Origin of the sequence: Mariniflexile sp. HMF6888 (assembly GCF_044335535.1) — a bacterium.
Classification (GTDB): Bacteria; Bacteroidota; Bacteroidia; order Flavobacteriales; family Flavobacteriaceae; genus Mariniflexile.
In genome coordinates this window covers 460894-576236 of record NZ_JBIQVZ010000001.1, presented here as the reverse complement: position 1 = coordinate 576236, position 115343 = coordinate 460894, and the positions used below count along the sequence as shown (strand labels likewise).

The following is a 115343-nucleotide window of genomic DNA, read 5'->3' as shown; positions in this document are numbered from 1 at the left end:
TCCAAGGTGTTTTTTGTCAATTCATTGGTGGTTAAACGACCTTTTGCATTTGTTTTTGCGCCTTTGTAATTATATTCCAAAGCAATTTTATTGTTTTTAATAAACTTGTTGTAAGTAATGTTTTTGAAATGATAAGGTTCGTTATAGAATTTGTTTGCTATCAAGGTAATTAATGGCTTTGGAGCAAATTCCTTTATAAATACGACGCCTTTTGTGTTGTTAATTTTAGATTTTACATAACACCTAAAATTTATTTGTCCGAAATTTTGATGAAATGGTACTCTAAAACCAAAAAAACTAACCTTAGTAAACGTAAAAGCAACCATACTTAATAATGCTTTATTATTAAACAAATCTATTTCAGTATCCTTTGGTAAATAGGGTTCTAAAATTTCTTTATCAATTTCAAAGGTTGTTATGATTAAATCCTGCCAATGACCTTTCATAAATATATTAGTTGGTTTCATGATTACTTTGTTTAAATAATAAATAGGTAATGTTTAAATGAAGAAAAGCTAATAGTATTGAAATGACCAAAACCGCTAAGAATATGGTACCATCAAAATAGAATTTGTCATTAAAAGATATTAGTGTAAGAACTAAAGCAGCGGTAAAAGAATATATTGTAAATTGTGTTTTACCACTTTTATCTAAATTATTGTATTTAACCGCAATTATTATGTACATCAATAATTGTATGGTCCCTAATACAATTAAGAACATCAAACCAAGATAAGTTATGATGAAAAGAATAGTGTTTATTATTACTAGCCATTTGTTTGTTTGATATAAATATTTCATTTTGTAAATTTTAAACTTTCAGAAATTATTGAAAGTATAGTTTAAATTTTTTTAGGTGAATAATTTTAATAAAGATTTTGTTACCCAATTTTGTTGTTGGTTTACAAGTTTGTTAATTATAGCATCGGCGGTTTCTGTTAAATCGTGTAATGCTTTGGTTTGTTTAATTAATTCTTTAGTTTTTTCTGTGCCATCATCTTTAATAGAAGACACATCGTTTAATACTTTAATTACGGGTTTAATTTCTCTACGACTGCGTTCCTTTGCAACGATTCTCGCCAATTCTTGTACGTCTTTTTCCGTATAAAAATACTCTTTGCGTTCGCCAGGAATAAGTTCTTTGGTAACAATACCCCAATCCATTAACTGACGTAGATTCATACTGGTATTTCCACGGGAAATTTGAAGTTCTTCCATAATTTCTTCCATTGATAACGGTTTGGTTGAAATAAAAAGCAATGCTTGGATTTGTGCCATGGCTTTGTTAATGCCCCAAAGGGTACCTAAACTTCCCCAAGTGCTTATAAACTTTATTTTTGCTTCTTTGTAATCCATAGTACAAATATATAATAATTTTTAAACTTTCAATAATTATTGAAAGTTTATTTTGAAATAATGAAATGGTTTAAACTTTTCTAATTGGCTAAAAATGACTGATTTTCGCTTCAATCGTAAAAGTTTAAACCATTTCAAAAGGTTGAACTGCGAAATTCAACCTTAAATGGTATTATTTTGCTTCAATTAGCCCTGCCCGTCTCAGTAACGCTTCAGGTTGAGGTTCTTTTCCGCGAAAGCGTTTGTAAAGTATCATAGGGTCTTCTGTTCCTCCTTGAGATAGTACATTGCTTTTGAATTTATTGGCAATGTCCTTGTTGAAAACACCTACTTCTTTAAAGTATTCAAAAGCATCGGCATCTAAAACTTCTGCCCATTTGTAACTATAATAGCCTGATGAATACCCGCCTTGAAAAATATGGGAAAAAGCCGTACTCATACAGTTTTCAGCAACTTCTGGATATAATGTGGTGTTTTTAAACGCTTCAACTTCGTGTGCCTTTACATTTGTAATATTTGTTGGATTGTTACCATGCCAACTCATATCTAATAAACCAAAACTAATTTGACGTAAAGTTTGCATCCCTTGCTGAAAAGTAGCCGACTCTTTTATTTTTTCAACCAAATCCATTGGGATAACCTCACCGGTTTTATAATGTATAGCAAATAACGATAAGGCATCTTTTTCATAACACCAGTTTTCCAGAACCTGACTTGGCAGTTCTACAAAATCCCAAAACACACTGGTGCCAGATAAACTGGGGTAGGTGGTATTGGCAAGCATGCCATGTAAGGCGTGCCCAAACTCGTGAAATAAGGTGGTTACTTCGTTAAAAGTTAATAGCGATGGTTTGCTTTTCCCTGCCTTCGCAGGGATGGGTTTTGTGAAGTTGCAAACTATAGATATATGCGGTCTGTTATTTTTTCCGTTTTTAATAGATTGTGGTTTAAAGGAAGTCATCCACGCACCATTGCGTTTTCCTGATCTAGGGAAGAAATCGGCGTAAAAAATAGATACTAAGTCACCTTTATTGTCGGTTACTTTGTAAGTTAAAACATCTTCATGATATTTATCGATGTCTTTGATTTCTTCAAAATTTAAATCGAATAATTTATTTGCAATAGCAAAAGCACCATCAATAACATTCTCTAGCTTGAAATAGGGTTTCAATAGTTCATCATCTAAATTAAAAAGCTTTTGCTTTAATTTTTCTGAATAATAAGGACCGTCCCATTTTTCAAGTTGCTCGATGCCGTGTAACTCTTTGGCGAAATTTTGAAGGGTATTAAATTCTTTTTCTGCAGCAGGTTTGGCTTTTTCAAGCAATTCATTTAAAAAGCTCTCAACTTTTTCGGGTGTTTTTGCCATGCGTTCTTCCAAAACAAAATGCGCATGGGTTTTGTAGCCTAATAAATTGGCACGTTCAAACCTAAGTTTTGCAATTTTCAAAACAATATCTTGATTATCTAAAGCATCATTATTAAATCCTTTGCTTCCAGCAGCAAGTGTTATTTTTTTACGAAGTTCTCTATTATCTGCATAGGTGACAAAAGGAATATAACTTGGGTAATCTAAAGTAAACAGCCAACCTTCCTTTTTTTTGCTTTCTGCTAATTGTTTTGCTGCTTCAATGGTGCCTTCAGGTAATCCGGATAATTCAGATTCATCGGTAATTAGCATGTCGAACTTATTGGTTTCGGCTAATACGTTTTCTCCAAATTTCAACTTTAACTTGCTCAATTCTTTATCAATTTCGCGAAGTTTTTCTTTTTTATCTTCAGGTAAATTAGCACCATTTCTTGAAAAACTCTTGTATTTTTTGTCAAGTAATGTTTGTTGTTCTGTGGTTAAACTTAAACTGTCTTTAGAATCATAAACCGATTTTATACGTTTGAAAAGCGCCTCGTTTAATGTGATGTCATTACTGAATTCGGATAAAAGAGGTGATACGTCCTGTGCTATTTTTTGAATGGTATCGTTGGTTTCGGCAGAATTCAAATTAAAAAAGATGTTCGAAATTCTATCTAATTGTTCACCCGAAAACTCTAGAGCTTCAATAGTGTTTTTAAAGTTTGGAATTTCTATATTGTTGGCAATAGCATCAATTTCGATTTTGGCTTCTTCAATACATTGCTTAAATGCAGGAAGAAAATGGTCATTTTTAATTTTTGAAAATGGTGCTGAATTATAAGGGGTTTCAAATGGTTTTAGTAAGATATTCTTTATCATTTTAAATGTAATAAATTAAAAAATAAAACATTATTATGCATACATAATAATATTTTTATATTTTTGTGGCACAATTTGAAGAGTGACTAACTCATAAAATTATTCTTAATAGCTAGAAAACCTTGGGTTCCCCTCAAGGTTTTTTTTATTTTAAATCTTTAGCCGATTCGTAAACTTTTTGTTTTAAGGATTCTTTATAGTCTATTATTTTGTTTAAAACAGCAAGATCGTTTGAGCCGATAATTTGAGCGGCTAATATTCCAGCGTTTTTTGCACCGTTTAATGCCACCGTTGCAACGGGAACACCACCCGGCATCTGTAGAATGGATAATATGGAATCCCACCCATCAATAGAATTACTGCTTTTTACAGGTACTCCAATAACAGGTAGTGGTGATAAAGACGCAATCATGCCCGGTAAATGTGCTGCACCTCCAGCGCCGGCTATAATAACAGCAAAACCTTTGGTATGTGCATGTTTACCATAATCGAATAGTTTTTCAGGGGTGCGGTGTGCTGATACAATATCAACTTCAACCTCTATATTAAAATCTTTTAAAATATCAATAGCGTCTTGCATTACTGGCAAATCGCTTTTGCTTCCCATAATAACTCCTACTTTATTCATTTCCTGAATTAATTAAATTTATAATGATGTTTATTATCAACTCTTTTTCTTTAGGATTGCTTTCCGCAATCATTAAAGTGAGTGCTACCAGTGTTGTATTCGTTATCTTTTTTGAAGCATTAGTTTTATAAAGAAATTGATTTTTATCGAGATACCAAACAAATAACCACGCAGCAATTCGTTTATTTCCATCACTAAAAGAATGGTTTTTTACTACTAAATATAAGAGGTTTGCTGCTTTTTCTTCAATACTAGGATACAACTCATTCCCATCAAACGTTTGGTCTATAACCGCAATGGAACTTCTGAAAGAAGCATCTTTTTCATTACCAAATAGTGAAGATGCGCCAAATTTCAACCTCAACATCTCAATTGCAGAAATAGCTTCGTTATAATTTATTTTAAAGATAACCTCATTTGTTGAAACCTCTTTTTTTAAACGTTGGTGGTCGTAATCATCTAAAATATCTAAGGCTTTGGTATAATCGTCCAAAATGTTAATAAGGCTACTTGAATTATTTTCTAAAAGGGCATTGCTTTTTGATGTTCGGCTTATTAACTGAATAGTTTTTTTTAATTGTTCCAAACGCTTTTCATTCTGTGTGTAGCCATCTATTAAATGAGCTTTAAGGATTTTATTTGCCCAAATTCTAAATTGTGTGCCTTTAGATGAACTTACCCGATAGCCTATCGCCAATATAACATCTAAATTGTAAAACTCTATTTGTCTAATAACTTCTCTATTTCCTTCAATTTGAACTGTTGCATTTTTTGCAACTGTTGCATATTCAGGTAGCTCTTCTTCTTTATAAATATTTTTTATGTGTCTAGATATTACAGATTTATCTCTGTCAAAAAGTGATGAAATTTGGTTTAAATTTAGCCAAAGTGATTCACTTTCCAAGAGAACTTCAACTTGAATTTCATTCTCTTTTTTGTAAATAATAATTCGGCTAGAATCCATTTTATCTGTTTTTATTAATAAAATTTCAATTTATTTCATCTTGAGGGCAGTTGAAACCTAAATCAATTTAAAATAGTTAAAATTTTCCCTTGACTGCGCAGGGGAGATATGTATTATTTGCTAATCACTTTAATCGTATTTTTAACTTCTTCGGCAATACGTCGCGCTTCGTTTAAATCTTCATTCACAATGGTTACATGTCCCATTTTTCTAAAAGGTCTGGTTTGTTTTTTGCCGTAAATATGTGGTGTAACTCCCTCTAAATTCATAATAGCTTCCATGTTTTCATAAACAACATTGCCACTAAAACCTTCTGCGCCCACCAAATTTACCATGACACCGCCTACTTTGCTATCGGTTCTTCCTAAAGGCAAATTTAAAATAGCTCTTAAATGTTGTTCGAATTGAGACGTATAGCTCGCTTCAATCGTTTGATGACCAGAATTATGTGGTCTTGGTGCCACTTCGTTTATTAAAATATCGTCATTTTGCGTTTGAAACATTTCAACAGCCAATAACCCGACGTGATTGTAAGCTTTTGAAGTTTTTAAGGCGACTTCTACCGCTTTTTTTGCAACAGCGTCTGGAATTCTTGCAGGACAAATAACATATTCTACTTGGTTGGCTTCTGGGTGAAATTCCATTTCAACAACTGGAAATGTTTTGGTTTCCCCTGATGCGTTACGAGCTACAATAACAGCTAATTCGTTTTTAAAAGGCACTAAGTTTTCTGCAATACATTCTACATTAGGCAATCCTTCTAAATCTTGAATCGATTTTACGATTTTAACTCCTGTGCCATCATATCCAAATTGCGTACACTTCCAAACGAAAGGAAGCGATAAACCACCATGATTAATAGCTTCTTTAATTTCAGATGTATAAGCAAATCGTGAAAACGGTGCTGTTGGTAAATTATGATCGATGTAAAATAGTTTTTGAGTTGCTTTATTTTGAATGGTACGTAGCGTTTTTGAAGACGGATATACCTTTTTGCCTTCTTTTTCAAGCGCTTCCAACGCATCAATATTAACGTTTTCTATTTCAATTGTAAGCACATCAACCTGCTTTCCGAAATTATAAACTGCTTCAAAATCCATTAAATCGCCTAAATGAAATTCGTTGCTGGCAATTTTACAAGGTGCTTCATTACTCGCATCTAAAACACAGGTGTAAATATCAAATTTTCGAGTATCGTTAAGTAACATTTTGCCTAATTGGCCACCACCAAGAATACCAAGTTTAAAATTTGAAGAAAAATAATTCATGCGTTGTTTCTATTGTTTTTTACAGGCTACATGTATTTGCCATAAAATTATTTTAACAACTATTAAAATAGTTATTGTGGCTCGGTTCATGTGTTTTTAATACTAAAATCGTTTAATGCAATGCAAAAATACACTTAAATATCAATTTGTGCCTAAATCGTAATTCAAAAAATCGTTATTACTTAATCTATTGATTATCTTTGCAGCTTCCAAAAATGACTAACTGTGATAAAGCTACACGACAAATATTTTAAACCATTTATTTCAGCTAAGGAAATAGATGCGGCTATGGAGTGTATGGCAAACGAAATAGCTAACGATGTTGGAGACGAAATTCCTGTGTTTGTTGGTATCTTAAATGGCTCGTTTATGGTGGTGAGCGATTTTGTAAAAAAGTACCCGAAACCATGTGAGGTGACGTTTATTAAATTGGCTTCGTATGAAGGTGTTAAATCTACCGAAGATATTCAGCGTTTAATCGGGTTAACACAAGATTTAACAGGGCGCACGGTTGTTGTTTTAGAAGATATTATTGATACTGGAAATACGTTGGCAGAAGTGCACCGCATTTTTAAAGATGAACAGGTGAAATCGTTAAAAATAGCCACCTTGTTTTACAAGCCCGAAGCTTATAAAAAAGATTATAAACTACATTATATAGGTATAGAAATTCCAAACAAATTCATAGTAGGTTATGGCTTGGACTATGACGGGTTAGGAAGAAATATACCAGAAGTCTATCAAATAAAAGAAACACAATTCATGACAAATTTAGTACTATTCGGACCTCCAGGCGCTGGAAAAGGCACGCAAGCAGAATTTTTAAAAACAAAATATAATTTAGTACACATCTCTACAGGCGATGTTTTTAGATTTAATATTAAAAACGAAACTGCTTTAGGCATGTTGGCTAAATCGTATATGGATAAAGGCGAGTTGGTTCCAGACCAGGTAACAATTGATATGTTAAATGCCGAAGTTGAAAAAAATGCTTCAGCTAATGGTTTTATATTTGATGGATTTCCACGTACCAATGCACAAGCTGAAGCTTTAGATAAATTATTGGAGAGCAAAGATTCTTCAATCAATGCGATGGTCGCTTTAGAAGTTGATGATGAAATTTTAGTAAAACGCCTAATTGGTAGAGGAAAAACTAGCGGGCGTGCTGATGATGCAGACGAATCTATTATAAGGAATCGCATTAAAGAGTATTACGATAAAACGGCCATTTTAAAAGATTACTATTCAGCACAAAATAAATATTTTGGTGTTGATGGTGTAGGTAGTATTGAAGATATTACAGTGCGTTTAAGTGATGTTATTGATAACTTGTAGTTTGGTTGATTTGTTTAAAAGTTTAATCGTGTAATTGTGTATTTGCATTCATTTGAAAAACTGAACGTTTGGCAAGAATCTATTAATTTGGTTGAATTAATTTATGAAGCCACAAATGAGTTTCCAAATGAAGAAAAATTCGGAATGATTAGTCAAATGAGAAGGTCATCTGTCTCAATTTCTTCGAATATAGCTGAAGGCACATCAAGAATTACCAATAAAGATAAAGCTCATTTTTCAACCATTGCACTTAGTTCAACTATGGAATTATTATGTTAAGTAATTATTTCAAATCGATTAAATTATATCAGTGAAGCAGAGTATTTGCTCTTAAGGGAGCGGATATTGAAAGTTTCTAATATGATTAATGCGCTCAAAAAATCGCAAATAAACAATTAACAGTTAAACAGTTAAACGATTAAACAATTAAACAGTTAAACTCATTTCATGACTGAAGGAAATTTTGTTGATTACGTAAAAATGTTTGTTAGCTCTGGTAATGGAGGTAAAGGATCATCGCATTTGCATCGTGAAAAATTTATCGAAAAAGGAGGTCCCGATGGGGGCGATGGTGGTCGTGGAGGTCATGTTATCCTACGAGGCAATTCAAATCTTTGGACGCTTCTTCATTTAAAATTCAAAAAGCATATTCGTGCAGGTCATGGCGAACACGGTGGGAGCAGCCGTAGTTTTGGTGCCGATGGCGTAGACGAGTACGTTGATGTGCCTTTAGGAACTGTGGTTCGCGATACCGAAACCAACGATATTATTTTTGAAATCACCGAGCATGGTGAAGAAAAAATTATAGCCGAAGGTGGTAAAGGAGGTTTAGGTAACTGGCATTTTAGAACAGCTACTAACCAAACACCTCGTTATGCACAACCAGGCATTCCGCACGAAGAAAAGCATATTACTTTAGAGCTGAAAGTACTTGCAGATGTCGGACTTGTAGGTTTCCCGAATGCGGGGAAATCAACTTTATTGTCTGTGGTGACATCTGCAAAACCAAAAATAGCCGATTACGAGTTTACAACGCTAAAGCCCAACTTAGGAATTGTGAAATATCGTGATTTTCAGACTTTCGTGATGGCAGATATTCCTGGAATTATTGAAGGCGCTGCCGAAGGACGCGGACTTGGGCACTACTTTTTGCGTCATATTGAGCGTAATTCTATTCTGTTGTTTTTAATTCCTGCCGATGCGCCAGATATTAAGAAGCAATATGATATTTTGTTAGACGAACTGCGTCGCTACAACCCAGAAATGCTTGATAAAGATCGTCTCATTGCCATTTCAAAATGTGATATGTTGGATGATGAGCTAAAAGCAGAATTGAAAGAACTATTGGATAACGAGTTGCCAATTCCATATCTGTTTATTTCATCGGTGGCTCAACAAGGCATCACAGAGTTAAAAGATAAGCTCTGGAAAATGTTAAATGATTAATTTGTTGTTTAATTAGTTGACTCTAATAGTAGTTACAGACTAATTGATAGCAAATGGAGCACTTAACTTAAAGGTAGGTATGGTAACTTTAAAGTTTTTGGTTGTGGTAAAGTTTACCATGCTATAGTACCCTTGCATAGCGCCAAATGGAGAGGTTAGTAAACAACCCGAGGTGTAGGTGTGCGAATCGCCTGGTTTTAAAACAGGTTTTTTGCCAATAACGCCTTCGCCAGAAACAATTTCAACGTTATTTAATGCGTCTAGAATTTCCCAATGGCGTGCATTAAGTTGAACAGAGTCTTTACTTTGATTTTCAATAGTTACGATATAGCCAAAGGCATATTGTATTTTATAATTTTTATAAAATGAGCCTTCATAGGTGGTTTCCACCGAAATTTTTATCCCTCTTGTAACTTGTTGAACCATGTTAACTATTGGTTTTCAATGTGCTTATGACGCTAAAATACTAAATTTTAAGTGGTAATTGTTGATTTTTACCGTGTTTGATTGAAATATTAGTTAAACGGTATGTTTAATTCGAGATATTAACCGAACTGCCTTCGCCTATACCTATTATTTTGTCGTAACGCGCTCCTAAATCTCTATAATATACAATCACTTTATAGTTGTTTTCGGTTTGATAAAAATTGCCACTTATCGCACCTTCATTTAAACTGCCATTGCTGTCTACTGTTACAAATTTATAATTGTAAAACCCTTGTTTTAAAAGTATGGCATTTCTTAAAACATTATGGCGTTCATCATATATTAATTTGGTGCTTTCGTCAATGGCATAATTGTTAAAGTTTCCGTACACATGCACGTTTTTGTTTTTAAGTGCTTCGGTTGGTACTAGCGAAAAATGCATCCAGACATAATCGGCTTCAATACTAGGGTTTTCAGCATCTAAAACGGTTATTACATAATTACCGTTAATATCGGGGTTGTACGTGTAAGGCTTGCTGGCACGTTCAACATTTGTAAATAAATAGTTGTGATACAGTTCTTGTAAATCGATGGCTCTAATGCCCGTGTTGGCTGCCCTAACATCTTTGTTTTCAAAGAACAAATATTCGTTGCCGCCCCAAAAACTGGTTTCGGTATCGTATTTATATATAAGTTGATTTCCAAGGGTGTATTGTGGTTTTAAGTTGCTTATGGCAGTGTTTAAATTGTTGTTTTGAACAATAACCGTTTTTACCGTTTGTGAAGGGTTGTTTAACTGCATATTATTTGAAGTAATAATAATTTCGACACGTTGCTTTTCTTCTATAAATTGAACATCGCGCGCTCGTTTTATATTTACACCAATAGTTGTTTGGTCTTCGTAAATCATGAATTTTCTTGAAAACACAATCTCATCATTACTGTTAAAAATACTTAACAAATAATTCCCCGATACTTTTAAACGTCTAGTTTGCTCGTTAGGGATGGTTAATTGGTAATGTGAATAAATTTGATAGGTATTGAGTGAGTTTTCGTAATTTCTAATACGTTGATTGTCGAAGCCATCCATGAATTCCGATTTTATTAAAACCGAAGGGGTCCAATCATAGTTGTAGTGTTCAATTTTATAGTAATAATCATCTTCATTTCCGTTAAGCGCATCAAATTCTAAGACAACATATTCGCCAAGTTTTAAAATAGGTAATTGTGTTTCGGGTGTATTCCCTTTAAAATTGATGGTTTTAATATAATTTGGTGGATTAATTTCCTTAACTTGACAAAAGGAAGCTATGGGAATAAGCAATAAAAGAAGGACATATTTATACGTTAATAAAGACATTTTAGCAGTAGTTTTTTGTAAATATAAACAAATTTTATGCCTAACAAATATATTCTATTTGCATCAAAAAAAATCTAAGTATTTATTATGTAAACTGTATTTTTAATTTGTATTTTTGCACCGATTTTTAGACAAATAATTTCAATATAAATAATATGTCAAACGACATTCGCATTAAAAAAGGTCTAGACATTAAACTTAAAGGTGAAGCTGAAAAAACCTTGGAAAAGGCTATTTTAAGCAACTTTTATACTTTAAGGCCTGAAGATTTCCATGGCGTTACCCCTAAGTTAATTTCTAAAGTTGGAACTAAAGTGAAAGCAGGTGAACCTGTATTTTACGATAAATCCAACGAAAACGTTAAGTTTGTTTCTCCAGTTGCTGGCGAAGTTATTGAAATTGCCCGTGGTGAAAAACGCAGAATATTATCAATTAAATTACAAGCAGACAAAGAGCAGACCTACCAAGATTATGGGGTGTTTAATGTAGATGCCGCTAAGCCAGATGAGGTGAAAGCACATTTATTAGCTTCTGGTTGTTGGCCTTTTGTAAAACAACGACCGTATGATGTGATTGCAAATCCGGATAAATCGCCTAAGGCTATTTTTATTTCGGGTTATGCTAGTGCGCCCTTAGCTGCCGATTTAGATTTTACACTTAAAGGAAAAGAAGCAGCATTACAAGCAGCTGTAACGGCATTGGGTAAACTTACCGAGGGGAAAGTACATGTGTCGGTTGGTGCTAAATCTACTTCACCATTAGCAGGTTTGTCTGGTATTACATTACATAAAGTATCGGGGCCACATCCTTCTGGGAATGTTGGTACGTTGATTAATAGAGTGGATCCTGTAAATAAAGGCGAAGTTGTTTGGACAGTTGCTGCGCAAGATTTAGTTATTATAGGCGAATTGCTTTTAACAGGTAAATTCAATGCAGAACGTATAGTGGCATTGGCGGGTTCTTCTATAGAAAAGCCAAGATATTTTACGACCAAAATAGGTAGTGAAGTTGCAACAATGATTTATGATAAAGGGATTCCACAAAAAGCACGTGTACGGGTTATTTCCGGTAATGTATTAAGTGGAAAACATATTAAGCCAGATGGCTATTTAGATTATTACAGTAACGTTATTACGGTAATACCTGAAGGTGATGATTATGAGCTTTTTGGATGGAACAAACCTGTGTTTAATAAAGTGTCTACAACAAGAGCTTTTACTTTTTCTTGGTTGAGCCCAAATAAAGAGTACGATTTAAATACCAATACCAATGGTGAACACCGTGCGTTTGTAGTAACTGGTGGTTATGAAGAAGTGTTTCCTTTAGATATTTATCCTATGCAAATTTTAAAAGCTTGTATGTATAATGATTTAGATGAAATGGAAGCTTTGGGTATGTACGAAGTGGCACCTGAAGATTTTGCGTTAACCGAATTTGTATGTGTTTCTAAACAACCACATCAAGAGATTATTAGAAAAGGATTAGATGTAATGCTTAAAGAAATTGGGTAATTATTCATTGAATGCAATGAAAAATGTATAAAATTATTCATTGAATGCAATGAAATGAAAAATATATAAGATGAATTTAAAGACACGATTACATATTTTAAAAAGAAAGTTTAGAGGGTCAAAAATGGCACCAGCGTTTAATGCGCTTCATACTTTTTTATACTTACCAAATGAGACCACACATAACGGAACTCATATAAAAGCAGCCGATGATTTAAAACGTACCATGAATACCGTTATTATGGCGATGGTACCATGTTTGATTTTCGGGATGTTTAATGCAGGATATCAACATAATTTAGCGGTCGGCGATATTCAAGCGGTAGCTGGAAGTTTCTTTAGTACGGAATTCTGGACTTTGGATAATTTCTTAATAGGTTTTTGGAAAATAATTCCATTAGTTATAGTATCTTATGGTGTAGGTTTAGGAATAGAATTCTTATTCGCCATCATTAAAAAACACGAAGTTGAAGAAGGGTACCTTGTAACAGGTATGTTAGTGCCACTTATTGTGCCTATCGACATTCCACTTTGGATGTTAGCTGTTGCCGTAGCATTTGGTGTGGTTATAGGAAAAGAGGTTTTTGGTGGAACGGGAATGAATATTTTAAATCCCGCGCTTACTATTAGAGCTTTTTTATTCTTCGCATATCCAACTTGGATGTCTGGAGATAAAGTTTGGGTTGAAGGTGCTGTAGAAAGAACAAATGAAATTGCTGCAGGTGCGAACCTAGATGCTATTTCTGGTGAAACTATTTTAGGTAGTTTGGCTCAAGGAAAAGAGGTTGTTTTTTCTACTTGGGATATGTTCTTAGGCTTTATTCCTGGCTCAGTAGGAGAAACATCAACATTACTAATATTATTAGGTGGACTATTCTTAATATTCACTAAAATAGGAAGTTGGAGAATTATGTTGTCATCGGCTCTTGGCGCTATAGTAATGGGGCTTATCTTCAATCAAATTGTTGATGCGGGAATTATTGCAGAAGGAAGCAAGTTTTACAGTTTAATGAGTACGCCTTTTTGGGAGCATTTAATTATTGGTGGCTTTGCTTTTGGTACTGTGTTTATGGCTACCGACCCTGTAACAGCGTCGCAAACAAATAAAGGAAAATGGATTTATGGGTTTTTAATAGGATTTATATCTATCCTAATTCGTGTATTTAATCCAGCCTACCCAGAAGGAGTGATGTTAGCGATCTTATTAATGAATGTATTTGCGCCGACAATCGATCATTATGTGGTTCAAGGCAATGTGAAGAAAAGAATGAAACGCTTAAAAATAAAAACGGCTTAACGATGGAAAATAGAACAGATAAAAATTCATATACCATTATATTTGCTATAGGCATGGTGCTTATTGTTGGTGCTTTGTTAGCATTTACGGCAGCGTCACTAAAACCAAAAATCACAGAAAACCAACGTATAGAAAAGCAACAAAATATTCTATATGCTATGGGAGTGAATGATAATACAGATGGAAGCGCTGTTTTTGTATCAACAAATGATGCCGCTGAACTATTTGAAAAATATATCAAAAAGCAACTGGTTATTGAAGGGGCTAATGTTTCTGAAGATAAGGAAGCTTATTTAATAGATGTTAAAAAAGAACAAGCTAAAGCCAAATCGGGAGGCGTTAGAAGGCTGCCTTTATTTGTTGGTGAAAAAGACGGAAAAACCTTTTATGTTACCCCAATTTACGGAAAAGGACTTTGGGATGCTATTTGGGGGTATGTGTCCTTAGATGAAAATATGGTTATTCAAGGGGCTTATTTTGATCATAAAGGTGAAACACCGGGTTTAGGAGCCAACATTAAAGAACGTTTTTTTATGGACGACTTTATAGGAGAACATTTGCTAACTGATGCGGGCGATTTTGCTGGAGTTACCGTAGCAAAAGGTAATGCCGATCCAAAGAATGAAAATAAAACAGATAATGAGGTAGATGCTATTGCAGGAGCAACCATTACAGGTAATGGTGTTACAGCAATGATAAAAAGCGATTTAAAGCTTTACAAACCTTATTTTGATAATTTAAAAAACAATTAAGTTATGGCACTTTTATCAAAAAAAGACTCAAAGTTAATCACCGATCCATTAGCCGATAACAATCCAATCACCATTCAAGTATTAGGTATTTGTTCGGCATTGGCTATTACGGCGCAATTAAAAGCGTCTATAGTAATGGCAATTTCGGTAATGGCTGTATTAGCTATAGGTAATGTGGTTATCTCGTTAATGCGAAACATTATTCCCTCAAAAATTAGAATTATAGTACAACTTGTTGTTGTAGCTGCTTTAGTAATTATAGTGGACCAAGTTTTAAAAGCATATTCTTATGAGCTAAGCAAAACATTATCTGTGTTCGTAGGATTAATTATTACAAACTGTATCATTATGGGACGTTTTGAAGCTTTTGCATTAGCAAATGGTCCTTGGCGTTCGTTTTTAGACGGTATAGGCAATGCTGCTGGATATGGTTTAATACTTGTAGTAGTTGGCTTTTTTAGAGAGTTATTAGGATCTGGAACTTTATTAGGCTTTAAAGTTTTAGGTGATCCTATCGAGAAAACAGGCTTATATGCTATTGGATATGAAAACAATGGTTTTATGCTATTGTCGCCAATGGCCTTAATAGTTGTTGGAATTATTATCTGGGTACAACGTAGTAGAAATAAAGCATTAATAGAAGACTAAAAAATTAGTTAGCAGTCGACAGTATCCAGTTACAAAAACTGAATACTTAAAACTGCGACTGAAAACTAAAAATATGGAACATTTAGAATTATTTTTAAAATCAATATTTATAGATAACATGGTGTTTGCAACATTCTTAGGGATGTGTTCTTACCTTGCGGTATCTAAAAAAGTGAATACCGCAGTTGGTCTGGGTGCTGCAGTGGTGTTTGTAATGCTTATAACCGTACCATTAAACTGGTTATTAGACCATTATTTATTACAGCCTGGCGCTTTAAAATGGTTAGGAGCAGAATATGCAGATTATGATTTAAGTTTCCTTTCATTCATTATGTTTATTGCTACCATTGCAACTATGGTACAATTGGTAGAAATAGTGGTAGAGAAATTTTCACCATCATTATATAACTCTCTTGGTATCTTTTTACCGCTTATTGCTGTAAACTGTGCTATTTTAGGAGGGTCTTTATTTATGCAATCACGTGAAATTCCAACTTTAGGATTGGCTACTGTGTATGGTGTTGGTTCTGGTATTGGATGGTTTTTAGCAATTCTTACTATTGCAGCTATTCGTGAAAAAATTAGATATTCTAACGTACCACCAGCCTTAAGAGGCTTGGGTATTACATTCATCACTACAGGCTTAATGGCTATTGGATTTATGAGTTTTGGTGGTATGTTAACAGGTGGTGATGACGCTGCTAAACAAGAAGAAAAAACTGTGAAAGTTGATTCTAAAGTAGAAAAAGAAGATAAAGTGTTAGCTAACAATATAAAAGACAATGAGTAATATAATTTTAGCCGCAGGTACATTAGGAACAGTAATAGCAACAGTAACAGCTTTTTTAATTATTACGCTGTTATTGGTAGCATTATTATTAGTAGTAAAGCAAAAATTATCACCTTCAGGACCCGTAAAGATTACCATTAATGGTGAAAAGGAAATAGAAGTAGCTTCTGGAGGCAGTCTATTATCAACTTTAGGCAATCAAAAAATATTTTTACCATCCGCTTGTGGTGGTGGTGGAACTTGTATACAGTGTGAGTGTCATGTGTTATCTGGTGGTGGTGAAGCATTGCCAACCGAAACACCACATTTTACTCGTAAAGAGTTGGAGCATGGTGCACGTTTAGCTTGTCAAGTTAAAGTAAAACAAGACATGAACATTACTATTCCTGAAGAGGTTTTTGGAATTAAAAAATGGGAAGCAACCGTTGTCCGTAATTATAACGTAGCATCATTTATAAAGGAATTTGTTGTAGAGATTCCTGAAGATATGGGTTACAAAGCCGGTGGATATATTCAAATTGAAATTCCACCATGTGAAGTAAAGTATTCAGATATGGATATTACAGCACATCCAGAGGAACACGAAACCCCCGATAAATTCCAGGCAGAATGGGATAAATTCGGTTTGTGGAGTTTAGTAATGAAAAATGCTGAAACGGTAGAACGTGCTTATTCTATGGCTTCTTACCCAGCCGAAGGACGTGAAATTATGTTGAACGTTCGTATTGCAACGCCACCGTGGGATAGAAATAAAAATGGATGGATGGATGTTAACCCAGGGGTTGCATCGTCATATATATTTAATCAGAAAAAAGGTGATAAAGTAACGATTTCAGGACCTTACGGCGAATTCTTTATCAACGAATCAGATTCTGAAATGCTTTATGTTGGTGGTGGAGCTGGTATGGCGCCCATGCGTTCACACTTGTACCACTTATTCAAAACATTAAAGACAGGTAGAAAAGTAACTTATTGGTACGGAGGTCGTTCTAAGCGTGAGTTATTCTATTTAGATCACTTCAAGCAATTAGAGAACAGTTTCCCTAACTTTAAATTCTATTTAGCATTGTCTGAGCCTTTACCAGAAGATAACTGGAAAGTGAAAGCAGATATTGATTCTCCAGGTGATGGTTTTGTTGGATTTATACACAACTGTGTTATTGATAATTATTTAAGTAAACACGAATCACCAGAAGATATAGAATTGTATTTCTGTGGACCACCATTAATGAACAAAGCGGTTCAAAAAATGGGTGAAGATTTTGGTATTCCAGATGAACACATCCGATTTGATGATTTTGGTGGGTAATCTTCCAGAATTTTATAAAACTAAAAACCCAACTGAAGAAGTTGGGTTTTTTTATTCAATAAAAAATAATTAATTCATTTTTGAAGCTATTGGAGCAGGTACAATGTTTTCGATTGGTTTCATGGTTTTAAGATAGGCAAAAATAGCCTTTAAATCATTATCGGTAAAATTTGCATAATGCTTCCATGGCATTGGAGGCAGCAAAGGTCTACTTCCATCTAAGCCTTTGTACAAGCCTTTTCTTATACAGTTTATGAACTGATCTTCTGTCCATGTACCTAAGCCAGTAGCATGTGGTGTTAAGTTAGCAGCAAATGATGTACCCCAAGGTCCTGTGGTAGAAGTAAGCCCCATTGAAAAAAGAACATACGATTTAGCTGTTTTTTCATCATAGGGTGGTAATTCTTCATTGGCAGGATGACCAGATAGCAAACGGTCTGGATCCAGTTCCATACCTTTTTCTGTAAACTTTTTAGGTGAATGGCAGTCATGACAGCCGTTGGAGTTAAGAAGGTACCCGCCTCGTTCTACAGGGTCTTCAACAATAGCTGTTGTTGGTTCGTACAATTCTTCAGTTTTTTTTTCTTTTGAATTGCAAGCGATTAAAAGTGCACAAGATAAGGTGCCCAAAATTAAAATGTTTGTTTTCATATGTTTGGTTGGTTAGAAGTGACAAAAGCATTAGAATGGGACTATGTAAATTTAATTATTTTTTAATTGAAAAGATGAAATTGCATAAAAATCAGAAAATTAAATCAATACATGTTTTGGTTGTGTTTTTAACAACGCAGTATAATCCATAATGTTTGGAATGTTGTCCAATTTACACAGTAAGGTAATTACTTCGGTTAATCCGTTAAATAATGTGTCTTTATCAGTCGGGCTCTTTGGTTTTTTATTTTTATGGTGAAGAGGCAGTTGGTAGCCACAAGCTTTTAAAAAAGCAGCTTCAATTTGTAGTAATTCCAAAGGTGTATAACCATTAAATTTTCTGCCTAACGTTTGATGCACGTTTCCAATATAATTTAATTCGATAGCACCATGATGGTCTGATAGGTGTTTCCAACTGTCTTTATTGTCCAAAATATTCCCAACAGCACATTGCCTGCAGCATTCAGGGTGTAATTCGTTATTGTGAAATGCGTTATAAAGTTTTTTTATAGCCAAATCTAATCTTGTGGAAGTTTTCATTTGTTTATTTTTCTTTATTGGTCAGATGGTGCATCCATAATCATGCTCCTGTGTGTTAAAAGCGTTTTTAGCATGGATGTTTCATCGTTTAAAAACTTAAACAGTTTCTAAGTTATTGAAAAATCAGCATTTTTCCTAAAAAAGTTAAAACACCAAACCTATAACAAATTGAAACATAAGGATTAACAAAGCAGCTGAAATTAAATTGATAAAAATACCAACCCTTGCCATTTGGCTTACTTTAATATAGCCACTGGCAAATACTATGGCATTTGGTGGTGTAGCCATTGGTAACATAAAAGCGCAACTGCTGGCTATTGTAACGGGTATTAAAAGGTAAAGAATAGGAATATTCAAACCCAGAGCAATTCCTGCGACAACAGGTGCCAACACCGCTGTTAAAGCGACATTGCTCATTAACTCGGTCATGAATAGCATTAAGGTTATTAAAAGTGATGCCATTAGTAAAATACTTATGTTACTGCTGGAAATTTTTGCTGCAATAATATCTACAATGCCGCTTGTAGACATACCGTTTGCCAATGCTAAACCACCACCAAATAAAATTAAAATACCCCAAGCCAATTTTTGGGTGTCATTCCATTGTAAGATAAAATCGCCTTTTCTTAAGTTAAATGGAATTGCAAATAGCGCCAATGCACCAAAAATACTAATCATCGTGTCCGATAAAGCGAGATTGGGAATTATTGAGTTTATCAGGCTTCTAAAAATCCAAAGAAATACAACCACACTAAATATGATGAGAACTTGCTTTTCTTTCGGAGAAACTTTCCCTAGTTTTTTTAGTTCCAAATCAATCACTTCTTTTGAAGCGTTAAACTTTAAACCCTTGTTTGGGAAAAATACTTTAACCAGAATAAAGTAAATAATGGTAATTAAAAGTGCCGAAAACGGTAAGCCTATAAGCATCCACTTAAAAAATGAAATTTCAATATGATACTCGTTTTCCAATAGGCCAATTAAAATAGAATTTGGTGGTGTGCCGATAACGGTTGCAATACCGCCAGCATTGGCAGCAAAAGCAATGCCTAACATGACACTTATTGCAAAATTCTGGTCGTTTTTTGTAAAACCATCAGCATCATCAATAAGCAATTGTATAACCGACATAGCAATTGGTAACATAAAAACCGTACATGCTGTGTTGCTTATCCACATGCTCATAAACCCCGTTGCAATCATAAAACCAAGGACTACTTTATTGGGTGTGGTACCTGTTTTTTTAATAATGCTTAAAGCAATTCGTTTATGAAGATTCACTTTTTCGAGTGCCAATGCTAAAACAAAGCCCCCAAAAAACAAAAATACAATGGGGCTGCCATAGTTAGCCCCAACAGCTTCAATGGGCATGACTTTAAAAAGTGGAAATAATAATAAGGGTAATAATGCAGTTACCGAAATAGAAACCGTTTCGGTAATCCACCAACAAACCATCCACAAGGCCGTTGCTATAACGGTATCTGCATGGTTGGAAATAATATCGAAAGGTAAAAATTGTACAATAGAGAATAAAATAGGGCCTAGAAAAAGACCTATTTTTTTTGAATAGGGATGATTTGTCATGAATGTGTTCGATTAATCACAATTTAGTTGGATATGGTTAGTAAGTTATTTTAAAGTTAAACATTTTTAATTTTGGCATGAGTGAAATTTTAATATATTTTTGTAGTATGAGTAAAGCACTTACAGAACAAGAGTTACACAACTTAGCTATGAATCATGTTGGTAAAGATTTGGAACAACGCGGTTTCGAGTTTATAGCTATAAACAGTAAACTAAAAAAACACCCGCAATTTGTTTGTATAGATAAAAATAAACAATATTATTTTGTCATTGTTAGAGCTGTAATTTTACCAGACAATCCTAATAATTATGATGTTGTTTGGATGGAAGCCTTTAAAAAACATGCCAGAGAAAAAGACGCCAAAGTGCTTTATGCCGGTGTTGGTATCGGTAATGTAGCTGGCGAAAAGCATCCTATTTATCTAAATGAGGAGTATTTGCTTGAATATAATGGCATACAAGTTTTAGAAACTAATTTGAACTAGTGATTAAGAATATGAAATCGCATTCAAAGGCTTATTTGTTGTAAACACCAATGAATAAAAGTGATACCATATATGACCGCTAAGAAATTTATGTTAGATATATGAAATACCCAAAATGGTACACACACACACGAAGATGACTATTCAGGGTGTCCCATCTGACAAAATTAAAGCAATGAATATAAACAGATGAAAATAATATACAGCTTACTCTTATTTGTTTTTGTGTTTTCTTGTAAACAAGAGGCTGTAAATACAAAACTTTCAGGCCCCGTTTTTGGCACTAGTTATTCTATAATTTATGATTCTGAAATTAATTACCAATCGCAGATAGATAGTTTGTTCTATGTGATAAATAAATCGATGTCTACTTATCAAACAAATTCTGATATTTCTAAACTAAACAGAAACGAAGATAGTCTTGTAGACATCCATTTCATTAAGGTTTTTGAAACTTCAAAAGTAATCTATAAGCAAACAAATGGTGTTTTTGACCCTACTATTGGTGCGGTTGTAAACGCATGGGATTTTGGTCCAGAAGGCAAAATTATCAATTTGGATAGTTTAAAAATTGATAGCTTAATGATGTCGGTTGGTTTGGGTAAAGTAAAACGATATGGTAATAAAATTATAAAACCAGCAGGAACTTTTATTGATTTTAATGCCATTGCAAAAGGCTATGGGGTAGATGTTATTGGCGAATTTTTAGAAAGCAAGAACATAAAAAACTATTTGGTTGAGATAGGTGGTGAAATACGAGCCAAAGGAGAAAATACAGAAAAACAAGCACCTTGGAAAATTGGAATTGAAATGCCTCACTTTGATGGTGAGCAATCCATTCTAAAAGCTATTGAGGTGAATAATGAAGCTATGGCAACTTCGGGAACGTACAGGAAGTTTAAAGTAGACGCAGAAGGTAACCGTTACGCACATATTATAGATGCCAAAACAGGTTACCCAAGTAAAACCAACTTGTTAAGTATTTCTGTTATTGCTAGCGATTGTATGACTGCCGATGCCTATGCGACAGCATTTAAAGCCATGGGCATTGAAAAAGTAAAGGCTTTTTTAAAATCGCATCCCGAGCTGAAAGTGTTTTTTATTTTTGAAAATGATGAAAAGGTGTTGGAAACTATGGCTTTAAATGGGTTTCCAGAAATGTAAACTATTTATAGACAATAGGAATTATTTCCCCTTTTGCTAAACAGTAGGTTTCTATCGCTTCCGCAGAAAGTGTTGCTGTATAGTCAACCGCTTCAACCTTAAAGCCGATATCTCTTAACTTGTCAAAATAATCACGCCCATAAACCCGTACATGGTCGTATTGTCCAAATATTTTAGCACGTTCTTTCTTATCGGTTATCGAGTTGTCTTCAAAAGTTGTTTCTCTATTTAAATCTTGAGGAATTTGAAAAATCCCCATACCACCAACTTTCATTACTCTATACAATTCTTGCATCGCCTTTGTGTCATCTGGAATGTGTTCTAAAACATGATTGCAAAGAATCACATCATAGGTATTGTCTTGAAAAGGTAGATTGCAAATATCGGCTTTAACGTCAGCAATTGGAGATAGTAAGTCTGTTGTAGTATAGTCTAAATTTTTCAGCTTTCTAAAGCGTTTTAAAAAGCATTGTTCTGGAGCAAAATGAAGCACTTTTTTTCTCTGTGCTGAACTTGTTTCAGTATCTGCTGAAAAAAAATCGGTTTCGTTTTTTAAATATAGCCATAATAACCTGTGACGTTCTAAACTTAAAGTTGAAGGTGATAAGACATTATTGCGTTGTTTACCGTAACCGTAAGGTAAAAAGCTTCTAAAGGATTTCCCGTCAATAGGATCTGTAAAAGTATTGCCTTTTAAGAAGAAAGCTAAAACAGGACGTGCTATGTAGCTTAACCTAATTAGTATAGGTCTTGGAACTAAATTTAAAATGAACTTGAAGAGTTTTTTCATGAGTTGTTACACAAAGATTCACAAGGAAAAAGAGTTTCACAGAGAGTTAATCGGTATCGTTTATGAATCTTTTTATCCCGTTTTTTAACAGTCTTTGATTCAATAACAATTAAGTTTTCTACAAGCAAATCAATCCTATAACCATGGTCTAACTTAATGTCTTTATAAATGATAGGTTGTGTTACTTCTTTTTTAACGGAATAACCCATTTCAGTCAATTCATAATGCAAACAATTTCGATAAGCGGATTCTAACAAGCCAGGACCTAAATTTTTGTGAACTTCAATTGCTGCACCTATGATTTCCCCAGTTAATTTATCTTCCATATTTCTCTGCGAAACTCCGTGAATTCTCTGTGTGCTAGCTAAAGTACTAATGCCTTCTGTCTAAACTCATTTTCTTCATCGCTTTCAATACCTAAAGCTTCATAAATATAAGAAAAGGTTGAAAGTAGTTCTGGTTTTCCATCCACTATGGCAACATCATGTTCAAAATGTGCACTTGGTTTATTGTCTAAAGTAGTAATGGTCCAACCGTCGTTATGCTGTTTAATACGGTGCGTTCCCATATTAATCATGGGTTCAATGGCAACTACCATGCCTTCCACAAACTTTTTACCACGACCGCGTTTGCCGTAATTTGGCATTTCGGGGTCTTCATGCATTTTTCGACCCAAACCATGACCAACTAATTCCCTAACAACACCATAACCGTGGTCTTCACAATATTTTTGTATGGCATAGCCAACATCGCCTACACGATTGTTTACTTTAAATTCGCGAATACCAACATACAAGGATTCTTTAGTAACTTGAAGTAGTTTTTCGGTTTCGGGGTCTATGGCTCCAACAGCAAATGTATAAGCATGATCACCATAAAAACCATTTTTTAAAGCACCACAATCTATAGAAATAATATCGCCTTCTACCAAAGGTATGTTATTCGGAATACCGTGTACCACTTGGGTGTTCGGACTCATGCAAAGGGTGTTTGGAAAATCATACAATCCTAAAAAACCGGGGATTGCCCCGTGATCTCTAATACAGGTTTCTGCAATTTTATCAAGTTGTAAAGTGGTAACACCTGGTTTGATGGATTTTGCAACTTCACCTAATGTTTTCGATACGATTAAAGCACTTTCGCGCATTAATTCTATTTCTTCTTTTGTTTTTACTATAATCATACTTAAAAAATAATGGCAAAGATACTTAAAATACTGGTATTGGCTTTTTATTGATGGTAGCGGTTTTTTTGATGTGTTTATTTGAAAAAACTAAAAAGACTTTTCTTCTTTTCAGGGAGTGGTGGATTGGTATTGGTTAGCATTTGATAAATTTCTCCCCAGCCTAAAAAACCACCAATATTTCTATCATCTATAAATAAGTCGGCATGAATTTTTCTACTTACGTTATCATTGAATGTTTCTTCAGGGAAACTTTTATTTACTGCATAAAAATGCACGCCGTTTTCTTCGCAAAAACGTACGGCTTCGTCTAATCTTGAACCATTTCTGTAAGTCCATAAAATTAGACGATGCCCTTGTTCTTGAAGTTTTTTCAGCGTTTCAAAAGCAAACATCATTGGTTTTCCTATTTTAGGATAGACGTCTTCAACTATGGTGCCATCAAAATCAACGGCAATAATTAAGTGTTCGGTAAATTTCATTTAAATCATAATACATTTGGGTTTAATGCAAAAGTACAATAATTTATTTTCTAAATACCCCTATACTAAAGCGTGTTGCGTCATAGCCTCAGGTTGTTCTACACCAATTAGCTTTAAAATAGTTGGAGCTACATCTCCCAAAACACCATCTTCAATAGATTTTAAATCCTTATCAATTAAAATGATGGGAACAGGGTTTGTTGTGTGTGCTGTATTTGGCGTGCCATCTGGGTTTATCATGGTTTCACAGTTTCCGTGGTCGGCAATAAGTAGGGTAGTATAGCCATTTTCAAGAGCTGTGGTCACTACGTCTTTTACGCATACATCTACGGCTTCACAAGCTTTAATAGCAGCTTCCATAACACCTGTATGCCCGACCATATCTCCATTAGCAAAATTTAAACACACAAAATCTACTTCACCTTTTTGAAGTTCGGGGATTAAGGCATCTCGTAGTTCGTAAGCACTCATTTCAGGTTTTAAATCGTAGGTGGCCACTTTTGGAGAGTTTCGTAAAATGCGGGTTTCGCCTTTAAAAGGTTCTTCGCGTCCACCAGAGAAAAAGAAAGTAACATGTGGGTATTTTTCGGTTTCTGCTATACGGATTTGTTTTTTGTTGTATTTTTCTAAAACCTCACCTAAGGTTTCAGTTAAATTATCTTTATTGAAAATGACGTTTACATTTTTATAGGTATCGTCGTAATTTGTAAGCGTTACATAATGCAAGTTTAATTTATGCATGTTTTGTTCATGAAAATCTTGTTGTGATAAGGCTTCGGTTAGTTCTCTACCACGGTCTGTTCTAAAATTAAAAAAGATAACAACATCACCATCTTTAATTTTTGCAACAGGTTCACCTGCTTTATCGACCATAATGATTGGTTTGATAAACTCATCGGTAACATCATTTTCGTAATTATTTTGAACTGTTTTTGTAACGTTAGTCGATTTTTCTCCAATACTATTCACTAAAGCATCATAGGCAAGTTTTACACGTTCCCAACGTTTATCTCTATCCATCGCATAATAACGTCCTGTTACGGTTGCCAATTTGGTATTGGTGTTTTCTAAATGATTTTCTAATGCCGTTAAAAAACCAAATCCAGATTTTGGATCCACATCACGACCATCTGTAAAGGCATGAATGTATGTGTTCTTAAGACCAAAATCGTTGGCAGCATCAATCAATCCAAATAAATGCTTTATGTGCGAGTGTACACCGCCATCACTTAATAAGCCTAAAAAATGAACATCTTTATTATTGGTTTTAGCATAGTTAAAGGCATCCACCAATACTTTTTCGTTATTTAAAGTTTTGTTTTTAACAGCTAAATTAACTTTAACCAAATCTTGATACACAATTCTGCCAGCACCTAAATTCATGTGGCCGACTTCGCTATTTCCCATTTGTCCTTCTGGTAAACCAACATGTAAACCATCGGTTCTTAAAGTAGCGAAAGGGTATTTTTTATATAAAGAATCTATGAAAGGTGTATTTGCATGATCGATAGCTGAAACTTTAGGATCTGGAGAGTTTCCCCAACCGTCAAGTATCATTAAGATGACTTTTTTATTCATTGTTTTTAACATTTTTAACTGAACCCAAAGATACTGAAGTTTGGTAGAATACGATTGAAAAACTAATTGAAAAACACTGGAAAACTTCATTTTTAAAAGAAACTTAAAAAATATGAAATCCGTTAAAAATATGTGAATTAAACGTTAAAAATCTGTTATAAACTATTTTTTGTGTAACGGATAGCAGTTTCCGTCGTCTCTTTAATATATCAAAAAACGAATCATTAATCAAATTAAAAATCTTTCATCATGAAAAAAACAATCATTTTTTCTGCAATCGCATTATGTTTCTCTATGGGAACTGTTCATGCAAAAACAGCCAATTTAAACGTTGAAAATTACAGCGTAGTACCCGTTTTCAAAGTAAATTCATTTTGTGTTTCTATTGCTAAAGGCGATATAGAAACTGTTAAAAAATTATTGTCGTTAGGCGAAGATGTAAATCAGAAATCTAACGGTATGACTCCAGTTATGTATGCTGCTAAATACAACAGAACTGAAATTTTAGAACTTTTAATTGCTAAAGGAGCCAATTTGAAAGCAAAATCTGATAAAAAAATGACGGCAGCTGACTATGCAGAATTACATGGTGCTACCGATGCTTATGCTATTATTGAGCAAGCATTATCAAAAAAATAATTAGATCTTTTTGTGAACTCATTTTGACTTTTTGTTTTTAACCGAAAATGAGATAAAATTCGTACAAATGAGACGCTTTTTTTGTAAGACATAGTATCGTTACACATAAAAAAGTAACGAAATATGGATAAATTTTAGTCATTCCTGCCTGCCGGCCGGCAGGTTTTAGGAAATAGAAAAAGCAAGATGAGTTCTAGATAATTATTTTGAGTTAGTCACTCTTAAAAACCCTGTATTTCAGGGTTTTTTTTGTATTTGGAAATAGCCTCTTTAATTTTTTCTATTCTATTGTCTGGATCTGGGTGGGTGCTTTGAAATTCAGGAATTCTATTGGGCCCTGCGGCAGCTTTTAAAATTTCCATAACACCGATCATTTCTTCTGGGTTATAGCCAGCTTTAATCATAAAAAGCACACCTAAATCATCACTTTCCAATTCGTCATCCCTACCGTTTGTAAGTAGGGTGTTTTGTCCAATACCTGCTACCATTTCGCCCATATCGGCACCAACAGAGCCTGCGGTTGCTAAGCCTTGCCAATAGTCGCTTTCTGCGATGCGTTCGGCACTATGCCTGCCTAAAACATGCCCAATTTCATGCCCTAAAACGCCTGCGAGCTGGTCTTCGTTTTCCAATTTCGAAAATAAAGCATACGTAATAAAAACTTGTCCTCCAGGAAGCGCAAAAGCATTTATGGTATTAGGGTCAGCCAATAAATGAAATTCATATTTGTAAGGTGTTTGTTTCGCAATGCTATTATTAATTAATTTGTTGCCAACATTATCGACAAAAGCCTGATATTCGTTATTAGGGTATAAACCACCGTGTTGTTGTGCCATTTGTGGAGCACTTTGTAACCCAATAGCAATTTCTTCATCCGAACTCATTGAAATGGTTTGGGTTCTTCCGGTATAGGGATTTACTTCTTGTTGGCTACATCTTTTAAATACGAAAAAGAGCGCAATGGCAGCACCAATTAATAGTCTAATCTTCAGGTTTTTGCTTCTCATTTTTTTTTGCTTCTTAAAAAAAATAAAATTACTAAGAAACTGTTTAAATTTTATCTAAAAGCCATTTTTTGTTTCTTTTTGACCCATATTTCGTTGAATTTTTTTTCTAATAGCTCTGCTATTAAAAAAAATCCGCCTCATCTGATCCAAAAATAATTCAAAAAAGCATCAATAAACAAAACTTAAACAGTTTCTAAAATAGTTTGTGGTTTTATCTATAATTTTTTCCACATCACGTAATGCAAACCAATATCTTTAATGTTAAAAGGTTCCCCAATGATTTCATATCCCATTTTTTTGTAGAAGTTCAGGGCTTTTTCTCTGGCATTGCACCAAATAACGTTTGTGTTTTTTTCCTTTAATAAGGTTTCTCCATAATTTAAAATCTTGTTGCCTAATCCTTTATTTTGATAGGTGTTTAAAACAGCCATTCCTCTAAGTTGGTATTGAAATTCTTCGGTAAGTAATTGGTGATTACATTTAAAAAAAGAACAAACACCTATTAATTTTTTGTCTATAAAAACACCCAAATGAAAAGTCGAGCTTAAATTATCACCATCAAAAATGCAAGATTCAATAGGTTTGTCATTTCGTAAAACAGGATGTCTAATGGTGTAAGCTTCTGTTGCAGATATGTGTTTTATTATGTAATTCAAGTTTTGATACAAATAGGTTATGTCAAACATAAACAAAATTATGTTTTTGATGTATTGAACAGTCTAAAATATTTATATTCACATAAAAAATTGCGATGTCTTTTGTGTTTAAAATTATTGAAAAAGATGAGATTTACACTATAGTTCCTTTGGTTGAAAAACTGAACGATTATAAAGTGCCTTCAAGTGTTTTAATAGAGCGGTTTTCTGAAATGGTAAATCAAAATTATGAATGTGCAGGTATTTATGATGAAAGCAAAATAATTGGCATTTGTGGGTTATGGTTTTGTACAAGGCATTATTCAGGTAAAAGCGTAGAAATAGATCATGTGTATATAGAAGATGCTTATAGAGGAAAAGGTTTAGGTAAAGCATTTTTTAAATGGATTTATAATTATGCTAAATTAAATGGCTGTGAATCAATCGAATTGAATACTTATGTAAGTAACCATGCTTCACATAAATTTTATTACAATGAAGGCTTTAAGATTTTAGGCTATCATTTTTTAAAAAAGCTATAACTTTTTCTTGCTACTTAAGAAACTGTTTTTATATATTTGCGTCAGAATTGCGGGAGTAGCTCAGTTGGTAGAGCGTCAGCCTTCCAAGCTGAATGTCGCCGGTTCGAACCCGGTCTCCCGCTCTAAAAGCTTCACTTAAACGGTGAGGCTTTTTTTTTGCTGAGTTTGTGGTCATTAAAAGAGTAGGGTGAGAAGTTTATCCTGAGCGCAGACGAAGGGAACCCGGTCTCCCGCTCTAAAAGTTTCACTTAAACGGTGAGGCTTTTTTTTTGCTGAGTTTGTGGTTATTAAAAGGGCTCAAGATAAAAAGTTGTGGGATTTAGACTTTAAGCAAAAATATTAGAGAGTCTAAAAAGGAAGAAGAAGTTTACCCTGAACGCAGATTTGGGAATATTTAGTTCCCGGCATGCTACCTCTAGCATAACTTAACTCTACAGCTTTTCTTTTAAATTCTGAACTGTAATCTCTCTTTTTTTCTCATAGATCTTAAATTTTAAAATCCACTAAGATAGTTCCGCTTCTTTATATCCACGCTAATATAGTAAGTTCACCCTAATGATACTATTTTAAATGATTCAATTGGGTTTCTGATTCAACTTCGTAAGGTGTTTTGTTGTATTCAAAAATACGGGCGGTTAGCGTTCCTTTTAGAATTATGGAATGATCTTTTACCAGCAACCAACTACCTTCGCGCAGACCAACTACCGGTGGGGTATTGTAGTGGTGAAACTCTTTTATTCTGGTTTCTCTGGTTTCACCCATGTGGGTACTGTTGGTATCGGGATCTAAATAATGTGGGTTGATATTGAAAGGTACAAACGCCAAGGCATTGAAACTTGGTGGGTATATAATGGGCATATCGTTAGTGGTTTTTATGGTGAGACCACAAATATTGCTTCCAGCGCTGGTTCCTAAATAGGGCGTACCATTTTTTATAGCGGTTTGAAGTGCTTCAATTAAATTGTTTTTATATAGTTGACTGGTCAAAACAAAGGTATTGCCACCTCCAACAAATATGGCTTCGGCAGTTTTTATGGCTTCCATAGGGTTTTCAAATTTATGGATGCCTTTTACGGTTTTATTAATTTTCACGAAGGCTTCCTCTGCTTTTTTTGTATAGTCATCGTGTGAAATACCACTTGGTCTTGCATAGGGAATAAACAAAATAGTCTTGGCGTTTTTAAAAAACAGGGTTAATTCGGGCAAAATATATTCTAAATAACCACTTCCATGAACGGTTGACGTACTAGCTATAATTATGTTTTTCATTAAGTTGTTAAATTTGTTTTGTAAAGTTAGACCTTTGAAGGTTTTTACAAAATATTATTAGGATCTAGTTCCAGAATTAGTTATTAAGAACTATTTTTAAAGAAAAAACATGAAAAAAATTATATTTTTATTTACGTTGTTGGTTGGTTTTCAGGTAATATCGCAGGATATAAAGCGGATTAAGGTTAATGGAAAACTAATTGTCGAAAGTAGCGATATTTCTGGAATAACTATTTTTAACAAATCGTCAAATACTGCCGCTATAACAGATGAAAATGGCGAGTTTGTTATAACGGTTGGTTTAAATGATTTTATAGAGGTTAGCGCATTGCAATTCCAAAATATCAATTTTTATGTTAGCGAGGCTATTCTCAAGTCAAAATCCATGAAAATTTTTTTAATTGAAGAAATTAATAGGCTAGATGAAGTTATTGTAAAGACAAAGGGTTTGTCGGGAGATTTAGTAACAGATATAAAATCAACTAAAACATTTAGTCCAAAATTGGATGCCTTGTATTTTGGTATTAAGCATAGTGACGCATATGATTTCAAAACCGATTATAAATCGACAGTAAGTAATACAGCCATGAACTCTCAGAGGCAAACAATGATTAATGGGCTTAATATCGTTAATGTTGTCGATCAATTGTTGATTCCCTTATTTAGATCGGGAGTTAAAAATAAAAAGGATTTAGGAGTTCCAGAAGTTCCTGTGGAAGCAATAAAATATTATTTTGCTTCAGAGTTCTTGGTTGATAATTTTGATATTCCTAAGCATAGGGTTGAAGAGTTTATTAGGTATGTTGAAAACGAAAATTTCGATTTTTCATTACTTAATTATGGAAAGGAAATGGAGTTTTTACAATTGCTTTATGATAAAAGTTTAAAGTTTTTGGATATTATAGAAAACAAATAGTTGTTTTTTTTAGATTAAATATTAACACTTTAACAAAAGTTTAAAATGGTTTTTCATTTTATTTAAGAGTTTGTGTACGTTATTTATCGGCCAAACCATAAATATGCCAACTATCAGATTTAGTATTTTTGCTTTTCTTTTTTTGTGCCAAGCTGCTTTTTCGCAATCCGTAGAAATTTCGGGGAAAGTAGATAGTAAAATTGATGTAGAAAATATTCACGTTATAAATAAAACTGCGCAAGTTTTTACCATAACAAATAGCAAAGGGGAATTTAAAATTTCAGCCAGTTTGAATGACACCATAATGTTTTCATCTATACAGCACCAACCAAAAATGGTGGTTGTAGATAAAAACATGGTGTTGTTTAAAGCCATTAAGATTACTTTAGATGAGCAAGTTAACGAGTTGGACGAGGTAATTGTTGGTAGAGTACTTACTGGAAATTTACTTTCTGACATTAAAAATGTAAAAGGCGATGCACCTATTAACTTTTACGATGTTGGCATTCCGGGATATACAGGGAAACCAGCAACACAAAGTGAACGACGGCTGAATGAAGCAACCACGGGAGCAGGTTTTATACCTTTAAACCCCATTTTAAATGCCATTTCAGGAAGAACAAAAATGTTAAAAAACAGAGTTAAACTTGAAGAGAGAGAGGTATTGATGCAAAATATAAAAGGAAGATTGTCAAAAGATTTTTTTATATCAAACCCTTTAGATGAAGCATTAAAAATGGATTTCTTCTATTTCTGTGCTGATGATGAAAACTTTATTAAATACTGCAAAAACGAAACCGATTTTAAGATATTAATATTCTTAAGGCATAAGTATAAGCAGTACATGGAGAATTTGAAACTAAATGGACAATGATTTTTTGGAATACTTTTTGAAACAACCATTGTAAAATAATTACTTTAGCAAAAAAAACAAATACGTAAAAAGACTTATATGAAACGCCTGTTAATACTATTAATAGTTCCCTTTTTTGCATTTGTTGCCATTCATAAGTATTATATAAGCGTTACTCAAATAGACTATATACAAAACAAGCAATCGGTACAAATCACAACAAGGATATTTATTGACGATTTAGAAAAGCTATTGCGGGAGCGTTACGATGAAACCATAACTTTAGCAAGTGTAAACGAGCCTAGTACTACAGATTTATATATTGAACGCTACTTAAATGAAAAAATAAAAATAAAAATTAATAATAAAGAAGCAAGTCTGTCTTTTATAGGAAAAGAATATGATGTAGATCTTGTTAAATGTTATTTGGAAATTGAGGGCGTTAAAGAAATCGAATCTTTCGAAATTAGTAACGAGGTGCTATTCGATTTGTATAGCGACCAGCAAAACATCATTAAAACAAAAATTAATTCACAGCAAAAAAGCGTTATTCTTATTCCTCAAAACCGTAGTGCCTTGTTAAAATTCAACTAAAAAAAAGTTAATTATTTAAAAATCCTCAGCATTTCGGCTTTTTTTATGCAAATTAGCGCGCTAATATTGTATATAACTAAAATTTATCTATTTATACATAAAATTAAATCATGCTAAAACGTAATTATTATTTTATTTCTGTTTTTTTTATTTCTATAGCTGTATTTGCTCAAGATAATGGAAGTACAGAACGCAAACCAGGGCATACCAATACCAATAAATTTAGGCAATTGTATGATGAGTTTTCAACACCAAACATGTATCGATCGGCCTCAGGTGCACCAGGTGCAGCATACTACCAACAACAAGCCGATTACAAAATGAATGTCGTTTTAGATGATAAAAACATGAAACTTTCTGGTTTTGAAACTATTACTTATTCTAATAATTCACCAGACGATTTAAAGTATTTGTGGGTTCAGTTAGATCAAAATAAGCGTGCTAAAGATTCTAAAAGCCCTTTAATAGAAGAGAGTAGTGTGACCCAAGTTAAAAAACCGGAAGATTTTGTTAAAGATTACTTGACAGATCCGTTTGATGGCGGTTTTAATATTGAAGAAGTAAAAGATGCTAGTGGTAATGCGCTTCAATATACTATTAATAGTACCATGATGCGTGTTGAATTGCCTAAAGTATTAAAGGCTGGGGAAAAAATATCATTCTCTATAAAATGGTGGTATAATGTAAATAACCATGTAACCAACAGAGCGCGTTCTGGTTATGAATATTTTGAAAAAGATGGCAATAGAGCGTATATTATTGCACAATTTTTCCCAAGAATGGCAGTGTATAATGATGTAGAGGGGTGGCAAAATTCGCAATTCTGGGGACGCGACGAATTTGCGCTTCCTTTTGGTAATTACGAAGTAAACATTACTGTGCCTGCAGATCATATTTTAGATGGAACAGGGGAGTTGATAAACAGAAAAGAGGTGTTTACCAAAACCATGATGGATCGTTACGAGCTGGCAAAAAAGACATACGATAAACCTGTTTTAATTGTAACACAAGCTGAAGCTGAAGCTGCTGAAAAAAGCTTTTCAGAGAAAACAAAAACGTGGAAATTAAAAGCAGAAAACGTACGCGATTTTGCTTTTGCAACATCAAGAAAGTTTATTTGGGATATGATGGCTGTTAAAATTGGCAATAAAGATGTTATGGCCGTGTCCATGTATCCTAAAGAAGGAAATCCACTTTGGGAAGACTGGTCAACTAGAGTTGTGGCAAGTACTTTAGGATCATATTCTAAGATGACATTCGATTACCCATACCATAAAGCCATTTCCGTGCATGCAAAAAACCAAGGGATGGAATATCCTATGATTTGCTGGAATTATGGTCGTCCAGACGAAGATGGCAAATACAGTGACCGTGTTAAGTATGGTATGATGGGTGTGATAGTCCATGAAGTAGGGCATAACTTTTTTCCAATGATAGTAAATAGCGACGAACGTCAATGGACTTGGATGGACGAAGGTTTAAACACTTTTGTTCAATATGTTGCAGAACAAGAATTTGGAGAAAAATATCCTTCAGCATTATCGTCAGAAGACAGAACATTCCCTTCGGATCGCGGCCCTGCTCGTATGATAGTACCTTATATGGGAGGTGACCAAGATTTTATTGCCCCTATTATGAGCAAAGGTCTTAATGTATATCAATTTGGAAATAATGCTTATGGTAAACCAGCTACCGCATTAAATATTCTTAGAGAAACCATAATGGGGCACGAGTTGTTCGATTATGCATTTAAAGAATATTCGCATCGTTGGATGTTTAAGCACCCAACACCAGAAGATTTTTTTAGAACCATGGAAGATGCCTCTGCAATGGATTTAGATTGGTTTTGGAGAGGTTGGTTTTACACCACCGATTGGGTAGATATAGGTGTTAAAGAAGTGAAAAAATACTATGTATCATCAGAACCTAACCAATATATTAAGGAGTATTTAGAAAAAAATGGTCGGACAGTAAAAGACCTTATTCCTTTGGTTTATATGGTTGAAGATGGAAGTGATGATTATAAAGAAGAACTAAAAAATGGCACACTGTTAGATAATTCTAAACCACTTAAGGAATATTTAATGGATAATTTTACAGAAGCTGAACGTAAAAATATCAAAACACCAAAATATTTTTACAACATCACATTTAATAAACCAGGAGGTCTTGTCATGCCAATCATTGTTAAGTATACCTATGCAGACGGTACTTCGAAAAAGGAAACATATCCTGCTGAAGTATGGCGCTTAAACGATAATGAAGTAAGTAAAGCGATTGCTTCAGAAAAAGAAATTACGGCCATTGAAATTGATCCTGATTTAGAAACTGCCGATATAGATGTTTCCAATAATTCTTGGCCAAAAACAGATGTTTTAACTGAGTTTGATACCTTTAAAGAGAAAATTAAAGGATAATAATTAATAAAAAAGCCAACTAAAAGTTGGCTTTTTTTATTTTATTTAACGTCGTAATTTTTAAAAGTATTCAAACAACTTCCTATATTTGTATCGTGATACTACAAGCTACATTTTTATTTATCAGTGGTGCAGAAATAGCCTTTATACTATTTATTGTCATCATGGTTTTTGGTGCCGATAAGTTGCCTGAAATAGCTCGTAATTTGGGTAAAGGCATGCGTACACTTAAAGATGCCACTAACGATATTAAGCACGAGATAACCAAAAGTGCTGAAAAAAATGGCATTGACACCAGTATTGTTTCCGATGTTAAAAAGGAATTGGATAGTGTCAAAGACGATTTAGGAGATTTTACAGGTTCTGTAAAAAGAAAATTATAAATTTCATTCTAATTTATTTGTGCGTTACCATAGCTTTCAATCCCTAACGTATTTAAAGCTATTAAAGTTTCCTGCTAATTGTCAATCCATCTCTAATAGGCAATAAAACCGTTTCAATTCTTGGGTCTTCTTTTAAAAGTTTATTATACTCTAAAACAGCTTTTGTTGAAGCATCTTTAGGATCTAGAGGTTCTACTACTTTTCCGTGCCACAATACATTATCCGATAAAATAATACCATTAGGGTTTAGTTTATCAATAATTAAATGAAAGTAATTAACGTAGTTAGGCTTATCGGCATCAATAAAAATCAAATCAAACGTTTTTTTAAGTTTCGGAATAATATCCAAGGCATTACCCAAATGCTGGAATATTTGGTGTCCATATTCAGACTTGTCAAAGTATTTCCTTTGAAAATCTACCAATTCCTCATTAATATCAATGGTATGGATTTCGCCATCTTTTTGCAAACCTTCAGCTAAACACAAGGTTGCATAACCCGTAAACGTGCCTAATTCTAATATAGCGTTTGGATTAGTTAATTTTGAAATCATACTCAATATACGTCCTTGGTACGGACCGCTAAGCATGATGGGTTGTAATATTTTTTGATAGGTTTCGCGCGTTAATTGTTGTAATAATTCTGGCTCAGCTTCAGAATGTGCTACTATATAATTGTCTAGTTCTTCAGGTAAAAAGTGCATAAAAAGTTGTAAAAATAGTTTGATGGTTTGTCAGGTCGAGCGCAGTCGATATCTATTCGGTATTTGGATTATATTTTGAATGAGTTACATTTCTACACTCAGTAGAATTTGTAACATATTATATTCTTCATTAGTTAATGCATTTTCTTTTTTGAGCTCCAAATTTTTTATCTTCTTTTCAAAATATATAGCTTGATTTGCATCATTGAATTTTTGATAAAAAATTAACTCTAAAGGTTTTCGTTTATAAGTAAAACAAGTTTTATTCCATCCTTTTTGGTGTTTTTCAATTCGTCTTGAAATATTATTGGTCATCCCAGTATAAGTTAGACCATTTTAATATTTAATATATAAACAAAATATGATTTCATAATAAACCTCTCGACTGCGCTCGGGGGGGGACATTTAACTAATGATTCTATTTATTAATTTTTGTTTCGCTGTTTCATCATCGCCACACAGCCATTGTATAACATTATCTTGCCAAATAGCATCGCGTTCAGCTTCAGTTAAAATGTTTTGTTCTATGGCCAAATCTAATATTTTTCCGGGATATGACGATTGTTTGGCACTTTCCATTTCTCCTAAAGGATACGGGTCGTCTAAACCCATTAAAACTTGTTTAGAGCCTTGGTTTTTAATTAGTAATTGTAAGCCACCAGTATCGTGTACCAAGGTATCGAAAAAAATGTTTTTATGCCCAACGGCTTTTCTTGGGTGGTGTTTGCCTTCAAATAAATCGGGTCTACCATCAAACCCTTGAATGCGTCTTCCTAAATTAATTTGGGCCAATTGACCACCATGTGCAAAACAAGTTCGCATGTTGGGGTATTTTTCTTGATAACCATTCAAGGTTAAAAAATGGTACGCATCAGCACATTGTGCCAACATCCAAATAAGATGAAAACGCCACGACGTATTTTCCAGCTTAATGAATTTTTCACCATCATACGGATGAATTTCAACTGCTAAATTGTATTTATTGGCCAATTCAAAAATAGGCTCGTTTTCTTCGTCAAAAATACAACGCCAGGTTCCAATGGTATCCATAAAATGCGTTGGTAGGCAAAGTAGTTGCATGCCATGGGTTTCAACACAGCGTTCAATTTCCCAACAAGCACTGCGTACAAAACCAGGATGTACAACAAATCCGCAAGTAAATTTACTTGGATTTTCGTGTTGGATACGTGCATTAAAATCGTTTTGAAAACGTAATGCTTGTTTCATTTCCTCAACACGCAATCCATTCCCATAAAGCTGAGATAGGTTTAAAACCACGGCATGGTCTATATTGTAGCGCGTCATCCATTCTAATTTTTCATTTAAAAAAAAACTAGAATCCGTTACAGGTCGGCTCCAATCTTTTTGAAGCATAAACTTTCTGTCTTTGTCAACCCAAAAAATGCCTTTTTCACGCATGAAATCTGGAATTTCTTCTGGATATGGCAGTAGATGAGAATGACCGTTAATTCTTAATTTGCGTTTTTCCATTTTACTGTCATTGAGCGACTTTTACGTTGTAGCAATCTTTTACTGTTCTTTTAAGATTGTTTCGCCATACTTCCTTGTAACGACGAATATATTTAATATTTTCACTAATCACTAATCACTAATCACTAATCACTAATCACTAATCACTAATCACTAATCACTAATCACTAATCACTAATTTTTAGGCGGTTCCATAACGTAAGTACATTTGGTACAGGTACGTTTTTCCACATCGCTATAAAACTTATCAAAAATTTTAGGCATATCGGTTTCAATATTATCCAATTTAAATTTCTTTCTATATAGTAAATTGTTGCACTTTTCGCAGTACCACTCTAAGGCGTCTTTCATTTTTTTAGAACGCGGATACTCAATTACCAAACCAACCGTATTGGCAGCACGTTGTGGTGAATGTGGCACTTTTGCAGGTAACAAGTAAATGTCGCCTTCGTTTATATGGATGTCTTTTGGTGTATTTCCATCCATAATTTTTAATACCATATTACCTTCAACTTGATAGAAAAATTCAGGGGTTTTGTTGTAATGGTAATCCTTTCGGTTATTGGGGCCACCAACTACCATGACAATAAATTCACCATTTTTCCAAACTACTTTATTTCCAACGGGTGGTTTTAATAAATGGCGGTTTTCTTCAATCCAAGCTTTAAAATTTAAAGGAGAAACTAGTTTATTCATGTTTATATATTTTGGGCGTGTCTTTCCTGATAACAATCGGGAGGGTCGGATTTTATGTGCTATACGATAGCTTGCTTCAAACGAAAAGCATTCATGATTTCATTAATTTAGAAATAATAAACCAATAAGTCATCCTTCCACGCAGAATTATTAGTTATAAAGTTACAAACTTTTTGTTCTTCCACCATCAACAGGAATGTTAATTCCGTTAACATAACTAGCTGCTTCACTTGCTAAAAATGTAATAACGTTGGCGGTTTCTTCGGGTTGGGCAAACCGTTTTGCAGGACTGTAGCTTTTCATTATTTCGGTCATGTCTTCAACCGTAGCGCCTTCATGATTTGCTTTGATTTTAATGATTTCGGCTAAGCGTTCTGTATCGGTAAAACCAGGCAGTACATTATTTACGGTAATGCCAAAAGCACCTACTTCTATCGATAAGGTTTTGCTCCAATTTCCAACAGCACCTCTAATGGTATTGCTTACTCCAAGTCCTGGAATTGGCTCTTTAACAGATGTGGAAATAACGTTAATAATTCTTCCAAAGCCTTCCTCTTTCATAAACGGAATGGTGGCCTGCGCCAAAACGTGGTTACATTTTAAATGCATAATAAATGCATTGTCAAATTCATCTAAACTAGCGTTTAAAATATCGCCACTTCTTGGACCACCAGTGTTGTTTATAAGAATATGGAACCCGTGGTTTTCATCGATAAACTTTATTGTTTTCTCTTGAACATCTCGTGGGTTGGTAAAATCGGCTACAATAAAACTGTGGTTTTCGCTATTTGGTAATTCGGCTAAAGTTTGTTTTAGTTTATCTCTATTTCTAGCAACTAAAGTAACGTTTACACCTTCGTTTGCCAATGCTACGGCGGTTGCTTTTCCAATGCCTTGTGTGCTTCCACAAACTAAGGCGTTTTTGTTTTTTAGGTTTAGGTTCATAGTTTTATATTTTATTCCTTTTGAAGTGGGAATTTCATATTTAAATTTTGATTGTCAATATTTTATGCAAATGTTCTTAGCTTCAGTAAAAAAGCGTAATGCTTCAAAACCGCCTTCGCGACCCACTCCAGATGCTTTCATACCGCCAAAAGGCGTGCGTAAATCGCGAAGCATCCAAGTATTTACCCAAATAATACCAGCTTGCAGTTGGTTCGTTAATCTCATGGTGCGTTTTAAATTAGTGGTCCAAATGGTTGCCGAGAGGCCATATTTTACCGCATTTGCCATTTGTAAAACTTCGGTTTCTGTATTGAATGGCATCATGGTTACTACGGGTCCAAAAACTTCTTCTTGGTTTATTTTGCAATCGTTAGTATTTATTTCTATAACGGTTGGCGCTAAATAATAACCATTTTCATAATCTTTAATGACTATTTTGTTGCCGCCACATAAAACAATGCCGTTTTCTTTTTTAGCTATTTCAATATAGCTTAAAACTTTTTCTAAATGTTGTTTTGAAACCAAAGCGCCAACATCAGTAGTTTCGTTTGATGGATGCCCAACTTTAAGTTGTTTTACTTTTTCTATAAAATCTATTTTAAATTTTTTATAAATGGAAGCTTCTACAAAAATGCGGCTTCCGCACAAACAAATTTGTCCTTGATTTGAAAACGATGCGAGTACCGTTGTTTTTAGCATCTCATCATAATCACAATCTGAAAAAATAATGTTTGGGTTTTTTCCACCGAGTTCCAATGATAATTTTTTAAACAAGGGTGCCGCTATTTTGGCAATATGAATACCCGTTTTTGTGCCACCGGTAAAAGAAATGGCTTTAATATTAGGGTGCTCCACAATAGCTTGCCCAGTAGTAGAACCTAAACCGTGTACAATGTTCAAAACACCTTTGGGTAAGCCAGCTTCATTGCAAATATTTCCTAAAAGAAAGGCTGTCATAGGAGTGATTTCACTGGGTTTGGCAACGACACAATTTCCAGCAGCAATAGCTGGGGCAATTTTCCAGGTAAATAAGTAGAGGGGAAGGTTCCAAGGTGAAATACAACCTACAACCCCCATAGGTTGACGTAAGGTATAATTAATGGCATCATGTCCAATACTTTCGTGGCTTTCACTTGCAAATTGCGTAATGGCATTTCCGAAAAAGCGAAAATTATTAGCGGCTCTCGGTATGTCAACTGATTTTGCTAAACTAATGGGTTTGCCATTGTCCTTACTTTCAGTTTCTGCAAAGTGTTGTAAATTGGATTCTAGTAATTCTGAAATTTTAATTAAGATTCTGCTACGTTCATCTAAAGTGGTTTGTGACCAACTTGGAAAAGCGGATTTTGCTGCGATATAAGCATTTTCTACATCAACACTTGATGAATTAGGTATGTGTCCATAGACTTGTCCATTAGAAGGATTGTAATTGTCTAGCCAATTATTGTCAATTGGATCGTGGAATTTGCCGTTTATGTAGTTTTGGATTTTCATTTTCCTTTTTGTGAGTATCTTTTCTTGTGATTATTTTTCTAGGTATCAAAAGGATAATCATCAAGTTTATGAAGCTTTTTCATTCATTACAATTTTTTATAAGCCGTTACCTTAATCTCAACAACCAAATCGGGATGTGGTAATTGGTGTACTGCTACTGTTGTCCTAGTTGGTCCTGTTTCTTTGTTAAAAAAATCGGCATATACTTTATTATACCCAACAAAATCATTCATGTTTACTAAAAAAGTGGTCACGTCTACCACATCGTTTAAAGTTGCACCTTCGTTAGCTAGAATTTTTTGGATATTTAGCAACACTTCGCGGGTTTGGGTTTCTATATTTAGGTATTTTGTTCCCATATTGTCTATAATATCAACACCTGCAATAGAATTATCTGGTTGGCGAGAACTGGTACCAGATACAAAAATAAAATCTCCTGCTCGTTTTGTATGTGGGTACGCTCCCCGTGGTGTTACATTTTTACTCATGGTTTTCTTTTTTATACATTAAGGATTGCTCCTTGTTTAATAATTTTAAATTAATGAAATCGTGAATGCTTTACATTTACAGCGATATCCTTTTGCTTTTTCGTAAAAGATAAAGCGGAAAGCCTGATCCCGTTTTTCGGGGTAACGTCCAAATTATATTATGTCAATTCCGCAATTCTATCATCTTCAAGAATGGCTTCGGTTGCTTTTTTTATTTTTTCCAAAATAATTTTTAAGTCGCCATTTACATCTAATTCATTATCGGTTAGCATATTTAAAATGGCTTTGTCCTGTGCCCGACCACGCAACATGGCTTCTTTGTAACCTATGTGTTCATTAAAAGTTACTAGAGAATATTTTGAAGCGTATTCATTTGGGAAATGCTTCTCCAAAGCCATTTCCAAGTTACGTTTTTTTCTAAAAATAGCATGGTTTACATGTGTTTTCATTTCGTGAAAATTATCGATGGCTAAATCGGCAATGGCATCTGTATCTTTTTTTCGTGAGGCTTCGTAGGTTTTAAAAACGGTTTCCCAATCGCCTTTATGAGTGTCTAAAACTTTGTCGAATTCCACGACATCTTCAAAAGAAGCATTCATGCCTTGTCCATAAAACGGTACAATGGCATGGGCTGCATCTCCCATTAAAAGGGTGTTGCCTTTGTAATGCCAAGGGGAACATTTTACTGTGCCGAGGGGTGAAGTAGGGTTTTTTAAAAAATCTTCAACCAAGTTTGGCATCAATTCTAAAGCATCCTTAAAGTATTTACTAAAGAATTCTAAAATACGTTCTTTGGAGGTAAGATTGCTAAAGTTGTATGCACCTTCATCGTAGCTCAAAAAAAGTGTTACTGTAAAGCTGCCATCCAAATTAGGAAGTGCAATAAGCATAAAAGCGTCTCTTCCCCAAATGTGCAATGCGTTTTTGTGGGTTTTGTAACGGCCGTTTTCAGCAGGTAAAATGCTTAATTCTTTGTAGCCGTGAGACAAATAATCTTGCGAAAAGCTGAATAGGAATTTTTTTCCTAAATAGTAACTTTGTCGCATTATGGAACCAGCACCATCTGTGGCTATAATAATATCGGCATCTTCTATAAATTCATTTTTTGTTTCGTAGTCTTGAAATAATGCCGTGGTTTTTTCGAAGTCTACTGACTTGCATTTTTTGTTGAAGTAGATAGAAACATTTTTGTGCTTTTCGGCTTCGTCTAATAATAAGGCGTTAAGTTGGCCTCGTGAAATGGAGTTGATGTATTCGTGTTCGCGACCACTATAAGGTGCAAAAACGGTGTTGCCTTCTATGTCGTGAAGCATTCTTCCATTCATGGGAATGCAAAGAGCTTTTACCTTATCTTCTATACCAACCAATTTCATGGCTTTATTGCCTCTGTTTGAAAATGCCAGATTTATAGAACGCCCAGAATCCATATTTACTTTGCGTAAATCGGAACGTTTTTCGTAAACGGACACATTATAACCACGTTGCCCTAAGCGTAAGGCTAAGAGTGAGCCACAAAGTCCTGCGCCAATTATGAGTATGTTTTGTTGAGTCTCTCCTAAATCCTCTTTTTTGTTCTGTTTATTCATAGGGTTTTATTTGGTTGAGTGTAGTTGAGATTTTATTCATTATCCATTGGCTACACACAAGGTGACTTTTAGAGACTGTTTAAGTTTTATCCTTTGGCTCTTTTATGTGTCTTTTTCCGCCATGCTTCAGCTATTTTTCGGTCCATAGCTATGTATCTCTCCCTCGCGGCAGCTTGGCTCCTTCGCTAAAAAGGTCTCCCAGACCTTTTTTATACGCTCGGCCCTGTATGACAAAAAAATAGTCTATAAAATATTTCAAAAACAAAATTTAAACAGTCTCTTATTATTTGTTTAATATTTTCTTCAAACGTTCCATTAAATGATACACATCTTGAAACGAATTGTACAACGGAACAGGTGCACAGCGAATCACATTAGGTTCGCGCCAATCGGAAATGATGCCTGCTTCGGTTAATTTGTTATGCAATGATTTATTGGCGTTTTTTACGGCTATTGAAAGTTGGCAACCACGTTCTTGTGGGTTATTTGGTGTAATAATTCGAATGGTGTCGTCGTCCAATTGTTTTAATAAAAACTCAAAATAGCCTGTAAGTTTTTTAGATTTTTGAGTCAGTTTTTCAATGCCAACTTCATTGAAAAGTTCTAAAGACGCTTTTATAGCTGCCATCGATAAAATTGGAGGATTACTAAGTTGCCACCCTTCGGCACCAGATAATTGGCAGAACTCATCACGCATTTTAAAACGGGTTTCTTTATTGTGGCTCCACCAACCTGTAAACCGGTTGAGGTTTTTGTTATGTGCATGCCGTTCATGCACAAAACAACCGGCAATGCTTCCTGGGCCAGCGTTTAAATATTTATAGGTACACCAAGCTGCAAAATCGGCACCCGATTCGTGTAAATTGAGTGCTACATTGCCTGCGCCATGAGCACAGTCAAACCCCACCATGCATCCGTGTTTGTGACCAAGTTGTGTTATGCGTTTTAAATCAAAATACTGCCCTGTGTAATAGTTTACAGCGCCAATTAGAATAAGTGCAATCTCGTTGCCTTGTGTTTCTAATATAGCTTCTAAATCGTTGTAATCGGCTAATTCACCTCCTTGGTGCGCTTTCCAAAGAACCAATCCTTCTTTGTCATTAAACCCATGATGGCGTAATTGCGATTCTACCGCATATTTATCCGAAGGGAAAGCATCGGCTTCAATTAAAATTTTATAACGTGTTTTAGTGGGTTGGTAAAAAGACACCATCATAAAATGAAGATTTGCCGTTAAGGTATTCATAACTACCACTTCAATAGGTTTTGCGCCAACTATTTTTGCCATGTGTTCACCTAAAGATTCGTGGTAGTGCAACCATGGGTTTTTAGCTTTAAAATGGCCTTCCACACCCAAATTTGCCCAATCTTCAAGTTCTTGATTAACATAAGCTTTCGTTTGTTTGGGTTGTAGTCCGAGTGAATTACCTGTCATGTAAATACAATCATTTCCATCTTTGTCTTTTGGTATATGAAATTGATTTCTATATGACGATAATACATCTTTTTGATCTTGTTCTAAAGCAAAATCGAGTCCTAATTTATAGTTTGACAAGCTGGGTTTGTTTTTGGTTTCTAACAAAAATAAGAATTCTAAAGTTAGGAATGAAGTTAACAATATCACTTAATTTACCGCAGCATTTTTTGTATATTTAAGAAAAATGTTTTTAGTACATGACAAAAATCAAAATACATTGAGATGTCAGTCTGAGCCTTTCGACTGCGCTCAAGATAAACTAAAGTCGAAGACATTGGAAATATCGTTTTTAATAGCATTTCGACTGCGCTCAATGTGACACTTTTCAATTTTTGTCATGTACTAAAAAAAATATTTACAGATGAGCAAGATAAAAGAATATACAAACGGAGAAGTAACCATCGTTTGGGATGCTAGCAAATGCATCCATTCGGCTATTTGTGCCAAAGGATTGCCAGAGGTATTTCAGCCCAGAGAGCGTCCTTGGATAAAAATTGATGCTGCTAAAACGGAAGCTTTAATAAAGCAAGTAAAAGCTTGCCCTTCGGGAGCTTTGAGTTTTTATATGAAATCGCCGTGATTTGAAAACCCAATTGATAATCATCGAACACCAATGAAAATAAAGAGATAACATATGACCTATAAAAAACAATAAATATCTACCTATGAATAATAAAACGGATAAAAGTGCTGAGGTTTTGGAAACCAAGGTTGAAGTGTTGGAAAATGGGCCACTTTTGGTTTACGGAACACTTCATGTAACTCATAAAGATGGTCGTAAAGAAATTAAAAACAAAACAACGGCATTTTGCAGATGTGGTGCTTCAAATAATAAACCTTTTTGTGATGGCACACATACCAAAGAGAATTTTATTGGATAAAAAAAGAGCTTCAACTTTAATAGTGGAAGCTCTTTGGATATATATAGACGCATAACGCGGAATATTCTTTGATTGAAGTGGTTTAAACTTTTTCCAATTGAAGCGAAAAAGCTTAAACCACTTCTTATTATATATACGCCTCGAAAATTAATTTGGATTTTTTAAACAATAAAAATTAATTCATTTTAACTTTAACATCCGTAAAGTACAGTTTCCAGTTTTCTTCTGGTTTTTTATGTTCTAAAGCTATTTTTACACCATTAAAATCTTGATAATTTTCCCAAGAAGTCACCATGGTTGGTTCTTTAGCATTACCTCTTCTAAAAGTCCATTCTTTAACTATAAAATCATCACCAAAATAAAAATCGTAAGCATCCCCAGGGGTGTAGCCACCTTCGTTAGGATATGTTAATGTTATTTTGTTTAGTTGGGTTTTACTTATTGGAGCTTCTTCAGTAATCGGTTCGGAAATGCTAGTGCCAGAATCCCAAACTAATTGAAAAGGTGCTAATAACCAGAATTTATCATTAATAAAACCTTTATCTGCTTTTAAAGATATACTATCGACAGTTTTTCTGTTATAAGAAATAGTGTCTTTCCCGGAAATTAAGGTCACATCTCCAGTTTTGGGTGTCCAAGACCATGAACGTTCAAAATGGGTGGTGTCTTTATCAACATTAAATGTGAAATTTATTAGAGCTACGTTCTTCCAGTTTTTAAACCCATTGGCTTTAGCTATTTTTTCGGCTATTGAAACTTCTTTTTCAGTGACTTTAGTTTCCTGTTTATGTTTACAAGAAACACTTGCAATCAAAATAATAAGTAAGATTATTGATTTCTTCATGATTAAGATTTTTAGTAAAGATAAAAAACAAGTAAGTTAAACAGGAGTAACTTAATGTGTATCTTTTATTAATTGGGGAAATTTAGCTTTGAATCTGTTTAATCTTGGGATAGAAACATTTTGAATATAGCTATTGTTTGGGTGAAGACGTTCGTAGTTTTGATGATACGCTTCGGCTACCCAAAATTTTTGGAACGGATACACTTCGGCAGCAATGGTAGCATTTAATTTTTTAGCAAGTGCGTCTTTCTTTTTAAGAATGATTTGTTTTTGCTTCTCGTTTTGGTAAAAAATAATAGAACGGTATTGTGAGCCACGGTCGTTGCCTTGTCCGTTTACTTGTGTTGGGTCTTGTGAGCCAAAATAAACATCAACTAAGGTTTCAAAACTCACAATTTTTGGGTCATAGATAACTTCAACGGCTTCGGCATGTCCAGTTTTGCCGGTATTGTTAGTCTCGTAAGTGGGATTTTTAGTGTGACCACCGGAATAACCACTGATTACTTCATCTACACCTTTTACACTTTCATAAATAGCTTCAACACACCAAAAACAACCGCTAGCGAAATAAGCTTTGGCTTTTCCGTTCTTTAAAGGAACTTCTATTGGGGTTGCATTAATAATAGCTTCTTGGTTTTTGTTTGCTTGTGCGTTGTTTTGACAGCTAAACAATATTGCGGTGCATACCGTTAGAATTATATTTTTCATCTATTTATAATTTATTGTTTTAATTTGGTCAGATGGAACACCCTGAATAATCAACCTCGTGTGTGTGAATGCCATTTTTATGGGTGTTTCATATATATGGTATCGCCTTTATTTATTGGTGTTTGCAACAAACAGCTTGCTAATGGCGACTTCATGTTTTTTTGTTAGACGAATAAATTTCCAAGACCTTAAAAAAAAATCCAAAAACCATAAAATAAAAAAGCCTTCACATTTGTGAAGGCTTTAAACTATATTGTTGGTAATTACTTAGCTTAATTTAGCAAATAATTTTTCCATTTTTTCTTTTTGTTCTTCAGCTAATTGCGCATCGACTAAAATACGACCACTATGCTCATCGGTAATAACTTTTTTACGAGCTGCAATTTCAACTTGAATTTGTGGTGGAATAGTAAAGAAAGATCCTCCTGAAGCACCTCTTTCAATAGGTACAACTGCTAAACCATTTTTTACATTTTTACGAATTCTGTTGTAAGCAGCAACCAAACGCTCTTCAATTTGCTCTTGGTATTCTTTAGATTTTCCAATCAAAGCTTGTTCTTCTTTTTCAGTTTCTGCTAAAATAGCGTCTAATTCACCTTTTTTGTGCTTTAAGTGATTTTCACGCTCTTTTAAACGCTCTTTAGTTTCAGAAATAACAACTTTTTTCTGCTCTATTTGTGCTTTAAATTCTTTAATGTGTTTTTCAGCTAATTCAATTTCCAATTCTTGAAATTCAACTTCCTTTGTTAAAGAATTAAATTCTCTGTTATTTCTAACATTTTTTTGTTGCTCACTATATTTTTTAATCAAAGATTTAGACTCTTCAATTTGATTCTTTTTAGAAATGATATCATTATCTACTACTTCTAAACTTGAAACTAATTTTTCTAATCTAGTGGTTAGTCCAGCAACTTCATCTTCTAAATCGCGTACTTCTAATGGAAGTTCTCCGCGAACATTTCTTATTTCGTCTATACGAGAATCGATAAGTTGTAAATCGTATAACGCTCTTAAACGCTCTTCAACAGTTAATTCTTTAGTTTTGGCCATACTTTAAAAATACTTAACAGGATTTGTATTTGTCTTTGATAAAATGATTGCAAAATTAGTAATTTTTTTTGTAAGATATGCTACTAAAAGATTTTTTGTGAATTGCTCACTTTCATAATGTCCAACATCGGCTAAAAGAATGCTGTTTTCGGCAGTAAAAAAGTCGTGATATTTTAAATCGGCAGTTATAAAAGCATCAGCACCAGAGGCTTTAGCGGCTTCTATGGCAAAACTACCCGAGCCACCCAATACGGCAATTTTTTTTATTTTTTTATTTAAAAATGATGAATGCCTGATGCATTTGGTGTTCATTTTATTTTTTAAAAAGGCTAAAAACTCTAATTCGTTCATAGAATCTTCTAATTCACCAATCATTCCCATGCCAATTTGCTGATTTTTATTCTCTAAAGTGGTTACCTCGTAGGCTACTTCTTCGTATGAATGGGCTTTAAATAAAGTTTGAACCACTTGAGGTTCTAAATGCTTAGGAAATGTGATGGAAATTTTTGTTTCAGCTTCTGTATGTAAACTGCCTTTGTTGCCTTTTGTGGGGTTGGTGTTTTCATTACCTTTAAAAGTGCCGTAGCCTTCTACGTTAAAACTACAGTTAGAATAATTGCCAATTGCACCTGCGCCAGTACTAAATAAAGCCGTTCTAAGTTGTTCTGCTTCATCTTTTGGGACGTAAGTGATTAATTTTTTGATGGTTTCGTTTTGCGGAATAAGGATGCGTTTGTTTGTTAGTCCTAATGTGTTGCAAATCATATCGTTCACACCTTGTATGGTATTGTCTAAAGCGGTGTGTATGCTATAAATGGCAATGTCGTGCTTTATGGCTTTCATAACCACACGTTCTACATAACTTTTGCCCGTTAATTTTTTTAGTCCTTTAAAAATAATGGGGTGGAAGCTTACAATGAGGTTGCATTTTTCGTTGATGGCTTCATCTACAACAGCTTCAAGTGTATCTAAAGTAACCAAAATACCTGTTATTTTTGCGTTTTTGTTGCCAACTAAAAGCCCTACGTTATCAAAATCTTCGGCGTAAGCTAGAGGTGCTAATTCTTCTAAATGGTTAATGACGTCTTGAACTATCATGAATAAATTTGTTTGTATCAAAGATAAAATATTATTTTCGCTAAGATGAAACATCAATAACTATAAATTTACACCATTTAATATTTGCTATTTAGATGTTGTATCTGGCCTATGAAAAGCAATAACTATAAATATGTGAAACACCCATGAGAATTACATTCACACGTAAAGATAATTATTAAGGGCGTTCCATCTGACCAAATTAAAACAATGATATAAACAGATGAAATTAATTAGAAGCATATCGTTTCCTTTTGTACCAATATATTATGCGATAACCAGTGTAAGAAATAGGTTGTATGATTTGGGCATAAAAAAATCGACTTCATATAATTTTCCTGTGATATGCGTTGGAAATTTAAGCGTTGGCGGAACGGGAAAAACACCCATGATTGAATATTTAATTGATTTGTTGAAGGATGATTGTAAAGTTGCTACGTTAAGCAGGGGTTATAAACGAAGGACAAAAGGGTTTCAATTAGCAAATGAATTTTCTACTGCAGAATCTATTGGAGACGAGCCATTTCAATTTTACAATAAGTTTAAGAATGATATTCTTGTGGCTGTTGATGCCGATAGAGCTAATGGCATTAAGCAATTAAAACAACTTGATAATGTGCCAAAGGTTATTTTATTAGATGATGCCTTTCAACATAGAAAAGTAAAAGCGGGGTTGAATATTTTGCTTACTACTTATAGCAATCCGTATTTTTCTGATTATGTTTTGCCAACAGGTAATTTACGGGAGCCTCGAAGTGGTGCAAAACGAGCAAACATTATTGTGGTTAGCAAATGCCCTGATAATTTTAGCAGCGAAGCGCAAAGTGATTTTTTAAAGAAGATAGCTCCCGAAGCACATCAGCAAGTTTTTTTTAGTTCAATAAACTATTCAAATGATATTATTTCATTAGAAAGCAAAAAAAGTTTAGATACTGTAACTGATTTTACTTTGGTAACTGGTATAGCGAATGCAAATCCCCTGGTCGAATTTTTAAATAAAAAAGGTTTACAGTTCGATCATTTAAACTTTAAAGACCACTATGAGTTTACGCAACAGGATATTTTAGCTTTAGAGAAAAAAAAGCTTATTCTAACTACCGAAAAGGACTTTATGAGATTAAAGCAACATGAAATTTTAAAAGACAAATTGTTTTATTTGCCCATTACCGTTACAATAAGCAATGCGCCCATTTTAAATAAGCTTATAAAAGATTTTGCTGCTTGTTAAGTTGTTGTAGAGCTGTTGCTTTTTGAAGCCAATGCATTGTAAAGTTTTTTCTCAAACTCTTCTTGTTTAAATGGTTTTGGAATAATATCGGTAAAACCAGCTTCTTCAAATTCGTGCATTTTGTCTTCAATGGTAACAGCGGTTAAGGCAAAAATGATTTGTTCTTTGTCAAACGATCTCACAATTTTTGTAGCTTCAATACCGCTAATACCTGGCATGTGTATATCCATTAATACAATGTCGTATTTATTGGTTTTAATCATTTCTACGGCATCTTCACCATTATCCACAATATCGCATTTAAGAGACATCTTGGTTAAAATCTTTTTGGTAATCATTTGGTTGATTTTGTTGTCTTCAACCACCAGAATCTTAACATTTGTTAAATCCAAATCACTGGCATTACCACTAAAATATTTTGTTTTAGTTTCTTTAGCTTCTTCAATAGAGGTGTATTCTAAAGGAATTTCAAAATAGAATGTTGTGCCTTTTTCAAGCTCACTTTTCACATATATTTTTCCTTTCAAAATATCTATTAAGCCTTTTACTATGGAAAGTCCTAAACCTGTACCTCCATATTTTCTGTTGATTTGAATAGAACCTTGAGAAAAACTTTCAAACATATTGTCTTGTTTTTCTTGGCTTATACCAATACCATTGTCTTCAACTTCAAAACGTAAGGTGTAAATTTTGCCTTTTTCCTCAATTTTGTAAATTCTAATCCAGATATCACCGTCTTTGGTAAACTTGATGGAGTTTCCTATTAAATTAATAAGTATTTGAGATATTTTTAGTTGGTCGGCTATAAAGTTTTCAGGTAAATTTTTATCATATTCAAAATGAATTTTAACATTGTTATCCTGTGCCGAATTATTTAAGGCTAAAATGATATTGTTTATTTTCTTTTTTAAATTGAATGGTTCTGGCTCAATATCTACTTTATTGGCTTCAATTTTATTAATTTGAAGAATATCGTTAATAAAAGTCAGTAAGTAATCACCCGAAAATTTCAACGATTTTAAATGCTGAACTTGTTCTGGTTTGGGGTTTTCTTCCAGTAACATATTGCTTAAACCAGTTACGGCATATAGTGGTGTTCTTAACTCATGTGTTACAGTAGATAGAAAGTTTGCTTTGGTTTTTGACGCTAATTCTGCTTTTTCTTTGGCAATAATAAGTTCTCCATTTTTTTTATGAAGCATATTATTTGTTTTTAGCCTGATGTTGTTGTTTTTATAAAGCGACAGCGTTAATAAAGATAAGATGGTAATTAAGGCAACACTTAAAATTGAAATTAGGGTACTTAAACTATTATCATCTTCCGCTTTCTCTAATTTTTGAAACATTTCGTTGTTTTTCTCTAGAGCATCATTTAATAGATATTGTGTTTCTTGATCTTTTGAAGAATTTGCACGTTTTAAATTAGTTAGAGAATCTGAAAGTTTAACATATGCGTCTAAATAGTCTCTTGACGATTTATAGTCTTGTATGTTATTATAAATTTCACTTAAAGCCAAATACCCATTATTAAGAATGCTTGTGAAATTATTATTGGTTGCGAGCTTAACACCCTCAAGAGCATAGGTTAATGCTTTTTCGTTGTGGTTTAACCTGGTATGCACTAAACTATGGGAAATTAAAGCATCGCTTTGCGTTTTTAATAAATCGTCTTTTTTTGCTAATGCTAAAGATTGCTCTATAATATCTCTGGCTTTTTTATAGTTTTTTAGCTTAAAGTATGTTTTGCCTTCGCTTAAAAGTACATCTGCCAATTCTGCGTTTAAAGATTCTTCTTCAAACTTAGACTTTGCTGAACGGTAGTAATCTAAAGCTTGGCTGTAATCTTTTTTTGTAATATAAACATCACCAAATATTTTATACGAATTCCCTAGGTTGATGTTGTCGTTTATAAGACGTTGAACTTCGATGGCTTTTGTAAGCGATTTTATAGCCTTATCACTTTCATCTATGCTAAGTTGAAGCCTGCCTTTAATGGCGTAAATAATACCAATACTTTTTTTGTTGTCTGATTGTTCGGCTAAGCTTAAAGCTTCATCAAGATTTTTTTGCACTTTGAAGTAGTTGAAGTTTTCCAACTCGGTTTGTGCTTGCGAAATGTGATAGTCAATGCTGTTTTGAATCAATTCGGGATCATCACTTATGTTTTTTTGTGATGAAACCGTCATGCTTAAAAGCATTAATGCAATATATATATAGTTTTTAATATGGGACATTTAATTAAATATTACAGACAAATATAATTATTTTATCGACAAAACATACTTTTTCCTCGATAAATTACATATTAAGTCAATTATTCTTTTAGAATAGCCAGTTTCATTATCGTACCAACCTATTATTTTTACCATATTTCCTATAACCGATGTCATATCAGAATCGAAAATACAAGAATGTGTGTTACCAACAATGTCAATAGAAACGATAGGGTCTTCGGTGTATTCTATAATACCCTTATATTGATTTTCAGCTGCTTCTTTAAACGCATTATTAATGGTTTCTATTGATACGCTCTTTTTTACATTAAAAGTGATATCTGTTAAAGAACCATTTATTACAGGTACCCTAATACCACAACCTCCAATAACATCAGATAGTTGAGGAAATATTTTTGTTAAGGCTTTTGCTGCTCCAGTAGTAGTAGGTACAATGGATTGGCTTGCAGCACGAGACCTACGTAGATCTCTATGTGGCTGGTCGTGTAAACTTTGGTCTGTGGTATAGGAATGAACCGTAGTAATGTATGCTTGGTTGATGCCGCAAAGTTTATTTATAACGTCAATCATTGGCGCTGCATTGTTAGTGGTACACGAGGCGTTGGAAATAATGGTTTCTGTACCATCAATACTTTCATCGTTTACACCCATTACAATAGTTTTAATAGCGTCATCAATAGGTGGTACACTTAAAACAACACTTTTAGCACCGTTATTTATGTGGTTTTGTAAATCGGACTTAGTTTTAAATTTTCCAGTGGATTCAATAACAAAATCGACATCAAAAGGTTTCCAATTGATGTCTTTGGGATGTTTGTGATTTAACAGCGCCACTTTTTTATCATTAACAATAATATGAGTTTGGTCATGAGAAACAACACCGTTGAAACCTCCATGAACACTATCGTACTTAAGCAAATGGCTTAATGTTCTGGCATCGGCTAAATCATTTATGGCAACAACTTGAATGTCTTTATAATCTTGAAGTAGTCTAAAAACACGCCTGCCTATTCTACCAAACCCATTAATAGCTATATTGATCATAACTAATTGATGTGTTTTTGAGCTTTATATGAAGAACGCACTAGGGCACTACTTTCTACATGGCGAAAGCCTAATTCTAAACCAATTTCTTCGTATTCTTTAAATTGATCTGGATTTATAAATTGTTTTACAGGCAAATGTTTTTTACTTGGTTGCAGGTATTGTCCAATAGTAACCACATCGACATCATTTGCTTTTAAATCGTGAAGCGTTTGGATAACTTCTTCGCGGGTTTCTCCCAAACCAAGCATAATACCAGATTTTGTGCGTCGTTGTCCTTGTTGCTTTAGATATTTTAAAACCCCCATACTTCTATCGTATTGCGCTTGAATACGTACTTCACGGGTTAAACGTCTAACGGTTTCTATATTGTGGGATACCACTTCCGGAGCGACATCAATAATTCTATCAATATGTTGTTCAATGCCTTGAAAATCGGGGATAAGTGTTTCTAAAGTGGTTTCGGGGTTCATTCTTCTTACGGCTTTCACAGTTTCAGACCACATAATACTTCCCATGTCTTTTAAATCGTCTCTATCAACACTAGTTAAAACGGCGTGTTTGATATTCATGATTTTTATAGAACGTGCTACTTTTTCGGGTTCATCCCAATCTACAGTTTCTGGTCTGCCGGTTTTTACACCACAAAAGCCACAAGAACGGGTACAAATGTTTCCTAAAATCATAAAGGTAGCAGTACCTTCGCCCCAACATTCACCCATATTTGGGCAACTACCAGAGGTGCAAATGGTGTTTAGTTTGTATTTATCTACTAATCCTCTTAATTCGGTATATTTTTTTCCTGTTGGAAGTTTTACACGTAACCATTTGGGTTTAGCTTGACGTTCTTCCGGTAAAATATTTGAAACGGTTTCTGAATCCATGTCTTTAAAAATAAAGCACAAAGATACAAAGTATTCTTTTAAAAGTATCTTATAAAGACATGAGATACCATACGCTAAATCCTATCAAAAAAGCAATGCCTAATAAACTTAATAGGTGCAGTTTTTTTGATGGATGCCATTCTTTTGGTGTGTGCTTGCTAGAAATCAAGATGTAATTTATAATGGCATAAAAAGGTGCGGTAATGAACGATAAAATGGTTGCTATTTTAATTAATAAACCCATTTCGGAAGCGAAAAACAGAAAAATGAATACCGTTCCTATAGATAATAAAGCAATCCAAAACGTGTAATTGAATTTCGAGGATTTTTTAAATAACAAGGTGGTTGTTTTTGCCATGGCTCTTGGCGACGCATCCAAAGTTGTTAAAGTAGTACTAAACATGGTTGTAAAAGCAGCTACACCAATGATTACATAGGCCCAATTACCAAGACTTCGGGTGTACATGTTTATTAACTGACCAGAAAATACACTTGCTGAATTGCTAAAGGTTTCTCCGCTGTGGTACATAACTAAGGTTCCTAAAAGTAGAAATCCGATGCCTATAAGTATGGTGCCTAAATAACCAATATTAAAATCAAACAAAGCCGATTTAGGTGAATATTGTTTGGTTTCTTCATTTTTTTCAATAGCCCAAATTGATTGCCATACCGAAACATCTAATGGTGCGGGCATCCAACCCATAAAAGCTATGAGAAACCCTATTTCTATAGTGTTTGTGGGTAATATCTGTTGAAAAGAAAGAGGTTCGTTGTTATTTAATAATGCGATGCTTACTGCTAAAATAGTACTAATAGTTAAGGTAATGATGATGATTTTCATTAATCTATCTAAAAGTTTGTACTTGCCAAGAGTTAAAATAATTAAACAAATAAAAAGTATGATAACAGTCCATATTTCAATGCTGTTTATTGTTTTGTTTCCAATAGGAAAAGCTTCAAAACCACCAAAAAGACTAGAGGCTAAACCAGCTGTTACAATGGTTACTGCAGCTTGTATGGTAAACATAGTGGCTAAATTAAGAATGTAATAAACTGCCAAAACACTTTTTCCTAATTTATTATAACCATCTAATAAGCTTTCACCAGTTGCAGTGGCGTAACGCGGGCCAAATTGAAAAAACGGGTATTTGCATATGTTTACTAAAAGTAATGCCCATAATAAACCTAAGCCAAAATCGGCACCTGCACGTGTTGATTGTACTAAGTGCGAAACGCCAATGGCTGCACCAGCAAACAATAGACCGGGACCTAGATTTTTTAGTTTAGTAATCAAAAATAGAAGCTTTTTTAGTCCTAAATTTTCCTTTAATCTGACTTAGGTCACTATTATCTACATAGCAATACTCTAAAACTTTTGTATAATCTTTTTTTCCTTTTCCTCGCTGTGTTACAATAACATTATCAATTGTAATCAAATTTTTAGATTCGGTTTCCGATTTGAAAATGCTTATTTTAGAATGTCTTAATCCGTCGCCTCTTTTTAGTTGATTAACAGATTCAAAAGGATTCAAAAGAAACTCTTCAACAAATTTCTTTTTAAAAGCAATGTGCTCAAAATCGAAATCTATAATTTCTTTTTTAAACCATTTGTTATCTTTTTCAGAAAAAGGAATGTCATTGAAATTTTTAAAAATATTGTACGAAACAAAAATAATTATGCATGCTTCAACTAACCAAATTGCCCATAGCATAAAACCTCTAATGTACAGATTCGAAGAACCTATAGACCATAGTCCTACTTTGCTAATTTCAATTATATTTTCAATTACTATATCTGGTCTAAAAAGAATACTAAGAAAATATTCAAATTCTTTAAAGGTTTTAAAAAAATCATAATCATCAAATGATATAATAAATATATAACTAACCCACTGAAAATATATGGCAAATAAGGAAAGGATAATGGTTATAATTATTGACTTTCTTCTATTTCGAATTTTAAAAACGACATTAAATATTCTACTTAAAAATGCAATAGTAAAGCCAAAACCTATTACAATCAGAAAATTAAAATATATAATTGGTAGGTAAGTAATTATTAAACTATAGAAATAACTAAAGAAAAGGATAGAGATTAAACCACATAAAAAGACAAGTGTAATGTTTAATGGTTTGGCAATTCCAGATTCTGTGTAAAAATCAATTTTAGTTTGTTTCATAAAACTTATTTTTCCTGAATAATTTCAGATAATAATTTTTTAGCACGCAACAACTTTACTTTTACATTATTTATGGGTTCTTTAAGCTGAATTGAAATTTCTTTATAACTCAGCTCTTGAAAGTAGCGTAAATTTATAATTTCTTGATAATGTGGCTTTAATTTTTTTATGTCGCGTAGTAATTTTGCTAAATGCTGCTCGGTTATTAGTTCGTCTTCAGGTGAAGGGGATTCGTCTAAAATTTGATATACCGATTTGTCATCATTAGAAATAATTTGGGAAATAGAGTTTTTTTCCTTTCGCAATAAATCTATATGAATGTTTTTTGAAATGGTAATTAGCCAAGTTTTAAACTTAAAACTGCTGTTATAGGTTTCAATTCTATCAAAGGCTTTAGAAAATGTTTGAATGGTAATGTCTTCGGCATCATTTTCATTTTGAACACGCTTTAATTGAAAACCATATACATCATCCCAAAAGGTATCCAATAAAAAATTAAATGCTTTTTGGTCGTTTTCCTTGGCACGTTTAATGGCTTCATTTACTTCCAATGATTAGGTTTTGAGATAAGATTATTTATAAAGATAGTTAATTGCGTTATAATTAAAAAAACTTCTAAAAAAGGAAGCATAATTATTAGATCTTGCTCTCCCAGTTTTTTTGCCGACATGCCAAACATAGTGTATTGTAGAGTAAGTTTTATTAAAATAAGACCAATTACAATTTGCCACTTAAACAGAGCAATAAGAAGAATGGGGGCAAGAACCCAAAAAAGTAATTGTGAAATGTAAAGCAACGCCAATAAAATTTTATGACTTAATTTGTAAAATTTTGCAGTAGAAATATGTCTTCTTTTTTGTTTTGTCCAGTCGCTAAAGGTTGTTTTGGGTAACGATTGGGTAAAGCTATTTACAGAAAAACAGATGGCCGTATTGTTTTTGGTTGCGACTTGGTTTATAAATAAATCATCATCACCCGAACGCAGTTTTATGTGATTAATAAAACCATTCGCATTAAAAAACTCCTTTCTTGCATAGGCTAAATTGCGTCCAACGCCCATATACGGAATACCTGCTTTTGCAAACGAAAAATATTGAACTGCCGTAACTAAAGTCTCAAAACGAATAAGTTTGTTTAAAAATGATTTTCTAATTTTTGAATAAGCTCCGTAGCCTAAAACAATGGTTTGTTTGTCATTAAAATGTGTACACATGTCGTGTATCCAATATTTTGAAAGGGGTTTGCAATCGGCATCGGTAAACAGAAGATAATCGTTTTTTGATGCTTTAATACCAAGTGTTAATGCATATTTTTTATTTCCCCAGAAGGCTTCAATATTTTTGACATCTACAATTTTTATGTTATTATGGTTAGCAGCGAAAGCTTCCATAACTTCAAGAGTGTCATCTGTAGAAGCATCGTTAATTAAAACAATTTCAAAATCGGGATAACTTTGGGAAATAACGGAAGGCAAAAGGTTTTGAAGATTTTTAGCTTCGTTTTTAGCACAGATAATTACCGATACAGGGATTTTTTTTGTTGGCTCCTTTTTAGGTTTTATAAATGAAAACTTTGAGAAGAAAAAAATATAATAAACAACTTGAATAACAACTACAGCAATAAAACCATAGTAAACAAAATCAAGATAACCCATAAAGTATTATGAGTGTTGAGGTTTGTCGCAATCGCCAAATTGGTCTGGGGTTTTTCCACAAAAACCACAGCTTTCCCCATTTTTATTAAGCATAGGGTTTTGGCTTGCACATGTGCCAGCGAATTTGCCGTCTTTTTTAGCCCAAATTTTTATGGCAATTCCTGCAAATCCTAACCCTAATAAAGCGATTGTTATTAAAAGAAGTTTCATCTGATTATTTCTATTGTTTTTTAATTGTCAGATGGAATACCCTTAACAATCATCCTCGTGTGTGTGAATACTGTTTTCATGGGTGTTTCACCTGTTTATGTATTTTATTGCAAAGATAAAGTATTTAACTAATAATTTCTAAAAGTTTGTTGAATGAAAACCTGATTGTGACAATTTTGCTTTTAGGTATTTGGGTATTGAACTCGTTTAAGCTTTTCACAATTGGCTAAAAATCGTCCTTTTTTGTTCATACGCTCTCCCTGCTCATTCACTAAAACAGTCCAAGGAACTGTTTACTCACGATGCTTAATTATTTGAAAAATACGTGTTCGTGAACCTTACGGTTTCTTAACGTCTGTCCTGTTTTTTATTTCTTCTATAGTCTCTGGTATGTAACTCAAAAGAAAGCCTTCAATCGCGTACTAAACGACCGATTTTAGCTTCAATTAAAAAAATTTAAACAAATTTATTAAACAATTTACTACATTTAATCATTTAACCTTTAAATATTAATTTATGAAAAAATTATTTGCAGAATTTTTTGGAACCTTTTGGCTGGTTTTTGGTGGTTGCGGAAGTGCTATTTTTGCTTCTCAAATTGCACCATCCGATAGTGGACAAATTGGAATTTTATTAATAGGCGTTTCTTTGGCCTTTGGACTTACCGTTTTGACTATGGCCTATGCTGTGGGGCATATTTCTGGCGGACATTTTAATCCAGCAGTTACTTTAGGGCTGTTGGCAGGAGGCAAACATTCAGTAAAAGAAGTTATACCTTATATAGTTGCCCAATGTATTGGGGCTATTGGAGCGGCTGGTGCTTTGTACATAATAAATGGTGGTACAGGAGGTAACGATTATGGTGCTTTTGCAACTAATTTTTATGATCATGCCGTATATTTTGGTAAAAGCTATAGTATGAATGCTGCATTTTTAACCGAGTTTTTACTAACCATGTTTTTTCTTATAATTATTATGGGGGCAACAGATAAATTAGCCAACGGAAAATTTGCAGGAATTGCTATTGGCTTGGGGTTAACGCTTATACATTTAATATCTATTCCTATTACAAATACATCGGTAAATCCTGCGAGATCACTGTCACAAGCGATTTTTGTAGGCGGTCCAGCAATTTACCAATTATGGTTGTTTTGGGTGGCTCCTATTTCAGGAGCGGTAGTTGGAGGAATAATCTATAAATTTTTGCTTCAAACAAATTTAAAGGAAGCGTAGAATCACTATACTACTATCTGAAAGAAAGAAAAAAGCCTCATTTGGTATTTTCAAATGAGGCTTTTTTTCTTTGAGGGATTTTATGATATTAATTTACTTCTACTGTAAATCTATTTCGGCTACGGTGTTGTCTAATGATGCAACGGTATTACCACCTTTTGGTTCTATGGTAATATTTAAACCCAAAGCATTTTCGGTATATGGTATTTTTTTAAGTTGCCTGTCTGCATCAGTTAAAATACCTAAGCTTACCATTTTGCCTTGTAGTTCTGCCCAAATTTGGTAGCATTGCTCTTCTGGTAATTGAGGTAATGAAACCACATCTATCATCGATGTTTTGTCTTTAGGGTTTATATAGGCCACCGTTTTTAAGTTTTTCGCACGACCGTTACCTTGCATGATGTATTTATAGGTATCGGGGTCATTAAGCTCCATAAATTGTTGCATAATGTTGTCTAATTTTTTGTTGTTCGCATCAATATCGTTACGCAAGTCGAAAATTTCATCAACCACTATTTGGTTTTCTTCGGCTAACTTTTCGTTTTTTAAATGCAAGAAATAAGAGTTTCCTGCAAATATTAAAGCAGCGATACTGGCAGCAACACTAAATTTGTACCATAACTTTTGTCTAGTTGTAGCATTCATTTTTACAATCGGTGCTTCGTCAAGTTCATCTAAAATATTATTTAAGATGCTTTTAGGGGCTTCAATAGCATTACTTTTAGCAACTATTTCTAGATTGTGTTGTAATGTATTGTAGGCATTCTGTACTTCTGGATATTTTGAAATATAAGACTCAACCATTTCTGTTTCGGCAGAAGTAGTATTGCCTAATAGATATTTTTCCAATAGGCCAGAATTTAAAAAAGTAGTTATTTTCGCATTCATGACTGTTTTAATTAAGGATTATAGATTTTTTTCAATTCACGTAATCCAATTTTTAATCTCGATTTTATAGTACCCAGCGGAATGTCTAGCTCTTCGCTGGCTTCTTGTTGGGTCATGCCCTCAAAAAAGAGCGCATTTATTACTATTTGATATTTTTCGTCCAAACTGCTCAGGTGTTTTTGCATATCCATAACATCCTGATTTAATTCGCCTGCCGATATCTTATATACGTTAGAATTTTCTATTTGGACTTCTTTACTGTCTTTGTTTTTATGCGATCTAACTTTGTCTATAGCAGTATTATAGGCAATTCGGTAAAGCCAAGTAAATAGTTTAGCTTTACTGGAATCGTATTTTTTTGAGTACCGCCATATTTTTACGAAGCTTTCTTGAAGCACATCTTGTGCCGTATCATCGTCTGCTATAATTTTTTTTATAACACCATATAAGGCATCTGCATAGTTTTCATACAGTATGGTAATGGCTTTTTTGTCACCACGTTCCAACAGGCTAACTATTTCTTTTTCTATGGATGAAATCAAGGTAAATTCAATTTAAAATATTGTCAAAGTTAGAGATTTCTTTGGTATTATAAGATGTTTACTTCTGCTTCTATATAAATATCAAAAAGGCGCTTAATTGTTTCTTGTATTAAAATAGAAAGGTTTAAAATATCTAAACCTTTAGCATTTCCATAATTTACAAGTACTAAGGCTTGGTTTTTATGAACCCCATAATTGCCAAAACGTTTGCCTTTAAAACCTGCTTTTTCAATAAGCCAACCCGCAGGAATTTTTACTTCAGTGTTCGAAACTGGGTAACTAGGCATATCTTCAAAATTTTGAAGCAATTTGTTGTAATGCATTATTGGTACAACCGGGTTTTTAAAGAAACTGCCACTATTCCCAATGATTTTTGGGTTTGGTAATTTGCTTTCGCGAATGGAAATTACAGCTTTTGAAATATCTTGAATGGTTGGATTCTTAATATGCATAGCATCCAGTTCGGAGGCAATAGTACCATAATTTATATGAAGTTTGTGGTTTTGTTTGGTTAGTTTGAATGTAACGCTGGTAACTATGTATTTGCCTTTTGCTTCATTTTTGAAGATGGAGTTTCTATAATCGAAATGACAATCTTGTTTTTTAAAAGTTTTTATAGCATGTTTTTCTATGGAAATAGCATCGCAAGACTCGAACGTATCTTTAATTTCCACTCCATAGGCACCAATGTTTTGAATAGGTGTTGTGCCAACATTACCTGGAATTAATGATAGGTTTTCAACACCTCCAAAATCATTATTAATACACCAAAGTACAAACTCGTGCCAATTTTCACCCGCATTTGCTTTTACAAATACAAAATCGGAATCTTCGGAAACTATTTCAATTCCTTTAAGATTAATATGGATAACAAGTCCTTCAAAATTCTTGGTAAGGAGAATATTGCTGCCACCTCCTAAAATAAGTTTATTTGGATATGCTTTTAAGGATAGAATATATTTTAATTCTTCAATGGTAGAAACTGATACAAAATAGTTGGCAGAAACATCAATACCAAAGGTATTAAAAGGCTTTAGGGATATGTTCTGTTGAATTTGCACTAATCTTTATAAACTTTAAGAGCTTCTTTTAAAATATGTACAGCTTTTATTAAGCTTTCTTTTTTGAGTACGTATGCTATACGCACTTGGTTTAAACCCAAGCCAGGTGTGGAGTAAAATCCGCCTGCAGGAGCAATCATTACGGTTTCGCCATTAATGTCAAAATGTTCCAAAAGCCACTGTGCAAAATCATCCGAGTTTTTTATGGGCAATTCTACAATGCAATAAAAGGCACCTTTAGGTTTTGCTACTTTTACACCATCTATTTTTAGTAATTCTTTAATAAGGGTGTCGCGTCTATCAACATATTCAGCAATAACATCATCAAAATAACTTTGAGGCGTATCTAAAGCAGCTTCACTAGCAATTTGTGCGTAGGTTGGCGGACTTAAACGTGCCTGCGCAAATTTTAAAACGGTTTTTAAAACGGTTTTATTTTTAGAGACCAAACAGCCAACACGTGCACCACACATGCTATACCGTTTTGATACCGAGTCGATTACTACAGCATGTTCTTCCAGTCCATCTACTTGCATAATGGAGTAGTGGGTGTTGCCATCGTAAACAAACTCACGGTATACTTCATCAGCAACTAAAAACAAATCGTGCTTAATTGCTAAAGCAGCCAGTTTTTCTATTTCTTCTTTTGAATATAAATAACCCGTTGGGTTTCCTGGATTACAAATTAAAATAGCCTTCGTTTTTGGTGTAATTAGTTTTTCGAAAGTTTCGATGGAAGGCAATGCAAAATTATCTTCAATACTACAAACAGCAGGTACGACGTTAACGCCCGATGAGGTTGAAAACGCAATGTAATTAGCATAAAAAGGTTCAGAAATAATAACTTCATCTCCCGGATCCATGATACTGCTAAATAAAAATAATAAACCTTCACTAGCGCCAGTGGTTACTATAATATCTTCATGAGATACTTTAATATCGTATTTATTATAATAAGCAGCTAATTTTTTTCTGTAAGCATCAGAACCTTCAGATCTCGAGTATGAAAGTATCTCTACATCATTTTCCCTAACCGCTTTTAAGGCGACTTCGGGTGTTTTTATATCAGGTTGTCCTATGTTTAAATAGTAAATAGTCTTTCCATTCTTAGTGGCTTGTTCTGCATAAGGAACTAATTTACGTATAGGTGATTCGGGCATTAAAAGCCCTTTTCTAGATATAGTTGGCATTTTTATTAATTATAAGGCGCAAAGTTGAGAAAATTATCTTAAAGTTTTTTTAAAAAATGTGCTAAAATAAATTTGACGTCATAAAGATTTGTAAATTGAATGAATGTAACCTAACCTGTTGTTATTTACTATGAAATCGCCATGATTAGGAAACACACATACTAATGAAGATTAAAGCGATACCGTATGACCATTAAAAAACAATAAATATTTACATATGAAAAGGTCTGTGATTTTTATATTGGTTGTTTTTTTGTTGAATAACCTTGGTTTTTCACAAGGGAAATTCACCATTCAAAATAAACACAGATCCGATAAGGTGAAATTTAATCTTATAAATAATTTAATTATTATTCCTGTAGAAATTAATGGTGTTACACTTTCTTTTTTATTGGATACAGGTGTGAGTAAGCCTATCATATTTAATTTTTTAAATGTTTCCGATACTTTAAAAATTAAAAATACCGAAACTATTTTTTTAAGAGGCTTGGGTGAAGGGGAATTGGTTGAAGCACTGAAATCTGATGACAATGTTATTAAAATTGGTGATGCTATAAATCTGAAACAGGAGTTATATGCAATATTTGAGGCTAATTTAGATTTAGCGCCCAAACTAGGGTTTCCCGTTCATGGCATTATAGGTAATGATATTTTTAGAGATCTTATAGTTGAGGTAAACTATTCAAGGAAATATTTAAAGTTAACCGATCCTGAGGCCTATCGGTATAAAAAATGTAGAAAGTGCGAGACTTTTAATTTAGAATTCTACAACAGTAAACCATATATAAATGTAGAAGTTACCATTGACAATAAAAAAATACCAGTAAAGCTTTTAGTAGATTCAGGAGGAAGTGATGCGTTATGGTTGTTTGAAAACGATTCATTAGGTATTAAATCAAGCCATGCTTTTTTTAATGATTTCTTGGGACATGGGTTAAGCGGAAGTGTGTATGGAAAGCGTACTAAAATGGATGCGTTATCATTAAAGAGTTTTGTTTTGGAAAATACCAATGTTGCCTATCCAGATAGTGCATCAATTTCATTTGCAAGAAAATTTAAAAACCGAAATGGAAGTTTGGCAGGGAATATTTTGAAGCGATTTAATATTATTTTCGACTATCAAAAAGCTATCATCACGCTTAAAAAAAATGCTTTATTTAAAGAAAAATTCAGTTATAATAAGAGTGGTATTGAGCTAGCACACGATGGTGTTAGGCTGGTTAAAGAAGTAGACGATAGAATTTTAAAAGAAAAATCGGGAATAATCAGGAATGATGATGCCCTAAATAGCACGAAAATTGTTATTGATACCCAGTACAAAATATCATTAAAGCCAGCATATACTATTGTAGAATTGCGTGATGATTCTCCTGCTAAAAAAGCAGGTTTACTTATTGGAGATGTTGTTTTAAGAATAAATAATAAACCAACGCATCAATTTTCATTGCAGGATATTATGCATGAGTTTTACGATGATGTAGGGAAGCACATAAAGCTAAAAGTAGACAGAAAAGGAAAAACAATGAGTTTTAGCTTTAACTTAGAAAACCCATTTTAAAATAAAAAGTCCCTAAGTAAACACTTAGGGACTTTTTATAAATTGTATTTTATTTTTTATTGCTGTACAACACTTTTTTCTTTTTTCTCAAGTACACTGCCACTTTTAGTGTCTACAACTTCACCTTTAATTTTTAAGGCAACGGTTGGTGTGTCTGCATTAGAGATAACCGTAATTGTTTTTCTTATAGGATTAACTCTATTGGTATCATACTTTACCTCAATTTCCCCGGTTTTTCCAGGTAAAATTGGACCTTCTGGTTTTTTAGGAATAGTACAACCGCAGCTAGAAGTCACATTGGATATTATTAAAGGCGCATTACCTGTATTCGTAAATTCGAAAACACGCACCCCATTAGAACCTTTTTCAATAGTTCCATAATCCACTACGTCCGATTTAAACTCGATTTTAGCTACCTTTTCTTGTGCGTTAATAGCTAAACTTACTAATCCGATAAATAAAATTGTAAATAATTTTTTCATTGTTATTGTATTTGCTTTGTTGTTTTGCTTCTTTTAGATGTTAATGACTCAGTCATTTAAGTCATTATAACAGTCTTTTTTGCATTAAAATTCACTCCAAACATACTTATTTTTTCCATAAACAGCAAAAATAATAGGTTAAAGAACTTATTTTTATAAACTCATTGGTTAAAAGTACATATAACTTTTCTATTGTAATTATTAAAAATTGTTAAAATAATACAGGGTTGTTTTTATCAATCTGTATTTATCTTTTATACAAAAAGAAATATAAGTACTTTTGCGAATTATTATTCAAAAACTATTCCAAAGTATGCAAATGCCTTCAAAATATGATGCAAGTCAGGTAGAAACTAAATGGTATAACTACTGGATGAAACATAATTACTTTCATTCAGAGCCAGACGAAAGAGAGCCATATACCATTGTGATTCCGCCGCCAAATGTCACTGGTGTACTGCACATGGGGCATATGCTTAACAATACAATTCAAGATGTATTGATTCGTCGTGCCCGTTTGCAAGGTAAAAATGCCTGTTGGGTTCCTGGTACAGACCATGCATCTATTGCTACCGAAGCCAAAGTAGTAGCCAAACTAAAGGAACAAGGCATTGATAAAAACAATTTATCTCGTGAAGAATTTTTAAAACATGCATGGGATTGGACGCACGAATATGGTGGCGTCATTCTAGAGCAACTTAAAAAATTAGGATGTTCATGTGATTGGGATAGAACCAAATTCACTATGGATGATGATATGAGTGAAGCGGTCATCAAGGTGTTTGTTGATTTGTTTAACAAAGGACTAATTTATAGAGGGTACCGTATGGTCAATTGGGATCCTGAGGCAAAAACAACACTTTCTGATGAAGAAGTTATATATGAAGAACGTCAAGGCAATTTATATTATTTAAAATACAAAATCCTCACCCCAACCCTCTCCAAAGGAGAGGGAGCAACGAGTGAGAGTTCCCTTCCTTCGGAGGGGCTAGGGGAGGAATATTTAACCATCGCCACAACACGCCCAGAAACCATTTTTGGAGATACCGCTATTTGTATTAACCCGAACGATGCCCGTTTTAAACATTTAAAAGGTAAAAAGGCCATAGTGCCTATTTGCAATCGTGTCATTCCGATTATTGAAGATGACTATGTAGATATGGAATTTGGTACAGGTTGTTTAAAAGTAACACCGGCGCATGATGAAAATGATAAAAACTTAGGAGATAAACACAATCTTGAAGTTATTGATATTTTTAATGAAGATGCATCTCTTAACAGTTTTGGTTTGCATTATCAAGGAAAAGACCGTTTTGTCGTTAGAAAAGAGATTACCAAAGAATTGGAAGATAAAGGGTTTTTGGTTAAAACCGAAAGCCACCTTAATAAAGTAGGAACCTCCGAAAGAACCAAAGCCGTTATAGAGCCCCGATTATCAGATCAGTGGTTTTTGAAAATGGAAGATTTAGTAAAACCTGCCATTGAAGCTGTTTTAGGTGAAAACGCAGAAATCAAATTGTTTCCTAAGAAATTTGAAAACACCTACCGCCACTGGATGGAGAATATTCGCGATTGGAATATTTCCCGTCAGTTGCTTTGGGGACAACAGATTCCTGCCTACTATTATGGCGATGGCAAAGACCATTTTGTAGTTGCCGAAACTATAGAGGAAGCTTTAAAATTAGCAAAACAAAAAACCAACAACCAACAACTAACAACCAACAACCTAACTCAAGATACGGATGCTTTAGATACCTGGTTCTCGTCTTGGTTATGGCCCATGAGTGTGTTTGATGGCATTCGAAATCCAGAAAATAAGGACATAAAATATTACTATCCAACTAACGATTTAGTGACTGGTCCCGATATTTTATTCTTTTGGGTCGCCCGTATGATTATTGCAGGCTACGAATATAAAGGTGAAAAACCTTTTGAAAATGTGTATTTAACAGGGTTGGTGCGTGATAAACAACGCCGGAAAATGAGTAAGTCTTTAGGGAATTCGCCTGATGCCTTAAAACTCATTGAAGAGTACACAGCTGATGGTGTTCGTGTTGGATTGTTATTAAGTTCGGCAGCAGGCAACGATTTATTGTTTGATGAATCGCTTTGCCAACAAGGTAAAGGTTTTGGAAATAAAATATGGAATGCTTACCGCTTGGTTGATGGTTGGGAGATTGATGATACTATTCCGCAACCAAATTCTAGTAAGATAGCAATAGATTGGTACGAGTCTAAATTCCAAAAAGCTTTATTGGAAATAGAAGATCACTTTAGTAAATACCGATTAAGCGATGCGTTAATGACTATTTATAAATTGATTTTTGATGATTTTTGTGGTTGGTTTTTAGAAATGATAAAACCGGAATATCAAAAACCTATAGATACCAAAACATTTAAAAGTGCCATTGCTATTTTTGAAAATAACTTAAAAATAATGCATCCATTTATGCCCTTTTTAACCGAAGATATTTGGCATTATATTTCAGAAAGAACGCCTGAAGAAGCTTTGATTATTTCAAAATGGCCAGAATCAAAATCTATTAATGAAGTATTGATTACCGAATTTGAATTTGCTTCGGAAGTGATTTCAGGTATTAGAAATATAAGAGCCCAGAAAAATATAGCTTTTAAAGATGCCATTGCTTTTTCAGTTATTAATAATGAAAAAGTCCATACAACCTTTGATGAGGTGATTATTAAACTCGGAAATCTGGAAGGTATAAATTATGTTTCTGAAACTGTAGATGGTGCCTTAACATTCAGGGTGAAATCCAATGAGTATTTTGTGCCTATGGCAGGTTCTGTAAATGTGGAAGAGGAAATTAAAAAACTAACGGAAGAGTTAAATTATACGGAAGGTTTTTTAAAATCGGTACAAAAGAAACTGTCGAACGAACGTTTTGTAGCTGGTGCACCAGAACAGGTTATTGCCAATGAACGCAAAAAAGAAGCTGATGCCTTGGCTAAAATGGAGACTTTAAAAGCGAGTTTGGCTAATTTGAATTAGGAGTTTTTTGGAAGGCTCGTTTAACGTGTTTTCTTTAGTTTGCAATAAATATATTTATATCGAAAAAGAAGAGAACTATAACGTGTTTTTAGAATAGTGTTGCTATCGAGGGCAATAAATTATAACCGTTAGGGCCAATAACAGCATTTGCTACAATAAGTCCTAAGATATGTGGAATTTTTAATTTATTAAGAATAAATAATTGGGGCTAGTAAAATTATGATTAAAATGACAAGAAACTTCAATTGATAATCATCGAACACTAATGAAAATAAAATTTGTGAGATAAACATCAATGAAGATAAAGCGATTGCTTCCCAGTTCGCTATCACTCGTGTCCATATGACCTTTAAAAAACAACTGCGAAGCACATCGGTAAATATAGCTAACAAATACCAACTTAGTGAACTAAATATATATCTACATTTGAAATGGTTCGTTCCGTTTTTCAAAATAAAATAGCAATCAATTTTATTCTGAAAAGGTATTAAAAATGAACTCTGAAACTAACATTAGGTGTTATTCCTAAAGATTGATTTTCAACTTTAGTAACCAAATTTTCATCATCTAAAGTGTAGTAGCTGTTTATAATATTCTTTTCGTTTGAAATATTCCAAACGGAAACTCCCACCGTTGCTTTAGAAGTATTGGAAATATTGAATTGGTAAGTAGCAGAACAATCGGTGCGTAAGTAGTCTTTTAAATTGGAACTATTGGGGTTTTCATAGGTTATCACATCGTCGTTGGGGTCGTCGTTTTCACTCGGTGTTGTGGTTGGTTTTCCAGAATGCCAATTTAAGCCTAAAGCAAATTTGAAGCTGTTATAAGTGTAAGTGCCTCCTAATGTAACGGCATGTTTTATGTCGGCATTGTTAGGAAAGGCTTTGCCATTATTCAAAGTATCAAACGTATAATTATTTGTGTTGTACGAATAAGAAACCCAAGTACTAACCATATCACTAAATTGTTTATTCAATAAAAAGTCTATGCCTTTAATTTCGTAACTGCCAATACTGTTTACAAACTGATATTGGTTTTGAAATCCTTGACTCCGTGTGGTAATACCATCTACTTTTTTTATATAGGTTTCTGCACTTATAAGTAATTTGTTTTTGTTGAAATGAATGCCTGCCGATAGTTGCTTGCTTTTTAAAATGGGAACAGGGTAAATAGTTCTACCATCATCGTCAATTAAAATATCTTTATTGTTATTCGCCAAAACCCATCGGCGTTTTTCAATACCTAAAAAATCGTTTTGTAAATCGATGATTTGGGTTGTGGTTTGACTTTTGAATTCACCCAAAATTTCCAACTTAAAATTATTTAAAAATCGCTGACTGAAACTTAATCTTGGTTCGGCAAAAAACAGGCCGAATTTTTGGATATAATTTAATCGTGCACCCATTTTTAGGTTCGTTTTGGCATTGTTTGATAGTAGCCCTGTTTCTGCATAAACCGCATGGCTGCGAATAACTTCTTTTATATAGCTTCTAAAAACAGGATTGTTAACATCTTCTAAGTTGCTAATGCCAACTTCAGTAAATTGGTAACCACCGTTTATTTTTAGTTTAAGACTTGGTATATAATTAATATCTATTTTGGCAGTACCATCATATACTTCGTTTTCTTGAATTAATCGAAGGTTGTTGGTAATGTCATAGTTTGTGGCATCTAAATCGTAATTCGATATATAAAATTGCGAAGTTGAAGAAAGCGATTTATTCCAATTTCTGGTATAAGTAATTCCAGAGGCTATATTTTGTTGCGATAATTTACTATTAAACGCTTCATTTCTATCGTTTATAGAAGATTGTTCGTCGTAGTTTAAATAATTGTTTACGTTTAAAAAATGAATTCTAATTTGGTCTTTGTCAGTGATGTTGTATAAAAATTTCATGTTAACATCATAAAAATAGAATTGTTCGTTTTTTGAAATTGAATTTTTGTTGATTTTGGTTAAATCGGAATCTTGAAAAATACGTTTAAAATATTGGTCGTAAGTAGGGGTTAAAATTAAATCGGTCATCGAGCGACGCGAAGCTAGTTGTAATTCTGTCTTTTTTGAAAGCGGAATTTTAGCAAAACCATCGGCATTTATTAAATTAAAACCCAAACCAGCTTTAAATTGGTTGTCAATACTATTGGGTAATTCCATGTCTATAACACTCGAAATCCCATCACCATATTTAGCACTTGTACCATTTTTGAATATATTAATACGTTTTGTGGTGTAAGGGTTAAAGGCTGAAATCAGTCCAAAAAAATGCCCAGATTGGTACATTTTTATACCATCCCACAGCAGTAGATTTTGGTCATGGGTGCCTCCACGCACATTAATATTTGAAACGGTTTCGTCTGTGCTTAAAACGCCCGGTAAGGCTTGTATGGTTTGTAAAACGTCGGGTTCAATCAATCCCGGAAGAATGCCAAATGTTTCGGGTTTTATTACAATGGAACCATCGTTTAATTTTGTAATACCGGTGGTGAGATAATTGTTAATAGTAACTTCTTTTAAACGTTGCATTTCGAAACCTCTGGATTGGTTTTCGGTTTGGTTTTTAATAACAACAAATCGGTTGTCCAACAATTCAAAATCTAATAAAGTTTCGGCTTTAAGTAATTCTAAAACGTCTTCTAAGTTTAAATTGGAGTTTGGTAGTAGTGCTTTTTTTTGTTTAATGGTTTCATCTATATAAGAAAAACGAATGCTATATTTTTCTTCAAGAATTTTTAAAATGGTAATGAGCGGTTGCTTTTCTTTTTGAACGGTTTGCGCTTTTAGGGTGGCAACATTCAAAAAAAACAATGATAAAAAAATAGAAAGGAGTCCTTTGCTACTCACGTTTTAATGTTATGGTACGGTTTGTTTTACTATAGGTTACGTGTAAAGGTAATGTAATTGCCTTTAAAGCAACATCCAGATTGTTGTGCGCAAAACTACCTGTAAATAGCTGATTGGAATCGATGTTTAAAAGTGTAATATCTACATCGTACTGTCTTTCAAACTCGGCTATCACTTCTTTGTAAGGTAAGCTTTTAAAGGTACTTTCGTTATTTAACCACGAAGGTGTTGAGCGGTTTTCTTTTTCTTTAGCAATTTGTTTCCCATCGATAATTAAAAAACTGTCGCCAGGTTTTAATTTTGTTTCTTGAGAATTGTAAGTAACGCCCACTAAACCTTCGTAGCAAATAACCTCAAAATAATGCGTTCGTTGTTTCACATTAAATTGAGTACCATAAACCGTAACGGTTCCTGATTTTGTTATAACATGAAACGATGACCCTTTAGCAACTTTAAAAAAAGCTTCACCTTCAAGGGTTACTTCGCGTTCGTTTTTCCATGAATTTTTATTGAATGCTAAGAGGGATTTTGCATTTAAATTAACACTGGAGTTATCTGGCAGTTCTACCCATGTTTTTTGGGCAAATTGGGTAGTAACCGTAGTATCTATAGTTGTAGTGTAATAGTATATGCTAAAACAAATAGCAAGAACAGCGGCAACACGCATCAATGGTTTTACCCAATGTGTTGATGATTTTTTAGGGGTTTTAATGGCTTTTAACACGGTTTCTAATTCAGCAGACGTATTGTAGTCTTCAGCTTTAAAAGCCTGTACACCATGATGTAACTTAACTAAATCATCATAGTCTTCAAGCATTTTAAACGCTTCAAGTTCCTGATCGTTTAGATCATTATTTAACCATTTCGATATTAATTCTTCTCTGTTCATCATTTCGATATTCAATTATATAACAGTTAACTTTTATTTTTTCCTACCCTTTTTTTTTAAGTTTTAAAGCATTAGAGTTTCAAAGTTTCAAAGTTTCAGAGTTTCAAAGCTTCAAAGTTGCTAAGTTTAGTTTTTTTACCCAACACCTTGAACCCAAAACCTTGAACCCAGAACTAGCAGTTACAACTCCTTAATATCTTTTCTCAACTTCTCCAACGCTCCATAAATCCGTTTTTCAACTGCTTTGGTAGAAATTTCCAATAGTTCAGCAATTTCTTTAAAACGTTTGCCTTCAACCCGGTTCATCATAAAGGCTTCACGTTGGGCATCAGTTAAATTTGAAAGTGCTTTTTGAAGTTTGTCCATATACTCGGTTTCCTGCATTAAAAACTCAGGATTTTCGTTGGTATATGTTTTTGGTTTGTTTTGTTGGTGTCTTAATACCACCTTTTGGTGTGCTGTTTCGTTCAGCATTAAATTATTGGCAGTCGTAAACACAAAACTTTTTGCCTTGTCTGGACTTACCTTGGCGCAATTTTCCCAAAGTTTAATAAAAGCTTCCTGTACTTTATCTTTTGGGTTTAGCAAATCACCATACTTATAATATAAAAAGTTGTGTAAATCTTTAGCGTATTTATTAAATATAGAAGAAAATAAGCGCTCTTCGCAAATATTTTCATGTAGTTGTTTAGTCATTTTAGTTGTTGATTGTGCCACTAAAATAAGGTTTTTTGAAGTTTGGAATTTTTAAAGTTTGAAAAATTTTTGAAAAATAGGGTAGGAATTTTTAAAGTTATCCTGTTTTATAATCAAAAAGCTATGTTGAACCCAAAATCAAGAATCATGAAAACTAAATTAAGAACATTATTACTACTGCCTTTTTTTGCCCTTTTATTATTTACGTCTTGTCAAGATGAAGTCATTGAAATTACTGAACCTACCGAAGCCGAAGCACTTGTAGCAACATCTGAGTTAACAAGTATGATAAGTGCCACGTCTAAAATGGACGGATCTGCCGATAATATTATAGACAGGGCAAGTTGTTTGTCTGTTAAATTGCCTGTTACTGTTAAAGCGAATGGAATAGAAATAATTATAGATTCTAAAGAAGGCTATAAAACCATTGAGGCTATTTTCAATAAATTTGAGGATGACGATGACAAGTTAGAAATTATATTTCCCATCACCGTCACACTAGCAGATCATGACGAAGTTGTGATTGAAAACCATGATGCTTTAGAAAACTTAATTAAAACATGTCATGGTGAAAACGAAGAAGATGACGATATTGAATGTATCGATTTTCAATATCCTATATCGTTTTCAGTTTATAATGCAGACTTTCAGGTTATTAATGTGGTGACTGTTGAAAGCGATAGGCAATTATACCAATTTATAAGACGTGTCATGGATGCCGAAGTTTTTGCTAGTCTTAATTTTCCTGTAACTATGGAATATTCAGATGGCTCTACTATAACAGTAAATAACAACCTTGAGTTACACAACGTTATTAAAGAAGCAAAAAATGCTTGTAATGAAGACGATAACAACGATTATCATGACGATGATTTCACAAAAGAACGTTTAGATAATTTGTTAAAAATGTGCCCTTGGGTGGTTTATGAAGTAAATAGAGACCAAAATAGTTTAACCGATACCTATCTAGAATATGTTATGATATTTAAAGAAGATGGTGTGGTCAAAGTTCGTAAAAGAGGAGGCGATATATTAACGGGATCTTGGAGCACTCGTGTTACAGACCATGGTGTGGCTATTAAATTAGAATTCGATACCCTTGTAGATTTTTCTTTAGAATGGTTTGTGTATGAAATTGAATACGGAAGAATCAAATTATATACAGAAGGAGGTAATAAAATCATCTTAAAGAAAAATTGCGATGTTGTCGTAGATATTACTAAAGAGCGTATAGAGAGCTATTTACAGGAATGTTTATGGAGAATAGCAGGTTTAAGTGTTAATGGTATCGATAATGAAAAAGAGTATATAGGAACACCATTAAAATTCTTGCCAAACAACGAAGTTAATATTAGAATTAATGGCGAGTTTGTAGCGGGTACTTATGAAATAGGTGTTAGGAATGCTGGTTTTATTTTGAGAATAACTCTTGAAGGCAGACCGGATTTAAAACTAGAATGGTTAATTACATTTTTAGAGCCAGGTTTGATTAAACTAGAGAACGCCAATAATAAAATGGTTTTGGAAAGACACTGTTTAAGAGCCGACAGCGATGTAAACTATATTGAAGACGTTCTAGTCGTAGGTACTTGGGAAGTTACTAAATATGAGGATGGTTTAGTACATGTTCAAGATCCAACAGAGAATTTTGCTGGTTACACTATTAACTTTTTAGAAACCGGAAGAATAAAAGTAACTGATCCCAATGCTGGTATTACAGCAGGATCTTGGTTAGCATACCGTAATAATGGCTTGTTTTTAGGGTTGCTTTTTGCAAATGAAGCACCGTTTAACGAGCTTACATTTAGATGGAGAATTAAAGAGGTTTCACCAAACAAAATCGAGTTAAAAGATTTAAGCTCAACAGGAGAGATTGAAAGACTATTAGTCCTTGAAAAGAAAAATTAAGTATGCTTTTGGTAAAAAGGGAACTTAATGTTTTGATTGGTTAGGTTAATTATTAAATAAAGTTTCCTTTATAAAGGTTGTTAAGCACATGTTTTAACAACCTTTTTTTTATTTGTCTTTTTTATAGCATGTTACTTCTATTATATATATCAAATACTTAAATTTGCAGTTCTTAAAATTTCAAGAAAAATTATGTTCAATAATTTAAGCGATAAATTAGATAAGGCTTTACACGTACTAAAAGGTCACGGAAGCATTACCGAGGTCAACGTAGCCGAAACATTAAAAGAAGTACGTCGTGCTTTGTTAGATGCCGATGTTAACTTTAAAATAGCAAAAGACTTTACCGTAAGAGTTAAAGATAAAGCACTTGGTCAAAACGTATTAACAACGTTACAGCCAGGGCAGTTAATGGTTAAAATAGTAAAAGACGAATTAACCGAACTTATGGGTGGTGATGCCGAAGGTATCAACCTTTCGGGTAACCCAAGTGTTATTTTAATGTCTGGTTTACAGGGTTCTGGTAAGACAACTTTTTCTGGTAAACTGGCAAATTATCTTAAAACAAAAAAATCAAAAAAACCTTTATTGGTTGCTTGTGATGTTTATAGACCGGCAGCGATAGACCAGCTACATGTTGTAGGCGATCAAATAGGAGTAGAGGTTTTTAGCGATAGGGGCAATACAGATCCAGTAGCTATTTCAAAAGCAGGTATTGCACATGCAAAAGCAAATGGATATAATGTAGTCATCATAGATACTGCGGGACGTTTAGCGGTAGATGAAGTGATGATGACCGAAATATCGAACATCCACAAAGCCATTCAGCCACAAGAAACCTTGTTTGTTGTAGATTCTATGACAGGGCAAGATGCTGTAAACACAGCAAAAGCTTTCAACGATGTATTGAATTTTGATGGTGTTATTTTAACCAAATTAGACGGTGATACCCGTGGTGGAGCCGCTATTTCCATTAAATCGGTTGTAAATAAACCAATTAAGTTTATCGGTACTGGTGAGAAAATGGAAGCTATTGATGTGTTTTACCCATCGCGAATGGCAGACCGTATTCTGGGAATGGGTGATGTGGTATCGTTAGTTGAACGTGCCCAAGAGCAGTTTGATGAGGAAGAAGCACGTAAACTTCAAAAGAAAATTGCCAAAAACCAATTTGGGTTTGATGATTTCTTAAAGCAGATTCAGCAAATCAAAAAAATGGGAAACATGAAAGACCTTATGGGTATGATTCCTGGAGCTGGAAAAATGTTAAAAGATGTCGATATTGATGATGATGCGTTTAAAGGTATCGAAGCCATTATACATTCTATGACCCCCAAAGAACGCAGCAATCCTTCTATTATAAATTCCAGTAGAAAACAACGTATAGGTAAAGGGTCTGGAACTTCGGTACAACAAGTCAATCAGCTTTTAAAGCAATTCGACCAAATGAGCAAAATGATGAAAATGATGCAAGGTGGCGGCGGTAAAAAAATGATGCAAATGATGAAAGGGATGCGTTAATTGGTATTTAGTCCCAGTCGCAGTCTCAATCTCAGTCGCAGTTCTAAGTAGTGAAAATTAAATTTTATGGATTTCAAAAAACTATTAGCTTATCAAAAATCTTTTGAGTTGTCTATGTTGATTTTTGAAATTTCTAAATCCTTTCCAAAGGAAGAAATATATTCTTTAACAGACCAAATAAGAAGAAGTTCTAGGTCGGTTTCTGCAAATATAGCTGAAGCGTATAGAAAAAGAATCTACCCAAAACATTTTATAAGCAAACTTACAGATGCTGATGGTGAGAATTCGGAAACGAGTACATGGTTAGATTTTGCTTTAGCATGTAATTATTTTGATGAAGAAAAACATTTGGAGTTAACCGAATTAGGTATTGAAGTCGGGAAACTTATAAACTATATGATTAATAATCCAAGCAAATTCGGAGTAAATACAGGCAATGAGTAAGCAAACTGTGACTGCGACTGCTACTGAATACTATTTTTATGATAATTTTAGACGGAAAAAAAGTAAGTAACGATATTAAAGAAGAAATTGCAGAACACGTAAGTGCTATGATTTCTAGAGGAGAAAAAGTGCCGCATCTTGCTGCTATTTTAGTAGGAACAGACGGAGCCAGTATGACCTATGTAAATGCAAAAGTAAAAGCTTGCGAAAAGATCGGTTTTAATTCTACTTTGATAGATTTGCCTGATTATACTTCAGAAGAAGCGTTGTTGTCCAAAATTAATGAGCTAAACACCAATGATGATATCGACGGTTTTATAGTTCAATTGCCATTGCCAAAACATATTGATGAGCAAAAGGTTTTAATGGCGGTGCATCCAGATAAGGATGTAGATGGGTTTCATCCTACCAACGTTGGTAAAATGGCTTTAGATTTGCCTACTTTTTTACCCGCAACACCTTATGGTATTTTGGAATTGTTAGAACGTTACCAAATTGAAACCTCTGGTAAGAATGTGGTAGTTATGGGAAGAAGTCATATTGTGGGGCGTCCTATGAGTATTTTAATGAGCCAAAAACGTAAAGCAGGTGATGCAACAGTTACGGTAGTACATAGTCGTTCTAAAAATTTGGCTGAAATAACTAAGGCCGCTGATATTATTGTAGCCGCTATTGGTATTTCAGAGTTTTTAACAGGCGATATGGTTAAAGAAGACGTTGTGATTATTGATGTTGGAATTACCCGTGTTCCAGATGCTACAAAAACAAGTGGTTACAGACTTGCAGGTGATGTGCATTTTGAAAGTGTCAGCAAAAAAGCAAGTTATATCACACCGGTTCCTGGGGGAGTTGGTCCTATGACGATTGCTATGTTGTTAAAAAATACGCTATTAGCTCGCGAGAGACGTAGCTCTAATTAGGAGTCAAAACGATTCTCTATCTTAATTATAGACAAAACGGTTAGCTAAATTTTCTATTCGATTGGTTTAACGGGGTCATCCTTTCTATATTTTAGCATGGATACACCTGCGATAAAGAAAATCCCTCCTAATATAGTTAATGCCCAAGGACTGAGTGTGACAAAGTTATTTCCAAAAACACCTAAAACCCCTATAATCAAGGCTATTGTGCCTCCAACGGTCAAAATCAATGCCAATATTCGTATCATAGTTTCAAAATTTATTTTGATGCTAAGATAGTGTCAAAGGGTACGATGCCCATTACAAAATTAAGGGAGAGCGTTTTATAATTCCCATATTAAGTAATTGGTTTGTCCGATAGTTTGGATTAATTTCGGCGAAATTTATTGGGTTTGTACTCTTTAGTTGAATCGCTAATCAGTCTGTTTAATTCACTAAATTCTTCTTTAGTGAGTTCTCGGTATTCACCTAAAGGCATATCTAGTTTTATGTTCATTATTCTAACACGTTTCAGCGTTTCAACCTCGTAATTTAAGTATTCGCACATGCGGCGGATTTGTCGGTTTAAACCTTGTGTTAAGATAATTTTAAACTCGTAAGTACTGAGTTTTTCAACCACACATTTATTGGTGACTTTGTTTAAATCTTCAAGAGGAACACCACCTGCCATGCGTTCAATAAAGGTTTGCGAAATAGGTTTATCTACCCTAACAATATATTCTTTTTCGTGATTATTGCTAGCACGAAGAATTTTGTTTACAATATCACCATCATCGGTTAGCAGAATCAATCCTTCGCTGGGTTTGTCTAACCTTCCAATAGGGAAAATACGTTTGGGGTAGTTTATAAAATCGATGATGTTATCTTTTTCAACATTCGTGTCTGTTGTGCAAACAATACCCACAGGTTTGTTAAAAGCTAAATATACAAAGGCTTCATTTGATGTGTTAATTTCTTTTCCATCTACATGAACCACATCATTAGGGGCTATTTTTGTGCCCATTTCTGGTACAACGCCGTTTATGGTTACACGTCCTGCTTCAATAAGTTTATCGGCTTCCCTGCGTGAGCAATACCCAACTTCGCTTAAAAATTTATTGATGCGTTTTAATTCTGTTTCCATTTGAATAAAAAAATCAAAAACCATTTAAAATCAATCCAGATAATTTGGTAATAATAATGGTTTTGTTGTTAAGAGACTGTTTAAGTTTTATCCTTTGGCTCTTTTATGTGTCTTTTTCCGCCGTACGTCAGCTATTTTTCGGTCCATAGCTGTGGCTATGAATCTCAAAATACCTTAGTCTGACAAAAAAATACCCTATAAAACATTCCAAAAACAAAATTTAAACAGTCTCTAAAAGCCCTTTATGGGCTTCATGTTTCAAAAGTACAACAAATCTAGGTGTTTAAAAACTCTAATATATGGTTGTAAACGGTATCGTTTTTTAAACCATGACCCAATCCAGTGGTTTTTATAATTTTAGAATTTTTATAGTATTTTGAAATATGTAAAGCATCTTTATACGATATGATTCGGTCTTTTTTATCGTGAATGATAAGTCCTTCTGCTTGAATATTCTTCGAGAAATTTTCAATGGTATAAAATTCAGGAAAATATCCAAAATGTTTTAAGTAATAGTTGTTTATTGCTTTAATTACTTTTTTGTTGTATCCCATGATTTTGACGTAATTATCGATAACTTCATCAAAATTTGAAGGTGCTCCAAGTAATACCAGCTTTTTAATAGGAAGTTTATGATTGTTAATAGCTAGGGCCGAAGCTGTACCGCCAATAGAATGCCCAATAACAATGGAAGGATTAAACTGTTTAATAACCAGGTTAATACATTCTGAATACAGCACCGCATTGAAAATTTTACTTCCAGAATTGCCATGTGCAGGTGCATCTAAAGCAATGATGTTGTAATCTTCGGATTTTAAAATTTTTATTAAATCTTTCCATCTGAATGCATTGCTTTCCCAACCATGGACCAGTAAAATAGTGTCTTTTTTCCCGCTCCAGCAATATGTTTTTATGGGGACATCTCCATAAGTGATACTCTCTTGAGCGGCAGATTTTAGATAGTTTGTTTCGTCATCATTCAGTTTGCCTTTTCGAGGTGTTGAAAATATTTTAACGGCTAGTTTAGCAGCGTAATAGGGGGAAAGAAAACTTGTGAAGTTTATAAAGCTTCCAATAGTTTTGACAAGGTATTTGTTCATTTAATCTTCTCGGTTTACTAAATCCATAGAAAAAGCAGGCGTACAAATGGCGATGTATTCGCAAACTTCGGTAAACGGATTGGAATATTGCACTCTGGTATTTTTGTTTATTTTGATGGATTGACCAGCTTCTAAAACAACGGTTTCGTTTTCAATAATAAACTGTTTTTTACCGCGAATTATAAAAGTGTATTCATCAAATTCAGGCGTTTGAAAAGGTTCGCTCCAGCCCGCAGGTGCTTTCATATGGGCAATACTTATTTGGGAATTACCATTGGTTGCCACCCCAAAATGTTCCTTTATTATTTTTCCATCGGTTGTTGGAACAATAAAAGGACTGTCTTGTATGGTATATTTTTTATCAGTCATGGATTTTAATTATTCATTTTTAGTACATGACACGTTATATTGGGCCTTTTGGTTCAAGATAAACTAAGGTCAAAATACGATTAAAAACAATTTTTCCAATGTCTTCGACTGCGCTCAGATTGACATCTGAATATATTTGGATTTTTGTCATGTACTAATTATTAATTCTTCAATTATTTAAGTGGTTTCTTTTTAATCATTCCACCCTTTAAATCTTTTACAATGCCCATAATTATAAAAGCATTTCTATCAATTTTATCAATTTCGGTTTGCAATTTAGCAAGTTCTAATCTGGTAACAACGGTATAAATAATATCTTTATCGTAACTGTCACCGCTTTTCCCCAAACCACCTTTGCCAGCATAAATGGTACAGGCTCTACGCAGTTTTTCGGTAAGCATAATACGCATATCTACGTGTTTATTGGAAATGATTGTAACACCCACATATTCTTCAACACCATCTACTATAAAATCGACCGTTTTTGCAGCTGCTAAATACGTTAAAATGGCATATAGTGCTGTTTCCATAGATAGAATATAAGCACCAACCGAAAATATTAAAATGTTGATTAATAAAAGAATATCTCCAATAGTTAACGATAATTTTTTGCTTAAGAAAATGGCTAATACTTCGGTGCCATCAATGACGCTTCCACCTCGCATAGACATACCAATTCCTAGGCCTAAAAAGAAACCGCCAAAAACCGAGATCAATAATTTATCTTCCGTAATAGTTGGATATTCTACAAAATGAACGACAAAAGCTAATAAGGCAATGGCAGCAATGCTTCTAGCAGCGAATTTTAACCCAATGGTTCGTGATGCTAAAATTAGAAAAGGTAGGTTGACAAGGATTAAAAAATAACTTAAATCTAAATTGGTAACGTTTTGAAGTAATAACGAAATACCTGTAGCACCACCATCAATAAAACGATTTGGTAGCAAGAATCCTTTTAAACCAAATCCAGCCGAAAACACACCAATTATAATGAAGATATATTCTTTAATGGCATGCGATATTTCAATCTGAAATTTCCTTACTAGGGGAACGATCTGTTTTTTGCTTACAGTTTGATTTTTCTGTTTAGATTGAATGCGCTTTCGAGCAATGTCAACCAATAGTTTTGATAAGAATGGATTCATCATGCCAATTTTTTAAAGTCTATACCAACCTATTTCTTCATTACTTTAGTTAAAATACCAAAAACGCTGCGAATAAAAGTAGCACTAGTGAGTACTTTTACTATGGGATTCATTGCTGTGCTTTTTCTTCTAGAAGATGTCGTAGTGTGTTGTTTAGAAGCTGCTTTTTCAAGGGCTTCTTTTTCTAATTTAGCTTTTTTCTTGGCTTCTTCGGCTTCAGCTTGCTCTATTTTTTTGTTAAGTAGTTCGTAAGCGCTTTCCCTGTCTATGGTTTCGTTATATTTTTTAACGAGCTTCGATTGTGAATTCAATGTCCTTAATTCATCATCGGTTAGAATGTCCATTCTGCTCATTGGCGCACGCATCATGGTAGCGGCTAGGGGTGTAGGGCGTCCTTTTTCATCAAGAGCGGAAACCAACGCTTCACCTGTGCCAAGTGATGTTAATACTTCAACGGTGTTATAATAATCGGAGTCTGGATAATTTTGAGCAGTTAATTTTATAGCTTTTCTATCGTTAGCTGTGAAAGCTCTAAGCGCATGTTGAATTTTTAAACCTAACTGACTTAAAACCGCTTCAGGCACATCGGTTGGATTTTGGGTTACAAAATACAGGCCAACCCCTTTACTTCTAATTAATTTAACGATGCTTTCAATTTGGTTGAGGAGTGCTTTGGATGCTTCATTAAAAATTAAATGCGCTTCATCTATAAAAATCACCAATTCTGGTCTGTCGCTATCGCCTTGTTCCGGGAATGTGGAATAAATTTCAGCTAGTAGACTCAACATAAAGGTTGAGAATAACTTCGGTCTATCTTGAATATCGGTTAATCGGATGATGTTTATATAGCCTCTACCGCTATTATCAATACGTAGTAAATCATCTACATCGAACGAGGTTTCGCCAAAAAATAAATCGGCACCTTGTTGTTCTAGCTCGACCACTTTGCGCAAAATAGCACCTGTAGATGCTGTAGAAATACGTCCGTAAGCATCATCAAATTCTGCTTTACCTTCCTGGGTGGCATATTGTAATATTTTTTTAAAATCTTTTAAATCGAGAATCGGCAGTTTGTTATCGTCACAATATTGAAAAATAACTGCCACAACACCCGATTGTGCATCCGATAAATCTAAAATTCTTGAAAGTAAAACAGGACCAAATTCGCTAATGGTAGCTCTTAATCGCACGCCATCTTGCTCAGAAAGTGTTAAAACTTCAACAGGAAAACTTTTGGCTTCAAAAGGTAAACCTATTTGGGCATGGCGTTCATCAATTTTCGGGTGTCCAGCACTTGGTTGTGCCAAACCACTTAAGTCGCCTTTAATGTCCATTAATAGTACAGGAATACCTTTATCGCTTAAATTTTCGGCTAATACTTGCAGTGATTTTGTTTTTCCTGTCCCCGTGGCTCCAGCTATTAAGCCATGACGGTTTAAGGTTTTTAATGGAATATTTACCAAGGCATTGGTTATGGTTTCGCCGTTTAACATGGCAGCACCAACAGATATAAAATCGCCTTTACAAACATTGCCTTCTGTTATGTATTTAAAAAAAGTGTCCTTCGTGTTCATTTACTAAAATTTTTATAAAAATAGGTATTCTATATGAAATCAAAATAAAACTTTGAACAATTAAATAACAAAGGTTTATCTTTGCAGCCTTATGAATAAAGAGATAAAAGAATTAGTTGATACTGGCAACATGTTGCCATTAATGGAAGAGTTTTATACCATACAGGGTGAAGGTTTCCATAAAGGAACCGCTGCGTATTTTGTTAGAATTGGTGGTTGCGATGTCGGTTGCCATTGGTGCGATGTAAAGGAAAGTTGGAATGCTAATTTACACCCACCAACAGATATCTTAAAAATTGTTGAAAACGCCAAAAAGTATAGTAATACCATCGTCGTTACAGGTGGCGAGCCATTAACTTGGAATATGACGCCCTTAACCACAAAGCTAAAAGCCGAAGGCTTACAGATACATATAGAAACCTCTGGTGCTTATAAATTAACGGGTATTTGGGACTGGATTTGTTTATCACCTAAAAAAATAAAACTCCCTACTAAAGAAGTGTATGCAAAAGCCCACGAGCTTAAAGTAATTGTATATAATAAGGACGATTTCCGCTTTGCGGAAGAGCAGGCTGCCAAAGTAAATAAAGATTGTATTTTGTATTTGCAACCTGAGTGGAGCAAACGCGACAAAGTGATTCCTGAAATTGTAGATTATGTGATGGCAAACCCTAAATGGAAAGTGTCGTTACAAACACATAAATATTTAAATATTCCCTAAATTGGTGCATATTTAATTGGTGCATATTTAAATGGTATGGAAAAATTATTAAGAATTATTGGAGCCGCTTGGGGCGCAAAAAAAATTGGTGGCGGAAAATGCGGATGTTTTGGAACCATTTTTGTATTCCTGGTTTTATATTGGCTATTAGGTTACGTATTTAAAGTTTTATAGAATAAAAAAAGTTCCATTAGCATTTCGCTATGGAACTTTTTTTTGCCTAAAGCCTAAAGCCTATTTTGTAAAAGGTACAGCAACCCTAACCGTGTCCCAGCCTAAATACATCGTGCCATCATCGGAAAAAGCAATCGAGAAAGCTTCTAACGAATCTCCAGAGCTTACAGGTGCTGAAATTCTAATAACATCATTGGCTTCGTTATACGAATAAGCGCCCCAAACATTAATATCTTTATTTAAAATAATAATCCATTCTTTATCTCCAGGAATTGTAAACAGCGAATACTCTCCAGCTTTAACTGCTTTCCCGCCAACTTTCATGTCTTTATATAAGGTGATATTGGCAGCTTCGTTCGCACCGGTACGCCATACTTTCCCGTTGGGTGCTAAAGTACTTAGATCTCTTTCTTTAAGTTGTGGTCTGCTATAAACTACTTTTACTAGTTTGTTAGGTTCTTTGTAGTTACTAGGATATGCAGTGGCATCCATAGGGCTTTTGTCTATAGAACTGAATTTTTGCGCCTCCATAGTAGAAGATAAAAGCATGATAAAGATGCAAGCAATACTTGTAATAAATGTCGATTTTTTCATAGAACTAGTGTTTTTATTATTTCCACAAAGGTGGAAGTCTGTTTAAAGATTAGTAAAGTTTTAAAGATAGATCTAAATAATCTTAAAGTTTTTATAAAAGTCGATGATGAATGTTAAAGTTTATATTTAAGATAAATTTTTACCGGTTATAAGAGGATTACCCCAGGTTGTCTACTATATTGTTACAATTTGGTAAATTCCATTAGTAGATTTGACAGTTTTGAAATGAGCTGATTTACTTTTATAAAGAAATTCAATGTGTGCCCAATTCCATATTCTCATTCAGCCCATCAATATAGTTTAAAACAGCATCTTTTCCTACTTCGTTGCTCGATGAGGTTATAAAATAATTAGGCATGTCTTCCCAAGTTTCCAAAAGTACGTTTTTGTAGTCTTCAACATGTCTTAAAATAGCGTTGGGTTTTAGTTTGTCGGCTTTAGTGAAAATGATAGAAAACGGAATGCCATGTTCGCCCAACCACTGCATAAATTCTAAATCAATAGGTTGGGGTTCGTGTCTTATATCTACTAAAACAAAAGCGGTTACTAGTTGTTCGCGCAGGCTAAAATATTGGGTAATAAATTTTTGAAACGTTTTTTTTGCGTTTTTAGAAACTCGCGCATAACCATATCCCGGTAAATCTACCAAGTGCCAATTTTTATTAATTAAAAAATGATTGATTAATTGTGTTTTACCTGGTCTTCCCGAGGTTTTTGCTAAACTTTTTCGACTCGTTAGCATGTTGATGAGTGACGACTTTCCAACATTACTTCTACCAATAAATGCATATTCGGGCAGTAATCCTTTAGGGCATTTTGCCACATCGGAATTACTCATTACAAACTCGGCCGATTTTATGTGCATTTATTTTTTGATATTAGTCTAAATCACCATTTATACCTTATTGAGATTTGGGATTTTGTAACTTAATTAAAGATTTCTTTTTTGTAGCCAAGCATCAAGAATTTGATTAAACTGGTCGGGGTGTTCCATCATAGCAGCATGCCCACATTTGTCAACCCAAAATAACTCGGAATCTGGTAAAAGACTGTCAAATTCTTCGGCGACTTCCGGCGGTGTTACGGTGTCGTTTTTACCCCAAATAATACAGGTGGGGACGTTCATTTTTGGTAAATCCTTTGCCATGTTATGCCGAATGGCACTTTTGGCAATGGCTAATGTTTTTATAAGCTTATTACGGTCGTTTACGGTTTCGTAAACCTCATCTATAATGGCTTTGGTTGCAATGGAAGGGTCGTAAAAAACATCTTGTGCTTTCTTTTTAATAACTTCATAATCACTGCGTTTGGTGTAGCCTCCGCCCATGGCGCTTTCATATAGACCAGAACTTCCTGTTATAATCAATGCCTTTACTTTGTCGGGGTATTGTTTTGTATGATATAAACCAATATGCCCACCCAACGAGTTGCCTAGTAAAATAACTTCTTCGTAACCTTTAAATTCTATAAAATCGTGTAGGTATTTAGCAAAACTCTTTACATTGGTTTTAAGTAAAGACATAGTGTAAATAGGTAGTTCAGGAATAATAACTTTATACCCTTTTTGGCTAAAATACTTAATTACCGAATCAAAATTACTTAAACCACCCATTAGTCCGTGTAATACTACAATTGGTGTGCCTTCACCAGCTTCAATATAGCTGTAATTTCTTTCTTTTTTTAAACTATGCGTCATTAATCGGTTGTCATTACTTTAAAAACAAATATAGTTATTTCATTCATATTTCAATCATTTTATTGATTTTCAAAAATAATATTTCAAAATGGAGATGTTAACAATTGAAGTGTTGTTGAAAAGTTGTGTTTAACCTATTGATACTAAGTGGTAGTGGGTGTTGTTGACGTTTAAAAACATCAATAAACTGCGTTTAGTCGAAAAATTATCAACAAAGTGGTATAAAGTGGTAAAAAGTGGTAAAATTTTCAATATATTTGAAACTTAAACACAAAAAATCTAACAAACCACATTGGACTTATTAACAGGGACATATGATTGTAAAGTGGATGCAAAAGGCAGGCTGATGATGCCTTCTCCGCTTAAAAAGCAACTATCTTCGGTTTTATCTGATGGGTTTGTGTTGCGACGTTCAGTGTTTCAAAAATGTTTGGAATTGTACCCCATGAGCGAATGGCAGGTGCTAATGCAAAAAATGAATAAGCTTAATAGGTTCAATAAAAAGAACAACGATTTTATCCGTCGTTTTACAGCGGGTGTTAAAATGGTTGAGGTAGATATGAACGGACGCTTACTAATACCTAAAGATTTAACGGTATTTGCAAATATTTCAAAAGATATAGTGGTAGCCTCTGCCATTAATATTATTGAGATTTGGGATAAAGATTTATATGAACAAGCCATTGATGATGCTGCTGTAGATTTTGCAGATTTAGCTGAAGAAGTTATGGGACAAGATGATGATGACCATGGAATATCATAACCCAGTATTATTGAAAGAAGCCGTTGACGGGTTGAATATCAATCCAGATGGTATTTATGTAGATGTCACTTTTGGTGGTGGTGGGCACAGTAAAGAAATATTAAAACGACTTGGTGATAAAGGAAAATTGTTTGCTTTCGATCAAGATCAAGACGCTCTTAAAAATACAATTGACGATTCAAGATTCACTTTAATAAATGAAAATTTTCGCTATATAAAACGCTTTTTAAGGTTTTACGGTGTAAAGAAAGTAGATGGGATTTTGGCGGATTTTGGTGTGTCGTCACATCAATTTGATGTAGCGGAACGTGGTTTTTCAACGCGTTTTGAGGCGAATTTGGATATGCGAATGAATCAGCAAAATGTATTGTCGGCTTTTCAGGTTGTAAACAAATACGAGGAAGAGCAATTGAAACAAGTGTTTTTACAATACGGAGAATTGAGGGCTGCACCTGCTATGGCAAAATTAATTGTTGAACATAGGGAATCACAACCTATTGTTACTAGTGAAGAGTTGAAAGCGGTATTGAAAAAGTTTTTGCCGCCTCGACATGAAAATAAAGTGTTGGCCCAAATATATCAGGCTATAAGAATTGAAGTGAATCAGGAAATTGAGGCTTTAAAAGAGTTTTTGGGGCAAACGCCAGAGCTTCTAAATGAAGGTGGTCGATTAAGTTTGATTTCTTACCACTCGTTGGAAGATAGATTGGTAAAGCGTTTTATAAGAAATGGGATGTTTGAAGGGGAGCCAGAACGCGATATGTATGGAAATTTTGAAGTGCCGCTTAAAAAAGTAAATGGTTTGATAGTGCCTTCAAAAGAAGAAATAAGGAATAATAGTAGGGCAAGAAGTGCAAAACTTCGAATTGCGGAAAAAATATAATTCCATCTTTAACCCTTTTCAAACTGAAAGGGGCCTGCTGAAAGCAGTAAGGGTGTTTAGTAATAATTAAATAATTAATTCTCTCCTTTGGAGAGGTGTCTCGGAGAGGCAGAGAGAATGAAAACAAACATCTATAAAATATTAAAAGGCACTTTTTTGGTAAGTGACGACTCTTTTAAGAATTGGAAGTTTATCATATTCATTTCGGCTTTGGCTATAGTGATGATTGCGAGTTCGCATAGTGCTGATAAAAAGGTGTATGAAATAGCGCGATTAAAAAATGAAGTAAGCGAAATGCGGTCGGCCTTTATTGATGGTCGCTCAAGGCTTATGAAATTAAAAATGGAATCGCATGTTATGGAAGTGATGTTGCAAAAAGGCATAGAACCATCGGTAATTCCACCAAAAAAAATAAAAGTAAAATCTCAAAAATAACACAGGCTTAGTGATAAACGAGAAAAGCATATTAAACCGATTGTATTTTGTGGCAGGATGTATGTTCATCTTCGGGCTTGCTGTGCTGTTCAAGTTGGTTAGTCTTCAGTTTTTCCAAGGTGATAAGTATAGAGCTTTGGCTGGCGAGCGTGTCATTAAAAATGTGGTGATTCCTGCAAATAGGGGGAATGTGTATTCTGTTAAAGGAAATTTACTGGCAACATCCATTCCTAAATACGATATTAGGTTTGATGCATTGACACCTACAGCAAAAACCTTCGAAAAATACGTGAAGCCTTTAAGTGATTCACTTTCAAAATATTCTGGAAAGCCTTCTGGTTATCATGAAAACGAACTTAGAAAAGCACGTGTAAATAAAAACAGGTACTACTTAATTGCTAGAAATGTTGGGTATTCTGATTATATCCGTTTACGCAATTTTCCATTGTTGGAATTGGGAGCGTATAAAGGCGGGTTGATTGTAGAGCAAACGACCAAGCGTGAGCATCCTATGGGTGGTATTGCACAGCGTTCTATTGGTTATGAGCGTTTTGACGAAAAGGGAAATGTGACTAGAGCGGGTATTGATGGTGCTTTTGGAGTGAAGTATTTACGAGGAACCGATGGGCAAAGAAAAAAACAGCAAATAGGAAAAGGGCAGTGGAAACCTTTGAATGATGCCAATGAAATTGATCCTAAAAACGGCTATGATGTTTATACAACCATTGATGTCAATATTCAGGATATTGCGCACCATGCACTTTTGGAGCAATTGGAAAAATACAAAGCAGATCATGGTTGTGTGGTGGTGATGGAAACAAAAACTGGCGAAGTTCGTGCTATTTCAAATTTAGGAAGAAACAGCGATGGCTATTATTACGAGCGTTTAAATTATGCGGTTGGTGAATCCCATGAGCCGGGTTCTACTTTTAAATTAATGGCCTTAACTGCCGGCATTGAGGATAAGCTTATTGATACGAGCGATGTCGTAGATACCGAGAGGGGGATTATAAAATTCTACGGTGAATCGGTTGAAGATTCGCATCATGGTGGTTATGGTAAAATTACGGTGTCTAAAGCATTTGAAGTGTCTTCAAACACAGGAATTGTAAAGGCTATTGATAAAGCTTACGGTAAAACACCGAGCAAATTTGTGGATAGGTTATACGCCATGAATCTCAATAATGATTTAGATCTTCCTATTATTGGCGAGCCAAACCCCATTATTCCAGACCCAAGAATTAAAAACGGACGTTGGAGTGGTATTGCATTGCAGTGGATGGCTTATGGTTACGGGGTATCTTTTACACCTTTACAAACCTTAACCTTTTATAATGCTATTGCTAATGATGGTGAAATGGTTAAACCTCAATTTTTAAGAGAGGTAAAAGAGTTTGGCGACGTGGTAGTGCCTTTTAAAAAGGAAGTGATAAACGAGCAAATTTGTTCAAAAGAAACCATTTTAAAAGTAAAGCAATTACTTAAAAACGTAGTGGAGAAAAAACATGGCACAGGGCACAGGTTGTACTCTGAAAACTTCTCGATGGCAGGAAAAACAGGGACCTGTCAAAAAGATTATGCTAATAAAGATAAGTTAAGTTATATCTCATCGTTTGCAGGTTATTTTCCTGCTGAGAACCCAAAATATTCATGTATTGTGGTTATTCACGAGCCCGATAAAAGTGTTGGGTATTTTGGTGCCGATGTGTCTGGTCCCGTATTCAAAAAAATAGCCCAAAAAATATTTACCGATACGCCCATTATAGATGAGGTAAAGTCTTTGGATGTTAGAGTAGCTTCAGTGGAAACCGAATATGAAAGCTTTTATAAAACAGCCCAAACGTATAAAACCATCATGCCAAATGTGGTTGGTTTACCCGTTATGGATGCTTTGGCATTGCTGGAAAATATGCAGGTTAAAGTAAAAGTGAAATTAGAAGGAAATGGTGTTGTAAAAAAGCAGTCCGTAGAACAAAATATAAAGTTGAAGAATAACCAAGTAGTCGTTTTAAAAGCTTCATGATCATATTAAAAGACATATTGTACAAAGTAACTATTAACGCTGTGGTGGGTTCTACGGGTATTGGAGTGACTGCTATTGATTTCGACTCTAGGAATATTAAGAGCGGCTATGTCTTTATTGCTATCAAAGGAAGTGTCTCAGATGGTCATAAGTTTATTGATATCGCCATAAAACAAGGAGCGGTTGCTGTGATTTGTGAAGTTTTGCCTGAAAAATTAAGTGATGGTGTTACATATGTTGAGGTAGATAATAGCAGTAAAGCCTTAGCGATAATGGCTTCAAATTTTTATGAAAATCCTTCAGGTAATTTAAAACTGGTTGGTGTTACGGGTACGAACGGAAAAACGACAGTCGCAAGTTTGTTATATCAGTTATTCAAAAAAGCGGGTTATAAAGTGGGGTTGTTGTCTACCGTAAAAATTATGGTGGATACTATCGAGTATAAAGCCACCCATACGACTCCCGATTCTTTAACTATCAATAAGTATTTACAGGCAATGAATACTGAAGGTGTTGAGTTTTGCTTTATGGAAGTAAGCTCGCATGGCATTCATCAACATAGAACAGAAGGCTTGCGGTTTGAAGGCGGTATTTTTACCAATTTAACGCACGATCATTTAGACTATCACAATACATTTTCCGAATACCGCGATGTGAAAAAATCATTTTTTGATGCGCTTCCGGAAAAAGCATTCGCTCTTGTGAATACAGACGATAAGAACGGATTGGTGATGCTTCAAAATACCAAAGCACGAAAATACACGTATGCTTTAAAAGGGTATGCCGATTATAAATCCCAAATTTTAGAAAATCAATTTGGAGGCTTATTGTTGAAGATAAATGATGCTGAGGTTTGGACACGACTTATAGGGAATTTTAATGCTTATAATATTTTGGCAATTTACGCAACGGCAGAATTGTTAGGTCTTGAAAAAGTGGAGATCCTGCGTTTTATAAGCGAATTGGAAAGTGTAAGCGGTCGTTTCCAGTATGTCATTTCAAACGAAAAAATCACAGCTATTGTTGATTATGCACATACCCCCGATGCACTCAAAAACGTATTGGAAACCATTAATAGCATTCGTACAAAAAACGAAGAATTAATAACCGTTGTAGGTTGTGGTGGAGATAGAGATAAAACCAAGCGTCCTAAAATGGGGCATATTGCTACGGCTTTAAGTACCAAGGTTATTTTTACTAGTGATAATCCGCGAAGTGAAGAGCCAGAAGCCATTCTAAAAGACATTGAAAAAGGAGTAGAACCTCAAAATTATAAAAAAACATTAACCATTACCGATAGGCTTCAGGCTATAAAAACAGCCTGCCAAATGGCGCAGCCAAATGATATTATTCTTATAGCGGGCAAAGGGCATGAAACTTATCAAGAAATAAAAGGGGAACGTTTCGATTTTGATGATTTTAAAATAGTGCAAGAATTTTTAAACCAGTTAAGTAAATAACATGATTGTTACACCTCAAGCGCAGTCGAGAGGTTTCATAGTAATAAATAATATAAATAATAATAAATAACCAATAACCAAATGCTGTATTACCTGTTTGATTATTTAGAAAAACAATTTCAATTTCCAGGAGCATCTCTTTTTGGGTTTTTCACCTTTAGGGCTGCCACAGCCATGATTTTGTCGTTGTTAATTTCTACTATTTACGGAAAGCGAATCATTCGTTTTTTACAAAAACAGCAGGTAGGCGAAACCATTAGGGATTTAGGTTTGACAGGGCAAAACGAAAAAGCAGGCACCCCAACAATGGGCGGAATTATTATTATTCTAGCAACGCTAATTCCGGTATTATTATTAGCAGAATTAGGCAATGTTTATATTGTTTTATTAATTATCACCACGCTTTGGATGGGGGTTATCGGGTTTATAGACGATTATATTAAAAAATTCAAAAAAGATAAAGAAGGATTAAAAGGACGTTTTAAAGTGCTTGGTCAAGTAGGTTTAGGGATTATTGTGGGTGCTACCTTATATTTTAATCCAAACGTAACGATCAAGGAGAAACTACCCGTTGAAGTACGTCAGCAAATGTTAATAGATGATCCTAATGTGTCTCCAGCTCAGCTTTTAAAAGCAGAAACAAAATCAACCAAAACAACCATTCCTTTTGTAAAAGGAAATGAATTTGATTATAAGAATATAATCACTTGGATAAGTCCTAAGTTGGAAAATTATGGGTGGGTTATATTCATAATAATTTCGATTTTCATCATTACAGCAGTTTCAAATGGAGCAAACCTAACCGATGGTATCGATGGATTGGCAGCAGGAACTTCCGCTATCATTGTACTTACCTTGGGCATTTTTGCATGGGTATCGGGTAATATTATTTTCTCAGATTATCTCAATATTATGTACATCCCAAGGATAGGAGAAATCACCATTTATATCGCTGCTTTTGTGGGTGCGCTTATTGGGTTTTTATGGTACAATACCTACCCAGCACAGGTGTTTATGGGGGATACAGGTAGTTTAACTATTGGTGGCATTATAGCGGTTATTGCTATTGCGGTGCGAAAAGAATGGCTGATTCCGGTGCTGTGTGGTATCTTTTTAGCAGAAAATTTATCGGTGGTTATGCAGGTAAGTTGGTTTAAATATACTAAGAAAAAACGTGGTGAAGGGCGACGTATTTTTAAAATGGCACCATTACATCATCATTATCAAAAAATTGGATATCATGAAAGTAAAATAGCGACTCGTTTTTGGATAGTAGGCATTTTGCTAGCCATCCTATCTATAGTGACATTGAAAATAAGATAAATGAATTTACGAATTATTTTTATGGTTATGTGGTTATAAGGTTATAAGGTTAAAAAGTTAAAAAGTTATAAAGTTATAAGGTTATGCGGTAAATCAAAAATCGTGAATCAAAAATCAAAAATCGTGAATCGTAAATTAGGAAGATTAGTCGTATTAGGAGGAGGAGAAAGTGGTGTAGGAACAGCACTTTTAGGAAAAGCAAAAGGTTACGACGTTTTTGTTTCCGATAAAGGAAAAATTAAAGATAAATATAAAGAAGTTCTTATACATAATGAGATTGAATGGGAAGATGAAAAGCATTCAGAAGAGAAAATACTGAATGCCGACATCGTAATGAAAAGTCCAGGAATTCCAGATAAAGCACCTTTGGTAAAACAAATTCGCGAACAAGGGATTTTAGTGGTTTCAGAAATTGAATTTGCATCAAGCTTTACAAAAGCGATCCTTGTTGGAATTACAGGCAGTAATGGCAAAACAACCACAGCAACTTTGACGCACCATATTTTAAAGCAAGAGTTGCAAGTGGGATTGGCGGGTAACATAGGCGACAGTTTTGCAAAACAAATTCTGGAAAAAGATTATCCAAACTATGTGTTAGAGATCAGTAGTTTTCAGTTAGATGATATTGTTGATTTTAAACCACACATAGCAGTAATTACAAACATTACGCCCGACCATTTGGATAGATACGATTATCAATTAGAAAATTATATCGCTTCAAAGTTTAGGATTGCTGAAAATCAAACAAAAGATGATTATTTGATTTACGATGCCGATGATGAAGTGCTAACAAATTGGTTAAAAAATCACCCAGTTCAATCAACATTATTGCCGTTTTCATTAACAAAAACTATTGAAAATGGCGCCTATTTAAAAGAGAGAAATATAATAATAACAATAAATAACACACAAATAATTATGCCAACATCAAGTCTTACTTTAGAAGGAAATCATAACGTTAAAAATGCGATGGCTGCTTCTACTGTGGCTCACTTATTAAAAATTAGAAAACAAACCATACGCGAAAGCCTTGAAAATTTTCAAGGAGTAGAACATCGTTTGGAACATGTGCTTAAAATTAATAAAGTGCAATACATAAACGATTCTAAAGCAACCAACGTAAATGCGACTTATTACGCATTAGAAAGTATGGATGCACCAACGGTTTGGATCGTTGGAGGAGTGGATAAAGGCAACAACTACGAAGAATTATTTCCATTTGTTAACGAAAAAGTGAAAGCTATTATTTGTTTAGGTGTTGATAATGAAAAGCTTATGAATGCTTTTGGAGGGATGGTTGATGTTATTGTAGAAACCCAGTCTATGAATGAAGCTGTTAAAATAGCTTATAAGCTAACCGAGGCAGGTGATAATGTATTATTATCTCCAGCATGCGCCAGTTTCGATTTATTTGAAAACTATGAAGATAGAGGGCGTCAATTTAAAGAGGCTGTAAGAAACTTGTAATAAATTATGCTTTTGTTATGCTGAGCTTGTCGAAGCATCTCATTATAAAAGAAATTAGAAATATAAAAAGTGCAAACAGAAATATAAAAGTGCAAACACTGTTTAATAACATAAAAGGCGATAGGTTAATTTGGGCAATAGTTGCGTTGTTGGCAATTGTGTCGTTCTTGCCGGTTTATAGTGCTGCTAGTAATTTGGCATATAAAAGTGTTGGCGGAAATACGTTTACCTTTTTTGTTAAGCATTTAGTGCATTTAGCATTAGGATTTGGGATTATGTATGGCGTTCATAAAATTCCGTACAGATATTTTAAAGGCTTGTCATTGATCATGATTCCTATTGTATTGGTTTTATTGGGAATTACGATGTTGCAAGGAACCACCATTGAGGGTGCAAGTGCTAGTAGATGGATTCAAATACCCATAGTAGGCGTGTCTTTTCAAACATCCACTTTGGCATCGGTGGTACTCATGATTTATGTGGCGAGGTACATGTCTAAAATAAAAGATAAAGCCATCACTTTTAAGAGCTCCATTTTACCACTTTGGGCACCTGTGTTTATGATTTTGGCATTAATACTGCCTTCAAATTTTTCAACCACAGCCATTATATTTTTAATGGTGTTGATATTGGTTTTTTTAGGAGGCTACCCCATGCGTTATATAGGAATTATACTGGGGTTAGGTTTAGTGGTGTTAGTGCTTTTTGTAATGGTTGCCAAATTAACGACGGGGCCATTAAGTGTTAAAGTTGAAACTTGGGAAAACAGAATTAAGAACTATTCAAACAACGAAGATACGGAAGCCGATTATCAAATAGAAAAAGCTAAAATAGCGATAGCCTCAGGGGATATTTTTGGTGTAGGTCCGGGTAAAAGTATTCAAAAAAACTTTTTACCACAATCATCATCCGATTTTATTTTCGCCATTATTATAGAAGAATATGGTATTGTAGGCGGTTTTTTTATAATGATACTTTATATGTGGTTGTTGTTTAGGGTTGTTATAGTAGCACAAAAAGCCGACACGGTTTTTGGTAAATTATTGGTGTTGGGTGTCGGGTTGCCCATTGTATTTCAGGCATTAATCAATATGGCGGTAGCAGTGGAATTATTTCCAGTAACAGGGCAAACATTGCCCTTAGTAAGTAGTGGAGGAACATCTATTTGGATGACCTGTTTAGCAATAGGAATCATATTAAGTGTTAGTTCTAAGAGGGAAGAAATAAAAGAACAGGAAACAAAGGAAGAAAACCCTTTGGAAATTCTTTCGGAAACGATATGAAAGAAGATAGAGGATAGAGAAGAGAAAATAGAGAAGAGAAAATAGAGGAATGAATGAAGACGGAAGAATGCAAACATGTCACATTAAGGTGTTTTTTATTCTAAAAAAGAGCAATATAAAATGACGTTTAGTTTGTCAGACTGAGCTTGTCGAAGTCCTAATTTAAAAACGTCATTGGTAGCATGTTGAAGTGTAAGCTGGAATTTAGAATTTATTTTTCTAAAGTTATAAAACAAATATTTGTGTATTAGTGGAAAAATCTAAAACATATAAAATCATATTATCGGGTGGGGGCACAGGCGGTCATATCTATCCTGCCATTGCTATTGCAAACGAGTTGAAGTTACGTTTTCCAGATGCTGAATTTTTGTTTGTTGGGGCAAAGGATAGGATGGAAATGGAAAAAGTGCCACAAGCGGGATACGAAATCAAAGGGCTTTGGATTTCTGGAATTCAGCGGCAGTTAACATGGAAGAACTTAAAGTTTCCTTTTAAGCTGATTAGTAGTCTTTGGAATGCTAGAAAAATAGTGAAGGCATTCAAACCAGATGTGGCGATTGGTACAGGGGGGTTTGCAAGCGGACCTTTGTTACAGATAGCTGCTGCCAATAAAATTCCATACTTAATACAAGAGCAAAATTCTTATCCTGGAATTACCAACAAAATGCTTGCTAAAAAAGCCCAAAAAATTTGTGTGGCTTATGATGGGCTGGACCGTTTCTTTCCAAAAGATAAAATCATAAAAACGGGAAATCCGGTTCGTAAAGGCTTATTGGATGTTGAAACAAAAACTGTTGAAGCCAAAAACTTTTTCGATTTAAAACACGGAAAATACACGCTTTTGGTTTTGGGTGGTAGTTTAGGTTCTAGACGTATAAACCAGTTAATTGAAAAAAAACTGGATTTTTTAGATACACAAAATGTACAAGTTATATGGCAATGTGGTAAGTTGTATTATAGTCAGTATAAAATTTATAACAACACGAATAATGTGCAGGTTTATGAATTTTTAAACAATATGGATTTTGCTTATGCTGCTGCCGATATTGTGATTTCAAGAGCAGGTGCGAGTTCTGTTTCAGAGCTTTGTATTGTTGGTAAGCCAGTCATTTTTGTGCCATCACCAAATGTTGCTGAAGATCATCAAACTAAAAATGCTATGGCGATTGTAGATAAAGATGCCGCTATGATCATTAAAGAAGAAGATTTAGAAGCAGATTTTGAAAATAAGTTTTCACAGCTTATTGCCTCGCCAGAGAAACAAAAGAAATTAGGAAGTAACATAAAGAAGTTAGCATTAGTAAATGCAACAAAACAAATAGCCGATGAGGTTGAAAAACTTTTAAAGAGTAAATGAATTTAAACACCAAACATAATGTTTATTTTATCGGCATTGGCGGTATTGGCATGAGTGCTTTGGCACGCTATTTTGTTGCCAACGGAAAAGTGGTTGCTGGTTATGATAAAACACCTTCTGATATTACCGATAGTTTAGGGGCTTTAGGTATTGAAATTCATTTTGAAGATGCGGTTAAGAACATTCCCCAAGCTTGTTTAAATATGGAAAACACGTTGGTTGTATATACGCCAGCAATTCCACAAGGCCATTTGGAATTAGAATATTTTAAAACCAATAATTTTCAGATATTAAAACGTTCCCAGATTTTAGGCTTAATAACCGAAAACACCTTTTGTTTAGCGGTTGCAGGAACGCATGGAAAAACGACAACTTCCAGTATTTTGGGGCACTTGTTAAATGAATGTGATGTGCCGTTGACTGCTTTTTTAGGTGGTATTTGCGAAAATTACAACTCCAATTTAATTATTAACGGTACCGAGGTTTCGGTGGTTGAAGCAGACGAATTCGATCGTTCATTTTTAACCTTATCACCAAATTTAGCCTGCATCACTTCTATGGATGCGGACCATTTGGATATTTATGGAGATGCTTCAGAGTTAATAAAATCATTCGAAGATTTTTCAAAAAAAATCAAGCCTAGCGGAAAATTATTTGTTAGGAATGGTTTGCCCATTCACGGCATTACTTACGGTATTGAAGATGACTCCGATTATTCGGTTCAAAACATAAAAATAGAAAACGGTAGCTATGTTTTTGATGTGAAAACACCGAAAACAGTACTTGAAAATATACAATTTAACCTACCTGGTAGACATAATCTGTCTAATGCACTAATAGCCTTGGCGATGGCTGTAGAATATGGTTGCCCTCACCAACAGCTCGCCAAAGCATTAGCGTCTTTTAAAGGTGTAAAGCGACGATTCACCTATCAAATTAAAACGGATAATTTCGTTTATATTGATGATTATGCACATCATCCGGAAGAGATTAATGCTGTGCACCAAGCAGTTCGGGAAATGTATCCTAATAAAAAAGTGTTGGCCATTTTTCAACCACATTTATTTAGTCGAACCCGCGATTTTATTGATGATTTCGCAAAAAGTTTGTCACAGTTTGATGAGGTTTTGTTGTTGGATATTTATCCAGCCAGGGAATTGCCAATAGAAGGGGTTACTTCGGCGTGGCTATTAAGCAAAATGACTAATGAAAACAAACAACTAGTTAGTAAAGCAGATTTGTTGCAAAAGATACACGAAAGCCATGCGCAGATTGTGCTGACCATTGGAGCAGGTGATATTGGGGAAGAAGTAAAACACATTAAAAAAGAATTTAGCCTTGAAAATTAACTGGAATTACATAAAGATGTTTGCTTTACTAGGTTTAGTAGCCTTTTTGTTTGCTTTTGCATCAGCAAGAAATTCTGCTAGAAAAATATCGAAACCTAATGTTGAGTTTATTGGAGAAAACAACCTGTTTATAACAAATGAGAATGTTAGTAAATTGTTAATACAAAATTTTAAAGGAGCTAAAAATATACCTAAAGAAACTTTAGATTTGAATGAGTTAGAAAATGCCCTGAAATCTAATCCAATGATAAAAACGGCAGAAGTGTATGTTACTGTAAATGGTACACTTAATGCTGAAGTTGAACAAAAAACGCCTATTGCAAGAGTAAGTACAAGTGCGTCTTATTATATAGATGATGACGGTTTTTATATGCCACTGTCTAATAATTATTCTGCTAGAGTGCCACTAGTTACTGGTTATGTTGAAAAAAGTAATTTAAAAAACATTTATAAAGTTGCAAGTAAAATTAACAAAGATGAGTTTTTAAAAAAGCATGTAATAGAAATTCATCAAGGCACAGACAAAGTTATTTATTTAAAACTGAGACAATGCCAATTTTTAGTGCAACTGGGAGATGTGACATTTTTAGATAAAAAAATTAATAACCTAAAAGCGTTTTATCAAAAAAACCTAAAAGATAAAACACTCGATAGTTATAGTAAAGTCAATTTGCAGTTTGATAACCAAGTAGTATGTACCAAAATATAAGCCATGGAGCATAATTTAGCAGTAGGATTAGACATAGGAACCACAAAAATTGTGGCTATGATTGGTCGTAAAAACGAGTACGGAAAAGTTGAAATTTTAGGCATTGGTAAATCTAAAAGCTTGGGAGTGCATCGTGGTGTGGTAAATAATATTACACAAACCATTCAATCCATACAGCAAGCGGTTCAAGAGGCAGAAGTGGCTTCCGATATAAAAATTGAAGGCGTAACAGTAGGTATTGCAGGCCAACATATACGTAGTTTGCAACACAGCGATTATATAACCAGAGCAAATTCTGAAACGGTTATTGATGAAGAAGATATTGACAAGTTAATAAACCAAGTGCATAAACTAGTAATGCTTCCGGGTGAAGAAATTATTCACGTATTGCCGCAAGAATATAAGGTAGATGGGCAAGGTGAAATTAAAGAACCTATCGGGATGTATGGCGGCCGTTTAGAAGCCAATTTCCATGTGGTAGTTGGGCAAGTATCGTCAATAAGGAACGTAGGTCGTTGTGTGCAAAGTTCAGGTTTAAATTTAGAAGGCATTACATTAGAACCTTTGGCATCGGCAAATGCCGTATTAAGTCAGGAAGAAAAAGAAGCAGGTGTCGCACTTATTGATATAGGAGGAGGTACAACCGATTTAGCCATTTTTAGAGATGGTATCATCCGTCATACTGCGGTCATTCCTTTCGGTGGAAACGTTATTACGGAAGACATTAAGGAAGGATGCTCTATTATAGAAAAACAGGCCGAATTATTAAAGATAAAATTTGGTTCTGCATGGCCAGGAGAAAATAAGGATAATGAAATAGTGTCCATTCCAGGTTTACGTGGCAGAGAACCAAAAGAGATAACCCTTAAAAATCTCTCTAAAATAATTCATGCACGTATTGTTGAAATCATTGAGCAGGTGTATGTGGAAATTAAAAACTATGGACACGAAGAACAAAAGAAAAAATTGATTGCCGGTATTGTTTTAACAGGTGGTGGTAGTCAATTAAAACATTTAAAGCAGTTAGTGGAGTATATAACTGGAATGGACACCAGAATTGGTTATCCTAACGAGCATTTGGCGGGTAATAGCGATGATGATGTTACAAGTCCGTTATACGCCACTGCCGTTGGTTTGGTTTTAGATGGTTTAAAACGCAACGAACGAAAAAAAATTGAACTGCAAGAGAAAAAGCAAGAGGCAGAAAATGAAAAGCCCATTGAAGAAATTAAAGAAAAGCCAGTAAAAGAACGTCGTTCTTTTCTAGACAAATTAACCGAGCGTGTTAAAGATTTTTTAGACAACGCAGAGTAATAGAAAAATATCCATAGAACAATAAGTAATAGTTAAAAGTATAATACCAGTAAAACAGAATTTATGAGCAGCAAAAAAGAATTCGAAAGTATTGCATTTGATTTACCAAAAAATCAATCAAATGTTATTAAGGTTATTGGTGTTGGCGGTGGCGGCAGTAATGCCATTAACCACATGTTCCAACAAGGCATTAAAGGAGTCGATTTTTACGTCTGTAATACAGATGCACAAGCGCTTCAAAATAGCGGTGTACCAAACAAGATTCAATTAGGGGTAAACTTGACCGAAGGGTTGGGCGCAGGAGCAAACCCACAAGTTGGAGAACAATCTGCGGTTGAAAGTTTCGAGGATATTTCAAATATGCTTGATACCAATACCAAAATGGTTTTCATAACAGCGGGTATGGGAGGTGGAACAGGCACTGGTGCAGCACCTATTATAGCTAAAATGGCTAAAGATTTAGATATCTTAACAGTAGGAATTGTAACCATGCCATTTCAGTTTGAAGGCAAAATGCGTATTGAGCAATCCCAAATAGGCATTGAGAAATTAAGAAATGTGGTGGATTCATTAATCGTAATAAATAATAACAAACTTCGTGAAGTATATGGTAATCTTGGTTTTAAAGCAGGATTCTCTAAAGCCGATGAGGTGCTATCTACAGCTGCTCGTGGTATAGCCGAAGTTATTACACATCACTACACACAAAATATCGATTTACGTGATGCTAAAACCGTATTAAGCAATAGTGGAACGGCTATAATGGGGTCTGCATTGGCGTCGGGAAAAAGCCGTGCACAAGACGCTATCCGTAAGGCTTTAGATTCGCCATTGTTAAATGATAATAAAATTACTGGAGCTAAAAATGTATTGCTGCTAATAGTTTCAGGAACCCACGAGATTACCATTGATGAAATAGGAGAAATAAACGATCACATTCAAAATGAAGCGGGTCATGGTGCCAATATCATTATGGGTGTTGGTGAAGATGAAAGTTTGGAAGAATCTATTGCTGTAACTATTATTGCTACAGGCTTTAACATCGAGCAACAAGACGAAATTTCCAATACGGAAACAAAAAAGGTTGTGCATTCATTGGTTAGTGAAGATTTAGATTTCAGCCCTAAAGAAAAAGAACCTGTAATTATCGCTCCCGTTATCGAGTTAAAAGAAAAGAAAGAACCCACAATTGTAAAACATACTTTAGATTTTGATATTGAGGAAGATGAGCCTGTTAAATCTGAAAAAACGATTGTAAACGAAGAAAAAGTTAGCAAACCTTCGGTTAACAACAATATAGACTTAATTCCAACTTCAGAACTTATAAAAAACATTCAAGTGGTTTATGAAGAGGTACGTGCAAACGTTCAAGAGGAGGATGATTTCATTATTAAACCGGTTACTAGAATGTCTAAAGCAGACAAAGACATTGCCGATATAGAAGTGGTTTCAGATTATATTGAAGAAGAAAAACAAATCACATTAACGTTTGATTTGCCTTTATCTTCCAACGACAAAGTTGAAAAAGAAGAAGACCAAATAACATCATTTCAGTTAGACGATGACGTTAAGAAAATTCAGGTAAATGATTATGTGGAGTTAATACCAGTTAACGAAACAACCGAAAAAGGTGATATGCGTTATGCTTTGGAAGATTACATTGAAGTTGAATCTTCAATGAACAAAAAGCAAGCAAAAACCAAAGAGATGGTAGAAGAATTAGACCAAGAGATCATATTCGAAAAGAAAGTGGTTAAAGAACCTGTTCGTGAAGAAAGCACGGATGATGATTTAGACCCGATGAACAGTCCTATTTCAGAATTGCTTAAAGAGCGCGCCGAAGAACGCAGGCGTAAAATGAAAGACTTTAACTATAAATTCAATAATGCCAAGATTGATGATATAGAAAGAGTGCCAGCTTACAAGCGTCAAGGTGTTAATTTAGATGACGCAAAACACTCTTCTGAAACAGATTTATCTAGATCTAGTGTTGGGTTTGATGATAATGATGAAATTCAAATAAGAAGCAATAATTCATTTTTACATGATAATGTAGATTAAAAGTATACTGACCTTACTTAGTTATGAACCCGAAAAAGTATCCCTCAACTTTTCGGGTTTTTTTATATAGCATATTGAGTAATAGTTGAACCCAGATTAACCACCAAAAGTATTTGAAGTATATGAGAAGTAAACCCAAACATGACACGCTAGAATTTAAGCAAAAAATAGTAGAATTAGGAATAAGACTATTATAAGTATATAGGATACCTTATTAAAAGTAATATATTGCATGAATAAATGATACAGCATCATTCAGATGATGGGTAGTGTAGCTACCGTTAACCGATCTGACCGGAATAGTGAAATACCCACTTCCTCTAATGCCTGTAGCAGCGGAAAGCGCTTGCTCTGTTCCGCCAATAACAGCAGCTAAACTGTATGAATGATCAGTACTGGTTGCATCAACATAATTTGAAACGTTAAGATTGGAAGCGATTAGTGTTGACCCACGATATAGGTTGTAGGTCGTATTCTGGGCGTATTCTGGGCGTATTCTGGGCGTATTTGTCACCGGGAATTCGTCAACTTATTAGCACTGAATTAGTATTGGTTCGCATGGCAATTAATCCTCTGTCAAGGTTTTCCATGTAACGCTGCCCGAAAAGTGAGTAACTCCAAAGCGTCATGATGCCAATTAAAGACAGGCTCACAAGCAATCTGTTCTCAAATAATTTTTTAACCCTGAATTGATGAATAAATGGGGTGTTTTTAACGGTAAGCTTCGTTTTTATAATTAGTTTAATTGGTTATTTTTTAAGCCGAAGCTTGGTTTTCATAGATGAAGTGATTTAAACTTTTTCAAATTGGCTACAAAAGCCTTATAAAGTATAATATTTTCAAGGTTTTACTTTTAGGGGATTATTTTATTCTAAAAAAGGGTCTATTGAATTTGGTTGAACCTGAAATTGTAATCATTTTTAGATAATATGATGCGTTCGTATTTTACTATAATAATTCTTCCAACTCTTCTGAAGTCAGTGTAAAATTAGGTTTAAAATCCTCAGAATTCATATAGTTAATTATAGATTGGTACAATTGAAGCGCTTCGGGTTTATCCAATATTTTGTTTAGCTGAGACATACAAACCATCAATTTTCCTTTGCCAACTTTAAATTCAAAAATCAATCCCAGTTTATGATTCCGTTCTAAGTTATCAATAACCTGTACTATGGGTTTATAATCTTTTGAAGTGATATCGAGTCGTAGTGAATTTGAAGCTTTAATTATGGAAAACCATTGCCAATTAGTATGAAAATCGGTTGGAAAAGAATTAAAGAGCTTATGTTCAGGATCCATTAATAGTCCTAAAGTTCCTGGAGATACAGGCTTGTTTACATATTCGCTAATGGTTTTAAACATGCCATAGTTCCAAAATTCGGGAGGGAAATGTCCTGGTAAACTGGTTGATTTTACATCTTCGGTTTTAGGAAATAGCAATACTTTAGCTCCCTGATTTAATTTGTTACGTATATTATTACTCAAATCCTCTGTAACTAAAATATCATCAGGGATTTGAATAGTTGTTTTCTCAGGATACACCCAAATAGGATGGGAATTGGAATATTTGGTGTTAACTATATAGGTGTAAAGGGTTAATTTCCCAGCTTCAGAAATACTTGTAAGACGGATGTTAATGCTTCCAACATCATTCAGTCCGCTTACAATCTTTAAACTTGAAAAATGACCTTGCTGAATCATGGTTCCATCTTGTTTTCTTAGTTCCCAATGCAGTGGGTGGCTAATGGTTGTGTTGGAATAATTTGCTACTTTAATTTTTGCTTGGAAGTTTTCTTTATTAACATAACAGTATTTTGGGAACTCAGGTAGTATGACTAAATCATTACATGATTGTTTCCAATCTTTCGGGGTAACGACATGTTTACTATCCATAAAGGCATCTAAAACACCAACAAGAGCAGTGCCTTGTCCAGGGAAATCCTGTAGATCCAATAGTTGAAATCCTGCCAATCCTTTTGTTCGTAGAGCAGCTTCCATTTCTGCTTTGTAGCAAAGTGCAGACCATGCTCCAGATGCTTTTTGAAACAGGCTATCCATTTCTTGCATTCCAGAATTTTTAAGACGATTCTTAAAAACTTCTAAATTCCAGGCTCGTAAAACACCTGTGTATTTGTGAATTTCTTTATAGTTTGGATATATTTGATATTGCCCTATTTCATGGCTGATAACAGGGATGTTTAATTGCGACACCGCATCATCGAAATTGATTTCGGTTGAAGGTTGTCGTGTATTCAATATGCCACCATCATTGGCGTCGGCAAAAGCATGGGTTAATCGGGTATGTCCTTGTATGGTGTTTCCGTTTATAGGAATACGTGCGCCCACAAAAAAATCGGTATAGTCTGTGGGTGGCATATATCCAATATTATTGTTGGAACCCATGGTGTAAAGTGGTCTAGAGTCAGATTTTTTAAAGGCGAGCATTATTTTTTCGACCTTGTCGTGTCCACCCCATATTTCGTTACCGGGTGAAAACATAACGAACGAGGGGTGATTTGCATAGGCTTTTAACATGGCAAGTCCTTCTTTTTTTAATTCTTGTGTAATAGTATCGGATTCCAAACCACCCCAGAATGGCAATTCGGCTTGAATATAGATGCCTTCTTGATCGGCAGCAGTAAAAGCAGCTTCTGGCGGACAATACGTATGAAAGCGATAATGGTTTATTCCATAAGATTTTGAAATTTTAAAAACGCGTAGCCAATCATCAATATTCATAGGTGTATATCCGGTTAACGGAAAAACGGCTGCTTCATGTTTCCCTCTTAAAAAGGTTGTGCGCCCATTTATCGCAAATTGTGTGCCCTTCGTTTCAAATTTTTGCATGCCAAAACCAACCATTTTAGCATCTTTGGTTTTTTCGTTGGATATGATTGCTTTTAACTGATACAGTGGTTGCTCGTATTCATCCCATAAGTCTGGTTTTTCATCAAATACATAAACTAGCTTTATTTTCGATTTATAATCGATGGTCGATTTGTGCGACTTTAGTTTTGTGGTTTTACCTTTATATGTCTTTTCAACAACAAGTTCAATATTAAATGTGCTATAGTTTAAAGGGTTTTCTATTTCCAATTCAACATCAAATTTATCTTCATCTACATGTGGGTACACTTGAAGGTTTGAAATATAGGTTTTAGGCGATGCTTCTAAGTATATGTCGCCAATGATACCATTCCAGTTGGTTTGTGTGTCATCTGAATAAATATGAACATTGCCATAAGGCGTTTGTTTCAAATCATTATTTATTTGAATGGTTATATAATGCTCACCAGGCGATAGATAATTAGAAACATTGAAAGTTTGAGCAGATTGAAGTAGTTTGGATTCTCCAACAAAATTACTGTCTATCCATATTTTTGATGCTTTGGTGCGTTCTAGAAAAAGTTGAATATGTTTATTATTGAAATTCTTGGGGACGACTACTTTTTTTCGATACCATGCGATTCCTTCGTATGTATACACCCTATTAAGGTGCATGGTGGTCGTGTCTTTATTGTGAATGCCTTTTTGATTGGTATCTGTAGTTCCAGGTAGTTTAACGACATCATTTAAATTATTATTAAACCATTGCTGTTCCATACCAATATTTAAGGGATCTAGGGAAAATTGCCATACGCCTTCAAGATTGAGACGTGCTCTATAATCTTCTTTATTAGAATGGCAAGACACACAAGCTATCAAAAAAATGAGATAAATATTCTTCATACTATTTTTTATGGCTAATAATTTTTTCAAAAAGCTTTCACTATATAAGTTACTACTCTTTTAAAGTAACCATCAACACATCATGAGATCCTATTTTTGCTTTTAAATTAGTGGAAGTGTCTCCTAAATTTTTATGGTTGAATACATCTCTTATTTTAAAAACGTTCTTTTTCATGTCTACATAGCGACCATTTACATCATCACCAATGTCATGTTTTTTCCAATCAAAAACAAAATCTACAGGATTATCACTCATATTTATAAAAGCCATGGCCCATTGATTATTGTCAAGAGGTTTTAACCAAATCTCCATATTATTTTCATTTGAAAAACGGAATCCTTGAATACCCAATTTATCTTGATTTACGGCAATTACTTCTTTATTGGACAGTGTTTTTATGGTTTCTTTAGAAGCAGTTCTTAAATCATTACCCATTATTAAAGGAGAAGCTAGCATACTCCACATGGCAAAATGACTTCTATCTTCGGCATCGGTCATACCATTGCCAACTTCCATCATATCATAATCGTTCCAATGGCCAGGACCTGCTACTTTACGAATATCTTTCCGCATATTGATAATCTTCCATACTCCATTGGAAGACCAAGATCCATGGCCAACTTCACAATCCCAACAATTAATAATATCTCCAGTTACCCTCCACAAATGCCCAACATCTTTTGCCCATTTCCAAGGGTCATTATCTCCCCATTCACAAATACTGAAAACCATTGGTCTTCCTGCAGTTTTTAAGGCATCTCTCATGGTTATGTAAGCTCCTTCTGCATTTAATTTTTCTGTATTGCACCAATCGTATTTTAAATAATCTACATCCCATGAAGCGTATAAAAGCGCATCTTGATATTCATGTCCTCTACTTCCAGGATACTCACCACATGTTTTAGAACCCGCACAATTATAAAGTCCAAATTTCAATCCTTTTGAATGGATGTAGTCTGCCAAAGCTTTCATGCCATGGGGGAATTTTTCAGGATCGGCCATTAAATTTCCATTGGCATCACGCTCCTTGGCCATCCAACCATCATCTAGAACAACATATTCATAACCAGCATCTTTTAATCCAAGTTCCACAAATTTATCTGCAATATCTTTTACCAGTTGTTCATTTATGTCTGTCCCAAAAGTATTCCAACTATTCCAACCCATAGGTGGTGTTAGAGCCAATCCTTCAAATTTTTGGGCATTACAATTCACTGATGTTATAAGTAATACTATTAAAATTGTTTTTTTCATAATAATAAAATTATTGGTACAGTCTAACATAATCAACTTCCATTGTAGATTCTGTGAAATTAGGGTCTATTCCAAACCAAGACCCACCCATTGCTATATTTAATACAATAAATTGATCTGTAGTGTAAGGATAATTGTCATTGGTTTCTGGTGTAGGTGCATAACTATATTTAAATTCTCCATCAATTAAAAATTTTAATTCATTTTTATTCCACTCAAGAGAGTATATATGAAATTCAGTCCCATAATCGGGTAACGTTGAAGAGCCAACACTTACATCAGTACAACCACCAGAACATGCTGTAGTGTGTGTGGCGCTTGATACAATTCCAGGTTTATGTCCCCAATGTTCCATAATATCTATTTCTCCGCAAGCAGGCCAACCCACTGTATCAATATTAGCTCCAAGCATCCATATAGCTGGCCAAGTCCCATCGCCCTTTGGTAATTTTGCTCTAACATCTACCCGCCCATAGGTGAATTCAACTCTGTCTTTTGTAATAAGTCTGGCTGAGGTATATTCTTTGGTACTATTTCCGTATGTATAGGTTTCCTTTTTTGCTACAATTTTGAGTGTTCCATTAGACACATACACATTATTAGCTCTGTCTGTATAGTGTTGTTTTTCACCATTAAACCAACTACCATTATCTGGAGGCACCACTTCAGCGATCCAGTTAGACGTATTAAAGCTACCATCAACATCAAATTCATCAGACCAAACCAACTGTAGTTCGGGTTCTGTAACATAGACTGAAGTTGTTGTAAATCTACTTATTGAATTTCCAGTACTTGAATAGGCATATACTGTTATTGTATAATTATTGTTGCCAGGCTCAGTAAATGTATAGTCCATGGTTCCATTAGTACTTTGTGTTTCTAGAGCATTACCAAATTTAAATCCGAATTTAACGGTATTATCTGCCGTTGCCACACATTGTACTTTTCCTGAACCATCACCGTTAGGGTTTGTTGCATCTGTATTTAAAACAGTTACGGTTATTTCTATATTCTCTGGAATTATTTCCTCTGGTGTAACTATAGGATTTTCAGGAGCCGGATCTGAATTACTACAAGACAGGCATGTCATGCTAATTACAAAAAGTATTAATACTCTCGCGATTTGTTTACAAATTAATTTCATTTTTTTATTAAATTCTGTTTTAATTTGAGCATATAGGACATGCCGTTTACTTTTAAAAAAAGGACTTTACAATATTGTAAAATCCCTTTTTTTATTGAATTAGTGAGAATTATTTAAACAGTTTTGATAATTAGATTTCTAAACTTTATTGAAAAATATCAGATTAAAAAGATATTCTTTACTGGTTTTAATTTTTAAAACCAGTAAAGGTAAATATCTCACTAAATTAAATAACTCAAACTAAAAATTTAATAAAATAGGATACTATTTATTTAAAGCTTTTATTCTGGAACGAAAACAAATGTCCAACCAGTACCATATGTTTCGCTATTGCTTAAATAAAGAACCATTTTGTCTTCAGTAAGAGAAACAATACTATATACTCCATCTGCATTACCTGCATCTGCACCTAACAGTTTTGCTCCACTAATTATAAGTTTTTGATTGTCAACATCTAGCACAAAACTTCCTGATTCACTTGTGCTGCTACTAGCATCTGCATAATGAGTGTAATTGGCTGCACCATCTAAATCAAAATGCATTTTACCTGCTGCATCACTTGGAGGACAACAATCTCCTCCTGCATTCCACCATAGTGACCAAGCATTGTCTGTACTTCCTGGAGCAGACATAAACCACCATTGTCTTCCGTCAGGGTCTGGGCCTCCATCAAAAACCCATGTTTTACCGGCAGCAGTATCTGTACCTACAAGGTCATACCAGTCTTGGTCCAATGAATGGTCAAGTTGGTCTACTTGAACATCAATTGTTTTTGTAAAGAATTCTGACCCTAAAGTTCCTGTATAGGTAAACGTAGATGTACCAGGTATCGGATAGATAAATGTAACCTTATTTGTAAGTGCTTTGCCTAAGCCGTAATCCCAATAACCCGTAATACCAGGAGTCACCATGTTCAAGGTGATTTCATTACCCCCCTCTGTACTTTGGGTGGCTACCAATTCTACACCGGCAACATCCGTTGTGTTTTTCAAATGTTGTTCATCTACATTAGGTTCACATGCTACTAATATTAGCACTAAAGAAGCCATAAATAGATTTATTATTTTATTTATTTTCATTTTTTCTGATTTTATAAATTAAACAATTAAACTACCATCCTGGGTTTTGTTGGTAAATCCCATTTGATAATCTTATTTCAGTTTCTGGGATCGGAACCAAGCCTTTTGTTTCTGTTCTATAGTTTGCATGATACGTAGCAGGAGTTCCTGAATTGTTTACATTTAATGTATAATCAAATGCTGTATCAACATCTCCCCAACGCACTATATCAAACCAACGCAACCCTTCAAAAGCAAATTCGTGTAGACGCTCTTGTTTCAAAGCAGCTAAAGAATAACCAATTGCTGGCAATCCTGCTCTTGCCCTAACGGCATTTAACCCATCAGCGGTTTGGGTAATTTCAGAATGCATTAATAGCACATCCGCATAGCGCATAAAAATAAAATCTTGTGCATGCATTAATTGAATATCTGCGTTACCCCAATCATACATCTGCACAAACATACCTTTAACACTTCCCGATCCATCATCATGTTGTAAAGCTGTATATTTTTTACTAAAAAAACCAGTTTCATGATCGCCTTGATTAGGAGCATAAGCTCCAGTTCCTTGATCTGCATTTCCTACCTCAAGAATAGAACCTTCTTTTCTCGGATCTGCTGCGTCCCAACTATTCCATAATTTTGGGTTTACAGTACACCAACCCCAGCCCTGTCCAAAAGGAGACAGCGAATTACCTCGTAACGCTGTAAATAAACAAAGCCTGTTGGTATAAATAGCCCCATTGCTCCATTGCCAATCTCCAAATGAAAATCGTTGCACAAACATGGTTTCAAAGTTGCCGCTACCAAAGGTTGGAGACGATCCATCTTGACCTACCCAAGATAAGCCTTCTGTTGCAGCCCAAGGCAATACGGTTGTTCCTGCAGCTTGGTTTACATAGGAATAAGGCCATAGGTTTCTAAAGTCTGGAGTTAATTGGTGTCCACTATTGTTTATACAATCTTCTAAATATGAGGCAACATCTGAAGCACTTAAAGATCCGCCATCAACCAAGGGTAGCTCACTTGTTGAAGTTCCCTCCATATTAGTCATATACCCTGTGTAGAATAAATAGACACGTCCTAAATAGGCTTCGGCCACCCATTTATTGGCATGTCCGTAACTAGATGTGGGAATGCTTGGAAAAGGAGTATCTGGCATTGTTTCAATGGCCAATTTTAAATCTGAAGCAATTTGAGCAAACGTCTCAGAATAGGTAGCTCTTGGAGAATCTCTCGGGGTGTCAAGAGCAATAATTAGCGGCACACCACCAAAGAATTTCGCCAGTCTAAAATAATAAAAAGCTCTCATAAACAATGCTTCTCCAATGGCCTGATCTTTAAATTGCTGAGCTTCTTCTGGACTACTGAAATATGAAGAAAAATCGGCATCGGCTGTTTTTTCAATAATGGCATTGGCCCTTGAAATACCATTGTATGATTGTGTCCACATATTACGATAAGTATCTTCTAAGGGATCTTCAAAATTATCAACCCATTTAGCTGATTTATCATCTGGCCCACCGCCACCTAACATCATATCTGACATTAAACATGCAGCCATGGATTCATTACTATGTACATTGGGCGTGTACATAGCATTGTATACCCCTGCCATTGCTTCTTCTATATCGGTAGGTGTCTTGTAATAAGACTCCAAACTTTTTCCGTAAAGATTCTCTGTGTCTAAGTATTTATCTGTACAACTAGTAGCAACAATCACTGTTGAAATAGCCATCACTATGAAATATTTTATTTTTTTCATCATCTCAATTTTTTATATTAAAAGTCTACACTCAATCCAAACATGACTGTTCTAGCCTGCGGATACAATCCAAGATCTATACCTGAAGCCCATGTAGCATCTGCACCATCTACAGCTCCTCCAAAATAACGAACCTCAGGATCCATGCCATCATAATTGGTAAACGTATGCAAGTTATTTACAGAAACATATATTTTAAGATCTGTTATTGCTGCTATATCAGCAAATCTATTTCCAAAATCATACCCAACGGTTAAATTATTAATCCTTACATAATCTGCATTTTGCATAAAAATATCAGAAACGTATTGCAAGTTTCTGTTTGAGGTATAACTCAACCGTGGCCATCTATTTGAAGTGCCTTCTCCATGCCAACGATTGAAAATACTTGATGTATAGTTTTGGGTAAAATTGTCAGCAAATGAACGGTACGATTGCATGACTTGCATTCCAAACTTTCCAGAAAGTGTTGTATTTGCATAAACGCCTTTATACTCAAAATGCAACTGAAGACCAGCTTCAAAATCAGGGTTAGGATCTCCTAAATAAACCTTATCCGCTTCATCAATAACACCATCTTGGTTTTGATCTACAAAACGAACATCTCCTGGACGTTGGTCAGCAAAGTATGGTGTGCCATCGGCAGGTTTTACATAAGCATCAACTTCATCTTGATTTTGTAAAATCCCATCGGCTTTGTAACCATAGAAGAAACCAATAGGTTGCCCTACCTGGACTCTTGAAATTTCACCTGTCCCTTGTGATAGTACATTACTTGGTCCATGGATTATTCCATCAGTATTGGCTATTCTTGTAACCTCATTCTTGTTATGTGATCCGGTTAATGTGATACCATATTTAAAATCACCAATGTTATCATTCCAGTTTAATACCAATTCTACACCTGTGTTGTCAATATCACCACCATTAATATATGGTGCGCCTGCACCAGATGTGCCAAGAATAGCTGCTTGTACCAACCAGTCTTTAGTTGTCTTTTTATACCAATCAAATGTTATACCTAATTTTGAATTGAACATACGTGCATCAAAACCAAGATCTAACTGTTCTGAAGTTTCCCAAGTAACATCAGGATTCACAACCTTTTCAGGATAAGATGTTGTTCCAGATACAGGTTTTGTGTCTCCAAAGAAATATCCTGGGAATGCGTACGCAATTTGTGATGAATAAATGAAATTAGGAATGGATTGATTACCATTTTGTCCCCAACTGGCTCTAATTTTAGTAAAATCAAGGAAACTTGAAGTATTTGACATAAAGTCTTCTTTTGTTAATACCCAACCCGTAGATACCGAAGGAAAAATTCCCCATCTATTGCCTTTTGCAAAATTTGATGAACCATCGGCACGCACTGTAGCCGAAATAAGATACTTCTCTTTGTAGTTGTACTGTGCTCTTCCAATGTATGATAATAAACCACCACCACCAGCGGCCCAATCAGCTCCCCAAGTGTTAATATCACTAACAGAACCAGGACTCTGCGTGTTGTTTATATAAGCATATTTAGGATTCCCAGGGAATAATAAATTATTTCTGGAACCACCTACTTCAGTATTGATTTGATTTTGAAGCAACTCAGTACCAATCAAGGCATTTATTTTGTGATCACCAAATTGCATATCGTATGAAAGCGTTGTTGACCACGTATAATTATTACCAAAGTATTGACTTTGTTGAGCACCATCTACATCATCTTGGTAAAGCAAGCCTAAATGATAGGTAGGGTTCATGGATCGGTTATGGCCAAACCACGCATCAATACCATAGGACGTTCTAAGTTTTAAATCTTTTATTGGCTCAAGTTCTACAAATACATTTCCTGTAACTTTGTTTCCTTTACCATAATTATAGTTATTTCTGTAAAACATGATGGCCACTGGATTGGTAAAACCAGTACTTATACCATCTAAAGTAGGTGTAAAGCCAAATTCATTAACATTGCTGTCAATAGCTTGTTGCCAGTAAGCAGGCTGCAAAGGCGTTTGAATCAGTGCGTCATGTAAATCATTCCAGTAAATATTTCCTGTTGCTATACCTCTGTTTTCTGTATTTGTGTATGTGAAGTTTTCACCAAGCGTAATGATAGCGTGTTCGTCATTCTTTTTTAATACCATTTGCGTATTAAGTCTTGCTGTTAATCTTTTATATCCAGCATCAATGATGTTACCTCCTAAAATACCTTTTTGACTTAAATAAGAAACGCCTGCTGAATAAATAATATCCTCACTACCTCCCGTAATGTTTACGGCATGGCTTTGAATCGGGGCGTTTTTTTGTGTCATTTCATCAATCCAGTTGGTACCTTTCCAACCGTTTTGAAGCTTTGACCAAATTTCTTTACCTAATTGCGTTCCTAATCCCGGGTAATTTGTTTCCAGCCAAGTATTGTTTTTAAGCAGGGTTTCCCAATCATTTGGAGGTAAGCCATCATTAACACGGCTTTCATCCATAATATACATATACTCTTGAGCATCTAAAGGATCTAAGTTTTTGTATATGTTTTGGTATCCGTAGTAGGTGTCATAACTAATTTGAGTAGGACTATCTTTTTTTCCTTTTACTGTAGTTACCAAAACCACACCATTTGCTGCTCTTGAACCGTAAATGGCTGCAGACGCTGCATCCTTTAAAACATCAATTGATGCAATATCAGATGAGTTCAAATAATCTATATTCCCTACGGCTACCCCATCAACAATGTATAATGGGTCTGAGTTTCCAATGGTACCTAAACCACGAATGGTTATTCTTGTACCGGCTCCTGGGGCACCATTATTTCTTGTAACGCTAACACCTGCAGCCACACCTTGAAGTGCTTCCATAGCTGTTCCGGTATTTAGGGCAGCAATATCCTCCCCTTTTATATTGACACTTGCACCTGTTACTAAAGCTTTTTTCTGAGTACCATATCCAACCACTACGACTTCTTCTAAAGATTCTAAAGACTCTTGAAGAACTACATTAATTGTTGTTTGGTTTCCCACTAATATGGTTTGTGTAATCATTCCAACGAAAGAGAATGAAATTTGATCTGAAGGACTAACATTGGAAAGAGAGTAGTTACCATCAAAGTCTGTAATAGTTCCATTATTTGTACCTACCACAATAAGTGTTGCGCCTGGAAGAGGCATGCCTGAAGCGTCTGTTACATTTCCTGAAATTGTCTTTTCTTGAGATATGGCATTTTGTGCATAAAACATTAGACATGTAATAATTGCTAGTTTAAGCTTTATTCTCATATTGATTTAGTTTGAGTTAATAAATTAGTTTGTTATTAAAGAAAGTGGTTGAAAACATGAAAAAACGCATTACTAAAAAAATCCATGTTTTTATTTGTGAATTTTTAATTCATAGGCATTTTTTTAAAATTATGATTAATCGTGTTGAATTGGTTCAAATTTGTTATATGTCTTTTTGTGTTAGCTATGTTAATTGTTCATTTAATAACCAACTATTTTGTGATATATATAATTAGTTGTTAAGTTTTTTGTTAATTCCAAAATTAGATTAAATGTTAAGCTAACGTTAATATTATTTTGTCAATTACCAATAAAATATTTTCGCCAAAGACGTGCATGAGAACTCTTCTTATAATCATTTGTTTAAAAAAGAGCTGTTTGAAGAAGTGAACATTCGCTTTTGAATGAACTTTTGAAGGTTTTGAAAGGGATATTTTGATAAAAAAGTATTATCAATGTTATTAAATTATAGAATCCTTTTGATTCCGGAAAAGTCATTTTTATATTGACTTGGTGTACATTTTTTAGATTTTTTAAAGACTCTATTGAAATTGGCTATATTATTGAAGCCACAGTTAAATGCGATTTCAGAGATGCTTACATCTTTTTCGATTAGCCTAATGGCGGCATAACCAATTCTAACATCGTTAACATAATCAACAAAAGTCTTGCCTGTTCTTTTTTTCATAAATCGATTAAAAGATACTTGACTCATATTCACAAGTTCAGAAGCTTCGGCGAGTGTTATCTTTTTATCATAATTTTCCTGAACGTATTCGTAAATCCTTTTAATTTTATCACTATTTTCAAAACTATCCCGATTTGTAGTGTAACTGGAAAGAAGTCTTTGGTTTCTTGAGTTAGCTAGATCATGGAGAATGGAGATTATTTCCAAAAAGTAGTCCATACTATCTAATTTAGAAACCTGCGAAATACGTTCAAACATGTCAGTGCTTACCTTTTTAGAAAACAAAATACCATGTATAGATCTGTCAAACATATCTTTAATAGGTTTCATTATCTTTCTTGATAAAAACTCATTGTTGAATAAGTTGTCATGAAACTGAATAGTGATTTCGCGAATTTCTTTGCTTT

109 protein-coding genes and 1 tRNA gene (2 of these 110 only partly in view) are annotated in these 115343 nt (G+C 34.3%); 44 read left to right on the top strand and 66 right to left on the bottom strand.

All coding sequences use genetic code 11. The annotated features are described in order from the left end of the window. From ACGLWY_RS02775 to ACGLWY_RS02745, 7 genes are all read right to left on the bottom strand, one after another. Positions 1-467: the 5' portion of a DUF2071 domain-containing protein gene (locus ACGLWY_RS02775; protein WP_396618142.1), read on the bottom strand. 226 nt of this gene lie to the left of the window's left edge; only the first 467 of its 693 coding nucleotides appear in the window; its start codon is at positions 465-467; its stop codon lies beyond the left edge, outside the window. Continuing rightward, a complete protein-coding gene (locus ACGLWY_RS02770) occupies positions 454-801 on the bottom strand; it encodes a hypothetical protein (RefSeq protein WP_396618141.1) in 348 nt (115 codons plus the stop codon). Before ACGLWY_RS02770 ends, ACGLWY_RS02775 begins: the two co-directional genes overlap by 14 nt. 51 nt (positions 802-852) lie before the next feature. Then, positions 853-1356, bottom strand: coding sequence for a GbsR/MarR family transcriptional regulator (locus ACGLWY_RS02765; RefSeq protein WP_396618140.1), 504 nt, complete (start codon positions 1354-1356; stop codon positions 853-855). Between the two features lie 172 nt (positions 1357-1528). After that, a complete protein-coding gene (locus ACGLWY_RS02760; protein WP_396618139.1) occupies positions 1529-3586 on the bottom strand; it encodes a M3 family metallopeptidase in 2058 nt (685 codons plus the stop codon). 145 nt (positions 3587-3731) lie between these two features. Further along, positions 3732-4214 (bottom strand): 5-(carboxyamino)imidazole ribonucleotide mutase, encoded by a 483-nt coding sequence (gene purE / locus ACGLWY_RS02755; RefSeq protein WP_396618138.1) that lies wholly within the window; start codon positions 4212-4214, stop codon positions 3732-3734. Then, on the bottom strand, positions 4207-5178 hold the full coding sequence (gene rhuM / locus ACGLWY_RS02750) for a RhuM family protein (protein WP_396618137.1): 972 nt from the start codon (positions 5176-5178) through the stop codon (positions 4207-4209). Before rhuM ends, purE begins: the two co-directional genes overlap by 8 nt. A 113-nt stretch (positions 5179-5291) precedes the next feature. Further along, positions 5292-6446, bottom strand: a complete 1155-nt coding sequence (locus ACGLWY_RS02745; RefSeq protein WP_396618136.1) for a 5-(carboxyamino)imidazole ribonucleotide synthase — start codon at positions 6444-6446, stop codon at positions 5292-5294. Positions 6447-6671: 225 nt separating this feature from the next. Between ACGLWY_RS02745 and ACGLWY_RS02740 the strand changes: the two genes are divergently transcribed. The 3 genes from ACGLWY_RS02740 to obgE all read left to right on the top strand — a co-directional run bounded on the left by ACGLWY_RS02740 (position 6672) and on the right by obgE (position 9227). Beyond that, the gene (locus ACGLWY_RS02740) at positions 6672-7781 is read left to right on the top strand and encodes an adenylate kinase (RefSeq protein ID WP_396618135.1); all 1110 of its coding nucleotides are present in this window, start codon (positions 6672-6674) and stop codon (positions 7779-7781) included. A 36-nt stretch (positions 7782-7817) separates the two neighbouring features. Beyond that, positions 7818-8060 carry a four helix bundle protein gene (locus ACGLWY_RS02735; RefSeq protein WP_396618134.1) on the top strand — a complete coding sequence of 81 codons (243 nt, stop codon included), beginning with the start codon at positions 7818-7820 and terminating at the stop codon, positions 8058-8060. Between the two features lie 168 nt (positions 8061-8228). Beyond that, positions 8229-9227, top strand: coding sequence for a GTPase ObgE (gene obgE / locus ACGLWY_RS02730; protein ID WP_396618133.1), 999 nt, complete (start codon positions 8229-8231; stop codon positions 9225-9227). A 39-nt stretch (positions 9228-9266) separates the two neighbouring features. Here the strand turns inward: obgE and apaG are convergent, their stop codons facing one another. Together apaG and ACGLWY_RS02720 are read right to left on the bottom strand one after the other, a co-directional pair. Then, positions 9267-9653 (bottom strand): Co2+/Mg2+ efflux protein ApaG, encoded by a 387-nt coding sequence (gene apaG, locus ACGLWY_RS02725; protein ID WP_396618132.1) that lies wholly within the window; start codon positions 9651-9653, stop codon positions 9267-9269. 106 nt (positions 9654-9759) lie between these two features. After that, on the bottom strand, positions 9760-11013 hold the full coding sequence (locus ACGLWY_RS02720) for a DUF5103 domain-containing protein (RefSeq protein ID WP_396618131.1): 1254 nt from the start codon (positions 11011-11013) through the stop codon (positions 9760-9762). Positions 11014-11168: 155 nt separating this feature from the next. Here ACGLWY_RS02720 and ACGLWY_RS02715 point away from each other — a divergent pair, with 155 nt between their 5' ends. From ACGLWY_RS02715 to nqrF, 6 genes are all read left to right on the top strand, one after another. Then, positions 11169-12524, top strand: a complete 1356-nt coding sequence (locus tag ACGLWY_RS02715) for a Na(+)-translocating NADH-quinone reductase subunit A (RefSeq protein ID WP_396618130.1) — start codon at positions 11169-11171, stop codon at positions 12522-12524. 70 nt (positions 12525-12594) lie between these two features. Next, a complete protein-coding gene (locus ACGLWY_RS02710) occupies positions 12595-13821 on the top strand; it encodes an NADH:ubiquinone reductase (Na(+)-transporting) subunit B (RefSeq protein WP_396618129.1) in 1227 nt (408 codons plus the stop codon). A gap of 2 nt (positions 13822-13823) precedes the next feature. Beyond that, positions 13824-14573, top strand: a complete 750-nt coding sequence (locus ACGLWY_RS02705) for a Na(+)-translocating NADH-quinone reductase subunit C (protein ID WP_396618128.1) — start codon at positions 13824-13826, stop codon at positions 14571-14573. 3 nt (positions 14574-14576) lie between these two features. Further along, entirely contained in the window at positions 14577-15221 is a 645-nt protein-coding gene (locus tag ACGLWY_RS02700; RefSeq protein WP_396618127.1) for an NADH:ubiquinone reductase (Na(+)-transporting) subunit D, read from the top strand. 73 nt (positions 15222-15294) lie between these two features. Next, positions 15295-16011 carry an NADH:ubiquinone reductase (Na(+)-transporting) subunit E gene (gene nqrE, locus ACGLWY_RS02695; RefSeq protein ID WP_396618126.1) on the top strand — a complete coding sequence of 239 codons (717 nt, stop codon included), beginning with the start codon at positions 15295-15297 and terminating at the stop codon, positions 16009-16011. Position 16012: 1 nt separating this feature from the next. After that, complete coding sequence (gene nqrF / locus ACGLWY_RS02690) at positions 16013-17320, top strand: NADH:ubiquinone reductase (Na(+)-transporting) subunit F (RefSeq protein WP_117178713.1); 1308 nt, start codon at positions 16013-16015, stop codon at positions 17318-17320. Positions 17321-17389: 69 nt separating this feature from the next. Here the strand turns inward: nqrF and ACGLWY_RS02685 are convergent, their stop codons facing one another. The 3 genes from ACGLWY_RS02685 to ACGLWY_RS02675 form a co-directional block, all read right to left on the bottom strand. After that, entirely contained in the window at positions 17390-17971 is a 582-nt protein-coding gene (locus ACGLWY_RS02685; protein ID WP_396618125.1) for a diheme cytochrome c-553, read from the bottom strand. A gap of 99 nt (positions 17972-18070) precedes the next feature. Then, positions 18071-18511 (bottom strand): Na(+)-translocating NADH-quinone reductase subunit F, encoded by a 441-nt coding sequence (locus tag ACGLWY_RS02680; protein WP_396618124.1) that lies wholly within the window; start codon positions 18509-18511, stop codon positions 18071-18073. A 144-nt stretch (positions 18512-18655) separates the two neighbouring features. After that, positions 18656-20095 (bottom strand): SLC13 family permease, encoded by a 1440-nt coding sequence (locus tag ACGLWY_RS02675; protein ID WP_396618123.1) that lies wholly within the window; start codon positions 20093-20095, stop codon positions 18656-18658. 107 nt (positions 20096-20202) lie between these two features. On the opposite strand from ACGLWY_RS02675, the gene ACGLWY_RS02670 reads away from it, so the two are divergent. Together ACGLWY_RS02670 and ACGLWY_RS02665 are read left to right on the top strand one after the other, a co-directional pair. Continuing rightward, on the top strand, positions 20203-20580 hold the full coding sequence (locus ACGLWY_RS02670; protein WP_396618619.1) for a Na(+)-translocating NADH-quinone reductase subunit F: 378 nt from the start codon (positions 20203-20205) through the stop codon (positions 20578-20580). Between the two features lie 189 nt (positions 20581-20769). Continuing rightward, entirely contained in the window at positions 20770-21744 is a 975-nt protein-coding gene (locus ACGLWY_RS02665) for an FAD:protein FMN transferase (protein ID WP_396618122.1), read from the top strand. Position 21745: 1 nt separating this feature from the next. On the opposite strand, the gene ACGLWY_RS02660 is transcribed toward ACGLWY_RS02665, so the two are convergent. The 5 genes from ACGLWY_RS02660 to gpmI all read right to left on the bottom strand — a co-directional run bounded on the left by ACGLWY_RS02660 (position 21746) and on the right by gpmI (position 25777). Then, a complete protein-coding gene (locus ACGLWY_RS02660) occupies positions 21746-22534 on the bottom strand; it encodes a class I SAM-dependent methyltransferase (protein ID WP_396618121.1) in 789 nt (262 codons plus the stop codon). Continuing rightward, the gene (locus ACGLWY_RS02655; protein ID WP_396618120.1) at positions 22531-22860 is read right to left on the bottom strand and encodes a GxxExxY protein; all 330 of its coding nucleotides are present in this window, start codon (positions 22858-22860) and stop codon (positions 22531-22533) included. Before ACGLWY_RS02655 ends, ACGLWY_RS02660 begins: the two co-directional genes overlap by 4 nt. 38 nt (positions 22861-22898) lie before the next feature. Then, entirely contained in the window at positions 22899-23717 is an 819-nt protein-coding gene (gene map, locus ACGLWY_RS02650; RefSeq protein WP_396618119.1) for a type I methionyl aminopeptidase, read from the bottom strand. Positions 23718-23794: 77 nt separating this feature from the next. Further along, on the bottom strand, positions 23795-24199 hold the full coding sequence (locus tag ACGLWY_RS02645; RefSeq protein WP_396618118.1) for a BT0820 family HAD-type phosphatase: 405 nt from the start codon (positions 24197-24199) through the stop codon (positions 23795-23797). A gap of 60 nt (positions 24200-24259) precedes the next feature. Next, positions 24260-25777 carry a 2,3-bisphosphoglycerate-independent phosphoglycerate mutase gene (gpmI, locus tag ACGLWY_RS02640; protein ID WP_396618117.1) on the bottom strand — a complete coding sequence of 506 codons (1518 nt, stop codon included), beginning with the start codon at positions 25775-25777 and terminating at the stop codon, positions 24260-24262. 249 nt (positions 25778-26026) lie between these two features. Here gpmI and ACGLWY_RS02635 point away from each other — a divergent pair, with 249 nt between their 5' ends. Then, positions 26027-26416, top strand: coding sequence for an ankyrin repeat domain-containing protein (locus ACGLWY_RS02635; protein ID WP_396618116.1), 390 nt, complete (start codon positions 26027-26029; stop codon positions 26414-26416). A 221-nt stretch (positions 26417-26637) separates the two neighbouring features. Here ACGLWY_RS02635 and ACGLWY_RS02630 read toward each other — a convergent pair whose 3' ends face one another. Beyond that, the gene (locus ACGLWY_RS02630; RefSeq protein ID WP_396618115.1) at positions 26638-27423 is read right to left on the bottom strand and encodes a M48 family metalloprotease; all 786 of its coding nucleotides are present in this window, start codon (positions 27421-27423) and stop codon (positions 26638-26640) included. A gap of 215 nt (positions 27424-27638) precedes the next feature. Beyond that, positions 27639-28109, bottom strand: a complete 471-nt coding sequence (locus tag ACGLWY_RS02625) for a GNAT family N-acetyltransferase (RefSeq protein ID WP_396618114.1) — start codon at positions 28107-28109, stop codon at positions 27639-27641. Positions 28110-28174: 65 nt separating this feature from the next. Here ACGLWY_RS02625 and ACGLWY_RS02620 point away from each other — a divergent pair, with 65 nt between their 5' ends. Together ACGLWY_RS02620 and ACGLWY_RS02615 are read left to right on the top strand one after the other, a co-directional pair. Then, complete coding sequence (locus tag ACGLWY_RS02620) at positions 28175-28600, top strand: GNAT family N-acetyltransferase (protein WP_396618113.1); 426 nt, start codon at positions 28175-28177, stop codon at positions 28598-28600. A 49-nt stretch (positions 28601-28649) separates the two neighbouring features. Then, positions 28650-28722, top strand: a tRNA-Gly gene (locus ACGLWY_RS02615). A 439-nt stretch (positions 28723-29161) separates the two neighbouring features. Here the strand turns inward: ACGLWY_RS02615 and pepE are convergent. Next, on the bottom strand, positions 29162-29869 hold the full coding sequence (pepE, locus tag ACGLWY_RS02610) for a dipeptidase PepE (protein WP_396618112.1): 708 nt from the start codon (positions 29867-29869) through the stop codon (positions 29162-29164). Positions 29870-29978: 109 nt separating this feature from the next. On the opposite strand from pepE, the gene ACGLWY_RS02605 reads away from it, so the two are divergent. The 5 genes from ACGLWY_RS02605 to ACGLWY_RS02585 all read left to right on the top strand — a co-directional run bounded on the left by ACGLWY_RS02605 (position 29979) and on the right by ACGLWY_RS02585 (position 35032). Further along, a complete protein-coding gene (locus ACGLWY_RS02605; protein WP_396618111.1) occupies positions 29979-30785 on the top strand; it encodes a hypothetical protein in 807 nt (268 codons plus the stop codon). A 103-nt stretch (positions 30786-30888) separates the two neighbouring features. Beyond that, entirely contained in the window at positions 30889-31659 is a 771-nt protein-coding gene (locus tag ACGLWY_RS02600; protein WP_396618110.1) for a hypothetical protein, read from the top strand. A 78-nt stretch (positions 31660-31737) separates the two neighbouring features. Beyond that, on the top strand, positions 31738-32232 hold the full coding sequence (locus ACGLWY_RS02595; RefSeq protein WP_396618109.1) for a DUF6702 family protein: 495 nt from the start codon (positions 31738-31740) through the stop codon (positions 32230-32232). A gap of 110 nt (positions 32233-32342) precedes the next feature. Then, complete coding sequence (locus tag ACGLWY_RS02590) at positions 32343-34649, top strand: M1 family metallopeptidase (RefSeq protein ID WP_396618108.1); 2307 nt, start codon at positions 32343-32345, stop codon at positions 34647-34649. A 95-nt stretch (positions 34650-34744) separates the two neighbouring features. Continuing rightward, positions 34745-35032: a twin-arginine translocase TatA/TatE family subunit gene (locus ACGLWY_RS02585; RefSeq protein WP_117172729.1), complete on the top strand. Its 288-nt coding sequence runs from the start codon at positions 34745-34747 to the stop codon at positions 35030-35032. Positions 35033-35093: 61 nt separating this feature from the next. On the opposite strand, the gene ACGLWY_RS02580 is transcribed toward ACGLWY_RS02585, so the two are convergent. From ACGLWY_RS02580 to kynU, 9 genes are all read right to left on the bottom strand, one after another. Beyond that, positions 35094-35735, bottom strand: coding sequence for an O-methyltransferase (locus tag ACGLWY_RS02580; RefSeq protein WP_396618107.1), 642 nt, complete (start codon positions 35733-35735; stop codon positions 35094-35096). An 84-nt stretch (positions 35736-35819) separates the two neighbouring features. Then, positions 35820-36050, bottom strand: a complete 231-nt coding sequence (locus tag ACGLWY_RS02575) for a GIY-YIG nuclease family protein (RefSeq protein ID WP_396618106.1) — start codon at positions 36048-36050, stop codon at positions 35820-35822. A gap of 90 nt (positions 36051-36140) precedes the next feature. Next, the gene (locus ACGLWY_RS02570) at positions 36141-37226 is read right to left on the bottom strand and encodes an amidohydrolase family protein (protein ID WP_396618105.1); all 1086 of its coding nucleotides are present in this window, start codon (positions 37224-37226) and stop codon (positions 36141-36143) included. Between the two features lie 174 nt (positions 37227-37400). After that, the gene (locus ACGLWY_RS02565; protein WP_396618104.1) at positions 37401-37922 is read right to left on the bottom strand and encodes a 3-hydroxyanthranilate 3,4-dioxygenase; all 522 of its coding nucleotides are present in this window, start codon (positions 37920-37922) and stop codon (positions 37401-37403) included. 162 nt (positions 37923-38084) lie between these two features. Beyond that, a complete protein-coding gene (locus ACGLWY_RS02560) occupies positions 38085-38867 on the bottom strand; it encodes an SDR family oxidoreductase (RefSeq protein WP_396618103.1) in 783 nt (260 codons plus the stop codon). 54 nt (positions 38868-38921) lie between these two features. Further along, positions 38922-40361, bottom strand: coding sequence for an aldehyde dehydrogenase (locus ACGLWY_RS02555; RefSeq protein ID WP_396618102.1), 1440 nt, complete (start codon positions 40359-40361; stop codon positions 38922-38924). Positions 40362-40447: 86 nt separating this feature from the next. Continuing rightward, on the bottom strand, positions 40448-40849 hold the full coding sequence (locus ACGLWY_RS02550) for a RidA family protein (RefSeq protein WP_396618101.1): 402 nt from the start codon (positions 40847-40849) through the stop codon (positions 40448-40450). A 158-nt stretch (positions 40850-41007) separates the two neighbouring features. Next, the gene (locus ACGLWY_RS02545) at positions 41008-42435 is read right to left on the bottom strand and encodes an FAD-dependent oxidoreductase (protein WP_396618100.1); all 1428 of its coding nucleotides are present in this window, start codon (positions 42433-42435) and stop codon (positions 41008-41010) included. Between the two features lie 283 nt (positions 42436-42718). Then, a complete protein-coding gene (gene kynU / locus ACGLWY_RS02540; RefSeq protein ID WP_396618099.1) occupies positions 42719-43990 on the bottom strand; it encodes a kynureninase in 1272 nt (423 codons plus the stop codon). Positions 43991-44273: 283 nt separating this feature from the next. Here kynU and ACGLWY_RS02535 point away from each other — a divergent pair, with 283 nt between their 5' ends. Beyond that, positions 44274-44492: a (4Fe-4S)-binding protein gene (locus tag ACGLWY_RS02535; protein WP_396618098.1), complete on the top strand. Its 219-nt coding sequence runs from the start codon at positions 44274-44276 to the stop codon at positions 44490-44492. 85 nt (positions 44493-44577) lie between these two features. Then, on the top strand, positions 44578-44793 hold the full coding sequence (locus tag ACGLWY_RS02530) for a CDGSH iron-sulfur domain-containing protein (protein WP_396618097.1): 216 nt from the start codon (positions 44578-44580) through the stop codon (positions 44791-44793). Positions 44794-44968: 175 nt separating this feature from the next. Here ACGLWY_RS02530 and ACGLWY_RS02525 read toward each other — a convergent pair whose 3' ends face one another. The 4 genes from ACGLWY_RS02525 to ACGLWY_RS02510 form a co-directional block, all read right to left on the bottom strand. Next, positions 44969-45637, bottom strand: coding sequence for a hypothetical protein (locus ACGLWY_RS02525; RefSeq protein WP_396618096.1), 669 nt, complete (start codon positions 45635-45637; stop codon positions 44969-44971). Between the two features lie 51 nt (positions 45638-45688). Then, complete coding sequence (msrA, locus tag ACGLWY_RS02520) at positions 45689-46345, bottom strand: peptide-methionine (S)-S-oxide reductase MsrA (RefSeq protein WP_396618095.1); 657 nt, start codon at positions 46343-46345, stop codon at positions 45689-45691. Positions 46346-46612: 267 nt separating this feature from the next. Beyond that, entirely contained in the window at positions 46613-47395 is a 783-nt protein-coding gene (locus ACGLWY_RS02515) for a zinc ribbon domain-containing protein (protein WP_396618094.1), read from the bottom strand. Positions 47396-47398: 3 nt separating this feature from the next. Continuing rightward, positions 47399-48493 carry a Nif3-like dinuclear metal center hexameric protein gene (locus tag ACGLWY_RS02510; RefSeq protein WP_396618093.1) on the bottom strand — a complete coding sequence of 365 codons (1095 nt, stop codon included), beginning with the start codon at positions 48491-48493 and terminating at the stop codon, positions 47399-47401. A 223-nt stretch (positions 48494-48716) separates the two neighbouring features. On the opposite strand from ACGLWY_RS02510, the gene lpxK reads away from it, so the two are divergent. Beyond that, on the top strand, positions 48717-49721 hold the full coding sequence (gene lpxK, locus ACGLWY_RS02505; protein ID WP_396618092.1) for a tetraacyldisaccharide 4'-kinase: 1005 nt from the start codon (positions 48717-48719) through the stop codon (positions 49719-49721). Here the strand turns inward: lpxK and ACGLWY_RS02500 are convergent. The 8 genes from ACGLWY_RS02500 to ACGLWY_RS02465 are packed head-to-tail and all read right to left on the bottom strand — an operon-like array spanning position 49718 to position 57927. Beyond that, positions 49718-51955 carry an ATP-binding protein gene (locus ACGLWY_RS02500; protein ID WP_396618091.1) on the bottom strand — a complete coding sequence of 746 codons (2238 nt, stop codon included), beginning with the start codon at positions 51953-51955 and terminating at the stop codon, positions 49718-49720. The two genes, lpxK and ACGLWY_RS02500, sit on opposite strands and share 4 nt — an antisense overlap. A gap of 27 nt (positions 51956-51982) precedes the next feature. Further along, positions 51983-52999 carry a type I glyceraldehyde-3-phosphate dehydrogenase gene (gene gap, locus ACGLWY_RS02495; RefSeq protein WP_396618090.1) on the bottom strand — a complete coding sequence of 339 codons (1017 nt, stop codon included), beginning with the start codon at positions 52997-52999 and terminating at the stop codon, positions 51983-51985. Between the two features lie 2 nt (positions 53000-53001). Further along, complete coding sequence (lipA, locus tag ACGLWY_RS02490) at positions 53002-53883, bottom strand: lipoyl synthase (protein WP_396618089.1); 882 nt, start codon at positions 53881-53883, stop codon at positions 53002-53004. Positions 53884-53932: 49 nt separating this feature from the next. Further along, the gene (locus ACGLWY_RS02485; RefSeq protein WP_396618088.1) at positions 53933-55177 is read right to left on the bottom strand and encodes an NRAMP family divalent metal transporter; all 1245 of its coding nucleotides are present in this window, start codon (positions 55175-55177) and stop codon (positions 53933-53935) included. Further along, entirely contained in the window at positions 55167-56063 is an 897-nt protein-coding gene (locus ACGLWY_RS02480; RefSeq protein WP_396618087.1) for a hypothetical protein, read from the bottom strand. The genes ACGLWY_RS02485 and ACGLWY_RS02480 overlap by 11 nt, the downstream gene beginning before the upstream one ends. Positions 56064-56068: 5 nt before the next feature. Next, the gene (locus tag ACGLWY_RS02475; RefSeq protein WP_117172711.1) at positions 56069-56614 is read right to left on the bottom strand and encodes an RNA polymerase sigma factor; all 546 of its coding nucleotides are present in this window, start codon (positions 56612-56614) and stop codon (positions 56069-56071) included. Further along, the gene (locus ACGLWY_RS02470) at positions 56605-57717 is read right to left on the bottom strand and encodes a glycosyltransferase (RefSeq protein ID WP_396618086.1); all 1113 of its coding nucleotides are present in this window, start codon (positions 57715-57717) and stop codon (positions 56605-56607) included. The genes ACGLWY_RS02475 and ACGLWY_RS02470 overlap by 10 nt, the downstream gene beginning before the upstream one ends. Positions 57718-57723: 6 nt before the next feature. Further along, positions 57724-57927 carry a membrane or secreted protein gene (locus ACGLWY_RS02465; protein ID WP_396618085.1) on the bottom strand — a complete coding sequence of 68 codons (204 nt, stop codon included), beginning with the start codon at positions 57925-57927 and terminating at the stop codon, positions 57724-57726. Between the two features lie 516 nt (positions 57928-58443). Here ACGLWY_RS02465 and aqpZ point away from each other — a divergent pair. After that, positions 58444-59160, top strand: coding sequence for an aquaporin Z (gene aqpZ, locus ACGLWY_RS02460; protein ID WP_396618084.1), 717 nt, complete (start codon positions 58444-58446; stop codon positions 59158-59160). Between the two features lie 99 nt (positions 59161-59259). On the opposite strand, the gene ACGLWY_RS02455 is transcribed toward aqpZ, so the two are convergent. The 4 genes from ACGLWY_RS02455 to ACGLWY_RS02440 are packed head-to-tail and all read right to left on the bottom strand — an operon-like array spanning position 59260 to position 62841. Beyond that, complete coding sequence (locus tag ACGLWY_RS02455) at positions 59260-60048, bottom strand: anti-sigma factor domain-containing protein (RefSeq protein WP_396618083.1); 789 nt, start codon at positions 60046-60048, stop codon at positions 59260-59262. Positions 60049-60059: 11 nt separating this feature from the next. Then, complete coding sequence (locus ACGLWY_RS02450) at positions 60060-60590, bottom strand: RNA polymerase sigma factor (RefSeq protein WP_396618082.1); 531 nt, start codon at positions 60588-60590, stop codon at positions 60060-60062. A 47-nt stretch (positions 60591-60637) separates the two neighbouring features. Beyond that, positions 60638-61651, bottom strand: a complete 1014-nt coding sequence (gene murB / locus ACGLWY_RS02445; RefSeq protein ID WP_396618081.1) for a UDP-N-acetylmuramate dehydrogenase — start codon at positions 61649-61651, stop codon at positions 60638-60640. Then, positions 61651-62841 carry a pyridoxal phosphate-dependent aminotransferase gene (locus ACGLWY_RS02440; RefSeq protein WP_396618080.1) on the bottom strand — a complete coding sequence of 397 codons (1191 nt, stop codon included), beginning with the start codon at positions 62839-62841 and terminating at the stop codon, positions 61651-61653. The genes murB and ACGLWY_RS02440 overlap by 1 nt, the downstream gene beginning before the upstream one ends. Positions 62842-63058: 217 nt before the next feature. Here ACGLWY_RS02440 and ACGLWY_RS02435 point away from each other — a divergent pair, with 217 nt between their 5' ends. Beyond that, complete coding sequence (locus tag ACGLWY_RS02435) at positions 63059-64399, top strand: PDZ domain-containing protein (protein ID WP_396618079.1); 1341 nt, start codon at positions 63059-63061, stop codon at positions 64397-64399. 56 nt (positions 64400-64455) lie between these two features. Here the strand turns inward: ACGLWY_RS02435 and ACGLWY_RS02430 are convergent, their stop codons facing one another. After that, positions 64456-64881 (bottom strand): DUF1573 domain-containing protein, encoded by a 426-nt coding sequence (locus ACGLWY_RS02430; RefSeq protein ID WP_396618078.1) that lies wholly within the window; start codon positions 64879-64881, stop codon positions 64456-64458. Positions 64882-65194: 313 nt separating this feature from the next. On the opposite strand from ACGLWY_RS02430, the gene ACGLWY_RS02425 reads away from it, so the two are divergent. Continuing rightward, positions 65195-67891 carry a valine--tRNA ligase gene (locus ACGLWY_RS02425; protein WP_396618618.1) on the top strand — a complete coding sequence of 899 codons (2697 nt, stop codon included), beginning with the start codon at positions 65195-65197 and terminating at the stop codon, positions 67889-67891. Positions 67892-68378: 487 nt separating this feature from the next. On the opposite strand, the gene ACGLWY_RS02420 is transcribed toward ACGLWY_RS02425, so the two are convergent. The 3 genes from ACGLWY_RS02420 to ACGLWY_RS02410 form a co-directional block, all read right to left on the bottom strand. Continuing rightward, entirely contained in the window at positions 68379-70733 is a 2355-nt protein-coding gene (locus ACGLWY_RS02420) for a TonB-dependent receptor plug domain-containing protein (RefSeq protein WP_396618077.1), read from the bottom strand. Then, complete coding sequence (locus tag ACGLWY_RS02415; RefSeq protein ID WP_396618076.1) at positions 70726-71625, bottom strand: FecR family protein; 900 nt, start codon at positions 71623-71625, stop codon at positions 70726-70728. The genes ACGLWY_RS02420 and ACGLWY_RS02415 overlap by 8 nt, the downstream gene beginning before the upstream one ends. A 177-nt stretch (positions 71626-71802) precedes the next feature. Then, on the bottom strand, positions 71803-72318 hold the full coding sequence (locus ACGLWY_RS02410; RefSeq protein WP_396618075.1) for an RNA polymerase sigma factor: 516 nt from the start codon (positions 72316-72318) through the stop codon (positions 71803-71805). Between the two features lie 147 nt (positions 72319-72465). Between ACGLWY_RS02410 and ACGLWY_RS02405 the strand changes: the two genes are divergently transcribed. The 4 genes from ACGLWY_RS02405 (at position 72466) to ACGLWY_RS02390 (ending at position 77111) form a co-directional block, all read left to right on the top strand. Continuing rightward, complete coding sequence (locus ACGLWY_RS02405; protein ID WP_396618074.1) at positions 72466-74226, top strand: hypothetical protein; 1761 nt, start codon at positions 72466-72468, stop codon at positions 74224-74226. A 192-nt stretch (positions 74227-74418) separates the two neighbouring features. Then, positions 74419-75747, top strand: a complete 1329-nt coding sequence (gene ffh, locus ACGLWY_RS02400) for a signal recognition particle protein (RefSeq protein ID WP_117172697.1) — start codon at positions 74419-74421, stop codon at positions 75745-75747. A gap of 66 nt (positions 75748-75813) precedes the next feature. After that, positions 75814-76191, top strand: a complete 378-nt coding sequence (locus tag ACGLWY_RS02395) for a four helix bundle protein (RefSeq protein WP_396618073.1) — start codon at positions 75814-75816, stop codon at positions 76189-76191. Between the two features lie 38 nt (positions 76192-76229). Next, a complete protein-coding gene (locus ACGLWY_RS02390; protein ID WP_396618072.1) occupies positions 76230-77111 on the top strand; it encodes a bifunctional 5,10-methylenetetrahydrofolate dehydrogenase/5,10-methenyltetrahydrofolate cyclohydrolase in 882 nt (293 codons plus the stop codon). A 53-nt stretch (positions 77112-77164) separates the two neighbouring features. Here the strand turns inward: ACGLWY_RS02390 and ACGLWY_RS02385 are convergent, their stop codons facing one another. The 6 genes from ACGLWY_RS02385 to ACGLWY_RS02360 form a co-directional block, all read right to left on the bottom strand. Then, positions 77165-77359, bottom strand: coding sequence for a hypothetical protein (locus ACGLWY_RS02385; RefSeq protein WP_396618071.1), 195 nt, complete (start codon positions 77357-77359; stop codon positions 77165-77167). Positions 77360-77478: 119 nt separating this feature from the next. Beyond that, positions 77479-78234, bottom strand: coding sequence for a 23S rRNA pseudouridine(2604) synthase RluF (gene rluF / locus ACGLWY_RS02380; RefSeq protein ID WP_396618070.1), 756 nt, complete (start codon positions 78232-78234; stop codon positions 77479-77481). A gap of 275 nt (positions 78235-78509) precedes the next feature. Next, positions 78510-79334, bottom strand: coding sequence for an alpha/beta hydrolase (locus tag ACGLWY_RS02375; protein ID WP_396618069.1), 825 nt, complete (start codon positions 79332-79334; stop codon positions 78510-78512). Next, positions 79335-79703 carry a cupin domain-containing protein gene (locus ACGLWY_RS02370; protein WP_396618068.1) on the bottom strand — a complete coding sequence of 123 codons (369 nt, stop codon included), beginning with the start codon at positions 79701-79703 and terminating at the stop codon, positions 79335-79337. Positions 79704-79876: 173 nt separating this feature from the next. Next, complete coding sequence (locus ACGLWY_RS02365) at positions 79877-80848, bottom strand: YitT family protein (protein WP_396618617.1); 972 nt, start codon at positions 80846-80848, stop codon at positions 79877-79879. A gap of 29 nt (positions 80849-80877) precedes the next feature. Continuing rightward, entirely contained in the window at positions 80878-82422 is a 1545-nt protein-coding gene (locus ACGLWY_RS02360; protein WP_396618067.1) for a helicase HerA-like domain-containing protein, read from the bottom strand. A 91-nt stretch (positions 82423-82513) separates the two neighbouring features. On the opposite strand from ACGLWY_RS02360, the gene ACGLWY_RS02355 reads away from it, so the two are divergent. Next, positions 82514-83143 (top strand): 7-carboxy-7-deazaguanine synthase QueE, encoded by a 630-nt coding sequence (locus ACGLWY_RS02355; RefSeq protein WP_396618066.1) that lies wholly within the window; start codon positions 82514-82516, stop codon positions 83141-83143. A 36-nt stretch (positions 83144-83179) separates the two neighbouring features. After that, positions 83180-83317, top strand: a complete 138-nt coding sequence (locus ACGLWY_RS02350) for a hypothetical protein (RefSeq protein ID WP_396618065.1) — start codon at positions 83180-83182, stop codon at positions 83315-83317. Between the two features lie 60 nt (positions 83318-83377). Here the strand turns inward: ACGLWY_RS02350 and ACGLWY_RS02345 are convergent, their stop codons facing one another. The 3 genes from ACGLWY_RS02345 to ACGLWY_RS02335 all read right to left on the bottom strand — a co-directional run bounded on the left by ACGLWY_RS02345 (position 83378) and on the right by ACGLWY_RS02335 (position 85607). Further along, complete coding sequence (locus tag ACGLWY_RS02345) at positions 83378-83911, bottom strand: DUF2911 domain-containing protein (RefSeq protein WP_396618064.1); 534 nt, start codon at positions 83909-83911, stop codon at positions 83378-83380. A gap of 253 nt (positions 83912-84164) precedes the next feature. Beyond that, entirely contained in the window at positions 84165-84776 is a 612-nt protein-coding gene (yihA, locus tag ACGLWY_RS02340) for a ribosome biogenesis GTP-binding protein YihA/YsxC (protein WP_396618063.1), read from the bottom strand. 66 nt (positions 84777-84842) lie between these two features. Beyond that, positions 84843-85607 (bottom strand): alpha/beta fold hydrolase, encoded by a 765-nt coding sequence (locus ACGLWY_RS02335; protein WP_396618062.1) that lies wholly within the window; start codon positions 85605-85607, stop codon positions 84843-84845. Between the two features lie 292 nt (positions 85608-85899). Between ACGLWY_RS02335 and mraZ the strand changes: the two genes are divergently transcribed. From mraZ to ftsZ, 13 genes are all read left to right on the top strand, one after another. Then, on the top strand, positions 85900-86370 hold the full coding sequence (gene mraZ / locus ACGLWY_RS02330) for a division/cell wall cluster transcriptional repressor MraZ (RefSeq protein ID WP_396618061.1): 471 nt from the start codon (positions 85900-85902) through the stop codon (positions 86368-86370). Continuing rightward, positions 86357-87253: a 16S rRNA (cytosine(1402)-N(4))-methyltransferase RsmH gene (gene rsmH / locus ACGLWY_RS02325; protein ID WP_396618060.1), complete on the top strand. Its 897-nt coding sequence runs from the start codon at positions 86357-86359 to the stop codon at positions 87251-87253. The genes mraZ and rsmH overlap by 14 nt, the downstream gene beginning before the upstream one ends. A gap of 117 nt (positions 87254-87370) precedes the next feature. Next, positions 87371-87688 carry an FtsL-like putative cell division protein gene (locus tag ACGLWY_RS02320; protein ID WP_396618059.1) on the top strand — a complete coding sequence of 106 codons (318 nt, stop codon included), beginning with the start codon at positions 87371-87373 and terminating at the stop codon, positions 87686-87688. Positions 87689-87749: 61 nt separating this feature from the next. Further along, the gene (locus ACGLWY_RS02315) at positions 87750-89711 is read left to right on the top strand and encodes a penicillin-binding protein (protein WP_396618616.1); all 1962 of its coding nucleotides are present in this window, start codon (positions 87750-87752) and stop codon (positions 89709-89711) included. Beyond that, the gene (locus tag ACGLWY_RS02310) at positions 89708-91171 is read left to right on the top strand and encodes a UDP-N-acetylmuramoyl-L-alanyl-D-glutamate--2,6-diaminopimelate ligase (protein ID WP_396618058.1); all 1464 of its coding nucleotides are present in this window, start codon (positions 89708-89710) and stop codon (positions 91169-91171) included. Before ACGLWY_RS02315 ends, ACGLWY_RS02310 begins: the two co-directional genes overlap by 4 nt. A gap of 81 nt (positions 91172-91252) precedes the next feature. Then, positions 91253-92494: a phospho-N-acetylmuramoyl-pentapeptide-transferase gene (gene mraY, locus ACGLWY_RS02305; RefSeq protein WP_396618057.1), complete on the top strand. Its 1242-nt coding sequence runs from the start codon at positions 91253-91255 to the stop codon at positions 92492-92494. A 123-nt stretch (positions 92495-92617) separates the two neighbouring features. Continuing rightward, complete coding sequence (gene murD, locus ACGLWY_RS02300; protein WP_396618056.1) at positions 92618-93961, top strand: UDP-N-acetylmuramoyl-L-alanine--D-glutamate ligase; 1344 nt, start codon at positions 92618-92620, stop codon at positions 93959-93961. Positions 93962-94050: 89 nt separating this feature from the next. Next, the gene (locus tag ACGLWY_RS02295) at positions 94051-95244 is read left to right on the top strand and encodes an FtsW/RodA/SpoVE family cell cycle protein (protein ID WP_396618055.1); all 1194 of its coding nucleotides are present in this window, start codon (positions 94051-94053) and stop codon (positions 95242-95244) included. Between the two features lie 250 nt (positions 95245-95494). Then, the gene (gene murG / locus ACGLWY_RS02290) at positions 95495-96601 is read left to right on the top strand and encodes an undecaprenyldiphospho-muramoylpentapeptide beta-N-acetylglucosaminyltransferase (RefSeq protein ID WP_396618054.1); all 1107 of its coding nucleotides are present in this window, start codon (positions 95495-95497) and stop codon (positions 96599-96601) included. After that, positions 96598-97950, top strand: a complete 1353-nt coding sequence (gene murC, locus ACGLWY_RS02285; RefSeq protein WP_396618053.1) for a UDP-N-acetylmuramate--L-alanine ligase — start codon at positions 96598-96600, stop codon at positions 97948-97950. Before murG ends, murC begins: the two co-directional genes overlap by 4 nt. Then, positions 97940-98659 (top strand): cell division protein FtsQ/DivIB, encoded by a 720-nt coding sequence (locus ACGLWY_RS02280; RefSeq protein ID WP_396618052.1) that lies wholly within the window; start codon positions 97940-97942, stop codon positions 98657-98659. The genes murC and ACGLWY_RS02280 overlap by 11 nt, the downstream gene beginning before the upstream one ends. A 3-nt stretch (positions 98660-98662) precedes the next feature. After that, the gene (ftsA, locus tag ACGLWY_RS02275) at positions 98663-99973 is read left to right on the top strand and encodes a cell division protein FtsA (RefSeq protein WP_396618051.1); all 1311 of its coding nucleotides are present in this window, start codon (positions 98663-98665) and stop codon (positions 99971-99973) included. 63 nt (positions 99974-100036) lie between these two features. Beyond that, positions 100037-102034, top strand: coding sequence for a cell division protein FtsZ (gene ftsZ / locus ACGLWY_RS02270; protein ID WP_396618050.1), 1998 nt, complete (start codon positions 100037-100039; stop codon positions 102032-102034). Positions 102035-102248: 214 nt separating this feature from the next. Here ftsZ and ACGLWY_RS02265 read toward each other — a convergent pair whose 3' ends face one another. The 8 genes from ACGLWY_RS02265 to ACGLWY_RS02230 form a co-directional block, all read right to left on the bottom strand. After that, the gene (locus ACGLWY_RS02265) at positions 102249-102548 is read right to left on the bottom strand and encodes a hypothetical protein (protein ID WP_396618049.1); all 300 of its coding nucleotides are present in this window, start codon (positions 102546-102548) and stop codon (positions 102249-102251) included. A 434-nt stretch (positions 102549-102982) separates the two neighbouring features. Next, a complete protein-coding gene (locus tag ACGLWY_RS02260) occupies positions 102983-105763 on the bottom strand; it encodes a sugar-binding domain-containing protein (RefSeq protein ID WP_396618048.1) in 2781 nt (926 codons plus the stop codon). A gap of 52 nt (positions 105764-105815) precedes the next feature. Beyond that, complete coding sequence (locus tag ACGLWY_RS02255) at positions 105816-107018, bottom strand: glycoside hydrolase family 27 protein (RefSeq protein ID WP_396618047.1); 1203 nt, start codon at positions 107016-107018, stop codon at positions 105816-105818. A gap of 10 nt (positions 107019-107028) precedes the next feature. After that, complete coding sequence (locus tag ACGLWY_RS02250; protein ID WP_396618046.1) at positions 107029-108162, bottom strand: glycoside hydrolase family 16 protein; 1134 nt, start codon at positions 108160-108162, stop codon at positions 107029-107031. 281 nt (positions 108163-108443) lie between these two features. Beyond that, the gene (locus ACGLWY_RS02245; protein WP_396618045.1) at positions 108444-109241 is read right to left on the bottom strand and encodes a hypothetical protein; all 798 of its coding nucleotides are present in this window, start codon (positions 109239-109241) and stop codon (positions 108444-108446) included. A 31-nt stretch (positions 109242-109272) separates the two neighbouring features. Next, positions 109273-110988 carry a RagB/SusD family nutrient uptake outer membrane protein gene (locus ACGLWY_RS02240; RefSeq protein ID WP_396618044.1) on the bottom strand — a complete coding sequence of 572 codons (1716 nt, stop codon included), beginning with the start codon at positions 110986-110988 and terminating at the stop codon, positions 109273-109275. Between the two features lie 17 nt (positions 110989-111005). Further along, entirely contained in the window at positions 111006-114248 is a 3243-nt protein-coding gene (locus ACGLWY_RS02235) for a SusC/RagA family TonB-linked outer membrane protein (protein WP_396618043.1), read from the bottom strand. 466 nt (positions 114249-114714) lie between these two features. After that, positions 114715-115343 carry the 3' portion of a helix-turn-helix domain-containing protein gene (locus ACGLWY_RS02230; protein WP_396618042.1) on the bottom strand. The gene runs 250 nt beyond the window's last position, so 629 of the gene's 879 nt are visible here — the last part of the coding sequence; its start codon lies beyond the right edge, outside the window — the gene reads right to left on this strand; the stop codon is at positions 114715-114717.

Excerpts from the sequence above, each read along its gene's own strand:
- ACGLWY_RS02550 (WP_396618101.1), bottom strand. The coding sequence starts at position 40,849 with ATGAGTAAAAATGTAACACCACGGGGAGCGTACCCACATACAAAACGA.
- ACGLWY_RS02480 (WP_396618087.1), bottom strand. The coding sequence starts at position 56,063 with ATGAAACAAACTAAAATTGATTTTTACACAGAATCTGGAATTGCCAAA.
- ACGLWY_RS02670 (WP_396618619.1), top strand. The coding sequence starts at position 20,203 with ATGAGTAAAGCACTTACAGAACAAGAGTTACACAACTTAGCTATGAAT.
- ACGLWY_RS02630 (WP_396618115.1), bottom strand. The coding sequence starts at position 27,423 with ATGAGAAGCAAAAACCTGAAGATTAGACTATTAATTGGTGCTGCCATT.
- ACGLWY_RS02530 (WP_396618097.1), top strand. The coding sequence starts at position 44,578 with ATGAATAATAAAACGGATAAAAGTGCTGAGGTTTTGGAAACCAAGGTT.
- msrA (WP_396618095.1), bottom strand. The coding sequence starts at position 46,345 with ATGAAAAATATAATTCTAACGGTATGCACCGCAATATTGTTTAGCTGT.
- ACGLWY_RS02245 (WP_396618045.1), bottom strand. The coding sequence starts at position 109,241 with ATGAAAATAAATAAAATAATAAATCTATTTATGGCTTCTTTAGTGCTA.
- ACGLWY_RS02335 (WP_396618062.1), bottom strand. The coding sequence starts at position 85,607 with ATGACGCATAGTTTAAAAAAAGAAAGAAATTACAGCTATATTGAAGCT.
- ACGLWY_RS02320 (WP_396618059.1), top strand. The coding sequence starts at position 87,371 with ATGAAAACAAACATCTATAAAATATTAAAAGGCACTTTTTTGGTAAGT.
- ACGLWY_RS02385 (WP_396618071.1), bottom strand. The coding sequence starts at position 77,359 with ATGATACGAATATTGGCATTGATTTTGACCGTTGGAGGCACAATAGCC.
- ACGLWY_RS02580 (WP_396618107.1), bottom strand. The coding sequence starts at position 35,735 with ATGCACTTTTTACCTGAAGAACTAGACAATTATATAGTAGCACATTCT.
- ACGLWY_RS02575 (WP_396618106.1), bottom strand. The coding sequence starts at position 36,050 with ATGACCAATAATATTTCAAGACGAATTGAAAAACACCAAAAAGGATGG.
- ACGLWY_RS02315 (WP_396618616.1), top strand. The coding sequence starts at position 87,750 with ATGTTCATCTTCGGGCTTGCTGTGCTGTTCAAGTTGGTTAGTCTTCAG.
- obgE (WP_396618133.1), top strand. The coding sequence starts at position 8,229 with ATGACTGAAGGAAATTTTGTTGATTACGTAAAAATGTTTGTTAGCTCT.
- ACGLWY_RS02235 (WP_396618043.1), bottom strand. The coding sequence starts at position 114,248 with ATGAGAATAAAGCTTAAACTAGCAATTATTACATGTCTAATGTTTTAT.
- ACGLWY_RS02565 (WP_396618104.1), bottom strand. The coding sequence starts at position 37,922 with ATGAATAAACTAGTTTCTCCTTTAAATTTTAAAGCTTGGATTGAAGAA.
- ACGLWY_RS02455 (WP_396618083.1), bottom strand. The coding sequence starts at position 60,048 with ATGAATGCGAAAATAACTACTTTTTTAAATTCTGGCCTATTGGAAAAA.
- rhuM (WP_396618137.1), bottom strand. The coding sequence starts at position 5,178 with ATGGATTCTAGCCGAATTATTATTTACAAAAAAGAGAATGAAATTCAA.
- nqrE (WP_396618126.1), top strand. The coding sequence starts at position 15,295 with ATGGAACATTTAGAATTATTTTTAAAATCAATATTTATAGATAACATG.
- ACGLWY_RS02685 (WP_396618125.1), bottom strand. The coding sequence starts at position 17,971 with ATGAAAACAAACATTTTAATTTTGGGCACCTTATCTTGTGCACTTTTA.
- ACGLWY_RS02390 (WP_396618072.1), top strand. The coding sequence starts at position 76,230 with ATGATAATTTTAGACGGAAAAAAAGTAAGTAACGATATTAAAGAAGAA.
- ACGLWY_RS02675 (WP_396618123.1), bottom strand. The coding sequence starts at position 20,095 with ATGACAAATCATCCCTATTCAAAAAAAATAGGTCTTTTTCTAGGCCCT.
- ACGLWY_RS02710 (WP_396618129.1), top strand. The coding sequence starts at position 12,595 with ATGAATTTAAAGACACGATTACATATTTTAAAAAGAAAGTTTAGAGGG.
- ACGLWY_RS02600 (WP_396618110.1), top strand. The coding sequence starts at position 30,889 with ATGCCAACTATCAGATTTAGTATTTTTGCTTTTCTTTTTTTGTGCCAA.
- ACGLWY_RS02365 (WP_396618617.1), bottom strand. The coding sequence starts at position 80,848 with ATGAATCCATTCTTATCAAAACTATTGGTTGACATTGCTCGAAAGCGC.
- ACGLWY_RS02310 (WP_396618058.1), top strand. The coding sequence starts at position 89,708 with ATGATCATATTAAAAGACATATTGTACAAAGTAACTATTAACGCTGTG.
- ACGLWY_RS02645 (WP_396618118.1), bottom strand. The coding sequence starts at position 24,199 with ATGAAATTTACCGAACACTTAATTATTGCCGTTGATTTTGATGGCACC.
- purE (WP_396618138.1), bottom strand. The coding sequence starts at position 4,214 with ATGAATAAAGTAGGAGTTATTATGGGAAGCAAAAGCGATTTGCCAGTA.
- ACGLWY_RS02620 (WP_396618113.1), top strand. The coding sequence starts at position 28,175 with ATGTCTTTTGTGTTTAAAATTATTGAAAAAGATGAGATTTACACTATA.
- ACGLWY_RS02470 (WP_396618086.1), bottom strand. The coding sequence starts at position 57,717 with ATGGGTTATCTTGATTTTGTTTACTATGGTTTTATTGCTGTAGTTGTT.
- ACGLWY_RS02510 (WP_396618093.1), bottom strand. The coding sequence starts at position 48,493 with ATGATAGTTCAAGACGTCATTAACCATTTAGAAGAATTAGCACCTCTA.
- ACGLWY_RS02560 (WP_396618103.1), bottom strand. The coding sequence starts at position 38,867 with ATGAACCTAAACCTAAAAAACAAAAACGCCTTAGTTTGTGGAAGCACA.
- ACGLWY_RS02720 (WP_396618131.1), bottom strand. The coding sequence starts at position 11,013 with ATGTCTTTATTAACGTATAAATATGTCCTTCTTTTATTGCTTATTCCC.
- ACGLWY_RS02525 (WP_396618096.1), bottom strand. The coding sequence starts at position 45,637 with ATGAAGAAATCAATAATCTTACTTATTATTTTGATTGCAAGTGTTTCT.
- ACGLWY_RS02655 (WP_396618120.1), bottom strand. The coding sequence starts at position 22,860 with ATGGAAGATAAATTAACTGGGGAAATCATAGGTGCAGCAATTGAAGTT.
- ACGLWY_RS02410 (WP_396618075.1), bottom strand. The coding sequence starts at position 72,318 with ATGACTAAACAACTACATGAAAATATTTGCGAAGAGCGCTTATTTTCT.
- ACGLWY_RS02345 (WP_396618064.1), bottom strand. The coding sequence starts at position 83,911 with ATGAAAAAATCGACATTTATTACAAGTATTGCTTGCATCTTTATCATG.
- ACGLWY_RS02705 (WP_396618128.1), top strand. The coding sequence starts at position 13,824 with ATGGAAAATAGAACAGATAAAAATTCATATACCATTATATTTGCTATA.
- pepE (WP_396618112.1), bottom strand. The coding sequence starts at position 29,869 with ATGAAAAACATAATTATAGCTAGTACGTCAACCGTTCATGGAAGTGGT.
- lipA (WP_396618089.1), bottom strand. The coding sequence starts at position 53,883 with ATGGATTCAGAAACCGTTTCAAATATTTTACCGGAAGAACGTCAAGCT.
- ACGLWY_RS02430 (WP_396618078.1), bottom strand. The coding sequence starts at position 64,881 with ATGAAAAAATTATTTACAATTTTATTTATCGGATTAGTAAGTTTAGCT.
- ACGLWY_RS02360 (WP_396618067.1), bottom strand. The coding sequence starts at position 82,422 with ATGAACACGAAGGACACTTTTTTTAAATACATAACAGAAGGCAATGTT.
- ACGLWY_RS02625 (WP_396618114.1), bottom strand. The coding sequence starts at position 28,109 with ATGTTTGACATAACCTATTTGTATCAAAACTTGAATTACATAATAAAA.
- ACGLWY_RS02590 (WP_396618108.1), top strand. The coding sequence starts at position 32,343 with ATGCTAAAACGTAATTATTATTTTATTTCTGTTTTTTTTATTTCTATA.
- ACGLWY_RS02665 (WP_396618122.1), top strand. The coding sequence starts at position 20,770 with ATGAAAATAATATACAGCTTACTCTTATTTGTTTTTGTGTTTTCTTGT.
- ACGLWY_RS02500 (WP_396618091.1), bottom strand. The coding sequence starts at position 51,955 with ATGTCCCATATTAAAAACTATATATATATTGCATTAATGCTTTTAAGC.
- ACGLWY_RS02570 (WP_396618105.1), bottom strand. The coding sequence starts at position 37,226 with ATGGAAAAACGCAAATTAAGAATTAACGGTCATTCTCATCTACTGCCA.
- ACGLWY_RS02350 (WP_396618065.1), top strand. The coding sequence starts at position 83,180 with ATGGAAAAATTATTAAGAATTATTGGAGCCGCTTGGGGCGCAAAAAAA.
- ACGLWY_RS02405 (WP_396618074.1), top strand. The coding sequence starts at position 72,466 with ATGAAAACTAAATTAAGAACATTATTACTACTGCCTTTTTTTGCCCTT.
- gap (WP_396618090.1), bottom strand. The coding sequence starts at position 52,999 with ATGATCAATATAGCTATTAATGGGTTTGGTAGAATAGGCAGGCGTGTT.
- ffh (WP_117172697.1), top strand. The coding sequence starts at position 74,419 with ATGTTCAATAATTTAAGCGATAAATTAGATAAGGCTTTACACGTACTA.
- ACGLWY_RS02745 (WP_396618136.1), bottom strand. The coding sequence starts at position 6,446 with ATGAATTATTTTTCTTCAAATTTTAAACTTGGTATTCTTGGTGGTGGC.
- apaG (WP_396618132.1), bottom strand. The coding sequence starts at position 9,653 with ATGGTTCAACAAGTTACAAGAGGGATAAAAATTTCGGTGGAAACCACC.
- ACGLWY_RS02765 (WP_396618140.1), bottom strand. The coding sequence starts at position 1,356 with ATGGATTACAAAGAAGCAAAAATAAAGTTTATAAGCACTTGGGGAAGT.
- aqpZ (WP_396618084.1), top strand. The coding sequence starts at position 58,444 with ATGAAAAAATTATTTGCAGAATTTTTTGGAACCTTTTGGCTGGTTTTT.
- ACGLWY_RS02555 (WP_396618102.1), bottom strand. The coding sequence starts at position 40,361 with ATGAAAATCCAAAACTACATAAACGGCAAATTCCACGATCCAATTGAC.
- ACGLWY_RS02535 (WP_396618098.1), top strand. The coding sequence starts at position 44,274 with ATGAGCAAGATAAAAGAATATACAAACGGAGAAGTAACCATCGTTTGG.
- rluF (WP_396618070.1), bottom strand. The coding sequence starts at position 78,234 with ATGGAAACAGAATTAAAACGCATCAATAAATTTTTAAGCGAAGTTGGG.
- ACGLWY_RS02715 (WP_396618130.1), top strand. The coding sequence starts at position 11,169 with ATGTCAAACGACATTCGCATTAAAAAAGGTCTAGACATTAAACTTAAA.
- ACGLWY_RS02370 (WP_396618068.1), bottom strand. The coding sequence starts at position 79,703 with ATGACTGATAAAAAATATACCATACAAGACAGTCCTTTTATTGTTCCA.
- map (WP_396618119.1), bottom strand. The coding sequence starts at position 23,717 with ATGATTATAGTAAAAACAAAAGAAGAAATAGAATTAATGCGCGAAAGT.
- ftsA (WP_396618051.1), top strand. The coding sequence starts at position 98,663 with ATGGAGCATAATTTAGCAGTAGGATTAGACATAGGAACCACAAAAATT.
- ACGLWY_RS02595 (WP_396618109.1), top strand. The coding sequence starts at position 31,738 with ATGAAACGCCTGTTAATACTATTAATAGTTCCCTTTTTTGCATTTGTT.
- ACGLWY_RS02605 (WP_396618111.1), top strand. The coding sequence starts at position 29,979 with ATGAAAAAAATTATATTTTTATTTACGTTGTTGGTTGGTTTTCAGGTA.
- ACGLWY_RS02635 (WP_396618116.1), top strand. The coding sequence starts at position 26,027 with ATGAAAAAAACAATCATTTTTTCTGCAATCGCATTATGTTTCTCTATG.
- ACGLWY_RS02660 (WP_396618121.1), bottom strand. The coding sequence starts at position 22,534 with ATGAAAAAACTCTTCAAGTTCATTTTAAATTTAGTTCCAAGACCTATA.
- ACGLWY_RS02425 (WP_396618618.1), top strand. The coding sequence starts at position 65,195 with ATGCAAATGCCTTCAAAATATGATGCAAGTCAGGTAGAAACTAAATGG.
- ACGLWY_RS02680 (WP_396618124.1), bottom strand. The coding sequence starts at position 18,511 with ATGAAAACTTCCACAAGATTAGATTTGGCTATAAAAAAACTTTATAAC.
- ACGLWY_RS02700 (WP_396618127.1), top strand. The coding sequence starts at position 14,577 with ATGGCACTTTTATCAAAAAAAGACTCAAAGTTAATCACCGATCCATTA.
- lpxK (WP_396618092.1), top strand. The coding sequence starts at position 48,717 with ATGAAATTAATTAGAAGCATATCGTTTCCTTTTGTACCAATATATTAT.
- murC (WP_396618053.1), top strand. The coding sequence starts at position 96,598 with ATGAATTTAAACACCAAACATAATGTTTATTTTATCGGCATTGGCGGT.
- ACGLWY_RS02355 (WP_396618066.1), top strand. The coding sequence starts at position 82,514 with ATGAATAAAGAGATAAAAGAATTAGTTGATACTGGCAACATGTTGCCA.
- ACGLWY_RS02440 (WP_396618080.1), bottom strand. The coding sequence starts at position 62,841 with ATGCCAACTATATCTAGAAAAGGGCTTTTAATGCCCGAATCACCTATA.
- gpmI (WP_396618117.1), bottom strand. The coding sequence starts at position 25,777 with ATGAATAAAAAAGTCATCTTAATGATACTTGACGGTTGGGGAAACTCT.
- ACGLWY_RS02260 (WP_396618048.1), bottom strand. The coding sequence starts at position 105,763 with ATGAAGAATATTTATCTCATTTTTTTGATAGCTTGTGTGTCTTGCCAT.
- ACGLWY_RS02515 (WP_396618094.1), bottom strand. The coding sequence starts at position 47,395 with ATGGCCAAAACTAAAGAATTAACTGTTGAAGAGCGTTTAAGAGCGTTA.
- mraY (WP_396618057.1), top strand. The coding sequence starts at position 91,253 with ATGCTGTATTACCTGTTTGATTATTTAGAAAAACAATTTCAATTTCCA.
- ACGLWY_RS02760 (WP_396618139.1), bottom strand. The coding sequence starts at position 3,586 with ATGATAAAGAATATCTTACTAAAACCATTTGAAACCCCTTATAATTCA.
- ACGLWY_RS02255 (WP_396618047.1), bottom strand. The coding sequence starts at position 107,018 with ATGAAAAAAACAATTTTAATAGTATTACTTATAACATCAGTGAATTGT.
- ACGLWY_RS02250 (WP_396618046.1), bottom strand. The coding sequence starts at position 108,162 with ATGAAATTAATTTGTAAACAAATCGCGAGAGTATTAATACTTTTTGTA.
- yihA (WP_396618063.1), bottom strand. The coding sequence starts at position 84,776 with ATGCACATAAAATCGGCCGAGTTTGTAATGAGTAATTCCGATGTGGCA.
- ACGLWY_RS02240 (WP_396618044.1), bottom strand. The coding sequence starts at position 110,988 with ATGAAAAAAATAAAATATTTCATAGTGATGGCTATTTCAACAGTGATT.
- ACGLWY_RS02375 (WP_396618069.1), bottom strand. The coding sequence starts at position 79,334 with ATGAACAAATACCTTGTCAAAACTATTGGAAGCTTTATAAACTTCACA.
- ACGLWY_RS02435 (WP_396618079.1), top strand. The coding sequence starts at position 63,059 with ATGAAAAGGTCTGTGATTTTTATATTGGTTGTTTTTTTGTTGAATAAC.
- ACGLWY_RS02770 (WP_396618141.1), bottom strand. The coding sequence starts at position 801 with ATGAAATATTTATATCAAACAAACAAATGGCTAGTAATAATAAACACT.
- rsmH (WP_396618060.1), top strand. The coding sequence starts at position 86,357 with ATGGAATATCATAACCCAGTATTATTGAAAGAAGCCGTTGACGGGTTG.
- ACGLWY_RS02395 (WP_396618073.1), top strand. The coding sequence starts at position 75,814 with ATGGATTTCAAAAAACTATTAGCTTATCAAAAATCTTTTGAGTTGTCT.
- ACGLWY_RS02465 (WP_396618085.1), bottom strand. The coding sequence starts at position 57,927 with ATGAAACTTCTTTTAATAACAATCGCTTTATTAGGGTTAGGATTTGCA.
- ftsZ (WP_396618050.1), top strand. The coding sequence starts at position 100,037 with ATGAGCAGCAAAAAAGAATTCGAAAGTATTGCATTTGATTTACCAAAA.
- ACGLWY_RS02415 (WP_396618076.1), bottom strand. The coding sequence starts at position 71,625 with ATGATGAACAGAGAAGAATTAATATCGAAATGGTTAAATAATGATCTA.
- ACGLWY_RS02545 (WP_396618100.1), bottom strand. The coding sequence starts at position 42,435 with ATGAATAAACAGAACAAAAAAGAGGATTTAGGAGAGACTCAACAAAAC.